General features: G+C 72.2%; 105 protein-coding genes, 2 tRNA genes and 6 pseudogenes (2 of these 113 cut by a window edge). 77 read left to right on the top strand and 36 right to left on the bottom strand.

All coding sequences use genetic code 11. The features are described 5' to 3' along the window. The 3 genes from asnB to IPK37_01355 all read right to left on the bottom strand — a co-directional run. Window positions 1–1507: the 5' portion of an asparagine synthase (glutamine-hydrolyzing) gene (asnB, locus tag IPK37_01365; GenBank protein ID QQS02599.1), read on the bottom strand. The gene continues 326 nt to the left of window position 1, outside the view; the window shows 1507 of its 1833 coding nt (coding positions 1–1507); the start codon lies at window positions 1505–1507; its stop codon lies off the left edge, out of view. A gap of 104 nt (window positions 1508–1611) precedes the next feature. Continuing rightward, window positions 1612–1875: a type II toxin-antitoxin system RelE/ParE family toxin gene (locus IPK37_01360; protein QQS01162.1), complete on the bottom strand. Its 264-nt coding sequence runs from the start codon at window positions 1873–1875 to the stop codon at window positions 1612–1614. After that, window positions 1872–2135, bottom strand: a complete 264-nt coding sequence (locus IPK37_01355) for a type II toxin-antitoxin system Phd/YefM family antitoxin (GenBank protein ID QQS01161.1) — start codon at window positions 2133–2135, stop codon at window positions 1872–1874. The genes IPK37_01360 and IPK37_01355 overlap by 4 nt, the downstream gene beginning before the upstream one ends. A gap of 133 nt (window positions 2136–2268) precedes the next feature. On the opposite strand from IPK37_01355, the gene ligA reads away from it, so the two are divergent. Beyond that, window positions 2269–4521, top strand: a complete 2253-nt coding sequence (gene ligA, locus IPK37_01350; protein QQS01160.1) for an NAD-dependent DNA ligase LigA — start codon at window positions 2269–2271, stop codon at window positions 4519–4521. Between the two features lie 5 nt (window positions 4522–4526). Next, window positions 4527–5774, top strand: coding sequence for a DUF2029 domain-containing protein (locus IPK37_01345; protein QQS01159.1), 1248 nt, complete (start codon window positions 4527–4529; stop codon window positions 5772–5774). On the opposite strand, the gene IPK37_01340 is transcribed toward IPK37_01345, so the two are convergent. Next, entirely contained in the window at window positions 5753–6319 is a 567-nt protein-coding gene (locus IPK37_01340; GenBank protein QQS01158.1) for a GNAT family N-acetyltransferase, read from the bottom strand. The genes IPK37_01345 and IPK37_01340 overlap by 22 nt on opposite strands. Before the next feature lie 131 nt (window positions 6320–6450). Here IPK37_01340 and IPK37_01335 point away from each other — a divergent pair, with 131 nt between their 5' ends. The 20 genes from IPK37_01335 to IPK37_01240 all read left to right on the top strand — a co-directional run bounded on the left by IPK37_01335 (window position 6451) and on the right by IPK37_01240 (window position 27531). Continuing rightward, the gene (locus IPK37_01335; GenBank protein ID QQS01157.1) at window positions 6451–7125 is read left to right on the top strand and encodes an SgcJ/EcaC family oxidoreductase; all 675 of its coding nucleotides are present in this window, start codon (window positions 6451–6453) and stop codon (window positions 7123–7125) included. 8 nt (window positions 7126–7133) lie between these two features. Next, window positions 7134–8072, top strand: a complete 939-nt coding sequence (locus tag IPK37_01330; protein QQS01156.1) for an ornithine cyclodeaminase family protein — start codon at window positions 7134–7136, stop codon at window positions 8070–8072. A gap of 88 nt (window positions 8073–8160) precedes the next feature. Next, window positions 8161–8457 (top strand): Asp-tRNA(Asn)/Glu-tRNA(Gln) amidotransferase subunit GatC, encoded by a 297-nt coding sequence (gene gatC / locus IPK37_01325; GenBank protein ID QQS01155.1) that lies wholly within the window; start codon window positions 8161–8163, stop codon window positions 8455–8457. A gap of 8 nt (window positions 8458–8465) precedes the next feature. Continuing rightward, window positions 8466–10013, top strand: coding sequence for an Asp-tRNA(Asn)/Glu-tRNA(Gln) amidotransferase subunit GatA (gene gatA / locus IPK37_01320; protein ID QQS01154.1), 1548 nt, complete (start codon window positions 8466–8468; stop codon window positions 10011–10013). Next, a complete protein-coding gene (locus IPK37_01315; GenBank protein ID QQS01153.1) occupies window positions 10014–11393 on the top strand; it encodes an AAA family ATPase in 1380 nt (459 codons plus the stop codon). Next, a complete protein-coding gene (locus IPK37_01310) occupies window positions 11390–12049 on the top strand; it encodes a DUF4276 family protein (protein ID QQS01152.1) in 660 nt (219 codons plus the stop codon). Before IPK37_01315 ends, IPK37_01310 begins: the two co-directional genes overlap by 4 nt. Window positions 12050–12078: 29 nt before the next feature. Further along, entirely contained in the window at window positions 12079–13653 is a 1575-nt protein-coding gene (gene gatB / locus IPK37_01305; GenBank protein QQS02598.1) for an Asp-tRNA(Asn)/Glu-tRNA(Gln) amidotransferase subunit GatB, read from the top strand. 7 nt (window positions 13654–13660) lie between these two features. After that, entirely contained in the window at window positions 13661–14188 is a 528-nt protein-coding gene (locus IPK37_01300; GenBank protein ID QQS01151.1) for a histidine phosphatase family protein, read from the top strand. Window positions 14189–14458: 270 nt separating this feature from the next. Beyond that, complete coding sequence (locus tag IPK37_01295; GenBank protein ID QQS01150.1) at window positions 14459–16249, top strand: hypothetical protein; 1791 nt, start codon at window positions 14459–14461, stop codon at window positions 16247–16249. Window positions 16250–16295: 46 nt separating this feature from the next. Beyond that, window positions 16296–17069 (top strand): ABC transporter ATP-binding protein, encoded by a 774-nt coding sequence (locus tag IPK37_01290; GenBank protein QQS01149.1) that lies wholly within the window; start codon window positions 16296–16298, stop codon window positions 17067–17069. Next, window positions 17039–18649, top strand: a complete 1611-nt coding sequence (locus tag IPK37_01285) for a hypothetical protein (GenBank protein QQS01148.1) — start codon at window positions 17039–17041, stop codon at window positions 18647–18649. Before IPK37_01290 ends, IPK37_01285 begins: the two co-directional genes overlap by 31 nt. A gap of 328 nt (window positions 18650–18977) precedes the next feature. Further along, the gene (locus IPK37_01280) at window positions 18978–20921 is read left to right on the top strand and encodes an acetolactate synthase large subunit (protein QQS01147.1); all 1944 of its coding nucleotides are present in this window, start codon (window positions 18978–18980) and stop codon (window positions 20919–20921) included. A gap of 3 nt (window positions 20922–20924) precedes the next feature. Further along, window positions 20925–21434: an acetolactate synthase small subunit gene (ilvN, locus tag IPK37_01275; protein ID QQS01146.1), complete on the top strand. Its 510-nt coding sequence runs from the start codon at window positions 20925–20927 to the stop codon at window positions 21432–21434. A 53-nt stretch (window positions 21435–21487) separates the two neighbouring features. Further along, window positions 21488–22516: a ketol-acid reductoisomerase gene (ilvC, locus tag IPK37_01270; protein QQS01145.1), complete on the top strand. Its 1029-nt coding sequence runs from the start codon at window positions 21488–21490 to the stop codon at window positions 22514–22516. 363 nt (window positions 22517–22879) lie between these two features. Then, window positions 22880–23371 (top strand): phosphoribosyltransferase, encoded by a 492-nt coding sequence (locus IPK37_01265; protein QQS01144.1) that lies wholly within the window; start codon window positions 22880–22882, stop codon window positions 23369–23371. Window positions 23372–23651: 280 nt separating this feature from the next. Then, on the top strand, window positions 23652–24098 hold the full coding sequence (locus tag IPK37_01260; GenBank protein ID QQS01143.1) for a thermonuclease family protein: 447 nt from the start codon (window positions 23652–23654) through the stop codon (window positions 24096–24098). Window positions 24099–24167: 69 nt separating this feature from the next. After that, window positions 24168–24356, top strand: a complete 189-nt coding sequence (locus tag IPK37_01255) for a hypothetical protein (protein QQS01142.1) — start codon at window positions 24168–24170, stop codon at window positions 24354–24356. Further along, window positions 24353–25129, top strand: coding sequence for an SDR family oxidoreductase (locus tag IPK37_01250; GenBank protein QQS02597.1), 777 nt, complete (start codon window positions 24353–24355; stop codon window positions 25127–25129). The genes IPK37_01255 and IPK37_01250 overlap by 4 nt, the downstream gene beginning before the upstream one ends. Window positions 25130–25203: 74 nt before the next feature. Further along, window positions 25204–26277 (top strand): 3-isopropylmalate dehydrogenase, encoded by a 1074-nt coding sequence (locus tag IPK37_01245; GenBank protein QQS01141.1) that lies wholly within the window; start codon window positions 25204–25206, stop codon window positions 26275–26277. A 147-nt stretch (window positions 26278–26424) separates the two neighbouring features. Then, window positions 26425–27531 carry a branched-chain amino acid aminotransferase gene (locus tag IPK37_01240; protein QQS01140.1) on the top strand — a complete coding sequence of 369 codons (1107 nt, stop codon included), beginning with the start codon at window positions 26425–26427 and terminating at the stop codon, window positions 27529–27531. A gap of 46 nt (window positions 27532–27577) precedes the next feature. On the opposite strand, the gene IPK37_01235 is transcribed toward IPK37_01240, so the two are convergent. Beyond that, a complete protein-coding gene (locus IPK37_01235) occupies window positions 27578–28213 on the bottom strand; it encodes a hypothetical protein (GenBank protein ID QQS01139.1) in 636 nt (211 codons plus the stop codon). Window positions 28214–28288: 75 nt separating this feature from the next. Continuing rightward, window positions 28289–29161 carry a 3-methyladenine DNA glycosylase gene (locus IPK37_01230; protein QQS01138.1) on the bottom strand — a complete coding sequence of 291 codons (873 nt, stop codon included), beginning with the start codon at window positions 29159–29161 and terminating at the stop codon, window positions 28289–28291. A 241-nt stretch (window positions 29162–29402) separates the two neighbouring features. Between IPK37_01230 and IPK37_01225 the strand changes: the two genes are divergently transcribed. The 6 genes from IPK37_01225 to IPK37_01200 all read left to right on the top strand — a co-directional run bounded on the left by IPK37_01225 (window position 29403) and on the right by IPK37_01200 (window position 37246). After that, window positions 29403–30845 carry an FAD binding domain-containing protein gene (locus tag IPK37_01225; protein ID QQS01137.1) on the top strand — a complete coding sequence of 481 codons (1443 nt, stop codon included), beginning with the start codon at window positions 29403–29405 and terminating at the stop codon, window positions 30843–30845. Continuing rightward, on the top strand, window positions 30842–33334 hold the full coding sequence (xdhB, locus tag IPK37_01220; protein ID QQS01136.1) for a xanthine dehydrogenase molybdopterin binding subunit: 2493 nt from the start codon (window positions 30842–30844) through the stop codon (window positions 33332–33334). Before IPK37_01225 ends, xdhB begins: the two co-directional genes overlap by 4 nt. 57 nt (window positions 33335–33391) lie before the next feature. Then, the gene (locus IPK37_01215) at window positions 33392–34171 is read left to right on the top strand and encodes a fumarylacetoacetate hydrolase family protein (protein ID QQS01135.1); all 780 of its coding nucleotides are present in this window, start codon (window positions 33392–33394) and stop codon (window positions 34169–34171) included. Window positions 34172–34283: 112 nt separating this feature from the next. Further along, window positions 34284–35936, top strand: coding sequence for a glutamate--tRNA ligase (locus tag IPK37_01210; protein QQS01134.1), 1653 nt, complete (start codon window positions 34284–34286; stop codon window positions 35934–35936). A gap of 80 nt (window positions 35937–36016) precedes the next feature. Further along, window positions 36017–36724, top strand: a complete 708-nt coding sequence (locus IPK37_01205) for an HAD family hydrolase (protein ID QQS02596.1) — start codon at window positions 36017–36019, stop codon at window positions 36722–36724. Window positions 36725–36835: 111 nt separating this feature from the next. Beyond that, complete coding sequence (locus IPK37_01200) at window positions 36836–37246, top strand: VOC family protein (GenBank protein QQS01133.1); 411 nt, start codon at window positions 36836–36838, stop codon at window positions 37244–37246. A gap of 3 nt (window positions 37247–37249) precedes the next feature. Here the strand turns inward: IPK37_01200 and IPK37_01195 are convergent, their stop codons facing one another. After that, a complete protein-coding gene (locus IPK37_01195; protein ID QQS01132.1) occupies window positions 37250–38953 on the bottom strand; it encodes a glutamine--tRNA ligase/YqeY domain fusion protein in 1704 nt (567 codons plus the stop codon). A 232-nt stretch (window positions 38954–39185) separates the two neighbouring features. Here IPK37_01195 and IPK37_01190 point away from each other — a divergent pair. Together IPK37_01190 and IPK37_01185 are read left to right on the top strand one after the other, a co-directional pair. Next, a tRNA-Gln gene (locus IPK37_01190) sits at window positions 39186–39260 on the top strand. A 127-nt stretch (window positions 39261–39387) separates the two neighbouring features. Next, window positions 39388–39460 (top strand) — tRNA-Glu (locus IPK37_01185). Between the two features lie 84 nt (window positions 39461–39544). Here IPK37_01185 and IPK37_01180 read toward each other — a convergent pair. Further along, a complete protein-coding gene (locus IPK37_01180) occupies window positions 39545–40303 on the bottom strand; it encodes an IclR family transcriptional regulator (GenBank protein QQS01131.1) in 759 nt (252 codons plus the stop codon). A gap of 137 nt (window positions 40304–40440) precedes the next feature. Between IPK37_01180 and leuC the strand changes: the two genes are divergently transcribed. The 3 genes from leuC to IPK37_01165 all read left to right on the top strand — a co-directional run bounded on the left by leuC (window position 40441) and on the right by IPK37_01165 (window position 43368). After that, a complete protein-coding gene (gene leuC / locus IPK37_01175) occupies window positions 40441–41841 on the top strand; it encodes a 3-isopropylmalate dehydratase large subunit (GenBank protein QQS01130.1) in 1401 nt (466 codons plus the stop codon). A 64-nt stretch (window positions 41842–41905) separates the two neighbouring features. Beyond that, on the top strand, window positions 41906–42499 hold the full coding sequence (leuD, locus tag IPK37_01170) for a 3-isopropylmalate dehydratase small subunit (GenBank protein ID QQS01129.1): 594 nt from the start codon (window positions 41906–41908) through the stop codon (window positions 42497–42499). Between the two features lie 473 nt (window positions 42500–42972). Beyond that, window positions 42973–43368: an HU family DNA-binding protein gene (locus IPK37_01165; GenBank protein ID QQS01128.1), complete on the top strand. Its 396-nt coding sequence runs from the start codon at window positions 42973–42975 to the stop codon at window positions 43366–43368. A 102-nt stretch (window positions 43369–43470) separates the two neighbouring features. On the opposite strand, the gene cofC is transcribed toward IPK37_01165, so the two are convergent. Further along, window positions 43471–44076 carry a 2-phospho-L-lactate guanylyltransferase gene (gene cofC / locus IPK37_01160; GenBank protein QQS02595.1) on the bottom strand — a complete coding sequence of 202 codons (606 nt, stop codon included), beginning with the start codon at window positions 44074–44076 and terminating at the stop codon, window positions 43471–43473. 209 nt (window positions 44077–44285) lie between these two features. Between cofC and IPK37_01155 the strand changes: the two genes are divergently transcribed. The 3 genes from IPK37_01155 to IPK37_01145 are packed head-to-tail and all read left to right on the top strand — an operon-like array spanning window position 44286 to window position 47291. Beyond that, complete coding sequence (locus IPK37_01155) at window positions 44286–45125, top strand: 1-acyl-sn-glycerol-3-phosphate acyltransferase (GenBank protein QQS02594.1); 840 nt, start codon at window positions 44286–44288, stop codon at window positions 45123–45125. 14 nt (window positions 45126–45139) lie between these two features. Next, window positions 45140–46123, top strand: a complete 984-nt coding sequence (locus tag IPK37_01150; GenBank protein ID QQS02593.1) for an NAD(P)-dependent glycerol-3-phosphate dehydrogenase — start codon at window positions 45140–45142, stop codon at window positions 46121–46123. A 46-nt stretch (window positions 46124–46169) separates the two neighbouring features. Beyond that, window positions 46170–47291 carry a D-alanine--D-alanine ligase gene (locus tag IPK37_01145; GenBank protein QQS01127.1) on the top strand — a complete coding sequence of 374 codons (1122 nt, stop codon included), beginning with the start codon at window positions 46170–46172 and terminating at the stop codon, window positions 47289–47291. A gap of 19 nt (window positions 47292–47310) precedes the next feature. On the opposite strand, the gene IPK37_01140 is transcribed toward IPK37_01145, so the two are convergent. Beyond that, a complete protein-coding gene (locus tag IPK37_01140; GenBank protein ID QQS02592.1) occupies window positions 47311–47970 on the bottom strand; it encodes a 3-oxoacid CoA-transferase subunit B in 660 nt (219 codons plus the stop codon). A 9-nt stretch (window positions 47971–47979) separates the two neighbouring features. Further along, window positions 47980–48633 carry a CoA transferase subunit A gene (locus IPK37_01135; protein ID QQS01126.1) on the bottom strand — a complete coding sequence of 218 codons (654 nt, stop codon included), beginning with the start codon at window positions 48631–48633 and terminating at the stop codon, window positions 47980–47982. Between the two features lie 219 nt (window positions 48634–48852). Between IPK37_01135 and IPK37_01130 the strand changes: the two genes are divergently transcribed. Then, window positions 48853–49257, top strand: coding sequence for a hypothetical protein (locus IPK37_01130; protein ID QQS01125.1), 405 nt, complete (start codon window positions 48853–48855; stop codon window positions 49255–49257). 4 nt (window positions 49258–49261) lie between these two features. Here IPK37_01130 and IPK37_01125 read toward each other — a convergent pair whose 3' ends face one another. Together IPK37_01125 and IPK37_01120 are read right to left on the bottom strand one after the other, a co-directional pair. Next, window positions 49262–49720 carry a DUF3515 domain-containing protein gene (locus tag IPK37_01125; protein QQS02591.1) on the bottom strand — a complete coding sequence of 153 codons (459 nt, stop codon included), beginning with the start codon at window positions 49718–49720 and terminating at the stop codon, window positions 49262–49264. A gap of 25 nt (window positions 49721–49745) precedes the next feature. Beyond that, window positions 49746–49979 carry an Lrp/AsnC ligand binding domain-containing protein gene (locus IPK37_01120; GenBank protein QQS01124.1) on the bottom strand — a complete coding sequence of 78 codons (234 nt, stop codon included), beginning with the start codon at window positions 49977–49979 and terminating at the stop codon, window positions 49746–49748. Window positions 49980–50070: 91 nt separating this feature from the next. On the opposite strand from IPK37_01120, the gene thiL reads away from it, so the two are divergent. Then, window positions 50071–51096 (top strand): thiamine-phosphate kinase, encoded by a 1026-nt coding sequence (gene thiL, locus IPK37_01115; GenBank protein ID QQS01123.1) that lies wholly within the window; start codon window positions 50071–50073, stop codon window positions 51094–51096. Window positions 51097–51206: 110 nt separating this feature from the next. On the opposite strand, the gene IPK37_01110 is transcribed toward thiL, so the two are convergent. Beyond that, window positions 51207–51401, bottom strand: coding sequence for a 50S ribosomal protein L28 (locus IPK37_01110; GenBank protein ID QQS01122.1), 195 nt, complete (start codon window positions 51399–51401; stop codon window positions 51207–51209). Between the two features lie 307 nt (window positions 51402–51708). Here IPK37_01110 and IPK37_01105 point away from each other — a divergent pair, with 307 nt between their 5' ends. The 9 genes from IPK37_01105 to mutM all read left to right on the top strand — a co-directional run bounded on the left by IPK37_01105 (window position 51709) and on the right by mutM (window position 60243). Continuing rightward, window positions 51709–53457: a DAK2 domain-containing protein gene (locus IPK37_01105; GenBank protein QQS01121.1), complete on the top strand. Its 1749-nt coding sequence runs from the start codon at window positions 51709–51711 to the stop codon at window positions 53455–53457. A gap of 7 nt (window positions 53458–53464) precedes the next feature. Then, window positions 53465–55804, top strand: a complete 2340-nt coding sequence (locus tag IPK37_01100) for an ATP-dependent DNA helicase RecG (GenBank protein QQS01120.1) — start codon at window positions 53465–53467, stop codon at window positions 55802–55804. Then, window positions 55804–56409, top strand: a complete 606-nt coding sequence (gene rsmD / locus IPK37_01095; protein ID QQS01119.1) for a 16S rRNA (guanine(966)-N(2))-methyltransferase RsmD — start codon at window positions 55804–55806, stop codon at window positions 56407–56409. The genes IPK37_01100 and rsmD overlap by 1 nt, the downstream gene beginning before the upstream one ends. A gap of 112 nt (window positions 56410–56521) precedes the next feature. Continuing rightward, on the top strand, window positions 56522–56983 hold the full coding sequence (locus tag IPK37_01090) for a hypothetical protein (GenBank protein QQS01118.1): 462 nt from the start codon (window positions 56522–56524) through the stop codon (window positions 56981–56983). A gap of 73 nt (window positions 56984–57056) precedes the next feature. Next, a complete protein-coding gene (gene coaD / locus IPK37_01085; GenBank protein ID QQS02590.1) occupies window positions 57057–57545 on the top strand; it encodes a pantetheine-phosphate adenylyltransferase in 489 nt (162 codons plus the stop codon). A gap of 160 nt (window positions 57546–57705) precedes the next feature. Continuing rightward, window positions 57706–58320 (top strand): DUF177 domain-containing protein, encoded by a 615-nt coding sequence (locus IPK37_01080; GenBank protein QQS01117.1) that lies wholly within the window; start codon window positions 57706–57708, stop codon window positions 58318–58320. Between the two features lies 1 nt (window position 58321). Further along, window positions 58322–58516 (top strand): 50S ribosomal protein L32, encoded by a 195-nt coding sequence (gene rpmF / locus IPK37_01075; protein QQS01116.1) that lies wholly within the window; start codon window positions 58322–58324, stop codon window positions 58514–58516. Window positions 58517–58526: 10 nt separating this feature from the next. Beyond that, window positions 58527–59348 carry a ribonuclease III gene (locus IPK37_01070; protein ID QQS01115.1) on the top strand — a complete coding sequence of 274 codons (822 nt, stop codon included), beginning with the start codon at window positions 58527–58529 and terminating at the stop codon, window positions 59346–59348. A gap of 4 nt (window positions 59349–59352) precedes the next feature. Next, window positions 59353–60243: a bifunctional DNA-formamidopyrimidine glycosylase/DNA-(apurinic or apyrimidinic site) lyase gene (gene mutM, locus IPK37_01065; protein ID QQS01114.1), complete on the top strand. Its 891-nt coding sequence runs from the start codon at window positions 59353–59355 to the stop codon at window positions 60241–60243. A gap of 72 nt (window positions 60244–60315) precedes the next feature. Here mutM and IPK37_01060 read toward each other — a convergent pair whose 3' ends face one another. From IPK37_01060 to IPK37_01050, 3 genes are all read right to left on the bottom strand, one after another. Continuing rightward, window positions 60316–60717, bottom strand: coding sequence for a PIN domain-containing protein (locus IPK37_01060; protein ID QQS01113.1), 402 nt, complete (start codon window positions 60715–60717; stop codon window positions 60316–60318). Further along, window positions 60714–60962 carry a type II toxin-antitoxin system prevent-host-death family antitoxin gene (locus IPK37_01055; GenBank protein QQS01112.1) on the bottom strand — a complete coding sequence of 83 codons (249 nt, stop codon included), beginning with the start codon at window positions 60960–60962 and terminating at the stop codon, window positions 60714–60716. Before IPK37_01055 ends, IPK37_01060 begins: the two co-directional genes overlap by 4 nt. 82 nt (window positions 60963–61044) lie before the next feature. After that, complete coding sequence (locus IPK37_01050; protein QQS01111.1) at window positions 61045–62085, bottom strand: Gfo/Idh/MocA family oxidoreductase; 1041 nt, start codon at window positions 62083–62085, stop codon at window positions 61045–61047. Window positions 62086–62136: 51 nt separating this feature from the next. Here IPK37_01050 and IPK37_01045 point away from each other — a divergent pair, with 51 nt between their 5' ends. Then, window positions 62137–62418, top strand: a complete 282-nt coding sequence (locus tag IPK37_01045) for an acylphosphatase (GenBank protein QQS01110.1) — start codon at window positions 62137–62139, stop codon at window positions 62416–62418. Window positions 62419–62433: 15 nt separating this feature from the next. Here IPK37_01045 and IPK37_01040 read toward each other — a convergent pair whose 3' ends face one another. Beyond that, window positions 62434–63312: a hypothetical protein gene (locus tag IPK37_01040; GenBank protein QQS01109.1), complete on the bottom strand. Its 879-nt coding sequence runs from the start codon at window positions 63310–63312 to the stop codon at window positions 62434–62436. 182 nt (window positions 63313–63494) lie between these two features. Next, window positions 63495–64520 (bottom strand): LppX_LprAFG lipoprotein, encoded by a 1026-nt coding sequence (locus tag IPK37_01035; GenBank protein ID QQS01108.1) that lies wholly within the window; start codon window positions 64518–64520, stop codon window positions 63495–63497. A gap of 213 nt (window positions 64521–64733) precedes the next feature. Here IPK37_01035 and smc point away from each other — a divergent pair, with 213 nt between their 5' ends. The 7 genes from smc to IPK37_01000 all read left to right on the top strand — a co-directional run bounded on the left by smc (window position 64734) and on the right by IPK37_01000 (window position 75818). Further along, on the top strand, window positions 64734–68384 hold the full coding sequence (smc, locus tag IPK37_01030; GenBank protein QQS01107.1) for a chromosome segregation protein SMC: 3651 nt from the start codon (window positions 64734–64736) through the stop codon (window positions 68382–68384). Between the two features lie 101 nt (window positions 68385–68485). After that, window positions 68486–68713 carry a hypothetical protein gene (locus tag IPK37_01025; GenBank protein ID QQS01106.1) on the top strand — a complete coding sequence of 76 codons (228 nt, stop codon included), beginning with the start codon at window positions 68486–68488 and terminating at the stop codon, window positions 68711–68713. A gap of 57 nt (window positions 68714–68770) precedes the next feature. After that, complete coding sequence (gene ftsY, locus IPK37_01020) at window positions 68771–69940, top strand: signal recognition particle-docking protein FtsY (GenBank protein ID QQS01105.1); 1170 nt, start codon at window positions 68771–68773, stop codon at window positions 69938–69940. A 111-nt stretch (window positions 69941–70051) separates the two neighbouring features. Then, on the top strand, window positions 70052–71479 hold the full coding sequence (locus IPK37_01015) for a hypothetical protein (GenBank protein ID QQS01104.1): 1428 nt from the start codon (window positions 70052–70054) through the stop codon (window positions 71477–71479). Window positions 71480–71561: 82 nt separating this feature from the next. After that, entirely contained in the window at window positions 71562–73010 is a 1449-nt protein-coding gene (locus IPK37_01010) for an ammonium transporter (protein ID QQS01103.1), read from the top strand. Then, window positions 73007–73345, top strand: coding sequence for a P-II family nitrogen regulator (locus IPK37_01005; GenBank protein QQS01102.1), 339 nt, complete (start codon window positions 73007–73009; stop codon window positions 73343–73345). Before IPK37_01010 ends, IPK37_01005 begins: the two co-directional genes overlap by 4 nt. Window positions 73346–73409: 64 nt before the next feature. Then, window positions 73410–75818 carry a [protein-PII] uridylyltransferase gene (locus IPK37_01000; GenBank protein QQS01101.1) on the top strand — a complete coding sequence of 803 codons (2409 nt, stop codon included), beginning with the start codon at window positions 73410–73412 and terminating at the stop codon, window positions 75816–75818. A gap of 93 nt (window positions 75819–75911) precedes the next feature. Here IPK37_01000 and IPK37_00995 read toward each other — a convergent pair whose 3' ends face one another. Continuing rightward, on the bottom strand, window positions 75912–76688 hold the full coding sequence (locus IPK37_00995; GenBank protein ID QQS01100.1) for an HNH endonuclease: 777 nt from the start codon (window positions 76686–76688) through the stop codon (window positions 75912–75914). Between the two features lie 671 nt (window positions 76689–77359). Here IPK37_00995 and IPK37_00990 point away from each other — a divergent pair. Next, window positions 77360–78705 (top strand): annotated as a pseudogene (locus IPK37_00990) (IS256 family transposase). Window positions 78706–78718: 13 nt separating this feature from the next. Here the strand turns inward: IPK37_00990 and IPK37_00985 are convergent. Beyond that, a complete protein-coding gene (locus IPK37_00985) occupies window positions 78719–79207 on the bottom strand; it encodes a hypothetical protein (GenBank protein ID QQS01099.1) in 489 nt (162 codons plus the stop codon). 1017 nt (window positions 79208–80224) lie between these two features. Here IPK37_00985 and IPK37_00980 point away from each other — a divergent pair. From IPK37_00980 to IPK37_00965, 4 genes and pseudogenes are all read left to right on the top strand, one after another. Further along, a pseudogene (locus IPK37_00980) lies at window positions 80225–81400 on the top strand (ROK family transcriptional regulator). A 209-nt stretch (window positions 81401–81609) separates the two neighbouring features. Further along, window positions 81610–83187 (top strand): sugar ABC transporter ATP-binding protein, encoded by a 1578-nt coding sequence (locus tag IPK37_00975; GenBank protein QQS01098.1) that lies wholly within the window; start codon window positions 81610–81612, stop codon window positions 83185–83187. Then, on the top strand, window positions 83184–84455 hold the full coding sequence (locus tag IPK37_00970; GenBank protein ID QQS01097.1) for a sugar ABC transporter permease: 1272 nt from the start codon (window positions 83184–83186) through the stop codon (window positions 84453–84455). Before IPK37_00975 ends, IPK37_00970 begins: the two co-directional genes overlap by 4 nt. A gap of 118 nt (window positions 84456–84573) precedes the next feature. Further along, window positions 84574–85704 (top strand): sugar-binding protein, encoded by a 1131-nt coding sequence (locus IPK37_00965; protein QQS01096.1) that lies wholly within the window; start codon window positions 84574–84576, stop codon window positions 85702–85704. A 213-nt stretch (window positions 85705–85917) separates the two neighbouring features. Here IPK37_00965 and IPK37_00960 read toward each other — a convergent pair. The 5 genes and pseudogenes from IPK37_00960 to IPK37_00940 all read right to left on the bottom strand — a co-directional run bounded on the left by IPK37_00960 (window position 85918) and on the right by IPK37_00940 (window position 89787). Further along, a pseudogene (locus IPK37_00960) lies at window positions 85918–86733 on the bottom strand (IS1634 family transposase). A gap of 46 nt (window positions 86734–86779) precedes the next feature. After that, a pseudogene (locus tag IPK37_00955) lies at window positions 86780–88075 on the bottom strand (IS256 family transposase). After that, the gene (locus IPK37_00950) at window positions 88062–88862 is read right to left on the bottom strand and encodes a hypothetical protein (GenBank protein ID QQS01095.1); all 801 of its coding nucleotides are present in this window, start codon (window positions 88860–88862) and stop codon (window positions 88062–88064) included. The pseudogene IPK37_00955 and the gene IPK37_00950 overlap by 14 nt, the downstream one beginning before the upstream one ends. Window positions 88863–89135: 273 nt before the next feature. Continuing rightward, entirely contained in the window at window positions 89136–89561 is a 426-nt protein-coding gene (locus IPK37_00945; GenBank protein ID QQS02589.1) for a PIN domain nuclease, read from the bottom strand. A gap of 4 nt (window positions 89562–89565) precedes the next feature. Beyond that, entirely contained in the window at window positions 89566–89787 is a 222-nt protein-coding gene (locus tag IPK37_00940; protein ID QQS01094.1) for a DUF2191 domain-containing protein, read from the bottom strand. 145 nt (window positions 89788–89932) lie between these two features. Here IPK37_00940 and ffh point away from each other — a divergent pair, with 145 nt between their 5' ends. Next, window positions 89933–91573 carry a signal recognition particle protein gene (gene ffh / locus IPK37_00935; GenBank protein ID QQS01093.1) on the top strand — a complete coding sequence of 547 codons (1641 nt, stop codon included), beginning with the start codon at window positions 89933–89935 and terminating at the stop codon, window positions 91571–91573. Here ffh and IPK37_00930 read toward each other — a convergent pair. Next, complete coding sequence (locus IPK37_00930) at window positions 91570–92379, bottom strand: chemotaxis protein (protein QQS02588.1); 810 nt, start codon at window positions 92377–92379, stop codon at window positions 91570–91572. The two genes, ffh and IPK37_00930, sit on opposite strands and share 4 nt — an antisense overlap. Window positions 92380–92608: 229 nt before the next feature. Then, window positions 92609–93376, bottom strand: coding sequence for a PAS domain-containing protein (locus IPK37_00925; protein QQS01092.1), 768 nt, complete (start codon window positions 93374–93376; stop codon window positions 92609–92611). On the opposite strand from IPK37_00925, the gene IPK37_00920 reads away from it, so the two are divergent. Then, on the top strand, window positions 93375–95045 hold the full coding sequence (locus IPK37_00920) for an alpha/beta fold hydrolase (protein QQS01091.1): 1671 nt from the start codon (window positions 93375–93377) through the stop codon (window positions 95043–95045). The two genes, IPK37_00925 and IPK37_00920, sit on opposite strands and share 2 nt — an antisense overlap. A gap of 73 nt (window positions 95046–95118) precedes the next feature. Here the strand turns inward: IPK37_00920 and IPK37_00915 are convergent, their stop codons facing one another. Continuing rightward, complete coding sequence (locus IPK37_00915; GenBank protein ID QQS01090.1) at window positions 95119–96567, bottom strand: tryptophanase; 1449 nt, start codon at window positions 96565–96567, stop codon at window positions 95119–95121. A 254-nt stretch (window positions 96568–96821) separates the two neighbouring features. Beyond that, window positions 96822–97943: a CU044_5270 family protein gene (locus IPK37_00910; protein ID QQS01089.1), complete on the bottom strand. Its 1122-nt coding sequence runs from the start codon at window positions 97941–97943 to the stop codon at window positions 96822–96824. A 630-nt stretch (window positions 97944–98573) separates the two neighbouring features. On the opposite strand from IPK37_00910, the gene IPK37_00905 reads away from it, so the two are divergent. After that, complete coding sequence (locus IPK37_00905) at window positions 98574–99668, top strand: amidohydrolase family protein (GenBank protein QQS01088.1); 1095 nt, start codon at window positions 98574–98576, stop codon at window positions 99666–99668. 14 nt (window positions 99669–99682) lie between these two features. Continuing rightward, a pseudogene (locus IPK37_00900) lies at window positions 99683–100330 on the top strand (GNAT family N-acetyltransferase). Window positions 100331–100673: 343 nt separating this feature from the next. Here the strand turns inward: IPK37_00900 and IPK37_00895 are convergent. The 5 genes and pseudogenes from IPK37_00895 to IPK37_00875 form a co-directional block, all read right to left on the bottom strand. Further along, complete coding sequence (locus tag IPK37_00895; protein ID QQS01087.1) at window positions 100674–101063, bottom strand: hypothetical protein; 390 nt, start codon at window positions 101061–101063, stop codon at window positions 100674–100676. After that, window positions 101060–101593, bottom strand: a complete 534-nt coding sequence (locus IPK37_00890; GenBank protein ID QQS01086.1) for a hypothetical protein — start codon at window positions 101591–101593, stop codon at window positions 101060–101062. Before IPK37_00890 ends, IPK37_00895 begins: the two co-directional genes overlap by 4 nt. Then, window positions 101590–102152 (bottom strand): annotated as a pseudogene (locus tag IPK37_00885) (PAS domain-containing protein). The gene IPK37_00890 and the pseudogene IPK37_00885 overlap by 4 nt, the downstream one beginning before the upstream one ends. A 111-nt stretch (window positions 102153–102263) precedes the next feature. Further along, window positions 102264–102899: a response regulator transcription factor gene (locus tag IPK37_00880; GenBank protein QQS02587.1), complete on the bottom strand. Its 636-nt coding sequence runs from the start codon at window positions 102897–102899 to the stop codon at window positions 102264–102266. 49 nt (window positions 102900–102948) lie between these two features. Then, complete coding sequence (locus IPK37_00875; protein ID QQS01085.1) at window positions 102949–104289, bottom strand: sensor domain-containing protein; 1341 nt, start codon at window positions 104287–104289, stop codon at window positions 102949–102951. 280 nt (window positions 104290–104569) lie between these two features. Here IPK37_00875 and rpsP point away from each other — a divergent pair, with 280 nt between their 5' ends. The 9 genes from rpsP to IPK37_00830 all read left to right on the top strand — a co-directional run bounded on the left by rpsP (window position 104570) and on the right by IPK37_00830 (window position 110764). Next, window positions 104570–105205, top strand: coding sequence for a 30S ribosomal protein S16 (gene rpsP / locus IPK37_00870; GenBank protein ID QQS01084.1), 636 nt, complete (start codon window positions 104570–104572; stop codon window positions 105203–105205). Between the two features lie 2 nt (window positions 105206–105207). Then, on the top strand, window positions 105208–105450 hold the full coding sequence (locus IPK37_00865) for an RNA-binding protein (GenBank protein QQS01083.1): 243 nt from the start codon (window positions 105208–105210) through the stop codon (window positions 105448–105450). Window positions 105451–105522: 72 nt separating this feature from the next. Continuing rightward, window positions 105523–106098, top strand: coding sequence for a ribosome maturation factor RimM (gene rimM / locus IPK37_00860; GenBank protein ID QQS01082.1), 576 nt, complete (start codon window positions 105523–105525; stop codon window positions 106096–106098). A 10-nt stretch (window positions 106099–106108) separates the two neighbouring features. Then, window positions 106109–107356 (top strand): tRNA (guanosine(37)-N1)-methyltransferase TrmD, encoded by a 1248-nt coding sequence (gene trmD, locus IPK37_00855; GenBank protein QQS01081.1) that lies wholly within the window; start codon window positions 106109–106111, stop codon window positions 107354–107356. A gap of 210 nt (window positions 107357–107566) precedes the next feature. Further along, entirely contained in the window at window positions 107567–107923 is a 357-nt protein-coding gene (gene rplS / locus IPK37_00850) for a 50S ribosomal protein L19 (protein QQS01080.1), read from the top strand. Beyond that, entirely contained in the window at window positions 107920–108612 is a 693-nt protein-coding gene (lepB, locus tag IPK37_00845; protein QQS02586.1) for a signal peptidase I, read from the top strand. The genes rplS and lepB (IPK37_00845) overlap by 4 nt, the downstream gene beginning before the upstream one ends. Window positions 108613–108697: 85 nt before the next feature. Then, window positions 108698–109621 (top strand): signal peptidase I, encoded by a 924-nt coding sequence (gene lepB / locus IPK37_00840; protein QQS01079.1) that lies wholly within the window; start codon window positions 108698–108700, stop codon window positions 109619–109621. Further along, on the top strand, window positions 109618–110451 hold the full coding sequence (locus IPK37_00835) for a ribonuclease HII (protein ID QQS01078.1): 834 nt from the start codon (window positions 109618–109620) through the stop codon (window positions 110449–110451). Before lepB (IPK37_00840) ends, IPK37_00835 begins: the two co-directional genes overlap by 4 nt. Next, a complete protein-coding gene (locus IPK37_00830; GenBank protein ID QQS01077.1) occupies window positions 110441–110764 on the top strand; it encodes a DUF2469 domain-containing protein in 324 nt (107 codons plus the stop codon). The genes IPK37_00835 and IPK37_00830 overlap by 11 nt, the downstream gene beginning before the upstream one ends. A 55-nt stretch (window positions 110765–110819) precedes the next feature. Here IPK37_00830 and IPK37_00825 read toward each other — a convergent pair whose 3' ends face one another. Next, on the bottom strand, window positions 110820–111662 hold the full coding sequence (locus IPK37_00825) for a D-alanyl-D-alanine dipeptidase (GenBank protein QQS01076.1): 843 nt from the start codon (window positions 111660–111662) through the stop codon (window positions 110820–110822). A gap of 89 nt (window positions 111663–111751) precedes the next feature. On the opposite strand from IPK37_00825, the gene IPK37_00820 reads away from it, so the two are divergent. The 4 genes from IPK37_00820 to IPK37_00805 all read left to right on the top strand — a co-directional run. Next, window positions 111752–112168, top strand: a complete 417-nt coding sequence (locus IPK37_00820) for a YraN family protein (protein QQS01075.1) — start codon at window positions 111752–111754, stop codon at window positions 112166–112168. After that, on the top strand, window positions 112165–113721 hold the full coding sequence (locus IPK37_00815) for a YifB family Mg chelatase-like AAA ATPase (protein ID QQS01074.1): 1557 nt from the start codon (window positions 112165–112167) through the stop codon (window positions 113719–113721). Before IPK37_00820 ends, IPK37_00815 begins: the two co-directional genes overlap by 4 nt. Then, entirely contained in the window at window positions 113718–114869 is a 1152-nt protein-coding gene (dprA, locus tag IPK37_00810) for a DNA-protecting protein DprA (GenBank protein QQS01073.1), read from the top strand. The genes IPK37_00815 and dprA overlap by 4 nt, the downstream gene beginning before the upstream one ends. A 96-nt stretch (window positions 114870–114965) precedes the next feature. Then, window positions 114966–115033: the 5' end (the start) of a tyrosine recombinase XerC gene (locus IPK37_00805; protein QQS01072.1), read on the top strand. It continues 952 nt past the right edge of the window; only the first 68 of its 1020 coding nucleotides appear in the window; its start codon is at window positions 114966–114968; its stop codon lies off the right edge, out of view.

Genomic DNA, 115033 nt, shown 5'->3' with positions numbered 1-115033 from the left:
CGACGGCCATGACCTCCTTGTCGAGGAACGGCACACGCACCTCGATCGAATTGGCCATGCTCATCTTGTCGGCCTTGAGCAGGATGTCGCCGACCATCCACAGGTGGATGTCGAGGTGCTGCATCCGCGTCGCGTCGTCGAGCCCGATCGTGCGGGCATAGAACGGCCCGGTCACGTCGCCGGGCAGGATCGGGTGCGCCAGCTCGTCGTTCATCAGGGCGCGTACGTCGCCCGCGCGGAACTGGTAGGCATTGCCGATGAAGCGTTCCTGCAGGTCCAGCGCCCCCCGGTGCAGGTAGCCCTGACCGTAGAACTTGGGCAGCTTGTCCCCGAGGGTGCCGAGCCCACGACGTACGGTCCGGGGGACCCGCGAGATGTGCCGCAGCCCGTGCGGCTCGTTGTAGATCTGATAGCCGCCGAACAGCTCGTCCGCGCCCTCCCCGGAGAGCACGACCTTGACGTGCTCGCGGGCGACCTTGGAGACGAAATACAGCGGCACGCACGCGGGGTCGGCCAGTGGCTCGTCCATGTGCCACTGGATGTCGGACAGGGCGTCCCAGTACTCGGTCGGCGTGATGACCTTGCTGTGCGACTCCACGCCGATGTCCGCGGCCAGGGCTAGCGCGGCGTCGATCTCGTTGTACCCGGCGTTGTCGAAGCCGACCGTGAAGGTGCGCTGCCCGCCGAAGCTCGCCGCCACGAAGGAGCTGTCGACGCCGGAGGACAGGAACGAGCCCACCTCGACGTCGGCGATCATGTGTGCCTTGACCGAGTCCTCCAGGACCGCCGACAGCTCCTCGACGTGGTCCTCGAACGTCCGCCCCTCCTCGGGGTGGAACTCGGCGGCCCAGTAGCGCTTGATCTCCCAGCGGCCGTCCTTCCAGCGCAGGTAGTGCGCCGGGGGCAGCTTGTAGATGCCGGCGAACATCGTCTCGTCGAGCGGGTTGTACTGGAAGCTCAAGTAACTCGCGAGCGCCTGCGGGTTCAGCTCACGACGTACGGCCGGGTTCTCCAGCAAGCACTTGATCTCGCTCGCCCATGCGAAGCCATCCTTCAGCGGCGCGTAGTAGAGCGGCTTGATCCCGAAGAAGTCCCGTGCGAGACAAAGTTCGCGCTCGCGGGAGTCCCAGATCGCGAACGCGAACATGCCGCGCAGGTGGTCGAACATGCCGGCGCCGTACTCGTCGTACGAGTGGAGCAGCACCTCGGTGTCGCTGGCCGTGCGGAATCGGTGCCCGCGCCCGGTCAGCCGCTCGCGCACGGACTGGTAGTTGTAGATCTCGCCGTTGAAGGTGATGACCTTCGTGCCGTCCTCGTTGAAGAGCGGCTGGTGGCCTTCGGCCAGGTCGATGATCGACAGCCGGCGGAAGCCCAGGTGAACGTCGCCGTCGATGTGGAAGCCGTCATCGTCGGGCCCTCGGTGCGTGATCCGCGCGGCTTGGGTGCGGATCACCTGCTCCCGGTCGTACGTCGTGGCCGGGTCGATGAAGCCGCAGATGCCGCACATGTGGTGGTAACCCCTGGTCGTGGCGATGTCGGGCCCCACCCTATCGCCCCGCCCTGCGCGCGCCCTGGACGCCCGAGGCGAGTCCGGGCGGGCACGATGCTCGGTCAGCGCCGCTGGTAGATGTCGCGTCGGTGGCCTATGGCGATGACCAGGATGACGAGCACGTTGTCGTGGATCTCGTAGACGATGCGGTATGTCCCGGTCCGGACCCGCCACTCCCCGGACCCACCGACCAGCTTCGTCGCCCCCGCGGGACGGGGCTCGGCGGCCAGGATCTCAATCGCCGCCTGAATTCGACGTCGCGCCGGTGGGTCCAGCTTGCGCAGCTGGCGAGCCGCAGCGGGGGCGATGTCGACCCGATAGGTCATGCCAACCCGAGGTCGGACTTGACCTGGTCCCACGGGATGGCAAGTTCTCCGGTCGCCATCTCCGCACGCGCGTCACGGGCCGCGAGGAGGTCGGCGAGGTCTTCCGCGGCCGCGATCAGGCGGTCGAGGTCGTCCGCGTCGATGACGGCCGCGATGCGGTGGCCGCGTCGGGTGAGGTACACGGGGGCGTGGCCGACCCGAGCGGCGTCCACCACGTCGGCTAAGCGGGCCCGGGCGTGGCTCACGGTCATCTCTGTCATGGTTGCAGCATAGGAGGTGCTGCGCTGATTTGTACATTACAGCGCATGTCGAGACGGTGAGGTCGTGCCGTAAGGCTTTACCCGGACGCGCATTCCGGGCAGGCACGGGCGGTTGCCGGGGGCTGTCGGTGGGGTGCGGCAGGATGGGCCCGTGACCGCGACCCGCCCTCCCGCCAGCGCCCCCGACGGCGACGAGCTCCCGGTGGCACCGCCCCCCGAGTCCCGCGCCGCGGCCACCGGCGAGGCCGCGCCGCAGGAGGCGCCCGACGCTTCGCGGCACGAGTGGGCCGAGCTGGCCGAGGAGATTCGCGCCCACCAGTTCGCCTACTACGTGCGGCAATCGCCCACGATCGCCGACGGGGAGTACGACGCCCTGCTGCGCCGACTGGAGGCCCTGGAGGAGCGCTACCCCGACCTGCGCACCCCGGACAGCCCGACCCAGACGGTCGGGGGCACGTTCTCCACCGACTTCGCCGCCGTCGACCACGTCGAGCGGATGATGAGTCTGGATAACGTGTTCAGCCCGGCCGAGTTGACGGAGTGGGCCGAGCGCGTCGAGCGCGGCGCCGGCGGGGCGGAGCTGCACTGGCTGACCGAGCTGAAGATCGACGGCCTGGCCATCAACCTGCTCTACGAGGACGGCCGCCTCGTCCGCGCCCTCACCCGCGGCGACGGCCGCACCGGCGAGGACGTCACGATGAACGTCCGCACCATCGACGGCATCCCGCACCAGCTCGCCGCCTCCGAAGAGCACCCGGTGCCCGAGCTGATCGAGATCCGCGGCGAGATCTTCTTCCCGGTCGCCGCGTTCGCGCAGCTCAACGAGTCCCTGGTGGCGGCGGGGCGACCGCCGTTCGCGAACCCGCGCAACGCCGCCTCCGGGTCGCTGCGCCAGAAGGACCCCCGGGTCACCGCGACGCGGCCGCTGCGGATGCTCGTGCACGGCATCGGGGCCCGGCGCGGGTTCGAGGTGGCGCGGCAGAGCGAGGCCTACGCCGCGTTCGCCGCCTGGGGCCTGCCCACCAGCGACGCCGTCCAGGTGCTCGACGACATGGCCGCGGTGCAGGCGCGCATCGACTACTTCGGCGAGCATCGGCACTCCGTCGAGCACGAGCTGGACGGCCTGGTGGTCAAGGTGGACGAGGTCGCCGTCCAGCGGCGGCTCGGGTCGACCTCGCGAGCCCCGCGGTGGGCGATCGCGTACAAGTACCCGCCCGAGGAGGTCACCACCAAGCTCCTCGACATCCGCGTCAACGTCGGGCGAACGGGACGCGTCACGCCGTACGGCGTGATGGAGCCCGTCAAGGTGTCCGGTTCGACCGTGTCCATGGCGACCCTGCACAACGCCTTCGAGGTGGAGCGCAAAGGCGTCCTCGTCGGGGACTCCGTCGTGCTGCGCAAGGCCGGCGACGTCATCCCCGAGATCGTCGGGCCCGTCGTGGACCTGCGCGACGGGACGCAGCGGCCGTTCGTCATGCCGACGCACTGCCCGTCCTGCGGGGCGGAGCTGGCGTATGAGAAGGAGGGCGACAAGGACATCCGCTGCCCCAACGCCCGCTCGTGCCCCAGCCAGCTGCGCGAACGGGTCTTCGGGTTGGCCGGGCGCGGGGGGTTCGACATCGAGGCCCTCGGCTGGGAGGGCGCCATCGCGCTCCTGGAAGCCGGGGTGCTGACCGACGAGGCGGGCCTGTTCGAGCTGACCCCGGCGGACATCGCGCGGGTGCCGCTCTACACGCGCGCCGCGAAGAAGACCGAACTCGCCGACCCGGACGCGGTGCCCGAGCCGGGCGTCCTCGACGGGCGGGTGCTCTCGGCCAATGGCGCACGCCTCGTGGCCAACCTGGCCAGCGCGAAAACCCAGCCACTCTGGCGCGTCCTCGTCGCGCTGTCGATCCGCCACGTCGGGCCGACCGCCGCCCGCGCCCTCGCCGCGCACTTCGGCTCGATGACCGCCGTCCGGGCGGCGACGCGTGAGGAGCTGGCCGCTGTCGAGGGCGTCGGCCCGGTCATCGCCGACGCGGTCCTGGAGTGGTTCGACGTCGACTGGCACCGCGAGATCGTGGACCGCTGGGCGGCCGCGGGGGTGCGGATGGCCGACGAGCGCGACGCCTCCCTCGAACAGACCCTGGCCGGGCTCACCGTGGTCGTCACCGGCTCGCTGCAGGGCTTCTCGCGCGACGAGTCCAAGGAGGCCATCCTCGCCCGCGGCGGGAAGGCCGCCGGGTCGGTGAGCAAGAAGACCGACTACGTGGTGGTGGGGGAGAATGCCGGGACCAAGGCCGACAAGGCCGAGCAGCTCGGGGTGCCGATCCTGACCGAGGAGCAGTTCGTGGCACTCCTCGCAGGTGGGCCGGGCGCCCTGCCGGGTTCGCCGGTGCCAGAATGACGCTCATGCGTCGTCAGGACCAACGGTTCCGTCTGGGCAGCCTGGTCGTTCTGCTCGGTGCGCTCGGCGTGGTCGCGTACTTCACCGCGACCGGACTCCCCACCGATCTCGAGGTCTATCGGCGCAGCGCCCAGCAGGCGTTCGACGGGCGCGATCACATCTACGACACCCCGTACGGGCTGCTCCCGTTCACCTACCCGCCGCTCGCGATCTTCCTGTTCGCGCCGCTTGCGGCGATGCCGGACCTGGTGGCGAGCGCGGTCATGTGCGTCGCGTCGCTGGCCGCGCTCTACCGGCTCACGGTGCTGCTGCTGCGGGCCGCGGCCCCGGCGTACGCATCCTGGGCGCTGCTCGTCCTGCCACTCGCGGCCGCCCTGGAACCCGTCTGGGCCACGCTGTCGTTCGGTCAGGTCAACCTCGTGCTGGCCTGGATCATCGCCGAGGACGTGCTCGGTCTCGCGGGCCCCCGCGCCCGGCGCTGGCGCGGGGCCCTCATCGGGCTGGCCACCATCATCAAGCTGACGCCCGGGATCTTCGTGCTGGTCCTGCTGTTTCGCCGAGACTGGGCCTCCTTGGGGAGGACCGCCGCGGCCTTCGTCGTGGGCGTCGGCCTCGGCTTCCTCGTGTGGCCGCACTCGTCCTGGGAGTTCTGGACGACCGCGATGCGCGACCCCAGGCGGGTCGGCGGGGTGGCCTTCTCCGGCAACCAGTCCCTCAACGGCGCCGTGTGGCGCGCGGTGGGCGAGGGGGGTTCGACGGCGCTGTGGGGCGTGCTCGTGCTCGCCGTGCTGGCCTCGACGGCGTACGTGCTCGGGCGGCTCGGTCCCCACGGTGACCCCGTCGCCGCGCTGCTGGCCTGCGCGTTCGCGGGCCTGCTCGTCTCGCCGGTCTCGTGGAGCCACCACTGGGTGTGGATCTGGGCCTTCCTCGTCTGGGCCGGGGCGGTCGTGGTCCGCCGCCGCGTGTGGAACGGAGAGCGCGCTGGGTCGCTGCGCGCCGGGCCGGGGCCTGCGGGGCCGGTGCGCGCCGTGGCCGGCGTGGCGCTCCTGTGGGCGGCGGCCGCGTACAGCCGCGTGATCTGGTGGTTCCCGCATCGGGACGACCAGGAGTACGCCGTGGGGCCGCTCGGCAAGCTCCTCACCGACGCCTACGCCGTGGCCGGGCTGGCCACCCTCGTGGTCCTGGCGATGTGGGCCGGCTCGGCGGCCCGCCGCGGCGCCCGAGCCGCCGGTCAGGGCCGGATCGCCGCGTAGAGCAGCATGTCCCGGCGACTCCCGCCGATCTCCTGGTGGCTGCGCAGCAGTCCCTCGCGGGCCAACCCGGCGCGCTCGCAGCTGCGCCACGACGCGGCATTCCACGGCTCAACGTAGGCCTCCACCCGGTGGATCACGGGGATCGTCCACGCGAAACCGAGCAGGGCGGCGATGGCGTCGGCGGCCAGGCCCTGGCCCCGGTGGCGCGGTGCGACGGCGTACCCGATGTTCGCGCGCCCCTCACCCAGCGCCTTGGCCCACAGGGCCGCGAAGCCCAGCGCCCGTGCCGGGTCGTTCTGATCGGCAACGACGAACATGAGCCCGCGCCCCTCGCGGTCGCGGCCGCGCTGCCGCTCGACGTACGCGCGGGCCTGCTCCTCGTCGGCGCCCGGCGGGAGCGTCCCCTTCTGCGGGACGTACGGGTCGGTGGCCAGGTCGCGCAGCATCGCGAGGTCACCGGCCTCGTACGCCGGGTCGTAGGGGCAAAGGAGCACGCGACCGTACGCCGGGGGCTGCGCCGGCCACGGGATTTCGAGGGGAGGCACCACCCCAGTCTGCTCGACCCCCCGGTAGCCGGCCGGGAACTGGATAGGCTCCGCTGCACCCTCCGCCCGTGCCCTCCCGCCGAACCGTCCGATTCGCCTCCGTCGAATCGCCCTGCCCAGGAGCGACCTCCATGAAGAAGCCCGTCATCGCCCTCGTGCTGCTGCCGCTGGGCGCCGCGCTCACCGCCTGCTCCACCAGCGCCCCAACGATCTCCCCGGCGGGGACCAGCACCTCCTCTCCCGCGACGACCTCGGCGACCACCTCCGCGACGAGCGGGACCACCTCGTCCTCGGCGCCGAGCACGACCGGCACCAGCGCCACCGGCGGCACGAGCGGCGCGGCCCCCACCACCACCGCCATCACCGCGGGCAGCACCGCCACCTGCCAACCGGTGACCGAGGGCGAGATCGCCGCGCTGTTCCAGCGCTGGAATGACGACGCGGCCAGCGGCGACCCCGACCGCGTGGTGGAGAACTACGCCCCGGACTCCATCCTCGTGCCGACGGTCTCCAACCAGGTCCGCACCACCGCCGCGGCCAAGCGCGACTACTTCGTGCACTTCCTCGCGAACAAGCCGAGCGGGGTCATCAACGTCTCCGACATCACGCTGGGCTGCAACATGGCGGTGGACAGTGGCCTCTACACGTTCACCTATCGCGCCACCGGCAAGACCGTCCCCGCGCGCTACACCTTCACCTACCACTGGGAGAACGGGCAGTGGCTCATCGTGAGCCACCACAGCTCGGGGATGCCCGAGCCGGCGGCGACGTCCGGCCCGGCGGCCAGCACCACGTCGGCACACTGACGGCCGCGGTGCCCAGCGCACCCCGCTGGCTGGACGCCGAGGAGGTCCGCCGGCGCGTCTCGCCCGACCAGGCGCGCCGGCTGCTGCGTGCCGCGCTCGAGAGCGGCCTGGACCCCGCGGCGGATCCGCCCCGCAGCACTCCGGCGGCGGGGCGGGGCCAGCTGCTCATCATGCCGTCGGCCACCGCCGACTCCGTCGGGGTGAAGGTCCTCTCGGTGGCCCCCGCCAACCCCGGCCGGGGGCTGCCCCGGATTCAGGCCTGGTACGTCTTCATGGACGCCGAAACACTCACGCCGTCGGTGCTGCTCGACGGCACCGCCCTCACGGCGCTGCGCACGCCCGCCACGTCCGCCCTGGCAGCGGACGTCCTCGCCCCGGAACGGGTGACCGAGCTCGTGCTCGTCGGGTCCGGCCCGCAGGCCGTCGGGCACGCGGAGGCGATGGCGGAGATCCGCTCGATCGAGCACGTCACCGTGGTCGGCCGGAACCGGGACGCCGCCCACGCCTGCGCGCGGCAGGTCGCCGGGCTGGGGTTGGCCTGCGACGTCGCCACGGATCGGGGGGCGACCGAGGCCGCCGTACGCCGGGCGGGCCTCGTCGTCTGCGCCACCTCCTCCGCGACGCCCGTCATCGACGGGGACTGGGTCGCCGACGGGGCCTGCGTCGTCGCGATCGGCTCCCACGAGCCGGACCGGCGCGAGCTCGACGAGGCCCTGCTCGGCCGGTCCCTGGTGATCGTCGAGGACGTCGCAACGGCGCTGCGCGAGGCCGGCGACGTGATCATGGCGATCGACCACGGCGCTCTGGAGGCGTCGGATCTTCGCTCCCTGCGCGACCTCGTGCGGGGGCGGGTGGCCCGCGCCACGGACCGACCGAACGTGGTCAAGACGGTCGGCATGGCCTGGCAGGACCTGGTCATCGCCGAGGGGGCGGTTCGCGCCGGGTAACCGGGGGCTGGGCCGGGTGCTCGGCCGCCGGGCCGGGTGCTCGGCGGCTGCGCCGGGGGCATCCCGGGTGTCTCCTAGACTGGCGGCCATGTCCACGATCTCCCGCGAACAGGTCGCGCACCTGGCGATGCTGGCCCGGATCGATCTGTCGGAGCCCGAGTTGGACGCGATGGCCGGCGAGCTGGCGGTGATCCTCGAGGCCTTCGCCAAGGTCGGCGAGCTCGCCGACGTCGACGTCCCCGGCATGTCCCACCCGCTGCCCCTGACGGATGTCTACCGCGCGGACGTCCCGGCCCCGGGGCTCACCCAGGACGAGGCCCTGGCCGCCGCGCCCGAGGCCGATGAGGGCCGATTCGCGGTGCCGCGCATCCTGACCGAGGAGTGAAGCCCCCCGTGACCAGCCCCGAACTGACCCGGCTGACCGCTGCCCAGCTCGCCGACCTGCTCGTGTCCGGCGAGGTGACATCGGTGGAGGTGACCCGGGCCCACCTCGACCGGATGGCCGAGGTGGACGACGCCGTCCATGCCTACCTGCACCGCAACGTTGACGAGGCGCTGGCCGCGGCGGCACAGGCGGACGCGGCGCGGGCGGCCGGCGAGCCGCTGGCGACCCTGGCGGGGGTTCCCGTCGCGGTCAAGGACGTCGCGTGCACCAAAGGCCAACCGACGACGGCGGGATCGCGGATCCTGGAGGGCTGGCTGCCGCCGTACGACGCGACCGTGGTCAGCCGACTGCGCGCCGCCCGCATGCCGATCCTCGGCAAGACGAACATGGACGAGTTCGCGATGGGGTCCTCGACCGAGCACTCCGGCTACGGGCCCACCGCCAACCCGTGGGACCTGGCCCGGGTGCCCGGCGGCTCGGGGGGTGGGAGCGCGGCGGCGCTGGCGGCCTTCGCCGCGCCCGTCGCCGTCGGCTCCGACACCGGCGGCTCGATCCGCCAGCCGGCCGCGTTCACCGGCACCGTCGGGGCGAAGCCCACATACGGCGGCGTCTCCCGGTACGGCGTGATCGCGCTGGCCAGTTCGCTGGACCAGATCGGCCCCTGCGGACGGACGGTGCTCGACACGGCGCTGCTGCACGAGGTGCTCGCGGGGCACGACCCGAGGGACTCGACGAGCATCGACGCCCCCGTCCCGCCGGTGGTGGCGGCCGCCCGCGGCGCGGACGTGTCCGGTCTGCGCATCGGGGTGATCCGCCAGCTGGGCGGCGAGGGCTACCAGCCCGGAGTGCGCGCGCGCTTCGAGGAGGCGGTGGCGCTGCTGACCGGGCTCGGCGCGGACGTGGTCGAGGTCGACTGCCCGCACCTGGACTACGCCCTGGGCGCCTATTACCTGATCATGCCCAGCGAGGCGAGTAGCAACCTGGCCCGGTACGACGCCATGCGCTACGGCGTACAGGTCGGTCCGGACGGCGTCGCCGCCCCGAGCGCGGAACAGGTGACGGCGGCCTCCCGCGGGCGCGGGTTCGGCGAGGAGGTCAAGCGCCGCGTCATCCTCGGCACCTACGCCCTGTCCAGCGGCTACTACGACGCCTACTACGGGCAGGCCCAGAAGGTCCGCACCCTCATCGCGCAGGACTTCGCCGCCGCCTTCGAGCGCGTGGACGTGTTGATCAGCCCCACCACCCCCACCACGGCGTGGGAGCGGGGCGCCAAGACCGACGATCCGCTCGCCATGTACCTCGGCGACGTCGCCACGATCCCGTCCAATCTCGCCGGGCTGCCCGGCATCTCCGTGCCGATCGGGCTCGCCGACGAGGACGCGATGCCCGTCGGCCTGCAGGTGCTCGCCCCGGCCATGGCCGACGACCGGCTCTATGCGGTGGCCGCCGCAGTGGAACGCGAGCTGGTCGCCGCCTGGGGCGGCCCGCTGCTCGACCGCATCCCGGCGATCGACGCCGCGGCGGCGCCTGTCATCACGGTTGAACGGGGGAACTAGGTGCTCACCCGAATCGAGATCTCGGGCTTCAAGACATTCGACGCCTTCGAACTCGACATGCCGCCTTTTCTCGCGGTGATCGGCCCGAACGCCAGCGGGAAGTCCAACTTCTTCGACGCGCTGCAATTCCTCCAGCGGGCGACGCAGTCGAGCCTGACCACGGCAGTGCAACAGGCCCGGGGGGATGTCGGCGACCTGTTCCGACGCCGTGGCGACGGGACCTCGGTCGATGTCATCTCGATGGCCGTCGAGGTGCTGCTCGCGCCACGCGTCCGTGATCCTTGGGGAACCGAGGTGGAGCTGACACAGACGCGTTTGCGGTATGAGCTCACGGTCGAGAAGCGGGCGGATGACGAGGGCAATGTGCGCCTGTTCGTGACACACGAGGAGGTGGTGCCCCTCCGGAGGTCCCATGATCGCTGGCGTGACTCGACGAAGCCGAGCGCGGAGTTCATCGAGACGTTCATCAAAGACGGGCGGCGCCGGCAAGCCTTCCTGGAGACGGTCGGTGAGGGTCGCGGGAGGGCGTTCCAGACGCGACAGGACGGCGTCCAGGGCCGGGCGAGGCCCGCGGAGGCCGCCGAGGCCACGGTGTTGTCCTCCATGAATTCCGCCGACTTTCGGCACCTCTACGCCCTCCGTGAGGAGATCGTCAACTGGCGCTTCCTTCAGCTGGACCCGATCGCGCTGCGGCTGCCGGGGGAGAAGTACGACGAGGAGCGGTTGACGCCGAGCGGTTCCAACCTCGCCCGTGTGCTCCACCGCATCCAGGCTGAGACCACTACACCTGAGCAACCCAAGGGGCGACTGGCCGACATCTCGACGGACCTGGCGTCACTCATCGACAGCGTTCGGGGCATCGAGGTCCGGGAAAACGAGCAGACGCGACGGTGGGAGATCGTCGTCCACGGCGTAGATGACGGACGGTATCTCGCTACGGTCGCGAGCGACGGGACGTTGCGAATACTCGCCCTTCTCGCTGCCCTCTACGACCCGAAATACCACGGACTCGTTTGCTTTGAGGAGCCTGAGAACGGCGTCCACCCGCTCCGGCTGCGGACACTGATCCGCTATCTGCGCGACCTGACGATCGACCCTGGATCCGCCGATCTCGATGACGCCGAAGGCCTGACCCAGGTCATCGTCAACAGTCATTCACCGGTCGTGCTATCCGCGCTGGACGATAGTCAGATCGCGGTCATGGACTCGTCGACGCGGATCGAGCCGAGCCCGTCGGGTCGGGTCCGCAGTCGCGTCACCCGGGTCCGCAAGGTCTCCCGGGACGCGGAAGCCACCAGGGGTCTCGACCTCCATGAGATCACTGCACCGCAGGAGATCCACCGATACGAAGCGGCGGCGCTCCTGGAGCAGGCGCCGTGAGATATGTCGCGCTCGCACTGGCCTGTGAAGGACCGACAGACGCGCGGTTTCTCGCTGAGGTGCTGCGGCGAACCGTCGAGGAATTGCTGCTCCAAGGTGTCGAAGAGGCGATCGACGTTGGTGCGGTGATCCCGGTCTACCTGGATCGGACGGGGCGACTGGGCAACCAGCCAGCGAGTGTGATCCAGAGGTTCGCCCGCGGTGAGGTTTTTGCAGACGTCCTGTTCGTGCACGCTGACGGAGCCGGTGATCCCGACCGTCCGCGCCGGACCATCGTGGACTCGATCGCCGTGGGTGTGGCCGGGCCGACTCCGGGCATGGCTGTCGTAGGCGCCATCCCCGTGCGAGAAACGGAAGCCTGGATGTTGGCGGATACCGCCGCCGTGGAGGCGGTGTTGGGGCTGAGTCCGGGGAGCGTGACCATCTCTCAGCCGCCAAGGCGCGTGCATACGATTCCGGATCCGAAGGCCGAGCTGGCAACCATCGTTCGAGGTGCGCCATCTGGTCGTCGTCGGCGTCGGTCCGCGAACCCGTTGGGTGTCATCTACGAACCGCTGGGGGCGACGGTCGATCTCGCTGCCCTCCGGGAGACGCCCAGTTTTCAGGACGTCGAGGCGCAGATCCGCGTTGCCCTGCAGAGGAAGGGGTTCCTGTGAGCACACCCATCGACAACAAGCTCCTCGCGATGTACGACGAGGCGCTTGCGGCGTACGACCCCGTGCTGGGCCTGGAGGTGCACGTCGAACTCTCGACACGCACCAAGATGTTCTGCGCCTGCCCGACCGACTTCGGCGCCGACCCCAACACCCAGACCTGCCCGGTCTGCCTCGGGCTGCCCGGGGCCTTGCCGGTCGTCAACGGCGCCGCGGTCGAGTCGGCCATCCGGATCGGCCTCGCGCTGAACTGCGAGATCGCGCAGTGGTGCCGCTTCGCGCGGAAGAACTACTTCTATCCAGACATGACGAAGAACTTCCAGACCAGCCAGTACGACGAGCCGATCGCCTACGGCGGCCACCTGGACGTCGAGGTGCCGGGCTCCGTCGGCCCGGACGGCTCCACCGAGAGCGATCCGTTCGTCTACCGGGTGGAGATCGAGCGCGCCCACATGGAGGAGGACGCCGGCAAGCTGACCCACGTTGCCAGCGGCGGCCGCATCAGTCGCATCAGTGGCGCCGACTCGTCACTGATCGACTACAACCGGGCGGGGATCCCGCTCATCGAGATCGTCACCAAGCCGCTGGTCGGCGCGGGCGAGCGCGCTCCGGACGTGGCCCGGGCCTACGTCGGCGCGCTCCGCGAGTTGATGCGCGCGCTCAAGGTGTCCGACGCGCGGATGGAGCAGGGCTCCATGCGCTGCGACGTCAACCTGTCGCTGCGGCCGCGCGCCGCGACGTCGGGCCCCGCCGCCGATCGGCGCAGCGCCGCCCAGCTCGCCGTACCGTTCGGCACCCGCACCGAAACCAAGAACGTCAACAGCCTGCGCAGCGTCGAGGCGGCGTGCCGTTACGAGATCCGTCGCCAGGCCGCCGTCCTGGCCGCGGGAGGGACCATCACCCAGGAGACCCGGCACTGGCACGAGGACACCGGCGTCACCACCGCCGGCCGGCCCAAGTCGGACGCGGACGACTACCGCTACTTCCCCGAGCCCGACCTCGTGCCCATCGCGCCGAGCCGCGAGCGCGTCGAAGAGCTGCGGGCGACGCTGCCCGAGCCGCCGGACCAGCGGGTGCGGCGGCTGCAGGCCGCGTGGGGGTTCACCGACCTGGAGATGCGCGACGTGCTCGGGTCCGCGGCCGTCGACCTCATCGACGCGACGGTCGCGGCCGGTGCGAGCCCTGCCGCGGCGAAGAAGTGGTGGGTGGGGGAGATCGCCCGCCGCGCCAACGCCGACTCGGTCGAGCTCGAGGAGATGCCGATCACGCCGGCGCAGGTCGGGGAGCTCGACGCCCTCCTGTCCTCAGGCCGGCTGAACGACACGATGGCCAAGCAGGTTCTCGAGGGCGTACTGGCGGGAGAGGGTACGCCGACGCAGGTGGCCGACGCCCGCGGCCTGCAGCTCGTCTCGGACTCCGGCGCCCTGCAGGCGGCGGTAGACGCGGTCATCGCCCGCAACCCGGACGTCGCGGAGAAGATCCGCGGCGGCAAGGTGCAGGCGGCGGGCGCGCTCATCGGCCAGGTGATGAAGGAGATGAAGGGCCAGGCCGACGCGGCGAAGGTGCGCGCCCTGCTGATGGAGTCCCTGGGCGTCGCCGGGGGATGATGGGGGCATGTCGGACAGCCCCCGCGTGCTCGTGCTGGTGCGCCATGCGCAGGCCAAGAACCGCTCGCAGGGCGGCGACCGGGAGCGGGAGCTGACGAAGTCCGGCCGGCGCGTGGCGCAGGCCGTGGGTGCCCGACTGGCCCGCGAGGGGGTCCGTCCGGATCTCGCCGTGTGTTCGCCGGCCGTTCGGACCGTCCAGACGTGCGAGGAACTCCGTCGCGGTGGCCTGCGGGTCCAGGACGTCTGGGGCGACCCGGGGCTCTACGACGCCGACGTCGAGGACGTCCTGGACTCCATTCACGAGGTGCCCGACGACGTGCGAACCCTGATGGTGATCGGACACGCGCCGGGGGTCCCGCTGACTGCCGGTGAGGTCGTGGACCACACCGGACTGGAGGCCGAGACCCTGCGCCGGCGACTGGCCGAGTGGCCCCCGGCCGGGGTCGGCGTGCTCGTGCACGACGGTCCCTGGGCCAGCTTCCCCGACGACACCTCGGCACTCGTTCTGCTGCAGGACCCGCCGGACGAGGTGTGATCCTCGTCACACATGTCGACGGTCATGTCCGATTTGCCACCCGTGGCAACGCCATTCGACGGCCGTCCAGGTCGTTAGCTCAGTTCCGGACATCCGGGCTGCCCGGAGACCTTGGGCGAAGCACCCGCGCGGTCGATTCCGTCTAGCGAGTCACCTCACCGCACGCCCGACGGCCAGGGAAGGCCGTCACACCCCACGGATGGGAAGAGGTTCACACGGATGTTTCGTGCCCCGCATTGCCCGCAGGCGCCCCGCGCGATCCTGCTCAGCATGTCGTTAGCCGTGCTGGCGGCGACGCCGGCCCAGGCCGTCTCCGGCGGCAGCAGCGACCTCACGGGAACCCTCGTGACGGTCGTCGACGGACCCGCCCCCGACAGCCGGGTGCAGGTTGCCGACGGCTCGTTCGTGCCCGTCCCCGCCGACAATGTGCGCAACGTCGCCCCTGGCTCCACCGTGCGCGTGACCGTCGATCGACGCGGCATCGCTCGCGCCGACGCCGCCGCCGAGCGCGGCTTCACGCCGGGCGGCTCGACCACGACCGGTACGTCGGGCGTGGCCAGCGCCACGACCGTCGTCGCCCCGCCTCAGGTGTCGGGCGTCGTCAGCGCCTCGACCCACGGCGTCACCGTCGCCCTCGTCGTCCCGTCCGGGGTGACCGGAACCGCCGCCACCGAGGCGCAGGCCCGTGCCCAGGTCGACGCCGCGGACAAGTACTGGTCGGAGCAGTCCGGCGGCACCGTCCGCTTCACGACCGCGTCGGTGTCCGCGCCGATGAACCTCGCCGCCGGTTGCTCGGACTATTGGGGCATGTGGCAGGAAGCCGCCCGCCGGACGAATTTCCGCACCGGCACCGACCAGCACCTGGTCATGATCCTGCCCCGGGCCGCGACCTCGTCGGGCTGCTCCTACGGCCTGGGCAGCATCGGTGCGTCGCCGAACAGCGGCGGCTACGTCTACGTCTCGGACACCAACTGGCCGGTGCTCGCGCACGAGCTGGGCCACAACCTGGGCCTCGCGCACGCCGAGCGGCTGCTCTGCTCCACTGTCGGGGATGCCTCGCTGGGGGCGCTCGGCGCCGCCGGGTGCCAGGTCAAGGACTACGGCGACCCCTGGGACGTCATGGCCGCGTCGGCGCCGAACAACGCCGGGTCGCTGTCGACGCCACAGGGCTACCGCACCGGACTCCTGCCCTCGGCCGCCGTGACTCAGGTGACCTCCGGGACCGCAACCGTGACGCTGAACGCCGTGTCGCAGGTCAAGGGCACCCGCGCCGTACGCGTCATCGACCCGAACACCGGCATCGCCTACTTCGTGGAGTACCGCGCGCGGTCCGGTCGGGACTACCTGCTCTATGCACCCATGATCGGCGGCGTCCGCATCCTGCGGGAGGACACCAACGCCTCCGGTGCGGCGAAGCCCTCCCTCGCGCTGGATGCCAGCCCGACGGGCTCGGCGACGGACTACACCTGGGGCCTCGGCGTCGGGGGAAGCTTCACCAGCTACGGCGGGGGGGTCACGGTGCGGGTGACCGCGCAGAACGACACCACCGCGACGGTCGGCGTCACGGCCGGCAAGCCGGTCGCGAACCCGACCACGAACACGTCCGCTCCCACGCCGACGTCCACGACCACGACGCGACCGCCCACCACGACCCCGCCGACCACGACCAGTCCGACGACGGTCGACATCAGCGGAGCCACCGGGCAGCTGTCGCGCACCGGTCCGTACGGCTGGTACGACGTCAAGGCCACCGGCTATCTGTTCGGCACGGCGCTGGTGACCTACACCAGTGGGGCGAGCTGGACCACGACGGTGCAGGGCGGCCGGACCATGGAGATCCTGGGGACGGCCTTCCCGGGCGGGGCCCCGGGGCGGATCTACCTCGACGGCAAGCCCGCGGGGGACTTCACCAGCAACCGAGCGGGCTGGACCAACAACTACGGCCAGGTGCTCGCGCGCCTCGTCGTACCGGCGGGCAGCCACAAGGTCGCGATCGTCGCCCTGCCCAACCCGGCGCTGGGCCAGTCGACCCTCGCGCTGGACGCCTACCGGCTGCGCTGAGCGGGTCGGGCGCCTCGCCCGCCCGCCCCGGTGTTGACTGGGGGACATGACCGAAGCCCTCGTCCTTTCGGGGTTGTCGAAGCGGTTCGGCACCAAGATCGCCGTCGACAACCTGTCCCTCACGGTGCCGCGGGGCGTGCTGTTCGGCCTCGTCGGCCCGAACGGGGCAGGCAAGACCACGACGCTGTCCATGGCCACGGGGCTGCTCCGGCCGGACTTCGGGACGGCGGCTGTCCTCGGCCACGACGTGTGGTCCGATCCGGCGGCGGCCAAGGCGCGGATGGGCGTGATGCCGGACGGGATGCGCCTGTTCGACCGGCTGAGCGGTCGGGAACTCCTGCGCTACGTCGGACTCCTGCGGGGCATGGACCCCGGCGAGGTGGACCGGCGCAGTCGGGAGCTCCTGGAGGCGCTCGGCCTGACCGGCGACGGCGACACGGTCGTCGCCGACTACTCCGCGGGCATGACGAAGAAGATCTCGCTGGCGTGCGCCCTGCTGCACGCCCCCGGCCTCCTCGTGCTGGACGAGCCGTTCGAGGCCGTCGACCCCGTCTCCGGGGAGAGCATCCGGGACATCCTGCGCGGCTACGTCCACGCCGGCGGCACCGTCGTCATGTCGAGCCACGTCATGGAGCTCGTCGAGCAACTCTGCGACGGCGTCGGGGTCATCGCCGGGGGCCACGTGCTCGCCGTCGGCCCCACCGAGCAGGTGCGCGGCGGGATGCCGCTGCAGCAGCGCTTCCTGCAGCTCGTCGGCGCGAAGGCCGGGCACGAAGGAGGGGGCCTGGAGTGGTTGCGCTCTTCGTCCGTCTCAAACTGACGCTGCTGGCCCGCAGCTTCCGGCGCAGCGGGGCCGCCGCGTTCGGGATGGTGCTGGCCTACCTCTTTGCCCTCGGGATGACGCTGCCCGCCGTCGTGGGCCTGGTCTTCCTGCGCCAGGGCGACCCGGCCACGGTCGCCGCGATCACCGTGCCATTGCTCGCCTTTCTCACCGTGTGCTGGCTGCTGTTGCCCCTGGTGTTCTTCGGTGTCGACGAGACCCTCGACCCGGCGCGCTTCGCCCTGCTGCCCGTCCGCGCCCGACAGATGGTGCCGGGGCTCGTGGCCGGCTCCTTCATCGGGGCGCCGGGACTGGCGCTCGTCCTGATCGGCCTCGGGCTCGTCGTGGCGTGGAGCGGCACGGCCGCCGGGCTCGTCGGCGCCCTGATCGCCGTCCCGCTGGGGGCGGTCACGTGCATCTTGGTCAGCCGGGCCCTCACCACGGCCCTCGCGGGGGCCCTCGGCCGACGCCGCGCCAAGGAGAACGTGGCGGCCCTGGTGGCGTTCGCGGGCATGTTCATCGGGTTGGGGATGCAGGCCGTCGGCCGCCTGATCTCCGGCTGGGTGGCCGCCGCCGAGGACCCGGCGGCGGGGGTGCGGGGCGTCGCCGACATCGTGGGTTGGACCCCGTTCGGGTGGGCCTGGGCCGTGCCGGGCGACCTCGCGCAGGGCCGGTACGGTGTCGCAGCGGCTCGACTCCTCCTGGCTGCGCTGCTGGCCTACGGCCTTTCGGCCTGGTGGCGGTGGAGCCTCGACCGGGCGCTGGTCATGCCGCCGGGCGGACAGGGCGACGCCGAGAAGGTGCACTCCTCGGCGCTCGTCGAACGCGTCTTCGGGACCTCGCCGCGGGGGGCCATCGCCGGCCGCATCGTGCGGTCCTGGCGGCGCGACAGCCGCGCGATGGTGCAGGTGGCCGCCCTGGCGGTGATCCCCGTCCTCATGGTCGCTCCCGTGTTCATCGGCGCCGGGCAGGAGGGCAGCGCCGAGGCGCTGCCGATGCTGCTCAGCACCGGGCCGTTCATCGCCGTGATGGCGGGCATGGTGGTGGCCAACAGCCTGGTCCTCGACGGCACGGCGGTCGCCCTGCACGCGCTCACGGGGGTGGCGGGCAGCGCCGATCGCTGGGGGCGGGCCCTCGCGTACCTGCTGCTCGTCGCGCCCGTCACGGGCGTGGTGTGGGTCACCTCGGTCGCGATCAACCACCGGTGGGACCTCGCGCCGGCCCTCTTCGGCCTCACCGCGGGCCTGCTGCTGGCCAGCGTGGGCGGGGCCTCGTGGGGGAGCGCGCGCTACCAGTGGCCGCAGCCGCCCGCGGGGGGCAATCCGTTCCAGAAGAACAGCGGGGGAGGGGCGGCCAGCCTGCTCCTCATACTCGTCAACGTCGCGTTCGCGGCGATCGGGTCCATCCCCACGATCGTCCTCTTCGTCCTCGCGATGACGGGGACGGCCTGGGCCGGCCCGGCGGTCGCCGCGGTGGGCCCGCTGCTCGGGGGCGTGCTGCTGGGGGTGGGCTGCCGGTACGGCGGGGCCACCCTTGGCCGGCGCTGGCCGGAGGCGCTGGAGGCCATGCGCCGGGCCTGATGCGCCGGGGCCGGCCGCGCCGACCAACCCCCTCGCGACGCGCCGGGGGCGGACCCGCCGTCCGGAAAATGGACTCTACGTCTCGTTGATTGGGACGGGCGTGGGCGCGCGTTGACGCCGCGCGCCGATCCGCGCGAAGGTGGGCACCGTGAGCACCCTCCTCGTAATCCACTGAGCGCGACCGGCCTCACCGGCCCGTTGCGCTACCCCTTCAGTCCGGACCGGACCGAGGGGTTTTTTGTTGGCCGGACGCCGTGCGTCCGGCCGCCCCGCAGCCGCCCGCCCGGCGGCGTGGGACCAGAGCTCGCACGCGAAAGTGGTGACAGCAGTGAAGGACCGCAAGGCCCCGGCACCGGCGGGGCGCGAGCCCAGGCCGCAGGCCGCCCCCTCGGGCGCGGCCGCCCCCAAGCCCCCGACCCCCGGCGATCTGGCCGCCCGCAGGGCGAACCCGATCGTCGAGCACGTCACGGGGGCCCAGAGCCTCGTTCGCTCCCTCGAAGAGGTCGGCTGTGAGGTGGTCTTCGGTCTTCCGGGTGGCGCCATCCTCCCGGCGTACGACCCGCTGATGGACTCGACCAAGGTGCGCCACGTCCTCGTTCGCCACGAGCAGGGCGCCGGGCACGCGGCCCAGGGCTACGCGACGGCCACCGGCAAGGTGGGCGTCTGCATGGCCACCTCCGGGCCCGGGGCGACCAACCTGGTCACGCCGATCGCGGACGCCTACATGGACTCCGTGCCGATCGTGGCGATCACGGGCCAGGTCGGCAGCGCCGCCATCGGCACCGATGCCTTCCAGGAGGCGGACATCCGCGGCATCACGATGCCGATCACCAAGCACAACTACCTCATCACCGACCCGGCGATGATCCCGCAGGCGATCGCCGAGGCGTTCTTCATCGCCAGCACCGGCCGACCGGGCCCCGTGCTGGTCGACGTCACCAAGGACGCGCTGCAGGCGCAGACGACGTTCACCTGGCCGCCGAAGATGGAGCTGCCCGGCTACCGGCCGACGACCCGGCCGCACGGCAAGCAGATCCGGGAGGCGGCCCGGCTCATTCGGGAGGCTCGCCGCCCCGTGCTCTATGTGGGCGGCGGCGTGATGAAGGCCCGCGCCACGGACGAGCTGCGCGCGCTCCTCGACCTCACGCAGATCCCGCTGGTGACCACGCTGATGGCGCGGGGGGCCGTCCCGGACGACCACCCGCTGCACTACGGCATGCCGGGCATGCACGGCTCGGTCTCGGCGGTGACGGCGCTGCAGCGCTCCGACCTGCTCATCGCGCTGGGGTCGCGGTTCGACGACCGGGTGACCGGCAAGCTGGCAACGTTCGCGCCGCTGGCCAAGGTGATCCACGCCGACATCGACCCCGCGGAGATTGGCAAGAACCGCGAGGCGGACGTGCCGATCGTCGGCGACTGCCGCGAGGTCATCGCCGCGCTCATCGAGGAGCTGGCCGGACCGGCCGACGCGGACGCCGACACGGGCGAGGACGGCGCGTCTGGTGGGGCGGCCGCGACGGGCGGGTCGGGCGCGCGGCCCGGCACCCCCGACTACTCCGACTGGGTCGCCGAGATGAACAAGGTGCGGGACACCTACCCCCTCGGCTACACCGAGCCTGAGTCCGGGGCCATGTCGCCGCAGTACGTCATCGAGCGCATCGGCGCCATCGCCGGGCCTGACGCGACGTACGTCGCCGGCGTGGGCCAGCACCAGATGTGGGCCGCGCAGTTCGTCAAGTACTCGCGCCCCAACAGCTGGCTGAACTCCGGCGGTCTGGGCACGATGGGCTACTGCGTGCCGGCGGCCATGGGCGCCCAGGTCGGCGAGCCCGACCGCGTCGTCTGGGGCATCGACGGCGACGGCTGCTTCCAGATGACGAACCAGGAGCTGGCCACCTGTGTCATCGAGGGGATCCCGATCAAGATCGCGGTGATCAACAACTCCAGCCTGGGCATGGTGCGCCAGTGGCAGACCCTCTTCTACGAGGAGCGCTACTCCAACACCGACCTGCACACGGCGCACCAGGGCCGGCGCATCCCGGACTTCGTCAAGATGGCGGACGCGTACGGCTGCGTCGGGCTGCGCTGCGAGCGGGCCGAGGACGTGGACGCCACGATCGAGGCCGCAATGAAGGTGACGGACCGGCCGGTCGTCGTCGACTTCGTGGTCTGCCGGGACGCCCAGGTGTGGCCGATGGTGCCGGCGGGCGTCAGCAACGACGAGATCATGTACGCGCGCGGGCTCTCGCCCGTGTGGGATCGCGAGGAGTGAGCGGTGAGCAGGCACACGCTGTCCGTGTTGGTGGAGAACAAGCCGGGCGTGCTGACGCGCATCGCGGCCCTGTTCAGCCGGCGCGGCTTCAACATCTCCTCTCTGGCCGTGGGCGAGACCGAGCATCCTGAGGTCTCCCGCATGACGGTCCTGGTCGACGCCGACCAGCTCCCGCTGGAGCAGGTGACCAAGCAGCTCAACAAGCTCGTCGAGGTGCTCAAGGTCGTCGAGCTCGACGCGACCCAGACCGTCGAACGTCGGATCCTTCTCGTCAAGGTGCGGGTGGATGCCGCCACGCGCAGCCACGTGATCGAGACGGCCCAGCTGTTCCGCGCCAACGTCGTGGACGTGGCCCAGGACTCGCTGACGATCGAGGCGACGGGGCGGGTCGAGAAGCTCGAGGCGCTGCTGGCGATGCTCGAGCCGTACGGCGTCAAGGAGCTCGTCCAGTCCGGCCTGGTCGCCATCGGCCGAGGTCCGCGCTCGATCACGGACCGGTCCGGCCGCCACTAACCACCCGACCCAGCTCGATACAGATCAACGAATACGTAAGGAGCTTTGCCCCCATGGCCGAGATGTTCTACGACGACGACGCCGACCTGTCCGTGATCCAGGGCCGCAAGGTCGCGGTCATCGGCTACGGCAGCCAGGGCCACGCCCACGCCCTCAACCTGCGCGACTCCGGCGTCGACGTCCGCGTCGGCCTGGCCGAGGGGAGCCGCTCGCGCGCCAAGGCGGAGGCGCAGGGCCTGCGGGTGCTGCCGGTCGGCGAGGCCGTGGCCGAGGCGGACGTGATCGTCATCCTCGTGCCCGACCAGCACCAGCGGAAGGTGTACGCCGAGGCGATCAAGCCCAACCTCAAGCCGGGCACCGCGCTGCTCTTCGCGCACGGCTTCAACATCCGGTTCGGCTACATCACCCCCGAGGCGGATGCCGATGTGATCATGGTCGCCCCCAAGGGTCCGGGCCACATCGTGCGCCGCGAGTACGTCGACGGCCGCGGCGTCCCTGTGCTCGTCTGCGTCGAGAAGGACGCGAGCGGGTCGGCGCTGGAGCTGGCGAAGTCCTACGCCAAGGCGATCGGCGGCCTGCGGGCCGGCGGCATTCGGTCCACCTTCACCGAGGAGACCGAGTCCGACCTGTTCGGCGAGCAGGCCGTGCTCTGCGGCGGCGCGTCGCAGCTGGTGCAGTATGGCTTCGAGGTGCTCACCGAGGCCGGGTACCAGCCCGAGATCGCCTACTTCGAGGTCCTGCACGAGCTGAAGCTCATCGTCGACCTCATGATCGAGGGCGGCATCGCCAAGCAGCGCTGGTCGGTGTCGGACACCGCGGAGTACGGCGACTACATCTCCGGTCCGCGCGTCATCGACCCGCGCGTCAAGGAGAACATGAAGGCCGTCCTCGCCGACGTCCAGAACGGCTCGTTCGCCCAGCGCTTCATCGACGACCAGGACAACGGCGCCGCGGAGTTCAAGCAGCTGCGCGCCAAGGGTGAGCAGCACCCGATCGAGGCCACCGGTCGCGAGCTGCGCAAGCTCATGGCCTGGATCAAGGACGCGGACAGCGACTACACGGAGGGCACCGCCGCGCGCTGACGAAGGATCCGGTGACGCTTCGCCGGGCACGACACGGCGGGCTTCCATGCATGGTGTCCGGCGTGGGCGCCCCCGGTGTCGTACGGTCGGGCTCTGCGCGCTGATCGGCGCGGGAGAGGGGCGGGTGGCTGCTTCGGGGCCACCCGCCCTTCGTCGTGCTCGCACCTGTGGATGAAGGTCCGGGCAGCGTCGCCGCACCGGCGAGGGGTGTCCTTGGTGTCCCGCAGCGCGGTCCTCGGGACAGACGAGCCCACCCGCCGACTAGCCCGTGGGGACGTGCTGTTCGTTGCGGAGATCGTTTGCCCTGGCCGGTTTTCGCGCACGACGCGCTGTGGGTCCCCGGGGGCCTGGCAGGATGGGCGCGTGAGCGAAGAGCGTGAGGTCCTGACCTGGGAACGATTCGGTGCGGCGGCCCGGGAGCTGGCCCAGCTGGTCGTCGACGACGGCTACGAGCCCGACATCATCCTGTCGATCACGCGGGGCGGGCTGCTCCCGACGGGCGCGATCAGCTACGCCCTCGACCTCAAGGCGCTGCACATCATCAACGTCGAGTTCTACACCGGCATCGAATCGCGGCTGCTGGAGCCGGTGTTCCTGCCCCCGCTGCCCGCGACGTCCGACCTGTCCGGGCAGAAGGTCCTCATCGTGGACGACGTCGCGGACACCGGCCACACGCTCAACCGGGTCAAGGAGTTCTGCGCGCCGCACGTCGCCGAGGTGCGCGTGGCGGTTCTGTACGAGAAGCCGCCGTCGGTCGTCAAGGCCGAATACGTCTGGAAGCACACGCCCCTCTGGATCACGTTCCCGTGGTCGGCCGATCCGCCGATCGTCCGCCGCAGCGACAACGACCGCTGAGCCGCCGACCGCGTCAGGTCGTGCCTCCTCGGGTGCCCCGCGTCGTTTCCCCCGCCACCGACGCACGCGGCGCGCCCTCCGGGGCGCGCTGGGGGTCTTCCTCGCCGCGATCCTGCTGGGCGCGCTGGTCCAGGCGCTCAGCCTGTGGCGCGCGGGCAGCCCGCCCGGAGACGCCGTCCCCGCGGCCTCCGCCGAGCCGACCCCCACGCCCGCTGGCCCCGCATCCCCTGCGCCCGCGTCCTCGACCGCGCCCCCGGGCGACCCCGCCACCGTGCGCCACGTGAGCGACGGCGACACCTTCGTCGCCCTGCGCGACGCCGATGCGGCCGTGGTGACGATCCGGCTGCTCAACGTCGATGCGCCCGAGACGGTCGCGCCGGGCCGCCCGGTCGGCTGCGGCGGGCCGGAAGCGGCCGCCTGGCTCCGCGCCCGGCTGCCCGTCGGGTCGCGGGTGTTCCTCGCGTACGACGTGGGCCGGCGCGACCGCTACGGCCGCGACCTCGCCTGGGTCCGCACCCCGGACGGCCGGGCCGTCAACCTCGAGCTCGTCGAGGCGGGCCTGGCGTACGCCGTACGGATCGAGCCCAATCACGCGCACTTCCCCGACACACTGGCGGCCGAGCAGCGGGCGCGAACGAACGGTCGCGGCCTGTTCGCCCCGGACTCACCGTGCCGCGCGGCGGGGCCGGCCTCCCGGGCGCCCCTCTCGAGTGCTAGCACCAGTTAGCGGACCGGTGTGGCCAAGCTCATGGTCAACGCGCACCCCCACGACCAGCCGCGTTCCTACGCTGAAAAGATGACCACCCTCACCGAGCCCATCGCGGCGCAGCGACTCACCGGCAGCCCGACCGGCGCCGAGGTCCGCCTCCCGGACGCTTCGGCCAAGCGAATCCACCACCACGAGGTGGTGCCCAGCGACGACCTCCGCGACAGCCTGCGGGCCATGCAGGAGTCGATGGACCTGCGCGATCAGGGTCACAGCTGAGCCGGGGGGTGGTCGTCACGGGCGCGTCCCGTGGCGTCGGCGCGGCGGTCGCCGCCGCCTTCGCCGCCCGTGGCGACCGGGTGGTCGTGCACTACGCCCGTGCCCGGGACCGCGCCGAGCAGGTGCTGGCCGCCCTCCCGGGGACCGGCCACGCGTTGATTGCCGCCGACCTCTCGGTGCCGACCGACATCCGCGGGCTATCCGAGGAGTCCATCGCGGCGCTCGGCACGATCGACGTGCTCGTCAACAACGCCGCCCAGTTCCTCGTCGACCAGCCCGGCAGCCGGCGCGGCGACCACCGTGTGGCGGAGTGCGACGACGAGACCTGGCTGTCCGCGTGGGAGAGCACGCTGCGGACCAACCTGATCGGGCCCGCCTATCTGACCCACCTCGTCGCCCGGCACATGATCGAGCGCGGGGTCGCCGGCCGGATCGTCAACGTCGGATCACGCGGGGCCTACCGCGGCGAGCCAGAGGTCCCCGCGTACGGCGCCAGCAAGGCCGGCCTGCACAGCTTCGGCCAATCGATGGCCGTGGCGCTGGCACCCCACGGGATCGCGGTGACGAGCATCGCCCCCGGCTTCATCGCGACGGACATGGCCGCCCAGCACCTCGACGGCCCGGGCGGCGACGCCATCCGCGCCCAGAGCCCGTTCGGCCGGGTGGCCACCCCGCAGGAGGTGGCCGAGGCGATCGTCGCCCTCGCCGCGCCGGGCGCTCAGTGGGCCTCTGGGGCGGTGCTGGACTTCAACGGCGCCAGCCACCTGCGCTAGCGAGACCCGCGCCAGGATGTTCGACATGTGAGAAGATCATCCCAACCAGCAAGACGAGCCGCTATGATACGGCCATGAGTGACGCCGCCGCGACCACCATCAACATCGCCTGCATCCCGGGTGACGGGATTGGCCCCGAGGTCGTCGACCAAGCGCGCGCTGTACTCGACGCCCTCGCCGCGGGCGGCCACGGTCCGCGCATCGCCGCGACGGACTACGACCTCGGCGCCCGCCGCTGGCACGCCACCGGCGAGGCGCTGCCCGCCGGCGTGGTCGACGAGCTGCGCGGCCACGACGCCATCCTCCTCGGCGCGGTCGGCGACCCCAGCGTCCCCAGCGGCGTCCTGGAGCGGAACCTGCTGCTCGCGCTGCGCTTCCAGCTGGACCACTATGTGAACCTGCGACCGGCCAAGCTCTTCCCCGGCGTCAAGAGCCCGCTCGACGTCGCCCAGGTCGCCCCCGGCGGGATCGACTTCGTCGTGGTGCGCGAGGGCACCGAGGGCCCCTACACCGGCAACGGCGGCGTGCTGCGCGAGGGCACCCCGGCAGAGATCGCGACGGAGACGAGCATCAACACCCGGTACGGCGTGGAGCGCGTCGTCCGCTACGCCTTCGAAACGGCCCGTGCTCGCCAGCGCAAGCACCTCACGCTGGTGCACAAGCACAACGTCCTGTCGCATGCGGGCCACCTGTGGCGCCGCACCGTCGAGGCGGTCGCCGCCGATTACCCGGATGTGGAGCGCGCCTATCAGCACGTGGATGCCGCGACGATCTTCATGGTCGCCGACCCGGGCCGCTTCGACGTGATCGTCACCGACAACCTGTTCGGCGACATCATCACCGACCTCGCGGGCGCCGTGGTGGGCGGCGTCGGGCTCGCCGCCAGCGGCAACATCAATCCCGACCGCACGGCCCCGTCGATGTTCGAGCCGGTGCACGGCTCGGCCCCCGACATCGCCGGCCAGGGCAAGGCGGACCCCACCGCGGCCATCCTGTCTGCGGGGATGATGCTGGCGCACCTCGGGTACTCCGACGCCGCCGGCTGCATCGACGCCGCGGTCGCCGAGGATCTCGCCGCGCGCGCCGGTCGCCCGGAGCAGCGCTCCACCGCCGAGATCGGCGCCGCGATCGCGGCCCGAGTAGCCTGACCCGGCCCCGGCGCATCCGTTCCTGATCGGTCGCTCCCGACGCCGCCTCCGCCGAATCGGCAGAGGCGGCCCCTGGCCCGCGAGTAGTCTGCCCGCAGAGGCCACATCCCGAGACGCAGCTGCACTCGTCGTACCCGTGAGGACGCCATGACCGCCTTGACCTTCACCGCCCGCCCGCACCCGAACCCGATGCCCGCCGCCGACCGCGACGCCGTCCTGGCCAACCCCGGGTTCGGCAAGCACTACACCGACCACATGGCCCTGGCCACCTGGACCAAGGGCACCGGCTGGCACGACGACCACCTGGCGGCGTTCGGCCCGCTGCCGCTGAGCCCCGCGGCGGCCGTCTTCCACTACGCGCAGGAGGTCTTCGAGGGCCTGAAGGCCTACCGCCACGAGGACGGCTCGATCTGGTCCTTCCGTCCCGAGGCCAACGCCGAGCGGATGCAGGCAAGCTGCCGGCGCCTCGCGCTGCCCGAGCTGTCGACCGAGGACTTCGTCGCCTCGATCCGAGCCCTCGTGGGGACGGATCAGGCCTGGGTGCCGCCGTACGGCACTGCGGAGACCAGCCTCTACCTGCGCCCCTTCATGTTCGCCTCGGAGCCCTTCCTGGGCGTGCGGCCCGCCAACGAGGTCACCTACTGCGTCATCGGCTCGCCGGCCGGGGCCTACTTCTCCCGCGGGGTGAAGCCGGTGAACCTCTGGGTGTCCACCTCGTTCGCGCGCGCCGGGGCCGGTGGCACCGGGGCCGCCAAGTGCGGCGGCAACTACGCCAGCTCCCTGGCCGGCCAGCTCGAGGGCATCGAGCACGATTGCGACCAGGCCGTCTTCCTGGACTCGGGCACTCATGAGTACATCGAGGAGCTCGGCGGGATGAACCTCTTCTTCCTCTACACGGACGGCCGGCTGGTCACCCCGGAGCTGAACGGCAGCATCCTGCCCGGCGTGACCCGCCGCTCGATCCTGGAGCTCGCCCCGGAGCTGGGCCTGAAGCCCGAGGAGCGCCGCATCGCCATCCAAGAGTGGAAGGACGGGGCGGCCTCGGGGGAGATCACCGAGATCTTCGCCTGCGGGACCGCCGCGGTCATCAACCCGGTGGGGGAGCTGCGCTGGGACGGCGGCTCCTGCGATCACCGCCCGGCCGGCGCCGGCGACGACTACGGCGAGGTCACCCACAAGCTGCGCACGATGCTGCTGGACCTCCAGTACGGCCGCACGGAAGACACCCGCGGCTGGTTGACTCGCCTGGTCTGAGGGCGTCGGGTGGCGGACGCCACCCCGAAGCCTGCCCCCGACCCGCTCAGGCCGGCCGCCCGGACGGGTAGAGGCGCCCCGCCGGCAACGCTCGCGCCCGATCGACCAGTCGGCAGAACCCCCAGTCCGGGCCGCCCGCCACGGCGTCGAGCCCGGCGATCGCCAAGGTGCGTTGCCAGGCGGCCAGGTGCGTGCCGGTGGCGCTCCACCAGGCCAGGTGGCCGCCGGGGGTGAGCATCGTCGGCAGCGCCTCGCCGAGGCCCCGGCGACGCACCTGGCTGCCGTCCACGACCGCCGAGCCGAACAGCACGAGATCGGCGGGGACGCGGCCGGCGTAGGTGTCCGCCAGCCCCGGGTCGCCGTACACCACGGTGAGCCCGGGGAAGGCCAACGAGCGCAGCGCCCCGGACGCGGCCACCGCACGCTCGGCGTCGTCCTCGACGAAGACCGCCGTGAGCCGCCGTACGTCGCGGTGATGGGCCAGCGCCGCCGCCACCAGGCGGTCGCCGGTCGCACAGACCCCGAGGATGCTGAGGGGGCCCTGCTGGGCGTCGAGCCAGCCGAGCATCCCGCGCAGGCGGGGGTCGTCCGGAGTCTCCGCCGGGGCGGCCGGTGGGCCGAGCTCGGGCGCGGCGACGGTGCGGGCGGCGCGCCCCACGGAAACGTGTCGCCCGAACGGCATGCCCCCAAGGCTCGCACCCGGCCAGGTGACGCAAGCGGTGTCCACCCCGCCTCGAAAGCGCTGTTCGTGCAGTGTTCACGCCCCGGCCAGCAGCCGGTCGCAGGCGTTCACCAGCCGGGTCCGCAGCGCCTCGCCCCGAACGACGAGTTCGCGCTGGCGCACGACGTACTCGGCGCGACCCTGCGCCGTCTCCACCGGCACCGGCTCCAGACCGTAACCGCGTACGTCGTACGGGCTCGCGGCCATGTCGAGCCGCCGCGCGGCCAGGGCGAGATCCAGGCAGTCGAGGACCAGGTCGCTCGGAACGGCGGGCGTGAGCTTGAAGGCCCACTTGTAGAGGTCCATCGTCGCGTGCAGGCAGCCCGGCTGCTCGTGCTCGGCCTGGGTCGCGCGGGTCGGGCGCAGCTCGTTGAGCGGTACGGCGTCGGGAGTGAAGAACCGGTAGGCGTCGAAGTGGCTGCAGCGGATCTGGGCCCCGGCCACCACGGCGTCCGTCTGGGCCGGGGTGAGGCGCAGCGGGAGCCGCTCGTGGCGTCGCTCGCCCTCGCCCAGCCCGTAGACCATCGCCCATTCGTGCAGGCCGAAGCACGCGTACGTCGCGGGCCGGCGGGCCGTCTCGGCCATCAGGTGGGCGACCCAGCGCACGAAGTCGCCGCGGGCGGCCCGGTAGGCCTCGACGTCCACCGCGGCCCCGTCGCCCACGGCGCGGTAGTGCCGCCACGTGCGGCGCCCCCGCGGGTCGTCATCGTCGCGCAGGAGGATGCCCGCGCCGGGGTGCCAGCGCCGCAGCTGGCCGGGCCGATGGGCGTAGTACACCCAGAGGAAGTCCTCGACGGGATGGCGCGCCCCGGCCTCACGCCGCGCCAGGTGCCCGGCCACGAGCGCGTCGACGCGGGCGTGGTGCGCGCGTTCGCGCGCCGCCCAGACCGGCCGAGTCCATTCCTCCACGTCAGCCCACGCTACGCCGGGTGCCTGAACCCTCCCCACCACGTCCCCCGCGCCCGGCAGGTTTTCCTTGAACTACGCAGCGAGTTGGGAATACTCTCTTGCGAGAGTTTCAGGGGTCGTCGTTCGCATGGATAACCGGCGGCCCACCCCGGCGGGGCCCTTAACCATGCCCGCCCGCGGACGTATCCTGCGGGTCTGCACGGCATTGGACGGCGACGTACGGCGGGGCCTGGGAGGCACCATGGGACAGCTGCGGATCACGGTCAACGGCACGCGCTATGAGACGTCCGCCGGGCCCCACACGACGCTGCTGAGCTGGCTGCGCGAGCAGGGCCTCCTGGCCGCCAAGGAGGGCTGCGCCGAGGGCGAGTGCGGCGCGTGCGCCGTGCTCCTCGTTCGCCCGGACGGCTCGGGCGCCCGCTTCGAGAGCGTCAACTCCTGCCTGGTCACGCTCGCCGCGCTGCACGATTCCGAGCTGGTGACGGTCGAGGGCCTGGGCACGCCGGCGGCCATGCACCCGGTGCAGGAGGCCATGGCCGTCGGCGGCGGCAGCCAGTGCGGCTACTGCACCCCGGGCTTCGTCGCGAGCATGGCGGGGGAGTACTACCGGCGCGACCGGAGCCCCGGTCAGCACGGCGTCGACAACGGCATGGACCTGCACGCGCTGGCGGGGAACCTGTGCCGCTGCACCGGCTACCGGCCCATCCGGGATGCGGCGTACGCGGTGGGCTTCCCCGCCCCCGACGACGCCTGGTTCGCCCGAATGGAGCGCCTCGCCTCGGCGCCCCAGCCGGTGCGGGTGGCCGACGACAACGGCGAACTCATCCGTCCCGCGAGCCTGGCCGAGGCCCTGGAGCTGCTGTCGGACGACGGGGCCGTGGCGCTGGCCGGCGGCACGGACCTGGGAGTGGAGCGCAACCTCCGGGGCGCCCGACCGCGGCGCGTCGTCGCCATCGATGCCCTGCCCGAGCTGCGTGAGCTGGTCGTAGGGGAGCAGGCCGTCGAGATCGGCGCCGCCCTCACGCTGGCCGAGGTCGAGCGGGGCCTCGCCGGGCGGGTGCCGCTCCTGGACCAGCTCTTCCCCCAGTTCGCGAGCCCCCTGATCCGGCACGCCGCGACGTTCGGCGGCAACCTGGGCACGGCCTCGCCGATCGGGGACGGCGCCCCGGCGCTCCTCGCGCTGCGGGCCAAGGTCGTCCTGGTGGGCCGGGGTGGGGACCGTGAGGTGGACCTCGCGGACTACTTCACCGGCTATCGCACCACCCAACTGGCCGCTGGGGAGCTGATCAAGGCCGTGCGCATCCCCCTGCCGCTGGCGCCCCACGTCGCCTTCCAGAAGATCGCCAAGCGTCGCTTCGATGACATCTCCAGCGTCGCGGTGGCGCTCGCCCTGGACATCTCCGACGGGATGGTGGCCGCCGCCACGATCGGTCTCGGCGGCGTCGCCGCCACCCCGCTGCGGGCCCGGGCCACCGAGGACGCCCTGGTCGGGCAGCCGTGGACGGAGGAGACCGTACGCCGTGCGGGTGACGTCCTGCGCAGCGAAGGCACCCCGATCACCGACACACGGGCCAGCGCTGACTATCGCCGGGCGATGCTGGGGGAGGCCCTGCCGAGGATGTACGCCGAGTGGGGTGGCCACCAACCGGGCGCCCCCGCCGACCGCCTGGAGGTGGCGTCGTGACGAGCTTCGTGGACCGCCCTACGGACGGCGCGGTGGGCCGTGCGCTGGCGCACGTCGACGCCCCCGGACACGTCACAGGGGAGGCATACTTCACCGACGACCTCGTCGGGCGCTACGCGGGGGCGCTGCACGCCTACCCGGTGCGCGCCCCGCACGCCCACGCCCGGGTGCTGCGCATGGACGTGGCGCCGGCGCTCGAACTGCCCGGCGTCGTGCGGGTGCTCACTGCGGACGATGTGCCCGGGATCAACGACTCCGGGGTGCACCAGGACGAGCCGCTGTTCCCCAGCGAGGTCATGTACCACTCCCAGGCCGTGGCCTGGGTGCTCGCCGAGACACGGGAGTTGGCCCGCCGGGGCGCCGCCTCGGTCGAGGTGGACTACGAGCCGCTGCCGGCCCTCGTGACGATCGCCGAGGCGATCGCCGCGGAGAGCTTCCAGGGCGGCCAGCCGGTGCTGCGCTCCGGGGACGCGGCGGGGGCCCTTGCTGCCGCGGCGCACCGCTTCGCGGGAGAGTTGGAGATCGGCGGGCAGGAGCACTTCTACCTGGAGACGCACGCCTCGATCGCGATGGTCGACGAGGCCGGTCAGGTCTTCATCCAGTCCTCGACGCAGCACCCCACGGAGACCCAGGAGATCACCGCGCACGTGCTGGGGCGGCACTCCAATGCGATCACCGTGCAGTGCCTGCGGATGGGGGGCGGCTTCGGCGGCAAGGAGTTCCAGCCGCACGGGCTGGCCGCCGTCGCGGCGCTGGGGGCCACCCTCACGGGCCGGCCGGTGTCACTGCGGCTGGACCGGCAGCTCGACATGACGATGACCGGCAAGCGGCACCCGTTCCACGCGGATTGGGAGGCCGGGTTCGACGACGCGGGACACCTGCTCGCCCTGCGGGCCACGCTCACCGCGGACGGTGGCTGGAGCCTCGATCTCTCCGAGGCCATCCTGGCCCGGGCCCTGTGCCACATCGATAACGCCTACCACGTGCCGAATGTGGAGGTGCACGGGCGGATCGCCAAGACCCACAAAACCTCTCAGACGGCGTTCCGGGGGTTCGGCGGCCCCCAGGGCATGCTGGTGGTCGAGGACATCATGGGCCGCTGCGCGCCCCGGCTGGGGCTGGCGCCCGACGAGCTGCGGCGGCGCAATCTCTACGTCGCCGGCCAGCGCACGCCGTACGGTCAGGACGTCAAGGACGCGGAACGCATCGGCGAGATCTGGGACCGCCTGCTCCACACCGCTGACTTCGCGAGCCGCACCGCGGAGATCGCCCGGTTCAACGCCGAAAACCCGCACCGCAAGCGGGCGCTCGCGATGACGCCGGAGAAGTTCGGGATCTCGTTCAACTTCACCCCGCTGAACCAGGCCGGGGCGCTGGTGCACGTCTACAAGGACGGCTCGGTCCTCATCAACCACGGCGGCACCGAGATGGGCCAGGGGCTGCACACCAAGATGATCCAGGTGGCGGCCACGGCGCTCGGCGTACCGGTCGAGATCGTCCGGCTCGCCCCCACCCGGACCGACAAGGTGCCCAACACGTCGGCGACCGCGGCGAGTTCAGGCGCGGACCTGAATGGCGCGGCGGTTAAGGACGCCTGCGACCAGATCCGGGAGCGCCTGGCCGACGTGGCGGCCACCGTGCTGAACCGCCGCATCGAGGGGTTGGCGGTGCCGCCGCGCGACATCCGATTCGGCGGGGGCCTGGTCTACCCCCTCGGCCGACCCGAGGTCTCGCTGACGTTCAAGGATCTCGTCACCACCGCCTATCTCACCCGTACCAAGTTGTGGGCCGCCGGCTTCTACCGGACCGAGGGGCTGCATTGGAACGGGGCGGCGGTGCAGGGGGCGCCGTTCAAGTACTTCAGCTACGGCGTCGCCTGCGCCGAGGTTGAGGTGGAAGCCTTCACCGGCACGCCCACCGTGCGCCGGGCCGACATTTTGCAGGACGTCGGCGACTCCCTGTCCCCGCTCATCGACGTGGGCCAGATCGAGGGTGGCTTCGTGCAGGGCGTCGGCTGGATGACGCAGGAGCAGTTGCTGTGGGACACCTCGGACGGTCCCGGCCGGGGGCGCTTGCTGACGCAAGCGGCCTCGACGTACAAGCTGCCGAGCATCGGGGAGCTGCCGCCCGTCTTCAACATCGAGCTGGCGCAGCGGGCCACCGAGACCGGGGTGGTCTACGGATCCAAGGCGATCGGCGAGCCGCCGCTGACCCTGTCGATCTGCGTGCGGGAGGCCATCCGGCAGGCCTGCGCGGCGTTCGGCCCCGACGGGCGCGAGCAGGCGCTCGGGATGCCGGCGACGGCGGAGGCCACCTACTGGGCCGTGCAGGACGCGCGGGGGGCCCACGCCGGCCCGGGCTCGCAAGATCACGACGAGGACGCCTCGGAGCCACTGGAGGAGGCCGGCCAGGTCGCCGTCCAGCAGGGCGACCCGACGACGCACGGACCAGGGGAGGCGCACGACGAGGCCGCGCTGCCGGTCCGCTAGCGTGGCGAACCGGGGCGGCGGGTCGGGCCGGCCCGCTTCGCCACAGGGGAGGACCACGTGAAGATCGCCCGCTATGTCGTCGACGACGCGCCGAGCTACGGCGTGGTGATGAGCGAGGATGGCGAGCCCGCCTGGCTGGCCCAGGTCGGCGGCGACCCGCTGTACCCGCCGGTGAGCGCCACCGGGGTCCGCCATGAGTTGGGCGACGTGCGACTGCTGGCGCCGGTCATCCCGCGCAGCAAGGTGATCGGGGTCGGGCGCAACTACGCGGAGCACGCGGCCGAGCTCGGCAACGAGGTGCGCGGCGAGCCGCTGCTCTTCCTGATGCCCAACACGGCCGTCTGCGGGCCGGACGACCCGGTCGTGCTGCCGGACTTCGCTCGGGACGTGCACTACGAGGGTGAGCTGGCGGTCGTCATCGGGAGAGTGTGCAAGGACGTCCCCCGGGAGCGGGCCCTGGACGTGGTCTTGGGCTACACCTGCGCCAATGACGTCTCGGCGCGGGACCTGCAGGCCGCCGACAAGCAGTGGGCCAGGGCCAAGGGTTGCGACACGTTCTGCCCGCTGGGCCCGTGGATCGAGACGGAGCTGGACCCGGCCGACGTGGAGATTCGCACCCGGCTCGACGGCCGCGTCGTCCAGGAGGATTCCACCGCCCTGATGCTGCACGACGTCCCCGCGCTCATCGCCCACATCTCCCGCGCGTTCACGCTGCTGCCGGGCGACGTGATCCTCACCGGCACCCCGAAGGGCGTCGGCCCCGTCGATGCGGGCCAGCGGGTCGAGGTGGAGATCGAGGGGATCGGCGCCCTGTCCAATCCCTTCGTCCGCCGCTGATCCCGGCAGTCCCGACGACCGTCGACCTTCGCCGGTCTCAGTTCCTACGGTCGCCCGTTCTCACCGCGGGGCTGGGTGGCGCCGGCGGCGGCTCGGTAGGCTGGGCGCCATCATGAGCGCAGATCAGAGCCCCACGACGGCGGCACCGAACAGCCCATCGGCCATCCCCGGCCCGGAGGCCTCCCAGGTGGAGGTCCCGACCGGCTCGCAGCAAGAGCCGCGCGCCACCGACGGCACGCCCCGGCCGGGCGCCCCGCGGCTGCGCGTCGCCCCGTCGCCGACCGGCGACCCGCACGTCGGGACCGCCTATATGGCGTTGTTCAACCTGGCGTTCGCGCGGCAGCAGCACGGTGCGTTCGTGCTGCGCATCGAGGACACCGACCGGGCCCGGTACCGTGCCGATTCGGAGGCCCAGCTCTACGACACGCTCGCCTGGCTCGGCCTGAGCTGGGACGAGGGCCCCGACAAGGGCGGGCCGTACGCGCCGTACCGGCAGTCCGAGCGCCTCGCGACCTACCGCCCGTACGTCGAGCGGCTCCTCGCGGACGGGCACGCCTACCAGTGCTGGTGCAGCCCCGACCGGCTGGCCGAGCTGCGCGCCCAGCAGCAGGCCTCGAAGGCATCGGTGACCGGCTACGACGGGCTGTGCGACGGGAAGTCGCGCGAGGAGCGCGCGGCGTTGCCGGGGTTCCAGGAGACGCCGGTCGTGCGGATGCGAATCCCGACCGATCCCGCCGATGTGCCCCTGACGTTCCCCGACCTGATCCGCGGCGAGGTCAGCGCCCCGCGCCCCGACGACCAGGTCATCCTCAAGGCGGACGGCTTCCCCACCTACCACCTCGCCGTCGTGGTCGACGACCACGAGATGGGCATCACGCACGTCGTCCGCGGCGAGGAGTGGATCAGCTCGACCCCCAAACATCTGCTGCTGTACCGCTGGCTCGGCCTCACCCCGCCGCAGTTCGCGCACATGCCGCTGCTGCGCAACCCGGACAAGTCGAAGATCTCCAAGCGCAAGAACCCGGCCGCCCGCCTGACCTGGTTCCGGGAGCAGGGTTACCTGCGCGAGGCGCTGCTGAACTTCCTGGCGCTGCTGGGCTATCCGCCGGCCCAGGACGCCGAGGGCAAGGACGTCGAGGTCGTCGATTTCGCCCGGTTCAGCCGCGACTTCGACTGGGCCAAGGTCAATCCCGTCGGCCCGATCTTCGACCTGGCCAAGCTCGACTGGCTCAACGGCTGCTACATCCGCGAGCTGGACCCGGCGGAGCTGGCCTCCCGGCTGCTGCCCCACCTGCAGGCCGACGGGCAGTTCGGCGACAACCCGGGGCTTGGGGAGCTGGCACGGCTGCGGTCGCTGGCCGCGCTGATCCAGCCGCGCCTGGTCAAGCTCGCCGACGCCCCTGAGCAGCTACGCCCCTTCTTCACCGCGGACCGCGACCTGCCGATCGACGACGACGCGCGCGCCTCGCTCAAGGACGACGCCGCCGCGGTGCTGGACGCGGCCATCGCGGCCCTGGAGGCGCTGCCGGATGACGCGGGTATGGACCTTGGGGACGTGGCCGGCAGCTGGACCCACGACCGCATCGAGGCTGCCCTGCGGGCGGCGCTCGTCGAGGGCCTCGGGCGCAAGCCCAAGTTCGCGTTCGGGCCGGTTCGGGTCGCCGTGACCGGCCGCCGGGTCTCCCCACCGCTGTTCGAGTCGATGGAGGTACTCGGGCGGCACAGCACGCTGGCTCGGTTGCGTACGCTCCGGGCAAGCCTGTGAGCGGTACGGCGGAGCCTGCCGGCACCGCGGACCCCTGGGCCTTACCGGTCTGCGGGCTGCTGCTCGACATCGACGACACGATGGTCGACACGCGCGGGGCGATGGGGACGGCGCTGCGGGCCGCCGCCGAGAACGCCTGGCCCCAGGCGGATTCGGCGACGTGGGCCGCCTTTGCCAACCGCTACTACGCGGACCCTGGCGGCTACTTCGACGCCTACACCCGCGGCGAGGCGACCTTCGCGCAGATGCGGCGGTCCCGCACCGACGAGGCGGCCACCGCGCTGGGTCTTCCGGAGCTGTCGGCCCCGGCGTTCGCCGAGTTCGAGGTCGTCTACCGGGCCGCGTTCGCGCGGGCCCAGGCGCTCTTCGGGGACGTGGCCCCGCTGCTGGACCGCGCCGCCGCCGCGGGGGTGCCCGTCGGGCTGCTCACCAACTCCGGGGCCGTCGTCACCGCGGACAAGTTGGCGGCGGTCGGGCTGGCGGACCGCTGCCCGATCGTCGTCACCACCGACACGCTGGGTGTGGGCAAGCCGGACCCCCGCGTGTTCGCGCACGCGTGCGGCCTGCTCGGCGTCGATGCGCCGTACGTCGTGGTGGTCGGCGACACCATCGGCACCGACGTGCTCGGCGCCCGAGGCGCCGGGCTACGGGCCGCCTGGCTTCAGCGACCAGGCCTGCCCGAGCCGCGCGACGCGGGCTGGGGCACCCCGGTCGACGACCCGGGGGTGCGGATCGTGGCCACGCTGGACGAGGTCGCCGCGCTGCTGGGGATCGACGACCGTTCGTGACCAGCGCAAAGGGTGCCATGGCACCAAAAGTGCAAGTCGTGAACGGTCGCGCTCGCCGTCGCGCTCAGGCTTGACCTCGCGCACCCCCGCCGTCGCGGCCAGGATGGGCGCATGCGCGACTATCCCGACCTCCTGCACACCGTCATCGACGGGGAGGACATCCGCACGCTCGCCGAGTTCTACCGGCACCTCCTGGGGCTGGTGTACCGGCCGGGAGATGAGGTCCCCGCGGGCGGCGAGGACGACGCCGACTGGCTGGTCCTCACCGACCCCGACGGGACGCGGTGCCTGGCATTCCAACAGACCGCGCAGGTCACGCCCACCACGTGGCCCGATCCGACGGTGCCGATGCAGCTCCACCTGGACTTCACGGTCGCGGACCGCGAGGCGCTGGAGCGGCACTACGCGCACGCCGTACGCCTCGGCGCCCGACTCCTGCTCGACCGCACCGACGACGCGGAGGAGCCGCTGTACGTGCTCGCCGACCCCGCCGGCCACCCCTTCTGCCTGTTCGTGGGGTAACGCTCAGCCGCGCTGCTCGCGCTTCTGGATCGCCGCCCATTCGTCCTTCAGGCCCACCGTGCGGTGGAACAGCATCGGGGTGCGCGGGTCGGCGGCGAAGTAGCCGAGCCGCTCGAACTGCACGACGTCGCCCGGCGCGGTGTCGGCGAGCGCCGGCTCGCCCCAACAGTTCGACAGCAGCTCACGAGAATTCGGGTTGAGGTCGTCGAGGGCTTCGCCGGTCGTCTCGCCCGGCACCGGCGCGGTGAACAGCCGGTCGTAGAGCGCGACCGTGGCCGTCACCGCGTGCGGCGCCGAGACCCAGTGCATCGTCGACTTCACCTTGCGGCCGTCGGGTGCGGTGCCCCCGCGGGTCGCGGGGTCGTACGTCGCGTGCACCTCCACCACAGCGCCCGACTCGTCCTTGACCACGTCCGTGCAGGTCACGAAATAGGCCCCCCGCAGCCGGACCTCCCGGCCGGGGGAGAGCCGGAAGAACTTCGGCGGCGGGTTCTCCGCGAAGTCCTCCTGCTCGATCCACAGCTCACCGGTGAAGGGGACCTCGCGGGTGCCGTCGGCCTCGTTCTCCGGGTTGTTGACGACGCTCATGTGCTCGACGACCGGCGCACCGGCCGAGTCCGTCGGCCAGTTCGTCAGCACGAGCTTGAGCGGTCGCAGGACCACCATGCGGCGCTGCGAGGTCGCATTCAGCTCCCGTCGCACGAAGGATTCCAGCAGCTCGATGTCGTGGCGCGAGTTGGTGCGGGTCAGGCCGATGTAGCCGCAGAAATCGCGAATCGCCTTGGGCGGGTAGCCGCGTCGCCGCAGACCGGAGATCGTCGGCATCCGCGGGTCGTCCCAGCCGTCGACGTGGCCCTCGTCGACCAGCCGCTTCAACCGGCGCTTGCTGGTGACGACGTGCGTCAGTTCGAGCCGGGCGAACTCCGTCTGCCGCGGTCGGTCGCCGGGCAGCGGCAGCTGCTCCAGATACCAGTCGTAGAGCGGGCGGTGGCTGTCGAACTCCAGCGTGCACAGGGAGTGCGTCACGCCCTCGATCGCGTCGGACTGGCCGTGCGCCCAGTCGTACGTCGGGTAGATGCACCACACCGCGCCCGTGCGGTAGTGGTGGCCCCGGCGGATGCGATACATGACGGGATCGCGCAGCTGCATGTTCTCGTGCTGCATGTCGATCTTGGCGCGCAGCACGCGTGATCCGTCGGGGTAGGCGCCGTCGCGCATCTTGCGGAACTCGGCGAGGTTGTCCTCGACGGGGTGGTCTCGGTAAGGGGATTCGATGCCCGGCTTGCCGAACCCGCCGCGTTGCGCCGAGATCGTCTCGCCGTCCTGTTCGTCGACGTAGGCCTTGCCGTCCCGGATCAGCAGCTCCGCCCAGTCGTACAGCTGGCCGAAGTAGTCGGAGGCGTGCAGGACCGGCCGCGGCGGGTCGTAGCCCAGCCAGCTGATGTCCTCGACGATCGACTCGACGTACTCCTTCTCCTCCGTGTCGGGGTTGGTGTCGTCGAGACGAAGCCGGCAGACGCCGTCGAACTCGGCCGCGATGCCGAAGTCCACGCAGATGGCCTTGGCGTGCCCGATGTGCAGATAGCCGTTGGGCTCGGGCGGAAACCGCGTCTGCACCCGGCCGGCGAAGGTCCCCGCGGCGTTGTCCGCCCGGATCATGTCCCGGACGAAGTCGCTGGCCGGCGTGGGGGACTCGGGCGCGCTCATGGCACCCCACGATACTGCCTCAGCGACGGCGGCCCTGGTGGGCCCCGGTGCGGCGGGGTGGCGCCGCGCTCAGGTCCGGCCTTCGATGGTCGACAGGGAGGCGGCGCCCTGGCGGGGTCGTCCGATCGCCGCACGGCGATTGGCGATTTGGGATCGATGCTGGCCCCCCGCTAGAGTTCTCTTTCGGATCGCTCCGGCGGCCGGTTCACCGGCAGCCAGGGGGGATACCCCTTGGGGTATGGTGTAATTGGCAGCACGACTGATTCTGGTTCAGTTAGTCTAGGTTCGAGTCCTGGTACCCCAGCCATCGTTCAGCTGCTCGGCGCACGCCGAACAGCCCGGGCGAGGCCCGGCGTCGCACGTCACTGCGACCCGTGCCGATTGGGCGAAACCGAACCCGCGCGGTATGGTTTCTCCCGCTGCCGCGGCAGCACGGCCCCGTTGTGTAGTGGCCTAGCACGCCGCCCTCTCAAGGCGGTAGCGCCGGTTCGAATCCGGTCGGGGCTACAACGAAGAAAGCGGCTCCCCCTCGGGGGAGCCGCCTTCTGTCGTTGCTGGGCCGGCCCGTTCGCGTGGGCCGCCAACCGGAGGTCAGGCCTTCTGGGTGGCGGCCTCCTGGGCGGCCTGCTGCTGGGCGTGCGCGCGGGCGAGCACCTCGGTCAGCTTGTTGGCGCCGGCCACGACCGTCGCGGCGTGCAGCCGGCCCGGCTGCCGGGAGATCCGCTCGATCGGCCCCGAGATCGACACCGCGGCGATGACCCGCCCGGCCGGGTTGCGGACCGGCGCGGACACCGAGGCCACGCCGGGCTCCCGCTCGCCGACGCTCTGGGACCAGCCGCGCCGCCGTACGCCCGACAGCGTCGTGGCCGTGAACTCGGCGCCCTGCAGGCCGCGGTGCAGCCGATCCGGTTCCTCCCAGGCGAGCAGCACCTGCGCGGCCGATCCGGCGAGCATGGACAGCGTCGCGCCCACCGGGATGGAGTCGCGCAGGCCCATGGGTCGTTCCGCGGCGGCCACACAAATGCGCAGGTCGCCCTGCCGGCGGAACAGCTGCGCGGACTCGTGGGTGTGGTCGCGCAGCGCGCCCAGGACGGCCCCGGCGGCCGCGAGGAGGCGGTCCTCGCCGGCGGCGGAGGCGAGTTCGGCCAGGCGCGGCCCGAGGATGAACCGGCCCTGCATGTCGCGCGAGACCAGGCGGTGGTGTTCCAGGGCGACCGCGAGCCGGTGGGCCGTGGGCCGGGCCAGGCCGGTGCTGGCGACGAGCTGCGCCAGCGTGGAGGGGCCGGCCTCCAGCGCGCCCAGAACGGTCGCAGCCTTGTCGAGGACGCCGACGCCACTGGAGCTTTCCATAACCTCAGTGTGCACGTCCCACGCACTGAGACGCAAGCCCGCCACATCTTGAACGCGAGAACCATGGACGGCACAGTCGAGGCAGTCGCCTGCGCCGCACGTAGCGCGAGACGGGCATCTCAAGATAGGGGATGGGCATGGGTGCGACTCTGGCCGAGAAGGTGTGGGCCCGGCACGTGGTCCGGTCTGCCGAAGGCGAGCCCGACCTCCTCTACATCGACCTGCACCTGCTGCACGAAGTGACCAGCCCGCAGGCCTTCGAGGGGTTGCGTCTCGCCGGCCGACCGCTGCGTCGGCCCGACCTCACCCTGGCCACCGAGGACCACAACGTGCCCACCCTGCCGGGCCCGATCGAGGACCCCACGAGCCGCACCCAGGTGGAGACCCTACGCGCCAACTGCGCCGAGTTCGGCGTCCCGATCTACCCGATGGGGGACGCCAAGCAGGGCATCGTCCACATCATCAGCCCGGAACAGGGCCTCACCCAGCCGGGGATGACAATCGTCTGCGGTGACAGCCACACCTCGACGCACGGCGCCTTCGGCGCGCTGGCCTTCGGCATCGGCACCAGCGAGGTCGAGCACGTCATGGCGACCCAGACCCTCCCGCTGGCGCCCTTCAAGACGATGGCGGTGCATATCGACGGCGCGCTGCCCGAGGGCGTCACCAGCAAGGACGTCATCCTCGCGGTCATCGCCCAGATCGGCACCGGCGGCGGGCAGGGCTATGTGATCGAGTTCCGGGGCAGCGCCGTGGCGGCGATGTCCATGGAGGCCCGGATGACCATGTGCAACATGAGCATCGAGGCCGGGGCCCGGGCCGGGATGGTGGCGCCGGACGAGACGACCTTCGACTACCTCAAGGGCCGGCCGCACGCGCCGCAGGGTGCCGACTGGGACGCTGCAGTCGAGGCCTGGCGGGACCTGCCGAGCGACCCCGACGCGACGTACGACAAGGACGTCCACATCGACGCCGCCACCTTGACGCCGTTCGTCACGTGGGGAACGAACCCCGGACAGGGCGCCCCCCTGGGCGAATCCGTGCCGGACCCCGAGCAGATCGCCGACGAGCAGGCCAAGCTCGCGGCCCACAAGGCGCTCGAGTACATGGGGCTGACCGCCGGCACCCCGCTGCGCGAGGTCGCCGTCGACACGGTCTTCGTCGGCTCGTGCACCAACGGCCGCATCGAGGACCTCCGGGCGGTCGCCGACATTCTTCGCGGGCGCCGCGTGGCCGAGGGGGTCCGGATGTTGGTGGTCCCTGGGTCCGCGCAGGTCAAGGTGCAGGCCGAGGGCGAGGGCCTGCACGAGGTGTTCACCGCGGCCGGGGCCGAGTGGCGGCTGCCGGGCTGCTCCATGTGCCTGGGCATGAACCCGGATCAGCTGGCCCCGGGGGAGCGGTCCGCCTCGACGTCCAACCGCAACTTCGAGGGGCGCCAGGGCAAGGGCGGGCGGACCCACCTCGTCAGCCCCCAGGTCGCCGCGGCCACCGCGATCACGGGGCGGCTCAGCGCCCCCGCGGATCTGCTGCCGCTCTGACGCGGCGCGCCGTCCCGGCGCCCGTTGCCCCTACCGACTGGCTGGACCGACCGAGGAGCCGCACGTGGACAAGTTCCAGACCCACACCGGAGTCGCCGTACCGCTGCGGCGCAGCAACGTCGACACCGACCAGATCATCCCGGCGAGCTACCTCAAGCGGGTGACCCGAACGGGATTCGAGGACGGACTCTTCGCCGCCTGGCGCGCCGACCCGGACTTCATCCTCAACGCCCCCGCCTACGCCGGGGCGTCCGTCCTCGTCGCCGGCGTCGACTTCGGCACCGGCAGCTCGCGCGAGCACGCGGTCTGGGCGCTCATGGACTACGGCTTCCGGGTCGTCATCAGCCCCCGGTTCGCGGACATCTTCCGCGGGAACTCCGGCAAGGCCGGGCTGCTGACCGCCCAGGTCAGCGAGGGCGACGGCGAGCTGCTCCTGAAGCTGCTCGAGGAGGACCCCGGCGCCGCCGCGACGGTGGACCTCACCGCGAAGACCATCGAGTGCCGCGGCACCGTGGTGCCCTTCGACGTCGATGACTACGTGCGCTGGCGGCTCCTCGAGGGCCTGGACGACATCGCGCTCACCCTGCGGCACGAGGCCGCCATCGCCGACTACGAGGCGGCCCGGCCCGGCTACCTGCCGCTGACCCGCTCGGCATAGCCCCCTCAACCCGCTGACTTGAGGCGCCCCGGATCGAGATCCGGGGCGCCTCAACGTCGTTCAGGCCAGGCCGCCGTCGATCGTTCGACCTGCTGCCCTTTCCCGCCGTGAGCTGCGACGATGCCGCCGACCCCGGGCGGCGATGCATCTCAGGGCGGGTCGGATCCTGTCCGAGATCGCCGGATTCCCCTGTGGTTCACAACACCTGCGCCGATAGGGGGGTCGACCATCCCGCAGAACGGGAGGTTGCGATAACCACATCGGACAAGCAGTCCACCAGTGAGCATTGTGGCGCCGGAGATCCCGGGGCCGGAGCGCTCGCGCGGAGAACCGCACACAGGACCGTCACCGGGCAGGGTCCCTCATTGCCCGACCGGAGACGCACACACGGACGTGGGGGGGCGCGGTGCTCTCGCCACACGAGCGCGGCCGGTACGCCGGTCGAACATCATCTCTGGAGGGAGAGGCAGCACGTGAACAAGGCTGATTTGGTCGACGCTCTTGAGGGTCGACTCGGGGGGAAGAAGCAGGCTCAGGATGCGATCGAAGCCATCTTCGATGTGATCATCCGCGAGGTCGCCCACGGCGGCAAGGTCGGGATCACGGGCTTCGGCACCTTTGAGCGCGCGGACCGCGCGGCCCGCACCGGTCGCAACCCGCGCACGGGCCAGTCGGTCCGCATCGAGTCCACGGCCGTGCCGAAGTTCCGCCCCGGAACCGCATTCAAGATGTACGTCGCAGAGCCGAAGACCCTGCCCAAGGCCGGCCCGGCCGCCGCGCGTGCCGCCGCTGGCACCGCCGCCCAGGTCAAGGCCGCGGCGCGGGCCACCATCGCGGCCGGCAAGAAGAAGAGCAAGAAGACCGCCTGACTTCGATCACGTCGCCCGGGCCCTACGCCGCGGCGAACGATCGACTCCACCGGCGCGTGTCGTCCCTTTCGGGCGGCGCGCGCCGGTGCTTTGTTGGCCACGTCAGTCCGGGCCGAGCTGGCCGAGCCGGCCGTACAGCGCCGCCCAGGTGTGCGTCCCGACGCCCAGCGCCACGGCGTCCGCAAGGTCCCCTGCGTCATCGACGTCGCGCCGCAGCCGGGGCAGGTGGAGATCGAGCCGTACGGCGTACCGGGCGTGCCGCGCCGCCGACTTGACGCCGAACGCCGGTCGCAGCGTGCTCGTCTCGCCGATCAACAGGACGGTTCCGCGGCCGTCGGCGTCGGGGACGTACGCCGGGAGCGGCCCCGCCGCGGCGGCGGTCAACGCTACCGAGAGATCCTCCGCCGTCAGCGCCGGCAGGTCGCCGAGGAGCACGGCGGCGAGGGCGTCCGGCTCCAGCGTCTCGAGCCCAGCGGCGATGGCCGCCAGCAGGCCGCGGCCGGGATCGGGAAGCACCTGGCAGGTCGGCGCCGCCCAGCCGGCCAGGGGTTCGTCGCCCGTCACCACCACGACGTGGGGCACCGAGGGGCAGCCCAGGGCCGCCGAGATCGTGTCCTGCGCCAAGGCCCTAGCGAGCCCGTCGTGCCCGACGCCCGGCGGCGCGGTCAGCCGCGACTTGCCCAGCGCCCCGCGCGTCGGAATCAGCACGTGAACCGCGCTCGACGTACGACCGTCCGTCGAGCCGATGCCCCGGTCAGCGCCGACCGCCCCCCTGTGCCCCACGACGTGGGATTCTGGCACCTGTGCCCTACCGGCTCGTCGGCGGGGAGTCCGACCAGGCGCGGTGGAGCTGACCCGCCGCGGGGTGCTGAAGGAGTCGCGAGGTGGCCGGAAGTCAACACGGCGGCAGGCTGACCATGGGATACCACGTGGCCATGTTCGTCACCCGAAACACGATCCACCTCTTCACCAAGGACGAGTGGCAGGGCGCCGAGCACCTCCCGGACGACGGCGGGTTCATCGTGTGCGCGAACCACATCTCCCACGCCGACCCGATGGCCGTGGCCCGATTCCTCTACGACAACGGGCACCCGCCGTACTTCCTCGCCAAGGAATCGCTCTTCCGGATCCCGGTCATCGGGACGGCGTTGAAGTACGCGCAGCAGATCCCCGTGCACCGGGACACCACCGAGGCCGCCGAGGCCTACAGCACCGCGGTGGCGATGGTCCGCGCCGGCAACTGCGTGGTCGTCATGCCGGAGAGCACGATCACCCGAGACCCCGACAAGTGGCCCATGACCGGCAAGACCGGCGCGGCCCGGATCGCCCTGGAGACCGGGCGCCCGGTGATCCCGTTGGCCCAATGGGGAGCGCAGAACGTCCGGCACCGGGACCGGGCCGCCGGACTGCTGCGGGTGACCACGCACATGCGGGCCGGGGCGCCGGTCCCGCTGGACGACCTGCGCGGCCGCCCCATCGACATGGGCGTGCTCCGTGAGGCCACCAGTCGCATCCTCGACGCGATCACGGCCGAGCTGGAGACCGTGCGCGGCGAGACCGCTCCGGAGGGGCGCTGGGACCTGCACACGGCGCAGCGCCTGCCGCGGGGCCGGGTCGCCGCGCCCGAACCGGACCACCCCGACGCGTTGGAGCTGGGGGAGGCCTTGGGCGCCGTCCCCGCCGTCCCCGCCGTCCCCGCCGGCGCTGCGGGTGCGACGCCGGAGGGCACCGACGCGAGCGAGGACGAGCGCTCGTGAGTCACGTGGCGGTGATGGGGACCGGCAGCTGGGGTACCACGTTCGCGATGATCCTCGCGGACGCCGGCGCGCAGGTGCGGCTGTGGGGGCGCCGGCCGGAACTCGTGGCGACGATCGCGCAGACCCACGTCAACCCCGACTACGTCCCCGAGGTGCGCCTTCCGGACGCCGTACGAGCCACCGCGGACCCGGCCGAGGCGCTGATCGGCGCCGACCTGGTCGTCCTCGCCATCCCCAGCCAGGTGATGCGGGAGACGCTCATGCGCTGGGAGGACCACATCCCCGACGACGCGATCGTCGTGTCCCTGGCCAAGGGCATCGAGCTGGGCACCCTGTTGCGGATGAGCCAGGTCATCGAGCAGGTCGCCGGCGTGCCGCCGGAGCGGATCGCGGTCGTGACCGGCCCCAACCTCTCGCCGGAGATCGCGGCTCGGCGGCCCGCCGGCGCGGTCGTGGCCAGCGTGGACCGCGGCACCGCCGAGGCGGTCGCGGCCCGCATCCAGACCCCGTATTTCCGCGCGCACCCCGAAACCGACGTCATTGGAGCGGAACTCGGCGGCGCGACGAAGAACGTCGTCGCGGTGTGCGTGGGCATGGCCGAGGGGATGGGTCTGTCGGACAACACCCGCGCCTCACTCATCACCCGCGGCCTCGCCGAGACGGTGCGGCTGGGCCTGGCCATGGGGGCTCGGGCGGAGACCTTCCAGGGGCTCTCGGGGGTGGGCGACCTGATCGCCACGTGCTCCTCGTCGCTGTCGCGCAATCACGACTTCGGCAACAAGTTGGGCCGGGGCCAGTCGATCGAGGAGATCGTCGGCGCGACCCAGCAGACCGCGGAGGGAGTGCGCTCCAGTGAGTCGATCCTCACGCTGGCGCAGCGGCACGGGGTGGACATGCCGCTGGTGGAATCGGTCGTCGCCGTCGTGGCCGACGGGCACCACCCGGCACTCATCGCCGGGGCGCTCATGGCCCGCGAACTGAAGTCCGAGAAGACCTGAGCCGGCACCGGCGAGCGAGGCGGCCGGACGCGTAGAGTCGGCCGCGATGAGCACCGAGCAGCCCGCCAAGACCCGCGTCGCCCTCGTCTTCGGGGGACGCTCCTCCGAACACTCCGTCTCCTGCGTGACCGCCGCGAGCGTGCTGGCGGCCATCGACAAGGACCGGTACGACGTCGTCCCCATCGGCATCACCCGCGACGGCCGGTGGGTGCTGGAGCACGGCGACCTGCGCGAACTCACCTTCGCGGAGGGCCGCCTGCCCGAGGTGCCGCCGAGTGAGCAGCAGGTGACGATCCCCATGTCCCGGCACGACGCGGGGCTGACCGTGCTGGAACCCGGCCAGCCGCCGCGGACCCTGGCGGACGTCGACGTCGTCTTCCCGCTGCTGCACGGCCCGTTCGGGGAGGACGGCACGATCCAGGGGATGTTGGACCTCGCCGAGGTGAAGTACGTCGGGTCCGGCGTGCTCGCCAGCGCCGCCATGATGGACAAGCAGTTCATGAAGCTCGTCTTCGCCGGAGCCGGGTTGACCGTCGGGCCGTACGCCGTGATCACCGACAAGGACTGGCTCCGCGACGCCGAGACCGCGTTGGCGCGCTGCGAGGCCCTGCGGTATCCGCTGTTCGTCAAGCCCTGCCGCGCCGGATCCAGCATGGGCGTGACCAAGGTGACCCGGCCGGAGGACCTGCGGGCCGCGGTGGAGGCGGCCCGCGAGCACGACCCCAAGGTCATGATCGAGGAGGGCATCCACGGCCGGGAGGTCGAGTGCGGGGTCCTGGAGGGCCGCCGCGGGCAACCCGATCGGGCCAGCGAGATCGGGGAGATCGTCGTCGTCGGCGGGCACGACTTCTACGACTTCGAGGCCAAGTATCTGGCGGCGGACGACGTACGGCTGTCGTGTCCCGCGGACCTGCCGCCCGAGGTGGCGGACGAGGTACGGCGGCAGGCCCTCGTCGCCTTCGCCGCGGCCGGCTGCGAGGGCCTTGCTCGAGTGGACTTCTTCTACACCACGCAGGGCGAGGTCATCATCAACGAGGTCAACACGATGCCGGGGTTCACGCCCAGCTCGATGTATCCCCAAGTGTGGCTGGCGAGCGGGTTCACCTACCCCGACCTCATCGCCGAACTCATCGAGATCGCGGCCGACCGACGGGCCGGACTGCGCTGAGGGTCACAACCTCTGAGGGTCACGCCATCGGCGCGACGTTCTCCGGCACGATGAGGTCGGCCTCGGTGGCGGCCCGCACCTGGTCCACGGTGAACTCGGGGTTGATCTCGGTGAGCACCAGCCCCTCCGGGCGGACCTCCATGACCCCCATCTCCGTGATGATGAGGTCGACGCAGCGCAGCGCGGTCAGCGGCAGCGTGCACTTCTTGAGGATCTTCGGCTCGCCCTTCTGGGTGTGCTCCATCGCGATGATCACCCGCTTGGCGCCCACCACGAGGTCCATCGCCCCGCCCATGCCCGGCACCATCTTGCCGGGGATGATCCAGTTGGCCAGGCTGCCCTCCTGATCCACCTGCAGCGCACCCAGCACCGTCGCGTCGACGTGGCCGCCGCGGATGAGCCCGAAGCTCACCACCGAGGAGATGTAGGCGCCGCCGGGTGGGCACGAGGCGGGCTGGCCGCCGGCGTCCACGACGTACCGCGGGTCCGCGTGCTCGGCGTCCGGCCGCGGGCCGGCCCCGACGATGCCGTCCTCGGCCTCGAGCACCACGTGCACGTCCGGGGGGAGGAACTCGGGGATCATCGTCGGCAGCCCGATGCCGAGGTTGACGAAGTCGCCGTCGTGGAGCTCCCGGGCGGCCCGCCGGGCGATGAACTCCTTGATCTGGCCCTTGTCCATGGCCATGGCCTACGCCTGCCCTTCCACGATGTAGTCGACGAGCACGTTGGGGGTGACGACGTTTTCGGGCGCGATGTCGCCGACCCCGACGAGGTGGTCGGCCTCCGCGATGACCGTCTCCCCGGCGAAGGCCATGACCTGGTTGAAGTTGCGGGAGGTGCCCTTGTACCAGACGTTGCCCGAGCGGTCGACGGTGTGCCCGCAGATGAGGGCCACGTCCGCGCGCAGGGGCTTCTCCAGCAGGTACGGCGTGCCGTCGACCGTGATGATCTCCTTGCCCTCGGCGACCAGCGTGCCGATGCCCGTCGGCGTGAGGATCCCGCCCAGGCCGTAGCCCCCGGCGCGGATCCGCTCGACCAGCGTCCCCTGGGGAACCAGCTCCACCTCCAGCTCGCCGCTGGCCATCTGCTGGCCGACCTGCGGGTTCAGGCCCACGTGGCTGGCGACCAGCCGGCGCAGCTGGTGGTTCTCCACCAGCCGGCCGATCCCGACGCCCGGCATCGCCGCGTCGTTCGCGATGAGGGTGAGGTTCTTGGTGCCCTTGGCGACGATGGCGTCCACGATCGTGTTCGCCCCGCCGCAGGCCATGAAGCCGCCCACCATGATGGTCATGCCTTCGCGCACGAGTTCGACGGCCTCGTCGAGCCCGATGATCTTCGCCATGCCGCCAGCATAGATCGGCGCCTACTCGGCCATGGCCCGCTTGACCAGGGCATCGGTGGACCGGATGCGGGGGCGGCCATAATGACGCGATGGACGACAGGCCCCCCTTGCTCATGGACATCGACGGCCCCCTGAACCCGTTCGCCGCGCCCTGGGCCGGGCCGGCACGGACGGAGGCGGCGCGCGCGGAGGGCTTCGATTACCACGTCGTGGGGTCCCGTGCGCGAGCACGACCGCGTCCAGATCGTGGCCAGGCGAGAACACGGGGCGTGGCTGCTCCACCTGGCCGAGCGGTACCAGCTGGTCTGGGCCACCACCTGGGAGCACGACGCCAACCGACAGCTCTCGCCGATCCTCGGTCTCCCCGACGACCTGCCGGTGATCACGCTCTGGGCCGACCTGGCCCGCACCGGCGACGCCTCCTGGAAGACCGACGCCATCGCCGAGTGGGTGGGCTCGCGCCCGTTCGCCTGGTTCGACGACGAGATCAACGAGGCGACGCGGGCCCGCCTCGCGGGGTGGGAGGGGATCGGGCCGCACCTGGCCTGGTACGTCGACCCGAGTGTGGGCCTGCGCAAGGTCGACGTCGAGGCGCTGGAGGCGTTCGCGGACGGCCTGCGGTGACGCGTCAGCGGCAGCGGTGCTCGCCCTGGCCGATCTGACGGGCGGCCTCGGCGAAGGCCCCCAGGACCATGGGCTCAGGGGCGTAGGCGGCGGGGACCGTCACCTCGATCGCCGGGCTGCGGCCGTAGCTGACGAACACCATGCCGCTCGCTGGTTGCCCCCCGCCGCGCGCCACCCAGTCCACGCCGTCGGCCGCGACGCAGTCGTTGGTGCTCGGCGGCGGCGGGACGACGCCGCACCGGGCGACGATGACCGGATCTCCCCAGGCGGCGACGCCGCGCGGATCGCCGGCCACGGTCACGCGGGGGCGGCCGGCCACCTGATCGGGCCAGCGGGCGGCCACGGCGGCGCAGGCCGGGTCGTCGGCGAGCGGCGCCGGCTCGGTGGCGAGGGCGCGCGGCCGCAGCACGACGTACCCGCCGATGACCACCGACAGCAGCGCCGCCGTCGCGAGCAGGAGCACGAGCGCGACGCGATGCGACCCCGCCTCAGGCGTGGACAACCGTGCAGGTCGTCGTGCGGGTGATGCTGGGGACCTCCTGGATCCGGGCGATCACCAGCTTGCCGAGCGCCTCGATGGACTCCGCCTCGAGATGGGCGATCACGTCGTACGGGCCGGTGACCTCCGCGGTCTCCGCGACCCCATCGAGCTGGGCGATCGCGGCGGCGACCGTCGTGGACTTGCCGACCTCGGTCTGGATCAGGATGTAGGCCTGGACCACTGGGAACCCTCCCTGTGTCGCCGCGGGGCACCTCCCCGCTTGCGCAGGCTACCGTGCCCGAAGACTCCTGCACTCGACGAACGGATCACAGATGGATGCCTCGGTCGGCGCGCCGGACCCGGAATCGGCCGAGCGGCGTGGTGAACCCGCGCGGCTGCGCGCGCTGTCGGAGGAACAGCTGCTCGACATCATCGTGCCGATCATGCGGGCGGGGGAGCGCTCGAGCGGCCGGGTCCTGCTCGGCCCGGGCGACGACGCCGCGGTGGTGGCGGTTCTGGGCGGCTCGTTCGTGGCCACGACCGACGCCATGGTGCGCGGGCACGACTGGCGCGACGACTGGTCGAGCGGCCAGGACGTCGGCCGCAAGGCGGTGGCGCAGAATCTCGGCGATGTCGCCGCCATGGGTGCGGTCCCGGCCGGGCTGTTGGTGTCGTTGCTCGCCGATCCGGACACGCTCGTGGAGTGGGTCGTGGAGCTGTCGCGGGGGATCGCGGCGGCGGCCGGGGCGGCCGATTGCCCCGTCCTCGGCGGGGATCTCGGTGGGGCGCCCGCGGGGGTGGTCATGATTTCGGTGACGGCGTTCGGGGACCTGCAGGGCCGGAGTCCGGTACGGCGTTCGGGGGCCGGCATCGGGGACATCGTGGCCGTGGCCGGGACGCTCGGCCGCTCCGGCGCCGGGTTGGCGCTGCTTCTCGCCGGGCGCGGCGGCGAGGACGACCCGGTGGTGCGTGAGCTGGTCGGGATGCATCGGGCGTTGGTGGCGCCCTACGCTGCGGGGCCGGCGGCGGCCGACGCCGGCGCCACGGCCATGATCGACCTGTCCGACGGGCTCGTTCGCGACGCGGGCCGCGTCGCGGCGGCGAGCGGGGTCGGTGTGGCGCTCGATCCCGCGCTGCTGGCGTCCGACGTCGAGCGGATCGCCCCGGCGCTCGGCGTGGACGCGGCGCTGGAGGCGGTGTTGACCGGAGGGGAGGAGCACTCCCTGCTGGCCACCTTCCCCGCCGCGACCCCCCTCCCCGCGCCGTTCCGGCCGATCGGCCGCGTGGTCGCGGGCGCCGGGGTCACCGTCGGGGGCGTGCCCCGCACGGGCGGCGGCTGGGATCACTTCGCCGGCTGAGGTCGACGTACGCGCGGGACGTAAGCCCAGTGGGGACGTGACCCGCGGGCACACGACGAAGCCGCCCCCACGGCACGCGGGGACGGCTCGCTTCCGGCAAAGGGTCTAGCTCAGCGCTTGACCTTGCCGGCCTTCAGGCAGGACGTGCAAACATTGAGGCGCTTCGGGGTGCGGCCCGCAGCCCCGACCATCGCCTTGACGCGCTGGATGTTGGGGTTCCAGCGGCGCTTCGTGCGGCGGTGCGAGTGCGAGATGTTGTGGCCGAAGCTTGGCCCCTTGCCGCAGACGTCGCAGTTGGCAGCCACAGCAGATCTCCTCGGAAAGGTCAGACACGGGTGTTGGATCGACGTACGAGCCCGAGCACACGGGCGACGGCACAGGACCGCCGCGCTCATGTCCGGGGAACCGGTCAAGCGTAGCCGGTCGGGCGCGGTCCGCCCAAATGCGCCCCCGTCGCTCGGCCGGCCGACCGGGTCTTCGGCGTCTTTCGCCCGCCTCGCCGTCGCCGGGGCGCGGCGGCGCCGCCAACCCTGGCCCGTCGGTGCCGACCGGTAACCTGCCCCTAGATTTCCGGCGATGGGGTGCCGAGGGGCTGACGGAGGGACGGTAGCGGTGGGCGAGGTCCTGGAGCGCATGGGCGCGTACGCGGCGTGGCGGTGGCTGTTCGCCGCGCATGCCGCGCTCGGCGAGGCTCGCGACGACCTGGACGCGCTCAACGTCTTCCCGGTGCCCGACGGCGACACCGGCACGAACATGTTCCTCACCCTGGACGGCGCCATGGAGGCGCTGCTGGCGAAGGGCACGGTGCACATCGGCTCCCCGCTGTCCGGCGCGCTGACGGCGCTGGCGATGGAGTCCCTGCTCGCCGCGCGGGGCAACTCCGGGGTGATCCTCAGCCAGTTGTTGCGCGGCGTGGCCGAGGTGGCCGGCGAACACCCCGAGATCGACAGCCTCGGCCTGGACGGCGCGGGCCTCGCGCGGGCTATGGACCTGGCGCGGCAGCGCGCGCGGGCGGCCGTGACGGCCCCGGTCGAGGGCACGATCCTCACCGTGGCCGACGCCGCGGCCGACGGCGCGCTCGCCGCCGCGGCGCAGGGCCGCTCGCTCGCCGAGGTGTCGGGGGCGCTGCACGCCGCGGCCCGGGAGGCGCTGGCCGACACCCCGCGCCGGCTGCCGATGCTGGCGGCCGCCGGGGTGGTCGACGCCGGTGGCGCTGGCCTCTACCTCGCGTATTGCACCTTGCACGAGACGCTCTCCGGGGCGCCGGTGCCGCGCGACCTGCCCGGCCGCCCGCGGAGCCTCATCGGGGGAAACCGGGCGACGATCCCGGCCACGCCGCCGCGCCCCTCCGCCTCCGACCTCGTCGGGGCGCATCCCGAGCCGTGGGAGACCTACGAGGTCATGTACGTCGTGGGTGGCGTCCCCGACGCGGGCCGCGACCAGTTGCGCGCCGTCCTGGGCGCGCTCGGGGACAGCGTCATGGTCGCCGGGGACGACGCGCTCACGACGGTGCACGTGCACACGGCGGAGGCCGGCGCCGCGGTGGAGGCGGCGTTCCCGTTCGGGCTGCCCGAACGGTTGCGCATCACCTGGCTGGGTGGTTCGCCCGCGTCCGCCGGGGGTGGGCCCCCGCACGGCCTGCTGCGCCCGGTGCCGTCCGCCGCCACGTTGGCCGCCGGGGCGGGCGGGCGCTGCGCCGTTCTCGCCTGCGCGCCGGGGCCGCGGCTCGCCCAGGTCATGGCCGACGCGGGCGCCTGGGTCGTCTCCTCCTCGCCCGGCCGGCGGGCCACCACGGGCGACCTCCTGGCCGCGCGTCGGGAGATCGCCGGCGACGGCGTCATCCTGCTCGCCAACCACGACGACACGGTCATGGCCGCCCAGCTCGCCGGTCGGCTCGCCGGCGCCGAGGGGCTGCCCACCGTCGTCGTGCCCACGCGGGCCGCCGTGGCCGGCTTGGCCGCGCTCGCGGTCTTCGAGCCCTCCGCCGACCTCGGCGTCAACGCCGCGCAGATGACGGACGCGGCGCAGTCCTGCCGTGCCGGTTCGCTCGTGACCGCCGCGCGGTCGGCCGTCACCGAGGCCGGCGCGTGCCGCCCGGGGGACCTGGTCGCCTATGTCGATCGCCGGGCCGTCGCGGTCGGCGGCGATCCCGACGCCCTGGCCGACGGCCTGCTGGCCGAGCTCCTCGACGCCTCCAGCGAGCTGGTGACGATCGTCGCCGGGGAAGACCATCCAGACGGCTCGGGGGCCGGGCTTGCGCGCCGGCTCGGTCAGCGGTTGCGCGCGGCCCGGCCCGATCTGGAGGTCGCGCTGGTGGCCGGGGATCCGGGCCGCTATTCGCTGCTGGTGGGCGTCGAATGAGCTCGCCGTGCTAAGCCTGGAGACACGCCTGAAGTTCGCCGTCAACGCCCACGCGGCCAAGCAGCTCGCAACCCGGGACCTGGTGACGGTCCGGGATCTGCTGTGGTTCCTGCCGCGCCGCTACCTCGACCGGCAGACCGATCTGGGCTCCCTGCGGCCGGGGGAGTCGGCCTCGTTCGTGGGCGAGGTGACCTCCGTCAGCGTCCGCCCCATGAAGCAGCGCCGCGGGAAGATGCTCACCGCGCTGGTGCGCACGTCGGGCGGGCAGCAGATCGAGGTCACCTTCTTCTCGGCGTACGGCCACGAGGGGCGCCTCAAGCCGGGCGTGCACGGCGTTTTCGCGGGGAAGGTCGAGCGGTTCCGGGACCGGTGGCAGCTCGCCCACCCGGCGTACGAGACCTTCGGCGACCAAGGCCCGGACAAGCTCGCCCGGCTCGCCGCGCTCGAGGTGGGCGAGGCCGACCCCGCGGTCCCGGCGGGGGCCTCCGACGACGACCCACCCGCGGCGCCGGGGGACTTCGACGCCTGGTTCGACGCGCAGGTGTTCCCGGTGTACCTGGAGATCCCCCGGCTGCCCTCCTTCACGATCAGCCGCCTGGTCGAGCAGGTGCTGCTCCTGTTGGACGAGCCCCCGGATCCGGTGCCGGCGGAGGTGCGGCGCGCGCGGGGGCTGCCCACCTTCACGGAGGCGATGCGGCTGGTGCATCGGCCGGCGGACCACGCGGAGCATCGCCGGGGGATGGCGGCGCTGAAGTACGCAGAGGCCTTCGTGCTGCAGACCGTCCTTGCCAAGCGGCGGGCCGAGCAGGCCCGCGCGGTCGCGATCCCGCGCCAGCAGGCGCCCGACGGCCTGCTCGCCGTGTTCGACGAGCGCCTGCCGTTCGCGTTGACCCCCGGCCAGGAGCGGGTCGGCGCAGAGATCTTCGCCGACCTGGCGCAGCGGCACCCGATGAACCGGCTCCTGCAGGGCGAGGTCGGCTCGGGCAAGACCGTCGTGGCGCTGCGGGCGATGCTCGCCGTCATCGACGCCGGCGGACAGGCCGCGCTGCTTGCCCCCACGGAGGTGCTCGCCGCGCAGCACCACCGCTCGCTCACCGCGATGCTCGGCGACCTGGCCCTCGGTGGCATGCTGGGGGGCGCCCAGAACGCCACCCGCGTGGTCCTGCTCACCGGGAGCCAGAGCGCTGCCGAGCGCAAGGCCGCCCTGGTGGAGGCGGCGGCGGGCACGGCCGGGATCGTCGTCGGCACGCATGCGCTGATCCAGGACAGGGTGACGTTCGCCGACCTCGCGCTGGCCGTCATCGACGAGCAGCACCGGTTCGGGGTCGAGCAGCGCGACCAGCTGCGCACCAAGGCGGGGGCCGATCGTTCGCCGCACGTCCTGGTGATGACCGCCACCCCGATCCCGCGGACCGTGGCCATGACGGTGTTCGGGGACATGGACACGTCGGTCCTCGACGAGGTCCCGCCGGGGCGATCGCCGATCGCCTCGCACGTCGTGGACAACGCGCGCTGGTACGAGCGGGCCTGGGAGCGCGTCGCGGAGGAGGTGCGCAAGGGGCACCAGGCGTACGTCGTGTGCCCGCGCATCGGTGAGCCGGGCGAGGGCGACGAGGGCGCCGACGGGGCGAGCATCTACCGCGAGATCCCCACCGCCGACCTCGATCTCGACCCCGATGCCGAGCCCCCGCGGTTGACCCTGATCGAGGGTGGTGGGGGGCGGGAGGAGCGCCGGCCCATGCGTGGGGTGGTGGAGGTGCTCGCCGAGCTGCGCGCGACCCCGGCCCTGGCGGGGCTGCGCCTCGAGATGCTGCACGGCAAGCTCAGCCCCGAGCGCAAGGACGCCGTGATGACCGCGTTCGCGCGGGGCGAGATCGACGTGCTCGTCTCCACCACGGTCATCGAGGTGGGGGTGGACGTCGCCAACGCCACCGCCATGGTCATCCTCGACGCGGATCGCTTCGGGGTCAGCCAGCTGCACCAGCTGCGCGGTCGGGTGGGCCGGGGCGCGGCGCCGGGCCTGTGTCTGCTGGTCACCGAGAGCGAGGCGGAGCCGGCCCGCGACCGGCTCGCGGCGGTCGCGGCCACCCTGGACGGCTTCGAGCTGTCCCGGCTGGACCTGCAGCAGCGCCGGGAGGGGGACGTGCTGGGGGCCCGGCAGGCCGGAATGCGGTCGTCGCTACGCGTCCTAAAGGTCCGTTTCGACGAGGACCTCATCACCCAGGCACGCGAGGACGCGGTCGCCCTGATCGACGCCGACCCCGGGTTGCAGCGCCACCCGGTGCTCGCCGAGGCGGCCGAGGAGATGCTCGACGGCGAGCGCGCCGCCTTCCTGGAGCGCGGCTGATGACCCGCATCGTCGCCGGGGCGGCCGGGGGCCTGCGGCTGGCCACGCCGCCCGGGGCAGGGACGCGGCCCACCAGCGAGCGCGTCCGAGAGGCCCTGTTCGCCCGGCTTGACCACCTGGGGGTGCTGCCGGGGGCGCGGGTGCTGGACCTGTACGCCGGGTCCGGCGCGCTCGGCCTGGAGGCGGGTAGCCGAGGCGCCGCGCAGGTGCTGCTGGTGGAGCGGTCCCGCCCGGTGGTGGCCGTCGCTCGGCGCAACGCGGCCCAGGTCAGCGCGGCGGTCGAGGCGGCCGGGGGCCGGCTGGCGGTCGGGGTCCGCGCCGACCCGGTGGCGCGGCTGCTGGCGGGACCGCCCCCGGACGGCCCCTTCGACGTGGCCTTGCTCGACCCGCCGTACGACCTGGGCGAGCCCCTCCTGGCGCAGGACCTGGCGCGGCTGTGTTCCGGCGGCTGGCTGACCGGCGGGGCCGTCGTCGTCGTCGAGCGGTCCTCGAGGTCGGCCGAGCCGGCCTGGCCCGCCGGCCTGGTGCCGAGCGATGACCGGCGTTACGGGGAGACGGTGCTCTGGTTCGCGGAGGCCTCGATGAACGGTTCGGGATCGAGCTGAACGGTCGTCCGGAATCATTTTCGGCACGGCATGATTGCGGTTTCGTGACGAAGCGGCACCGGGGGCGGCGGTCCCGCATGTTCGTACATAAAGGTTGGTTAGAGTCCGGGCCGTGAGCAGATCGCAGCGAGCCCGATGGCAACACGCCGTCGTGTGGGCCGTCAGCGGCGTTGCTCTGCTCGTCTTGGCCGCCGGAACGGGGCGCCTCGGGTGGGGCCTCGTCGCGCTGCTGGTGTGCCTGGCCACCGCGATCTTCGCCTCGCCCCTGCGCACCGACCGGTCGCTGACGCATTGGGATGCTCAGCAGCGGCACGTCCGCGACAACGCGGTGGTCGTCTACTGGCGCCCCGGCTCGATCGGCTGCCTGCGCCTGCGGTCGGCGCTGCGGTCCGTCTCCGACCAGATCCTCTGGGTCAACGTGTGGGCCGACGACGAGGCCGCGGCCTTCGTGCGCGACCTCAACGGCGGCTCGGAGGTCGTGCCCACCGCCATCCTGCGCAACGGCGACGCCGTGACCCAGCCCAGCCCCGAGGCCGTTCGGGCCGACCTGCTGGTCCACCCCGAGGCCGCCTGAGCCGGACCCCCATCGCGGCTGCGCCCAGCACCCGCCGTACGGTCCCTGCGCTGCTAGGTTCGCGAAGGTGACGATCCGACGCTGCGTCTGTCCAGGCTCGTACGACCCGGTGACCCTGGGCCACCTCGACGTGATCCGCCGCGCCGCCGCCCTCTACGACGAGGTCGTGGTGGCCGTGCTGCACAACGTCTCGAAGAAGGGCCTGTTCACCCCCGAGGAACGGCTGGCGATGATCGAGGCCGAGGTCGTCGACGCGGGTCTGCCCAACGTGCGCGCGGTCGAGTTCACCGGGCGGCTGCTGGTCGACCTGTGCGTGGAGCTGGACATCGCCGCCATCGTCAAGGGGCTGCGGGGGGAGACCGACTACAGCTACGAACTGCCGATGGCGGTAATGAACCGCCACCTGACCGGGGTCGAGACGCTGTTCCTCCCGGGCGACCCGGCGTACTCGCAGGTGTCCTCGTCGCTGATGAAGGAGGTCGCCCGCTTCGGCGGCGACGTCTCCGGGCTGGTGAGCGACCGGGTGCACGCCGCGCTCGTGGAGCGGCTGCGGCCCGAGTGAGCGAGCCCCGCCGCTGCGGGATCCCGGCGCTCGCCGGGCACGGGGTGGGGGCGGGCGCATTTGGGGGCCGAGCGGCTCGACGGTAAGCTGGTGCGTCGGTCTGTGTCGAAGGGACTCAGGCCGTTTCCGAGTCGTTGCCCGCCGAGCACCCGCGAGAGACATGACCAGCGCACATCCTCGAAGCCCCCTGGTTCACGACACCCGGGCACTCGGGCGACGCGCCGGAGCTATGGACGAAGTCGCGCGGGAGGTTCAGCTGGCCGACGAGGTGGGCACGGACATCATCGCCATCCCGGCCGGGTCGACGCTGCAGGTGCAGGTCCGGTTCGAGTCGGTGCTGGAGGGCGTGCTCGCCACCGGGACGGTCGATTCCGTCGCTCGGGGCGCCTGCGTGCGGTGCCTGGAGAGTGTGAGCCTGCCGGTGCGGGCCTCCTTCCAGGAGCTGTTCGCGTACGCCGACCGCGCGGCCCACCACGTCGACGTGGGGGACGACGACGAAGATCGCTACGTGCTCGAGGGCGACCTGCTCGACCTGGAGCCGATGCTGCGGGACGCGGTGGTGTTGCAGCTGCCGTTCCAGCCGGTCTGCCGGCCGGACTGTCCCGGGCTGTGCGTGGAGTGCGGAGCGTCGCTCGCCGATGACCCGGACCACTCGCACGAGACCATCGACCCCCGATGGGCGTCGCTGCAGGCCCTCGCCACCCGCGGGGCCAGCGACGACGACCCTGGCGCAGCCACCCCCGGCTGGGCCGAGACTTACGAGAAGAGGAACTGACGTGGCCGTCCCGAAGCGGAAGATGTCGCGCTCCAACACCCGTTCGCGCCGCGCCAACTGGAAGACGACCGCGACGACGCTGGCCGCGTGCCCGCGCTGCAATGCCCCCAAGATGCCCCACGTGGCGTGCCCGGCCTGCGGCACGTACAACGGGCGTCACTACGCCGCCGCGGAGCGCTCCGAGCATCAGGACTGACGCGTCTCGCATGGGGAGCAGCAAGGGTTCCCGCAGCGAGGAGCGCCCCGTCAGCGGGCTGGTCGAGGAGATCGATGAGATCCTCGGCGTCCGCCTGGACGAGGGCGCTCTTCGCCATGCCCTGACCCATCGCAGCTACGCCTACGAGAACGGCGGCATCCCCAACAACGAGCGCCTGGAGTTCCTCGGTGACTCGGTGTTGGGATTGGTCGTCACCGAGTCGCTCTACGCCGACCACCCCGAGCTCGCCGAGGGCCAGCTAGCCAAGCTGCGGGCCGCCTGCGTCAACATGCGGGCGCTGGCCGCCGTCGGCCGCACGCTGGGGCTGGGGGACTACCTGCTGCTCGGGCGCGGCGAGGAGACCACGGGCGGGCGCGACAAGGCCTCGATCCTCGCCGACACCGTCGAGGCGCTGATCGGGACGGTCTACCTCGCGGAGGGGATGGAGACGTCCCGCCGCTTCGTGCACCACCTCATCGACCCGCTGATGAAGGCCTCGACCCGGCTCGGCGCCGGGCTGGACTGGAAGACCAGCCTGCAGGAGCTGGCCGCGGCGGGGGCGTATGGCTCCCCGGAGTACCGCGTGAGCGAGGACGGCCCCGACCACGAGAAGGTCTTCACGGCCCGCGCGGTCCTCGGTAAGGAGGTCCTGGGCGAGGGCGTGGGTCACTCCAAGAAGGAGGCCGAGCAGCGGGCCGCCGAGATCGCCTGGACCGAGCTGGACCGCCGGGCCCAGGTGGCCACGCGGGAGGCGGCCGACGAGGCCGAGCGTGCCGAGGGGCCGGCCGAGCTGGGCCCCCAGCCGGACCACGCGCCCGGCGTCGCCGGCTGAGCCGATGCCGGAGCTGCCCGAGGTCGAGGTGGTGCGGCGGGGTCTGGAGCAGCACGCCGTGGGGCGGACGGTCGCCACGGCCGCCATGCACTCCCTGCGGGTGGCGCGTCGGCACGTCGCCGGGGGAGAGGACCTGGCGGCTCGGCTCGTCGGCCAGCGCCTCGCGTCGGCGCAGCGGCGCGGGAAGTACCTGTGGCTCGTGCTCGAGCCGTCGCTGGAGGCCCTCGTCATCCACCTGGGGATGAGTGGGCAGGTGCTGGTCACCGACCGGGGCGCCCCGGCGCGGCGCCACCAGCACGCCACACTCACGTTCACCGACGGCGGGCCCGACCTCGCCTTCGTGGACCAGCGCACCTTCGGCGGGCTGGCCTTGACCGAGTTGGTGCCGGACGTGCGCGGGGCCCGGGCGCCGCGGGCGTACGGCGTACCGGGTCCGGTCGCCCACATCGCCTGCGACCCGCTCGAGCCCGCGTTCGACCAGGCCGCGGTCGTCCTCGCGATGCGGCGGCGCCAGTCCGCCGTCAAGCGGGCGCTGCTCGACCAGTCGCTGGTGAGCGGCATCGGCAACATCTACGCGGACGAAGCCCTGTGGCGGGCCGGGGTACACGGCCAGCGGCTCTGCGCCGACCTCACCAAGCCCCGGCTGGCGCGCATCCTGGAGCGCGCGCGCGAGGTGATGCTGGCGGCGCTGGAGCAGGGCGGGACGAGCTTCGACGCGACGTACGTCAACGTCAACGGCACCAGCGGCTACTTCGATCGGTCGCTGTCGGCGTACGGGCAGACCGGGCGGCCGTGCCCCCGCTGCGGGACGCCGATCCGGCGCGAAGCCTTCATGAACCGCTCCTCGCATTCCTGCCCCCGCTGCCAGCCGCGGCCGCGCTACGCGCCCCGCTGAGACGGGCGTCCCCCGCGCCCCGCTGAGGCGGGCCTGCCCCGCGCCCCGCTGAGGCGGGCGGGCGGCGAGTTCTCAGGGCTCGGTGACGGGGTCGAACGTGCGATAGCCCAACGAGGTGGCGGCGGAGATCATGGCCGCGTCGTGGCTGACGATGGTGGCGTCGAGGCCCGCGGCGATCACGGACCCCAAGTGGATCGCATCCAGCGTCTTCACGTGTGGCTCGATCGCCTCAGCAGCGGCGAGCACTCCCTCGGTCACGGGGACCAAGGCCAGCACGTCGAGAATGTCGTCGCGCCGATTCACCGGAAGACCTTCGCGACGGAGCACGCGGGTCAGCTCAGTCCGCAGGATCCTCGACGAGACGAGGTTGTGCTCGGGTGTTGCCGTGGCGTGGTCGATCCAGGAGGCGGCTGACGGCGAATGGCCCAAAAGTCCCCGCAACGCCACCGAGGTGTCGAGATAGAAGATCGTCACCGGTCGCGCTCGTCAGCGAGAAGCGCGTCGATCGACGCCGCGGTTCGTAGTTCGTGTCGGGGCAGGTCTGCTAACCGCGAACCACCCTCGCGCTTGGGCGGGAGCAGCGCGAGTTCGGGCCAGCGCGGCACAATGCGCGCGATTTCGCGATGGTGCCGAGTGATCCGGTAGGTTTCGCCGGCCTCTACCTCGGCGAGCATGGTCGTCGGGTTCTGCCGCAACTGGCCGACCGTGATGGTCTTCATGCCACCATGGTAATCAAATGTCTACGAGAGTCTACCTCGGCGAGGCGGTCTGGCGTCGAAGCGCCGTGCCGGTCGACGCGCCCTACTCCTGCGGGTAGCGCACACCCAGCTCGGATCGCGCGGCGTCGATGATCTCCAGCACTCCGATCGTGCCGGCGTGCGGCACCAGCGGCGACTCCAGCAGCCCGGCGCGTAGGCAGCGCTCGACCTCTTCGGCCTGGTGGGCGTAGCCCCGGCTGGGAGCCTCGATCCGGCGGTCCGGGGCGCCGTCGACGTGCAGGACCGCCCAGCCCGGCGAGCGCCAGAAGGGCTCCTCGATCTCGACCCACCCGGTGCGGCCGATGACGCTCGCCCGGTTCGGCCCCACCGCCTGGCTCGCCGTGAAGACGGAGGCGACCGCGCCGGAGTCGTAGCCCCACTGCATCGCCACCACCCGGTCCGCCCCCGACGGCGCCAGCGAGCCCATGATCTGCACCGACTCGGGCTCGCCGAGGAAGAGCCAGCAGAACGCCGCCGCGTAGACGCCGAGGTCGAGCAGCGCCCCGCCGCCGTTGGCCAGGTCGAAGATCCGGTGCTGCGGGTCGTAGTCGACGCCCACCGCGAACTCGGCCGACACGTGCACCAGGTCGCCGATCGCCCCGTCGGCCACCACGCGCTCCACCTCCAGGAGCAGGGGCTGGGTGCGCAGCCACATGGCCTCCATCGAGAAGACGCCCGCCGCGCGGGCGGCGCCGAGCAGCTCGGTCGCCTGGGCGGCGTTGAGCGCCAACGGCTTCTCCACCAGCACCGGGCGGCCGGCCCGGATGCAGGCCAGCGCCGGGGCATGGTGATGGGGGTGGGTGGTGCTGACGTAGATCACGTCGACCTCGTCGTCGGCGATCAGCTCGTCGTAGGAGCCGTAGCTGCGGCGTACGGCGTGCTCGGCGGCGAACGCCGCCGCCCGCGCACCATCCCGCGCGCCGACGGCGACCACCTCGTGCCCGGGCAGCTCAGCCAGCGCCCGAGCGAACGTGCCGGCGATCTGGCCGGCCCCGAGGAAGCCCCACCGCAGGGCGCGATCGCCGATGCGGTCGGCGCCAGGGGCCGTCGCGGACAGATCCGGTGCGCTGGGCGGAGTGCTCATGGCGAAAACGCTATCGCGGCCGGCCGGGTCTTTCCGCCGTACGATCTGGGCGTGGAGCGGGCGACGATCTTCGTGAAGGGCAAGGTCCAGGGCGTGGGATTCCGGTGGTGGACCCGCAGCCGGGCGCTCGAGCTCGGCCTGGTGGGGTTCGCGCGGAACACGGCCGACGGCCGCGTCGAGGTGTGCGCCCAGGGCGAGCGGGACGCGATCGTGCGGCTGCAGGCCCTGCTCACGGAGTTCCCCAGCACCGCGGGCCGCCCCGGTCGTGTCGAGTCGACGACGACGCAGTGGGGCGACCCGCGCGCGGAGCTCAGCGGCTTCCGCGAACTCTGACCAGCGGAGCCCTGATCAGCTGGCGCTGGCCGACGGCGCCGGCGAGGCGGGCGTCCCCGACGGCGCGGCGGTCGAGGTGACCTGGTCCGGGCTGGGCACCGTGATGGTGACGGGCTCGCCCCACTTGTCGTAGGTGGTGACGGTGGGCACCCCGGCCACGGAGTGCTTCATCTTGCGGGTGCGGTTCTTGTCGTCGAGCCAATACTCGACCGTCGTCGTCCCCGCCGCGCCCGACGTCGTCGCTGCGCCGGAAGCCGTCGCCGCGGCGGACGTGGTGGCCGCGCCGGAAGCCGTCGCCGAACCCGCGGACGGTGCCGCGGTGGCCTTGGTGGGGTCGACGGTCAGCGTGAAGTGCCGGGCCTTGGTGCCGGAGACGTCCTCCTCACCGACGTACGTGATGGCCTGCACCAACCCCTGATCCGCCTGGATGCGGTCGCTCGCGCCGCCGAGGACCTCGGCCAGCGCGGGGTTGACCGGGGACTGCAGCCACTTGCCGCCGAGCAGGTTCGCGTTCTTCATGTAGACCTGGCCGCCGGCGATGACCAGCTGCGACTCGCCCTTGTCGTCCTTGAGCGTGATCTGCCGCTTGCGGTTGTTCGGGTCGGTGTTGTCGACCACGCCCGTCGAGGACATGTCGCTGCCGCCCTCGCCGACCTGGGTGGTGAACGCGTACGTCGTGTTGGCCGCGGCCGCGGCCTTCGTGACCTCGAAGAACTTGGCCTTGTCGACGGCGCCGCCCGGCTTGAGGTCGCCGAGGGAAGCGCTGCTTGAGGTGGCCGCCGTCGTCGTGCCGCTCGGCGCCGTGGAGTTCGACCCGGAGCAGGCGGCGAGCGCAAGAGGCGTGCTCAGGGCCAGGGTGAGGGCGGCGATGCGGCGTGCGGTGGTGGACTTCATGGATCTCCTTCTGGGGGCGCGCCCACCGCACGCCGGCCGTGCAAGAGACGTACGTCGAGCGGGGGCAGCACCCTTGATGATGTCCCTTCAGGGTACCGTGGCCCGGCGGAGCCCCACGTCAAGGGCCCGCCGGCCCCGGTTCCCGACCGCTGACGGCCGTCCAGCGGCGCGTCGGTCAGCGCTTACGACGAGGGCGACGCGCTGGACGTATAGCTGCCGCTGTCGGGGCCCCCGGGCATGCCCGGCATCGTCGTGACCGACGCGGCGGGCGGGGCCGTGATGGTGACGGGCTCGCCCCACTTGCTGTAGGTCATCGTCATCTTGGCCTGGTCGGTGCCGGAGGCGACCTTCACGGGCCGGTTATCGGCGCCGACCCACATCTCGGTGTCCATCGTGGCCGGCACGCCACTGGGCAGGGTCGCCGGCGACGACGACGCCGCGCCGCTGCCGCTTGTGCCCGTCCCGGAGGTGGCGGTGCCCTTGGCGGCGTCCATCACCTTGGCCGAATCCATCGTGACCTTGAGGTGCGCGGTCTTGGTCCCCGCGACATCCTCACGGCCGACGCAGCTCACCTTGACGATCGCGTCCTTGGCCCGGGCGAGCTGGGCGGTCGGGTCGGTCAGCTGGTTGACGTCGACGCCCGACTGCTTGGCGATGTCGTCCATCGTCAGCTTCACGTACTTGCCGCCGGTCAGCTGGCCCATGCTCATGTACATCACCTTGTCGACCATGATCATGTCGATCTGGCCGCCGGCGCCCGAGCCACCCATCGTGAGCTTGACCTTCGGGTTGGCCGGGTCGCGGCCGTCGACGTCGCCGACGATCGGCATGCCGGTGCTGCTGCCGGCGGTTCCGCTGCCCGTCGTCGCGGTGCCCGTCGCGCCGGTCGCGCCCGCGCTGCCCGCGGCGGTGGATCCCGTGGCCGACGGCGCCGAGGTCGCGCTCTTCTCGGAGCCGCTCATCCCGGCGATGTCCATGGTCCCGTCGATGTGGGCCGTGCCCTTGGAGGGTTCCTTGTTGGTCGCCAGGAACGCCTCCTTGTCCAGGTCGCCCGGCTTGTCGCACAACTCGTACGCCGTCTTCGCCGCCGAGCTGGAGCTGGTGGCGGCGCTTGCCCCCGTCGCTGACCCGGATCCGGTGCCGGAGCTGCAGCCGGCCAGAGCGAGCGGCACGAGGGTCAACGCGGCGAGGCCACGGCGTACGGTCATGGGAAACTTCCCCCCAGCAGTCGGTGATCTCCTCACGGAGCCGTCGCGTCCATCCTCGCTATTTCTGCCGGCGCCGGCCAACCCGACCGTCCCGGGTTGTGGACAACCCTTCGGCGTCGCCGCGCACCGCGCCGCCGGCGCCGGGGTGCCGGGCCGCGCACAACGGCGCTTGTAGAGTGGCCGGACCGCCGCCGTGCCAGGAGACCGACCCGCGTGTACGTCAAGAGCCTCACCCTCAAGGGCTTCAAGTCGTTCGCGTCGGCGACCCACCTGCGCCTCGAGCCGGGCATCACCTGCATCGTCGGGCCGAACGGCTCCGGCAAGTCGAACGTGGTCGACGCCCTCGCCTGGGTGATGGGGGAGCAGGGCGCCAAGTCGCTGCGCGGCGGGAAGATGGAGGACGTCATCTTCGCCGGGACGGCGGGGCGGCCCCCGCTCGGGCGGGCCGAGGTGACGATGACCATCGACAACACCGACGGGGCCCTCCCGATCGACTACACCGAGGTCACGATCAGCCGGACCATGTTCCGCGGGGGCGGCAGCGAATACGCGATCAACGGGACCGGGTGTCGGCTGGTCGACATCCAGGAGCTGTTGTCGGACTCCGGCATCGGCCGGGAGATGCACGTCATCGTCGGGCAGGGTCAGCTCGACGCGGTCCTGCGGGCCACCCCCGAGGAGCGACGCGGCTTCATCGAGGAGGCCGCCGGGGTCCTCAAGCACCGCAAGCGCAAGGAGAAGGCGCTGCGCAAGCTCGACGCGATGGAGGGCAACCTCGTCCGCGTCAAGGACCTCGTCGCCGAGATCCGCCGCCAGCTCGGCCCGCTCGGGCGGCAGGCCGAGACGGCGCGCCGGGCGGCGGTCATCCAGGCGGACGCCCGGGACGCCCGGCTGCGGCTCCTGGCCGACGACCTGGTGCAGCTCACCGGCACCCTCGAGCAGGAGGTGGCCGACGAGACCGCGCTACTGGCCCGGCGGGACGAGGTCGAGCGGGCGCTCGCGGCCGCGCGGGCCGACCTGACCCGCTGCGAGGGCGAACTCGCCCAGGCCGCGCCGGAGTTGGCCCGGGCCCAGGAGCGCTGGTTCGCCCTCACCGGCCTGGCCGACCGGCTCACCGCGGTGGGCCAGCTCGCGGCCGAACGGGTGCGGCTGCTCAGCCGCGAACCGGCCCCGGACGGCCGCCCGCCGCGCGACCCCGAGGCGCTGCGCGCGCAGGCGGAGGCGGCCCGCGACCAGGACCGGCGGCTCGCCGAGGAGATCGCGGACCTGCAGCGGGAACTGGACCAGGGCGTCGCCGAGCGGGGCGCCGCGGAGAGCGCGTACGCGCAGGAGCGCGACCGCCTGGCCCGCCTCGAGCGGGCCTCCGCCGACCGGCGCGAGGGGCTGGCCCGATTGGCGGGTCAGGTGGCGGCCAAGCGCAGCCGGATCGAGGCCGGTGAGGCCGAGATCGAACGGCTGCGGCAGGCCGTGGACCGCGCGCGGGCCCGGGCGGAGCAGGCGGAGGCCGAGTTCGCCGCCCTGGAGTCGACGGTCGCTCAGGACGAGGAGGGCGAGGAGGGGCTCGATGCCGCCCACGCCGAGGCCGAGGAGGCGCTGATCGCGGCCCGCGCCCGCGCCGAGGAGCTGCGCGAAGCCGAGCGCGTGGCCGAGCGGGACGGGGGCGGCGCCCAGAGCCGCGCCGAGGCCCTGGCCCTGTCGTTGCGGCGCCAGGACGGCAGCCGGGTGCTGCTCGGCGAGACGGCCGAGGACGGGAGCGCGGAAGGGAGCGCGGAAGGGAGCGCGGAAGGGAGCGGCCCGCGCGGGGTCATCGGGACGGTGGCGGCCGCGATGACCGTGCGCGGCGGCCACGAGACGGCCGTGGCCGCGGCGCTGGGGTGGGCGGCGGACGCGGTCGCGGTCGAGTCGCTGCCCGACGCCGTGGCCGCCCTAGAGCTGCTGCGCCGCCAGGACGCGGGCCGGGCCGCGCTGCTCGTCCCCGACACGGCCGTAGCGCCCGTGGCGGACCCGGTCGAGCCGCCCGCGCCGGCCTCGGTGTGGGCCCGCAGCGTCGTCGACTGCCCGCAGCGCCTCCGGGCCGGCCTCGACGCGTTGCTCGCGGGCGTCGCGCTCGTCCCCGACGAGGCGACCGCGCAGGACGTCGTACGGCGGCTGCCGGGCACGACCGCGGTCACGCCCGGCGGGGACGTCTTCGCCCCCGGCTGGGTCCGCGGGGGAAGCGCCGCCGCGCCCAGCCTGATCGAGGTGCAGGCCGCGTACGACGAGGCCACCGCGGCCGCCGACCAGGCGGCGGCGCGCCGGGAACAGACCCGGTTCGCACTCGCCGCAGTGGAGGACGAGATCGCCCGCAGGACCGACGAGGTGGAGGCCGCCCTGGCGGACCTGCACGCCTCCGACGCCCGCATGAACGCCGTCGCCGAGCAACTGGGCTCGCTCGGCTCGCAGCTGCGCGCGGCACGGGCCGAATCGGAGCGCGCCGGCGCGTCCATCGCGCAGGCGCAGGCCGCGCTGGCGGGCGACCACCAACAGCTCGCGGAGCTCGCGGACCGCTTGACGGCGGCGGAGTCCGAACCGGAGGAGCCGGGCGCGCTGGAGCCGGCCGAGCGGGACCGGCTCGAGGCGGCGGCCGTCGCGGCCCGGGCGCGGGAGACCGAGCTGCGGCTGACCCTGCGGGGGCGCGAGGAGCGGGCCCGCGGCGTCAAGGGGCGGGCCCAGGCCTTGGAGGCCCAGGCCCACGCGGAGGAGGCCGCTCGGGACCGCGCCGAGCAGGAGCGTCGCGCTCGGCTGCGACAGGCCGAGCGGGCCCGGTCCCTGCACCGGGCCGCCGATCGCGCCGTCGTGCACCTGCGCGGCGTGATCGGTTCCGCCGACGCCGCCCGGGTGGCGGCCGGCGAGCGCCGGCAGGCCCTGGAGGCCGCCCTGGCCGCGGCGCGCCGGGACGTGGACGCGCACGGCGAGGAACTGCGGCAGCTGGTCGATTCCGTGCACCGCGACGAGGTGGCTCGCGCGCAGCAGGTGCTGCGGATCGAGCAGCTCCAGGCGCGGGCCGTGGAGGAGCTGGGCATCGAGCCGGACGCCCTCGTGGAGGAGTTCGGGCCGCACCGCAGCGTCCCGGTCGTGCCGGAGCCGGGCGCCGAACCGCCCCTCGATGCGGAGGGCCGGCCGCTGGCGACGCCGTACGTCCGGGAGAAGCAGGAGAAGCGGCTCCGGGCCGCCGAGCGCGGCCTGGCCCAACTGGGCAAGATCAACCCGCTGGCGCTGGAGGAGTACGCCGCGTTGGAGGAGCGGCACGCCTTCCTCGTCGAGCAGCTGGAGGACCTCAAGCGCAGCAATCGCGACCTGCTCGACATCGTCAAGGAGGTCGACGAGCGGGTCGAGCGCGTCTTCGCCGAGGCCTTCGCGGACACCGCGCGCGAATTCGAGGGGGTCTTCGCCCGGCTCTTCCCCGGCGGCGCGGGCCAGTTGGTGCTCACCGACCCCGACGACCTGTTGACCACCGGGATCGAGGTGGAGGCCCGCCCGCCGGGCAAGAAGATCAAGCGCCTGTCCCTGCTGTCGGGCGGCGAACGCTCGCTGACGGCGGTGGCACTCCTGGTGGCCATCTTCAAGGCGCGGCCGAGCCCGTTCTACATCATGGATGAGGTCGAGGCGGCGCTCGACGATACGAACCTCGGCCGGCTCATCGGTCTGTTCGAAGAACTCCGTGATTCTTCGCAACTGATCGTGATCACCCACCAAAAGCGCACCATGGAAGTGGCGGACGCCCTCTACGGCGTGACGATGCGCGGCGACGGCGTGACCACCGTGATTTCCCAACGACTTCGGGACGTGGCCCCCGCCGGGGTGGCGGCGCCGGTCGGCGGCTAACCGGCCATCAGCGATTTCCCCGGGAATCGTTATCGAGCGGTAATGCCCACGGCCACTTGGGGGCTCGGTTTTTTGCGGTACGCGTGGCGACAATAAGAATCATGGTTCCGCTGACCCTGTTCATCGTCGTGACACTGCTGACGTTCATCGTCGGCTGTTTCGTCGTGGGCTCCGTCATTGTCGAGGCCCGCCGCGACGGCCGGCCCCTGTTGCCCGAGGATCCGCGTCCCGAACCCACTCCCGCCCCGGCGAAGGTCGATTCGGCCCCCCGCCCGCGGTCCGCCGGCATCATGGTCGCCGCGGTCCGCGACCGGCACGCGGAGGCCTGAGCGCAGCCCGCCCGATCCAGCCCGCCGGGCCCGCGGGCGCGATGACAGGATGGGCCCGTGGATCTCCTGGGCAATCTGTGGCTCGTCATCGTCGTCGGCGTCGTCGTCGCCGGCGCGCTCATCTCCGGTCTCGTCGCCCTCCTGCGGGGTCGTGGCGGCGACCGACGCGAACTCAAGGCACCCCCGCCACCGCCCGGCCGGGCACCCTCCGGTGGGGTCCTCGCGCCGCCCTCTCCGGGTGAGAAACCCACCCTCGTCGAGAAACCCCGGCCGCCGACCCCGGATCTGCTCCTGGAGCGGCCCGCCGAGGCCCGCGGGCGCCTCTACCGCCTGCGGGAGCGGCTGGCCCGCAGCAACAGCACCCTCGGCAAGGGCCTGCTGGGGCTGCTGTCCCGCGGCCACATCGACGAGGACACCTGGGAGGACGTCGAGGACACGCTGCTGGCCTCGGACCTGGGGGTGGAGGCCGCCGAGGAACTCGTCGCGGCGCTTCGCCGCCAGGTCGCCATCGAGGGGGTCCGCGACGAGGCCACCGTGCGCGGCTGGCTCCGCGAGGACCTCATCCGGCTCGTGGACCCGACGATGGACCGCACCCTGGTGTCGACCCGCCAGGGCGACCGCGCCGCGGTCATCCTCGTGGTGGGCGTGAACGGCACCGGCAAGACCACGACCATCGGCAAGATCGCGCGGGTCCTCGTCGCCGAGGACCGCGCGGTGATCCTCGGCGCGGCCGACACGTTCCGGGCCGCGGCCGCCGACCAGCTGCAGACCTGGGGGCAGCGCGTCGGAGTGCGGACGGTGCGCTCCGAGCGGGACGGCGCCGACCCGGCCGCGGTCGCCTTCGAGGCGGTCAAGGAGGCCAACGCCGAGGGCGCGGACGTGGTGCTCATCGATACCGCCGGGCGGTTGCACAACAAGGCCAACCTCATGGCCGAGCTGACCAAGGTCAAGCGCGTCGTCGAGAAGCAGTCGCCGATCGATGAGGTCCTGCTGGTCCTCGACGCCACCACCGGCCAGAACGGCCTGGTGCAGGCGGAGGTCTTCGGCGAGGCCGTCAACGTGACGGGCATCGTGCTGACCAAGCTCGACGGGACCGCCAAGGGCGGCATCGTCGTCGGGGTGCAGCGCAAGCTCGGCGTACCGGTCAAGCTCATCGGCCTCGGCGAGGGCCCCGACGACCTGGCCCCCTTCGACCCTGAGGCGTTCGTCGACGCGATCCTGGGTTGACGACGAAGCGCGGCAGCGCGAGGAGTCGGCCCCAAGGGCTGCGCTAAGACCTCGAGTGGTCCCCCGGAGAGGCGTCCACCCTGCCGCGGACGACTGACCTACGGTGGTGGGGTGGACGACCCGCAGCCCCGGCCGGCCCCCGCCGGGGCGCGCGGCGGGGTGCGTGGCGGGGTGCGGGCGGGCCCACGGCGTACGGCGCTCGCGGCCCGGCGCGCGGGATCGGTCCTGCTCACGCTGGTGCTGCTCGCGGTGGTGATGGCGAGTGTGGCGGCCTCCGGCCGCATCGCGTACGTCGGGTTCGGCCGGCACGACGCCGCCCAGCTGCGCGCCGAGCAGCTGCGCTGGCTGGAGCCCCAGGTGAGCCGGCGCGATCGGACCGATCAGGACCGCGGCGCCCGCGACGGCGACGTGCTCTTCACCGCGATGACGGCCCTCGCGACGGCCGCCGACGAGACCAGACCCGCGCAGACCCGGCTGCCGCTGTTGCGGGCGGCACTCACGCGGCTCGACGACCCGGTCCTCGCCCGCCGCTATGCCACCCCCGCGCAGCCGTTCCCCGGCGCCTTCCTGCAGGGCTGGACGCTCCTCGTGGCCGCCGAGATCGCGCGGCTGTCCGGGCAGGAGAGCGATCGGGCCGCCGTGCGGGCTCGCAGCGCGCCGCTGGTGTCCGCGGTCGGCACGGTGACGTCGGGCATCCTTCCGTCCTACGGCGAGACCTACCGGCCCGTGGACACCATCGTGCTGGCCGCGGCGTTGCGCCGGGCCGACGCGGTGGCGGGCGTCCCCGGGGCCGCGGTGGCCATCGAGGCGTGGCGGCCGCGGCTGGAGCCGCTGCGCGATGCCGCCACCAAGCTGCTACCGCATCGCACCGATGCGTCGGGTCGCTCGCGCGAGGGGGCCAGGGCCACGACCCAGGCGATGATCCAGGTGTTCTGGCCGAGCATCGACACGGGGTCGGCGACCGCCAGCCGGGACTGGGTCGCCTTCGAGAACACCTTCCTGTGCCCGCGGCTGGGGCTGGCCGCGGTGTGCGAGTTCCCGGACGGCGGCGGCAGCGGCGACGACCTGTCGGGGACGCTCGTCGCCGGCGTCTCCCCGGCGGCCACGGTGGTGACGATGGCCGCGGCGCGGGCGCACGGCAACGCGGATCTCGCCGAGCAGATCTCCCGCGAGGCCGAACTGTTCGGCGCGCCGGTCGCCGACGACGGCGGCCGGCGGTACCTGAGCGGGTCCGCCCCCGTCGGCGACGCCCTGCTCGCGTGGGGTCGGTCCGTGCCCGTGGGGCGCGACCAGCCGGGGGTCGACGACCGGGACGGGGTCGCCTGGCCGGCGTGGACGCTGTGCGCGCTGATTCCCGCGGTGCTGGCGCTCGGGGGCCTGGCCTGGCGGTTCCTGGCCCGGCGCACGTTCTCGGGCCCGCTGGAGTCCGACGCCTCGCCGCCCGATGCGCCGTACGATCCCGCCCGCCCCCGACGTACCGTCCCAACGACCTCCGACCCGCCGCCCGCGCCGGCGAGGCGGGGCGACGACGTTACGTGATCGTCATTCGGCGGCCCCATCGTTCTCATGCCGGAAACATTCGGCGTCTTCGACCGAAACGTGCGTGACCGACGGTGAAGACATGAACACGAACTCCGGAGACACCGCGTGGCTGCTGATCAGCGCCGCCCTGGTGTTGCTCATGACTCCGGGCTTGGCCCTCTTCTACGGGGGGATGGTCCGCAGCAAGGGCGTCTTGAACATGATGATGATGAGCTTCGGCTCGATGGCGACGATCGGCGTCGCGTGGGTGCTGTGGGGGTACGGCGAGACCTTCGGGCCCTCGATCGGGGGGCTCATCGGCGACCCGCGTGAGCTGTTCGGGCTGGCCGGGCTGATGAGTCCCGACGCGACGAGCGGCACCGTGCCGGCCATGGCGTTCGTCCTCTTCCAGGCGATGTTCGCGATCATCGCGGTGGCGCTGATCTCGGGCGCGATCGCGGACCGGGCGAAGTTCTCCACCTGGATGGTGTTCACGGTTGGGTGGGCCACCCTGGTCTACTTCCCCATCGCGCACTGGGTGTTCGCCTTCGACGCCAAGGACGCGGCAGGCAACATCGTCCAGCACGGCGGCTGGATCGCGAACACGTTGAAGGCCCTCGACTTCGCGGGCGGGACGGCGATCCACATCAACGCCGGTGCGGCCGCCCTGGCCCTCGTCCTGGTCATCGGCAACCGGCACGGCTTCGGCTCGGAGCCCATGCGGCCGCACAACCTCACGCTGGTCATGCTGGGCGCGGGCCTGCTCTGGTTCGGCTGGTTCGGCTTCAACGCCGGCTCGGCGCTGACCGCCGGCACCACCGCCGCGATCGCCGGCGTGAACACGCTGGCCGCCACCTCGGCCGCGTGCTGTGGCTGGTTGGCGGCGGAGCGGGTCCGGGACGGGCACGCGACCTCCCTCGGCGCGGCGTCCGGTATCGTCGCGGGCCTGGTCGCCATCACCCCCGGCTGCGCCGCGGTCACTCCCGTGGGGGCGATCGCGATCGGCGCCATCACCGGTGCCAGCTGCGCCTTCGCCGTGGGCCTGAAGTCGCGCTTCGGCTACGACGACAGCCTCGACGTCGTCGGCGTGCACCTCGTGGGTGGCTTCGTCGGCACGGTCCTGATCGGTCTCTTCGCTTCGGCAAGCGCGCCGGCGGCGGTGGACGGGCTGCTGTACGGCGGGGGCGCTGACCAGCTGTGGCGTCAGCTGGTGGGCGCCGTGGTGGTGCTGCTGGTCTCCTTCGTGGCGACCTACGTCATCGGCTTCGTCCTGCACAAGCTCATGGGGTTCCGGATCGAGCGGGACCACGAGCTGGAGGGCATCGACATCGTGCTGCACGCGGAGTCGGCGTACGAGCTGCACGGCCCCGGCGGCCTGCGCACCGGCGCGGCGCCCGGCGGCTTCGGCGGCGGCGAGCTGGCCTCGGCCCTGCGCCCGTACCCTGCGGATGCGCACCCGCGCACCGACTCCCGTCCCTCGGATCCGCCGTCGGAAAGTGAGTGCTCCCGGTCCGGTGGGGCCAAGATCACCGAGGAGGCCGACGCATGAGACTCGTCACCGCAGTCATCAAACCGTTCAAGCTGGACGACGTCCGAGGCGCCCTAGAGGCGTTCGGGGTGTCCGGGATGACCGTCAGCGAGGTCGCCGGATTCGGGCGGCAGCGCGGCCACAGCGAGGTCTACCGCGGGGCTGAGTACCAGGTCGACACCGTGCCCAAGGTGCGCATCGAGGTGCTGGTCGACGACGCCGACGCCACCGACGTGGTGGACGCCATCGTCGCCGCCGCCCGCACCGGCCGCATCGGCGACGGGAAGGTCTGGACCATCCCCGTCGAGGAGGTCGTCCGGGTCCGTACCAACGAGCGCGGCCCCGGCGCTCTCTGACCCGAGCCTTCGCCACCGACGTACGACGTACGACGTACGACCCCTGACAACACGAGGAACTGTCATGGCAACCGTGACCCTGGCCAATCGGCGCCTGGCCACCACCCGCGACGCGACGCTGGTGCCCGGGGCCGGTCCGGCCCGCCGGCGCGCGCTGGCCGCGCAGACGCGCGAGTATCTGCGTCGGCTGTGGGCCGGGGCGGCGGTCGGGTTGCCGGCCGAGGGCGTGGCGCTCGGGTGCGTGGGCAGCCTCGCCCGCGAGGAGTCCGGGCCGCTGTCGGACCTGGACCTGGTGCTGGTGCACGACGGCCGGTTGAGCGACGAGCGCGTCGCGGCGCTGGCGGACGAGCTCTGGTACCCCCTCTGGGAGTCCGGCCTGCGGCTGGACCACAGCGTGCGCACGCTGGCGGACTGTCGGGCGGTGGCGGACACGGACGTGGCCGCGCTCGTCGGCCTGCTCGACCTCGTGCCCATCGCCGGCGACGAGACGCTCATCGCCGGCGTTCGCGGCGGGGTGGCTCGGGATTGGCGGTCGGCGGCCCGCAAGCGGCTGCCGACCGTCATCGAGCAGGTGCAGGCCCGGCACGCGAAGTACGGCGACCTGGCCGACCTGTTGGAACCCGATCTGAAGGAGGCCCACGGGGGTCTGCGGGACGTGACGCTGATGCGGTCGCTCACCGCCGCGTGGCTGGCGGACCGGCCGCACGAGCCGGCCCTGGACTCCGCCGCCGAGCGGCTGCTCGACGTCCGCGACGCGGTGCACCTCGTGAGCAGCCGTCCCCGGGAGAAGCTCGTGCGCCAGGACCGGGACGCGGTCGCGGCGCTGTTGGGATTCGCGGACGGCGACGACCTGCTGACCGCGACCAGCGACGCCGCCCGCGCCATCGCCCTCGCCGCCGACGGCACCATGCGTCGGGCCGTGCAGGCGCTGCACGCGCGCACGCTGCGGGTCGGGCCGCGACGGCCCGCGCTGCGGCCGCTGGGGCACGGCGTCTACGAGCACGAGGGAGAGGCGGTGCTGGGCGCGGAGGCGGTGCGCGTCATGAACCGACCCGGCGGGGACGCGTCCGTGGCGCTGCGCGCCTGCGCGCTCGCCGCCCGGGCCGGACTCCCGCTGGCCGCGGCCACGCTGGACACCCTCTCCCGGGTGGACTGGGCGGAGCACGTCTGGACGCCGGCCCGGCGCGAGCTGTTCACGGCGCTGCTGGGCAGCGGCCGGGGGCTCGGGCACGTCTGGGAGCAGGCGACGGTCGCAGGTCTGGTGGAGACCTGGCTGCCCGCCTGGGGCGTTGTCCGCAGTCGGCCCCAGCACGACCCGGTCCACCGGCACACCGTCGACCGGCATTCGGTGCAGGTGGTCGTGGAGTGCGCGTCGGCGCTCGACGAGGTCAGCCGGCCCGACCTGCTCTTGGTGGCCGCCCTGCTGCACGATGTCGGCAAGGCCGACGGCGGCCCGGACCACCCTCGGACGGGCGCGCCGGTGGCGCGTTCCATGGCGCTGCGGCTCGGCTTCGCCGAGGCCGATGCGGACACGATCGCGGTGTTGGTCGCCGAGCACCTGACGCTCGTCGACCTGGCCACCAACCGGGACCCGGAGGACCCTCGCACCGTCGAGGCGCTCGGTGAGGCCGTCGGTTGGGACGGCGACGTGCTGGATCTGCTCGCCGCCCTCAGCCGGGCCGACGCCGCGTCCGTCGGCGAGCGGGCCTGGACACCGTGGCGAGCCCGACTGGTGGGCGACCTGGTGGCTCGCGGACGGGCCGCCTGCAAGGCCCGCGCGGCCGGCCCGGCCGCGATTCAGGCTGTCTTTAGTGACGGCATCGTGCCGACGGACGCGGGGCGCACCCCGACGCCGGAGCAACGCGCCAGCGCGCTCGCCGGCAGGCCGGTGGTGCTCGTGAGCCCGGGCGCGGACGCTGGGTCGCTTGTCGTCGAGGTGGTGGCCGCGGACCGGTTGGGGTTCTTCGGCGACGTGGCGGGGGCGCTGGCCGCGCAGGGCGTGGCGGTGCGCCGGGCCGTCCTGCGCACGGTCGACGGCGTGGCCCTGGACACCTGGGACTGCGACGCCGATGCCACGACCAGGCTCGATGCCGATCGGCTCGCGGCCGATCTCGCCCGGTCGCAGGGCGGTCCGTCGCGCGGGCTGCACGGCGTACGGTCCACTCCCGGCCGCGCCTCCCGTGCCAGCCGGAACGCGCCGACCGAGGCCATCCCGCCGCAGGTCCTGCTCGTGCCCGACGCCGCGACCGACGCGACCGTCGTGGAGCTGCGCGGGGCCGACCGGCCGGGCCTGTTGCGGGACGTGGGCCGGGCGCTCGCGCACAGCGGGATCGCGGTGGGCCGGGCGCACATTGAGACGTACGCCGGGCGCTGCCGCGACGTCTTCTACCTCACGGACGCGCACACCGGCCGTCCGCTGGATCCGCCGGGGGTGGCCCGCGCCGTGGGCACCATGATCGACGCAATGGCCTGACGGCCGCGTACGCCGCGGCCGGGGCGCGCCAAAGGCGGCGGTGGGGCTGGGCGCGGCCAGAACGGCGGTGGGTCGGGGTCGGGGCGTGCCTGGTCAGCGATCGTGGGTGGCGTGCTCGGTGGGAGGCGGAGTGGCGGCCTCTGGTTCCGAGGCGCGTTGCGAGACCGGCCGCGTCGAGGCGCGGGTCGAGTCGTGGGCGTCGTGCCTTTGGCGCGGTAGTCGATGGGCAGCCCCCCCGCACGCGTCCGGGTCGGCGTCGACGCACAATACGACGTTGGCCTCCTGGCCCCCGATGGCGTCGCGGTCGGGTGCCATGGGGCAGCCGGAGGCGGTCGGCCGCCCGGGTGCGGTGGTGTCGTACTGGTACGGGTAGGTCGTGTATTGCCGTCCGGTGCCGGTGGTCCACACGATGGTCCCGTCCGGGGTCTGCGTCGTTGACCATTGGCCTCGGGTCTTGTGGCCGTGGGGGCGTCGGGACTTGGCCGAGAGGTTGGCTGCGGATGTGGCTCCGCCCTGGTCCCAGGGCAGGTCATGGTCCAAGTCGCACCGCTCCGCCGGCTGGGTGCTCCCTGGGGCGCGGCAGGTTCCGTCCCGGACGTGGATGGCTTCGCGGAGCCGCGGTGGTGGTGCATAGCTGGTGGAGGTCAGTTCGATGGCTTCCCTGGTGACGGGGTCGGTGACGAGTCGTCGCCAGGTGGAGCCTGCGGCGTAGGCCAGGTCCCGCACGATGTGCGCCGCCAGCGGCTCCCCGTTCGCCAGCGTCCCGGTTTCTTCGCTCAGGCCGAGCAGCGCGGCTGCGGAGATCACGATCCGCAGCTCTGCGGGCGGTAGTCCTCCGGGCAGGTACGCCAGCCACGACGCAGCCACCACCGCAAGACCCTGCCTAGTGTCGCTGGTGTCGTCCTCGGCTTGGGCGCTCGGCGCGGTCCTGCTCGTGCGATCCGACGCGTCGGGGCCAGTAGCGCCGGTGGCGCCGGTAGTGCCGGGGGCGCGCGTCGCGCCGCGCGTCGCGTCGCCCGACGCGCCAGAGCTGGTGGCGGCCGCCCGCGCCGCGGTCCCACGCGCCCCGCCGTCGGGTGGGGGTGCGTCGGCGTGGGTGGTCGGGGCGGCTGCGGGCGCGGCAGGTGCCGGGGGCGTGTGCTCGGTGCGGCCGAAGACAGTATTTGCCGGGACCGGGGTGACCAGGCCGGGGATGTCGCCGTACAGGATCAGGTCCAGCGAGACATCACTGCGGAGCTGGCCCAGAGTGCGGCCATCGCCGCGGCGACGGGCCGCGCGGGCGATGGCGTCGATGCGTAGCGCCGCGGCGGTGACCCGCTCCGCCGATCCTGAGATCAGGTATTCGCCGGTGCCGTGCGGGGTCAGCGTGGCGTAGGCGTCCCGACGGGACAGGTCGAAGTCGCGCTGTTCCTTGGCCGGGACGTGCTCGGCGACCAGGCGGTCCAGCCGGCACCGGAACGTCCGGGGGTGTCAACTCTTCTGTGTAAGGGTCTTCGGGCCTGACACGAGAGGACGCAGTACGCGTGAGCATGATGGACGAGATGACGGCATCGACGAACGGCGCGGAGGCGACGGCGGCGATGGCCGAGGAGCTGGTGGCTTCTGGCGCCTTGGACGGGTTGTTCTCCCGGATCGATTCCGGTGAGGTGCAGCTGACCGGTGAGGGCGGGATGCTGCCGGCGATGATCAAGGCTGCGCTCGAGCGTGGCCTGCGGGCCGAGCTGACCGATCACCTGGGATACGACAAGGGCGACCCGGAGGCGAAACACTTCCCGAACTCGCGTAACGGCACGACGCCCAAGACGGTCTCGACCGAGGTCGGCGACGTCGCCCTGGAGGTGCCTCGGGACCGGGCGGGGACGTTCACCCCGATGCTGGTACCCAAGGGTGCGCGGCGCCTCGGCGGCCTCGACGACATGATCATCAGCTTGTATGCGGGTGGGATGACGGTCCGGGAGATCGCCCATCACCTCGCGGCCACGATCGGCACCGAGCTGTCCCACGAGACGATCAGCAACATCGTGGACGAGATCGCCGATGAGGTGATGGCCTGGCAGAACCGGCCGTTGGAGGCGTTCTACCCGGTCATCTACCTCGACGCGATCATCGTCAAGATCCGCGACGGCGCGCACGTGCGCAACAAGGCCGCGCACATCGCCGTGGGCGTGGACATGGACGGGATCAAGCACGTCCTGGGCATCTGGATCGAGAACACCGAGGGCGCGAAGTTCTGGGCCGGGGTCTGCGCCGAGCTCGCCAACCGCGGGGTCCGTGACGTGCTGATCGTGTGCTGCGACGGCCTCAAGGGCTTCCCCGAGGCGATCGAGGCGACCTGGCCGAACTCACTGGTCCAGACCTGCGTGGTCCACCTGATCCGCGCCGCGATGCGGTTCGTCTCCTACGGCGACCGCAAGGCCGTCGCCGCGCCCTGAAGCCGGTCTACACCGCCGCGAACGCCGAGGCCGCCCTGGACGCCCTGGGAGCGTTCGAGGCCAGCGAACTCGGCCGCAGATACCCCCCACGCGGTCGCGACCTGGACCGGGGCCTGGGAGCGGTTCACCCCGTTCCTGGCGTTCCCGCCCGAGCTGCGGCGAGTGATCTACACGACGAACTCGATCGAGTCGCTGAACTACCAGCTGCGGAAGGTGACCAAGAACCGTGGTCACTTCCCTCCGACGACGCCGCCCGCAAGCTGCTGTGGCTGGCGATCTGCAACATCGAGGACCGCCGCGCCCGCGAACGAGCCAAGGAACGCGGCAAGCCCGCGAACGAGCGCAAGGCCTCAGGCCGGCTCGTCGAGGGCCAGGTCACCACGAACTGGAAGCAAGCCCTCGCCCAGCTCGCCGTGGCCTACCCCGAACGCATCAACCCCTACCTGACCTACTGAAAGCCCGACCCGCTTACACAGAGAAGTTGACAGGCCCGAACGTCCGGTAGGACAGCGCGGCCCCGTCCCGGGTCGGCGCCAACGCCGCGGCCCCGATCTCGGCAGCCAACTCCGGGGCCAGGGTGGCGGTGCGGTCGGACCAGGCCCGAGCCATCGCCCAGGTACACGCCCCTGCTGTGAGGGCGTCGCGCATCCCCGCGGCCCGAGTCGGTGAGCCGGCGCCGAGACGGACCCGCCCGAGGGCGTCGTACAGTCCCAGCCCGGTGGCCAACCGGATCTCATCGACCACCGCCGCCTCAGCCTCACCCAGAGCCCGGTCCCGCACCGTCTTCGAGGCATCGGGGCCGACCTCGTCGACCGCCAGCGCGCGACGTCGCCCCGCCAGCAAGCCCGCGGCCTGGGCCGACATCGCCGCCGCCCCCGCGGTCGCCTTCTCATAGGCCGCCATGGCATCGAGGAGGTCGTCGTCATCGAGCAGCGCCAGCCGGGCCGGGTCGGGCACAAACACAGCCCGGCACCCCTCCGGCACGCGCACGGCCCCACCCGACATACCGATCCCCTGTACGCTTCATTGAAGCCAGTTTCGTTGTTGTGTTCGATTCTAGCGGGCAGACAGGCGCAGCGGAACCCTTCCGAATAGGTCCAGCGAATCCGTTTCTATATCTCGGTCCGCGCTGTCTGGGCGGCTCATGTCCCGGCGCACGCCGTCAGTATCAAGGACACGGGCGGGCAGTCGATCCCATCGGCGTAGGCCGTTGCGACCGATAGCGACCGTTCACGACCTGCGGTTTTGGTGCCATGGCACCCAAATCGCAGCTGACGAACGGTCGCCTCAATACGCACACCAGGCAAAGCACCGTGAGTCGGTGCGAGAGTGATTCGGCGGTGTGCCTCTGCGGCAGAGGCGCTCACCCGTGGCTCGATGGGCGCTCGTGGGGCCACCCGGGGTCACCCCAGTTGCGCGCGCTTTCCTTCCGGTTTGCTCCCCTGGAAACCGGTTAAATCCATCAACTGCGTCCAGGGGTCATGCGTCACGATGCCGTATCGAGCCAGAGACGGGATGGGGGCGGGCACAACCTCACCGAGTGATCATTCGCGAGAACGGCAGTTCGACAAGCGAAGGGCGGCCGACAAGTGCGTGGCAGTCGACAAGTGCGTGGCAGTCGACAAGCGCGCGGCCGTCAGCGAGCGCGTGGCAGTCGAAAAGCGATTGGTCGCGCACCTCGCAGCGGAATCGGACCTGCTCCAGTGGTCACCCGGGCTGAGCTCATGACCCCGCGACGCGTGCACTGGTAAGCGCCCCCGACGTACCGGCGCTGTTTCGCGCGTCACGGGTGCCGTACCCGCTGGCGACGATCATCGGGGCCGCGACCGCGTCCGAAGTCGGGAAGTCAACGAATCAGTCGACAGAGCCGCCATCTTGAGTTAACTTCTTGACTGCAAGGTCTTGGGCACCGGGGCAGTCGATGGCGGGAAGCGGCGGGGAAGCATCGTGAACGAGCGTGGGCGCGCCGGAGCGGGGTCCCAGCGTGCGCTGCGGACCGCCAATACGCACCGGGTGCTGGCCGCGCTGGCCGACACGGGACCTATGACGCAGGCGGCGATCAGCCGTTCCACCGGGCTGTCCACGGCCACCGTCTCCAACATCGTCGGCGACCTGCGCGCGGGCGGGGTCGTCGCCACCCAGCCCATGACCGCCTCCGGGCGGCGGGCGCTCCTGGTCGAACTCACCGCGGCCCCCCGGGCGCGGGTGGCCGCGGGCATCGACATCGGCCGACGCCACCTGCGGATCGTCCTGGCGACGCTGCAGCGGGAGGTGCTCGCCGAGGAGGACGTGGCGCTGCCGCTGGGGCACACGGCCGAGGACGGGATGCGGCAGGCCGTGCGCCTCCTGGAGCGGCTGATGCGCCACGGCGACCTCACCCGGGCGGACATCGCCGGCTGCGGGGTGGCGATCCCGGGGCCGATCGACACCCGCACCGGGCGGATCGCGCACGGGGCGATCCTGCCGGCCTGGGTCGGCTTCCGGCCGATCGACCGGCTCCGCGACGCGCTGAAGCTGCCCGTCCACCTGGACAACGACGCCAATCTGGGCGCGTTGGCGGAGATCACCTGGGGCCCGTACGGCGACGCGGTCGACCTCGTCTACGTGAAGGTGGCCAGCGGGATCGGGGCCGGGCTGGTGCTCTCGGGCGAGCTGTACCGCGGGGCCATGGGCATCACCGGCGAGATCGGGCACATGCCGATCTCGGAGTACGGGCCGGTCTGCCGGTGCGGCAACCGGGGCTGTCTGGAGGCGGTGGCGTCCACCTCGAGCATGCTCGATGCCCTGGCCCAATCGGGCCTGGTCGCACCGGGGGCGGCCGTGGACCGCCTCATCGAGCTCGTCCGGCAGGGCGATCCCGTCGTGGGCCGCATCGTCGAAGATGCCGGGCTGGCCATCGGGCAGGCGCTCGGCGCGGTGGTCAACCTCGTCAACCCGGCCGTCACGGTGATCGGCGGCCCCTTGGCCCCGCTCGGGGACACCCTCCTGGGGCCGGTACGCCGCGGGATGCGCCGCTTCGCCTCCCCGACCGTGGGCGAACAGACCCAGGTCGCGGTCTCGTCGCTGGGGGAGCGCGCCGAGGCCTTGGGCGCCTGCTCGCTCGTGTTTCACGCCGAGCGCACCGGCCAGTGGCTGGCCGCTCACCCCTAGGCGGGCTCTGCGTGGTCGTGCAACGATTCCGTCACGAAAGCGCGACATCGGGCAGGTGCGACGGCTCCTCCCAGGCGCACTGTGAATCATCGTGCCAATCGCCGTCTTTGCGTTAACCGCTTGACGGCAAGGAATCACCTAGTGTTCACTTCTTCGACGGGCGAGGTGGCCTGGCCGCGCCCCCAGTCCCACCGGAGGGAGTGCAGCGTATGACGGACGGATCGCCGCGCGAGACGCAGGATGGCGACGTCATCCTGGAGATGCGGCACATCACCAAGACCTTCCCGGGGGTCAAGGCGCTCGATGACGTGACGATGACCGTACGGCGGGGCGAGGTGCACGCCATCTGCGGCGAGAACGGCGCCGGCAAGTCCACCCTGATGAAGGTGCTCTCCGGGGTGTGGCCGCACGGCAGCTACGCGGGCGAGATCCTCTTCGAGGGCCAGCCCGTCACGTTCCGGGACATCCGCGCCTCCGAGCAGGCGGGCATCGTCATCATCCACCAGGAGCTCGCGCTGATCCCCGAGCTCTCCATCGCGGAGAACATCTTCCTCGGCAACGAGACGACGCGCCGCGGCGCCATCGACTGGGTGGCCACCAACAACCGTGCCAAGGAGTTGATGGCCCGCGTCGGCCTGGCCGAGGACCCCGAGACCCCGATCAAGCAGATCGGCGTCGGCAAGCAGCAGCTGGTCGAGATCGCCAAGGCCTTCAGCAAGAACGTCAAGCTGCTGATCCTCGACGAGCCCACCTCGGCGCTCAACGAAGAGGACTCCAAGCACCTGCTGGGCCTGATCAGCGGCCTGCGCGACCGCGGGATCACCTCGATCATGATCAGCCACAAGCTCAATGAGATCGCGGCCATCGCCGACTCGGTGACGATCATCCGCGACGGCAAGTCGATCGAGACCCTCGACGTCCGGGGCGGGGACGTCGACGAGGACCGCATCATCAAGGGCATGGTCGGCCGGCCGCTGGAGTCGCGCTTCCCGGACCACACGCCGCACATCGGCGAGACCTTCTTCGAGGTCCGCGACTGGACCGTCGAGCACCCCGCCGTACCGGGCCGCTTCGTCTGCAAGCACTCCAACTTCTACGTACGCCGCGGCGAGATCGTCGGCTTCGCCGGCGTCATGGGCGCCGGCCGCACCGAGCTGATGCGCTCCATCTTCGGGCGCAGCTACGGCATCTACCGCTCCGGTGAGATCGTCAAGGACGGCAAGCACCTCGTGCTGCGCAACGTCCCGGCGGCCATCGACGCGGGCATCGGCTATGTGACCGAGGACCGCAAGGTGCTCGGCCTCAACCTGCTCGACGACATCAAGCGCACGACGGTCGCGGCCAAGCTGAAGAAGATCACCCACGGGCTCGTCGTGAGCGACCGGGAGGAGTACGCCGCGGCGGAGGAATACCGGACGTCGCTGCGCACCAAGACCCCCACCGTGGACGAGGGCGTCGCCAAGCTCTCGGGCGGCAACCAGCAGAAAGTCGTGCTGGCCAAGTGGCTTTTCACCGACCCGGAGCTGCTGATCCTCGACGAGCCCACGCGCGGCATCGACGTCGGCGCCAAGTTCGAGATCTACGGGATCATCCAGCGCCTCGCCGACGCCGGCAAGGGCGTCATCGTCGTGAGCTCCGAGCTGCCCGAGCTGCTCGGCCTCTCCGACCGCATCTACACGATCTGCGAGGGCGCCATCACCGGCTGCCTCGACAAGGCCGAGGCCGACCAGGAGAGCCTCATGCGCCTCATGACCACCACGACGAAGCGAGCGGGAAGCAACGCATGAACTTCTTCAAGCAGATCTTCGGAGGGGACGTCCGCCAGTTCGGCATGGTCCTCGCCCTGGTCGTCATCACGCTGTTCTTCCACTTCTGGACCGGCGGCCTCGTGCTGCAGCCGCAGAACGTCATCAACATCATCCAGGGCAACGCCTACATCCTGGTCCTCGCGATCGGCATGGTGTTCGTGATCATCGCCGGGCACATCGACCTGTCCGTGGGTTCGGTCGCGGCGGTCGTCGGCATCGTCGTCGCCAAGGCGATGAGCGAGTGGAACCTGCCCTGGTTCCTCGCGATCCTGCTGGGCCTGGTCATGGGCGCGCTGATCGGGGCGTGGAACGGCTGGTGGGTCGCGTACGTCGGGATCCCCGGCTTCATCGTCACCCTGTCGGGCTACATGCTGTTCCGCGGCATGAACCAGGCCATCGGCAAGTCCCTGACCATCGCCACCCCGCCGGAGTTCAACACGATCGGCGACGGCTACCTGCCCGAAGTCGGCCCCAGCACGGGTTACAACAACCTCACCGTGCTCCTCGGCCTGGTCATCTGCGCGGCGATCATCATGGGCACGCTGCGGACCCGCGCCGCCCAGCGCAAGATCGGCGCCGACTCCGAACCCGCCGCCGTCATGTGGACCCGGCTGGCCCTGATCTGCGCGGCGATCCTCGTGGTGGCCCTGCTCATGGCCAGCGGCCGCCCCGGCACCTCGTTTCCGATCTCCGGCATCATCCTCGGCGCCCTGGTCCTGCTCTACGGCTTCATCAGCAACAAGACGATCATCGGACGGCACGTGTACGCCGTCGGTGGCAACCGCAACGCCGCCGAGCTGTCCGGCGTGAAGTCCAAGCGGACCTACTTCCTCACCATGATGAACATGTCGATCCTCGCCGCCCTCGCGGGCATGATGTTCGTCGCCCGCTCGAACGCCTCCGGCCCCTTCGACGGCGTCGGCTGGGAGCTCGACGCGATCGCGGCCGTCTTCATCGGCGGCGCGGCCGTCAGCGGCGGCGTCGGCACCGTGGTCGGCTCCATCATCGGTGGTCTGGTCATGGCGGTCCTCAACAACGGCCTGCAGCTCAAGGGCATCGGCGCCGACGCCACCCAGATGATCAAGGGCCTCGTGCTCCTCATCGCGGTCGCCTTCGACGTGCTCAACAAGATGCAGGGCCGGCCCTCCCTCATCGGTCGCCTCACCCGGGGCAAGTCCGTTCCGACCGTCGCCACGGAGGATCCCGCCGCGGTCGGCAAGGTCGCGCCCATCCAGGACACCGTGTAGCGCCGCGCCCCGCCGTACGCCGATCACCCGACGTACGGCGTCCTTCCGGCGAGGCTCCGCCTCGCCACCCGAACCCCCTGGCTACGCCAGGGTCAACCCGCACAGAAAGATGAGAGATATGCGTCGGATCACCACGATCGCCATCGCGCTCACCGCCGTGAGCTCGCTGGCCCTGACCGGCTGCGGCCGGTCCGACTCCGGCTCCGGGTCGGCCACCTCCGGCGGTAGCGGAAGCGCCTCCGGTTCGGCCAAGTCCGGTGGCTTCGCGCAGGACTCCTTCATCGGGGTGGCCCTGCCGCAGAAGACCTCCGAGAACTGGGTCCTCGCCGAGCAGCTGTTCAAGGACGGCCTGTCCCAGGCCGGCTTCAAGGGCGACGTGCAGTTCGCCAACGGCGGCGTCTCGGAGCAGCAGAACCAGATCCAGGCCATGGTGCAGAAGGGCGCCAAGGTCGTCGTCATCGGTGCGCTCGACGGCAGCCAGCTGTCCAGCCAGGTGAAGGCCGCCAAGGACGCGGGGGCCACGGTCATCGCGTACGACCGGCTCATCAAGAACACCCCGAACGTCGACTACTACGTCGCCTACGACAACCGCAAGGTCGGTCAGCTCCAGGGCCAGGCCCTGCTGGACGGCATGAAGGCGAAGAAGCCGAACGGCCCGTACAACATCGAGCTGTTCGCCGGTTCGCCCGACGACGCCAACGCCCAGGTCTTCTTCGACGGCGCGATGGACGTGCTCAAGCCGAAGATCGACGACGGCACCCTGAAGGTCACCTCGGGCCAGAAGGACTTCAACCAGGCCGTCACCCAGGGCTGGAAGGCCGAGAACGCGCAGAAGCGCATGGACACGCTGCTCACCGGCAGCTACTCCAGCGCCACGCTCGACGGCGTCCTGTCCCCGAACGACACGCTGGCCCGCGCCATCCTGACCTCGGTGAAGGCCTCCGGCAAGCCGGCCCCTGTCGTCACCGGCCAGGACTCCGAGGTCGAGTCGGTCAAGTCGATCGTGTCGAGTGACCCGTACGCGCAGTACTCGACCATCAACAAGGACACCCGCAAGCTGGTCGCCGCGACGCTGGACATGGTCAAGGCGCTGCAGAAGGGCGACAAGCCGACCGTCACCGACGAGAAGCAGTACAACAACGGCACCAAGGTGGTGCCCGCGAACCTGCTCGCGCCGGTGATCGTCACCAAGGCCAACGCCAAGGAGGCCTACAAGGACGACCCGACGCTGAGCAAGATCACCGGCTGACGCCGCTGATCGCGCCTCATCTCGGCCGCGGGCCCCGCTCGGCACATGCGCCGGACGGGGCCCTTCGGCGTCAGCCAGACGCCACCGGGCCGCCGTCGTCCGTCGATGACCTCAGCGCCAGGTGAGCACCCGAGTTGCACAGGTTTAGTGGGTCGCCTTGTGGATGACGGCTTGGATGTCGTCGGGGATCGCGGGATGGGCGGTGATGGTCTGGCCAGCGATGGCGATGGTCACATCGCGCAGGGGTCGCAGGGTCTGGATGATCTTCTTGATACTCATCCCTGTGCTGTTCTGGAGGTGGCGGGCCACTGCCAGGGCGGTGAAGACGATGGTCAGGTGGGCCTCGATGGCGTCGCGGTTGTGGTGGAAGATGGGGCGGGCTCGCAGGTCGGCCTTGCTCATCCGGAACGAGGCTTCGACCTGCCACAGGTCGTGGTAGCTGGCGATGACTTCGGCCGCGGGCATGACGTTGGTGGGGATGTTCGTCACGTACCCTTTCAAGCCCACGAGGCGTCGGGCTCGAGCCAGGGACGCCTCGTCCAAGGACTGGGTGCCGTTCTTCGTGGTGACGAATCGTGGTGTGCGCGCGGCCTTCTCGCCGGCGACGACGGCCCGGGCGCGGTTTTCCTGCAGCCTCATGGTGTGCCCGTCGCGGGTGGCTCGTTTGCGGGAGTACGCCCACACCGCACGCCATGAGCGGGTGTGGACTGCCGGGTCCCACACCGGCTCGGGCCGCTGGGAGCTGTCATTGACGCAACGCGCGGCGGCGGTGGCCACGCGCGCGGTGATCGTGTCGATGAGCTGCCCGTCGGTGAACGCGTCTCCGTGCCACCGGAAATGCGAGGCCAGATCAGCTGGGGCCTTGGTGACCCGGGACCCGACGATGAACCGCAGTCCGGCCTCGTCGAGGCCCTTCAAGTTGCCCGCTGACAGCATCCCGGCGTCAGCGACGACCACCATGTCGCTCAGGTTGTGCCGGGCCTGGAACCCCTTGACGATCGGGACGATCGTGGTCGTCTCTGCCTTGTTGGAGCCTGTCAACTTGTTTGTGTAAGAGGTGCCGGTCGTAGTGGTGTTACAGGTGGCGGTTGATGCGTTCGGGGTAGAGCAGGGACAGTTCGCCCAGGGCTGCCCGCCAGCCCTGCAGGACGGAGCCTTCGACGAGTTTGCCGGGGGCCTTGCGGGGGGCGCCTTTCGGCGCGCCGGCTTCCTTGGCGCGTTCTCGGGCGCGTTTGTCCTCGATGTTGCGGATCGCCAGCCACAGCAGCTTGACCGCGGCGGCGTCGTTGGGGAAGTGTCCTCGGTTCTTGATGATCTTGCGCAGCTGGAAGTTCAGCGACTCGATCGAGTTCGTGGTGTAGATGACCTTGCGCAGCGCGGGCCCGAAGGCCAGGAAGGGGATGAACCGCTCCCACGCGTTCTCCCAGGTCGCGACCGTGGCGGGGTACTTCCGGCCCAGGGTGGAGTCGGCCAACGCCGTCAACGCCAGCAGCGCCGCGTCCTGGGTGGGCGCTGTGTAGATCGGGCGCAGCAGCGCGGCCATGGCTTTGCGGTCGGCGTAGGACACGAACCGCATCGAGGCCCGGATCAGGTGCACGACGCACGTTTGGACCATCGCTTCGCGCCAGGTCGCCTCGATGGCCTCGGGGAAGCCGGTCAGCCCGTCGCAGCACACGATCAGGACGTCCTTGATGCCGCGGTTGGCCAGCTCGGCGCAGACCCCGGCCCAGAACTTGGCGCCCTCGACGGCTTGGACCCAGATCCCCAGGACGTGTTTGATGCCGTCCATGTCGACCCCGACGGCGATGTGCGCGGCGCGGTTGGCCACGTGCGCCCCGTCGCGGACCTTGACCACCAGGGCGTCGAGGTAGATCACCGGGTAGAACGCCTCCAGCGGGCGGCTCTGCCAGGTGGCGACCTCCTCGGCGACGGCATCGGTGACCTTGCTGATCGTCTCGTGGGACAGCTCGGTGCCCAGCGTTGCGGCCAGGTGATGCTGGATATCGCGGATGGTCATCCCCCCGGCGTACAAGGAGATGATCATGTCCTCCAGCCCGCCCAGGCGGCGGGCACCCTTGGGCACCAACGCCGAGGCGAAGCTGCCGTTGCGGTCCCGCGGCTGATCCAGGAGCACGTCGCCGACCTCGCTGGCCACCGTCTTGGGGGTGGTGCCGTTGCGAGAGTTGCCGCTGCCGCGGCCAGCCGGCTCACCCTTCTCATAGCCCAGGTGATCGGACAGCTCGGCCTGCATCCCCCGCTCCAGGACGGCCTTGACCATCTCTGGCAGGAAGCCGCCCTCACCGGTCAACGCCACGCCACGCTCGTCCGTGGCCGCCATCAACCGATCGAGCATCTCCTCATCGAACAGCTCCCGCCTCAACCGCCGAGCCTCGGGCTCGTCCTCTAGGCGCTTCTCGGGCTTGGTCACGCTCACAGTCAATCTCCTTCGAATGGGAGACCGCTCTTACACAGACCATCTGACACGCCCCCTTGTTGCCTTCGTAGCACCCAATCTCTAGGGGAAACCCGGCCCGGTCGACCAACAACCCGACGACGATCTGAGGATCGACCCGGCGTTCTTTGGAGAAACCGACCTTGCGCAGGTCATCCTCGTGCTCCGCCTCGAAGTAGAGGGTCGTCACGTCGTACAGCACCAAGGACACGTCCCCACTGGTGGCGGCCTGGGTGAAGCAGGCGGTCGCGATCTGGTCGCGGTATCCGCGCTGCCCACACCGCTTCAACGTCGCGGTGAACGTGTTGCGGTGCGCCGCAGCCAATCCCAGTTCGGTCAGCACCCGCACCGAATCGGCCTTACTGGTCGGCTCCACCAGGCGCGCGAGCACCAGCTGGAAGAACGCCTCGTCCCCGACAACGTCGAACCCGAGCTGTCGCCAAGCTCCCTCAACCACCTCGATCAGGACCCGCGAGCGTTGCCCGACCACGACCGCCTCACGCGAACCGCGCTCTCCCAGGCCCAGATCCAGCTCGCCCTGGCCCTCATGCATCTTCTGGCGGCCGGCCTGCATCAACACCGCCAGCTCAGCCTCCGAATGCGCCGACCCAAGATGCTCGATCACCTTGTCCCGCCCGCCAACACGCTCAGCGATCTGCACCGCCGTCGCTCCCGACGCCGTCCGCACCTTCCGCAGGAACACCACGAGAAGGCACGCTACCCACCCGGTTAGTGTGTCAACGCCCAACCCCGCACATCCCTGACCAGGACAAACGCGAGCCCGACCGCAGAATCACACCCGACATGTGCAAGTCAGGCCAAGGAGGCCTACAAGGACGACCCGACGCTGAGCAAGATCACCGGCTGACGCCGCTGATCGCGCCTCATCTCGGCCGCGGGCCCCGCTCGGCACATGCGCCGGACGGGGCCCTTCGGCGTCAGCCAGACGCCACCGGGCCGCCGTCGTCCGTCGATGACCTCAGCGCCAGGTGAGCACGTGCGCGCGGTCCTGCGGCGCCAGGATCTGCTCGATGCCCGCGTCAAAGGTCGCCAGCCGATGGCCGTGAGCGGCGCACAAGTTCACCAGGTGCAGATCGGTCACCTGGCGCCGACCCCCGAGCACCCGAATGACGACCAGCGGATTGGCAAAGGACGCATTGTCGGGCAGAAAGTGCCATCCCGGCTGGGTCCGCAAGGCATTCAGCGTCCCCAACGCTTCGGCGGGCGAGACAGCTCGGCCCGTCACGGAGGGCGTGAGCAGCAGGCGCACCAAACCGATCTCGGTGACCGGGCTCGTCGCGAAGTCACTGGCCACGGCCCTGAAATGTCGATGAGCGCTGCCGTGGTGAATGTGGTGGTCCCACACGAGTGCCAGCAGCACGTTCACGTCGAGGAGCGTGGGCAGTTCCTCAGTCGTCGTCACGCGCCGCGGCCACCATCTCGTCGGTCACGAGGTGTCCGGGGACGCCATGCAACACGGGGAAGCCGGCCGGAGGGACTGCCCCGGTGCCTGCATTGAGGCCGAGCATCGCGATATCCGACAGGGCACGACCTAGCGAGACGCCGTCTGCTCGCGCCTTGGATCGCGCCGCCGCGAGGACGACGTCGTCAATGTCCAGAGTAGTGCGCACCAACGCATCATAGCATCATGCTTCTGGCAGACGATCGTGCTCCTGGTTGGGTCGTGCCGCGCGCACGGCGTAGGGCCACCTGCGTACGACGTACGGCCCATGGGCGGCGACGCGCGAGGTGAGCCGCATTCGTTAGCCTTGGCGAGTGTTCAACAGCCTGTCGGATCGCCTCGCCGCGACGTTCAAGAACCTGCGCAGCAAGGGCCGCGTCACCGAGCGCGACCTAAATGCCACCATCCGGGACATCCGGGTGGCGCTGCTGGATGCGGACGTTGCGCTGCCCGTCGTACGGCAGTTCACCTCCCAGGTGCGCGAGCGGGCCCTCGGCGCCGAGGTGCATCAGGCCCTCAACCCGGGCCAGCAGGTCGTCAAGATCGTCCACGAGGAGCTCATCGCGATCCTCGGCGGGGCGACCCGTACGATCCAGTTCGCCAAGCACCCGCCGACGGTCATCATGCTGGTCGGTCTGCAGGGCTCCGGTAAGACGACGCTCGCGGGCAAGCTCGGCTACTGGCTCAAGGAGCAGGGCCACACCCCGTTGCTCGTGGCGGCGGACCTCCAGCGCCCCAACGCGGTGACGCAGCTGCAGGTCGTGGGGGAGCGGGCCGGGGTGCCGGTGTACGCACCGGAGCGCGGCAACGTGGCCGGGTACGACGCGGCGATCGAGTACGGCGTGGGCAACCGCGGCTACGGCGACCCCATCAAGGTGGCCCGCGACGGCGTCGAACAGGCGCGCCGCGAGCAGCGCGACGTGGTCATCGTCGACACCGCCGGCCGCCTCGCGATCGACGAGGAGCTGATGGCCCAGGCCGCGGACATCCGCGCGGCGGTCGACCCCGACGAGGTCCTGTTCGTCATCGACGCGATGATCGGCCAGGCCGCGGTGGAGACAGCGACGGCCTTCATGGATCGGCTCGACTTCACCGGCGTCGTCCTGTCCAAGCTCGACGGCGACGCACGCGGCGGCGCCGCGCTGTCGGTGGCGGGGGTGACGGGGCGGCCGATCATGTTCGCCTCGGTCGGCGAGCAGACCAAGGACTTCGAGGTCTTCCACCCCGACCGGATGGCCTCGCGCATCCTCGACATGGGCGATGTCCTGACCCTGATCGAACAGGCCCAGCGGGCCTTCGACCAGCGCCAACAGGACGAGATGGCGCGCAAGTTCCTCGCCGACGAGGACTTCACGTTCGACGACTTCCTGGAGCAGATGGCGGCCATCAAGAAGATGGGTTCGCTCAAGCAGCTGCTCGGGATGATGCCCGGCATGAACCAGATCCGCGACCAGCTGGACTCCCTGGACGAGCGCGAGTTCGACCGGGTCGAGGCGATGGTGCGGTCGATGACGCCGTTCGAGCGCAACCACCCCAAGCAGATCAACGGCTCGCGGCGGGCGCGCATCGCGAAGGGCTCCGGCGTCGCGGTGACCGAGGTCAACCAGCTGCTGGAGCGGTTCGGGGAGGCGCAGAAGATGATGCGCCAGCTCCGCCGCGGCGGCGGCATCCCGGGGATGCCGGGCATGGCCGGCCCGGCCTCGCGCAAGAAGCAGCAGAAGAAGAAGGGCAAGTCCGGCAACCCGGCCAAGCGCGCCGAGCAGGAGAAGGAGCTCGCGGCGCGGCAGCTGGAGGCCCGCGAGAACGCGGCCAAGAACGCGTTCGGTGCGCCCGGCACGGCCCTGGGCGCCGGTCCGGGGGCGGACGGCAACGGTACGCCGGGGGCAGGCTTCGACCCGAGCAGCTTCGACCCCAGCCAGCTCCCGAAGGGCTTCGACAAGTTCCTCAAGGGCTAAGCGCCGAATCCCTGCTGGGTTTTGGCGCCCCGAAAGGCAGGTGGGGGTCCGCCCGCGAAGCGCGCCACCTCGCGGTCGAGCCCGGCCGCCAGACCCGACAGCCCCGTCTCGCCGCTGACCGCCTCGGTCACCTCGGAGACGCGGGCGTTGATGCCCTCGATGGTGGTCGAGATGGCGGAGATGGCGGCCACTGCGTCGCGGACCGCGGCCTGCGTCGCCTCCACCTGCACGGCGATGTCCTCGGAGGAGGTCGTGGTCTCGCTCGCGAGGTCCTTGACCTCGCCGGCCACGACCGCGAAGCCCTTGCCGGCGTCGCCGGCCCGGGCCGCCTCGATGGTGGCGTTGAGCGCCAGCAGACGCGTCTGATCGGCCACGGAGGTGATGATGCCGAGGGCCTTCTGGATCTCCGAGCTGGCGTGCTCCAGGGAGCGCACCGTCGCCATCGCGCCGCTGGCCTGGTCCACAGCGTCCCGGGCCGCGTGGCCGAGCTGCTCCGCCGACCCGGCGAGCTCGCCGGAGGCCGTCGCCACCCGACCCGCGATGTCGACGGTGGAGGCGATGATGGCGCCGCGGGCCGCCTCCTGGTCGGCGAGCCGCTGCCCGACCGCGAGCATCGTGTCCCGGGCCTGGTTGATCTCTGCGGCCCCCTTGCCGAAGCTGCCCCGCAGGCCGGCGAGCATGATGCGCCGGTACGGGCGCCCGTCCGCCGCCGCGTGCAGACACGCCTGGGCCTCGCGCATGTAGGCGTCGATGACATCGAGGAGGCGGTTCAGGCCGTCCCCGATCTCCCCGGCCGAGCCGATCATCGTGCGCGTGTCGACGCGCACCTCCAGGTCGCCGGCCCCGGCGCGGTTCACCACGTCGCTGACGTGCGCGATGCAGGCGTCGAGCGAGGCGCCCTGCGGCTCTCGGGCCTCGCCGCGCGGGAGCGGGCTGCCGCCCGAAGACCGGTCAAGCGCGTGCGTAGCCCCACGGTCAGGCCGCCTTTCGTCCGAGGTCGATGAGCGACCAGATGTACTCGTCGTACGTCGTGCCCTACGCCGCCAACGTGGACTCCAGCAGGCGCAACGACGCCTCCGCGGCCTCGGCCGCCTTGGGGTGGCGACGCTCCTCCGCCAAGAGGGGGCGGTAGGCCTCCGTCGCCTTGGCCACCCCCGCTGCCGACGGCACGCGGCGGTTGGAGTGGTAGCCGATGATCTTCCCGGCGCCGTCGAAGGTGGGGGTCACGTGGGCCAGCACCCAGTAGTGGTCGCCGTTCTTGGCCAGGTTGTTGATGAAGGCGAAGATCTCCTTGCCCGCCTGCAGCTGCTGCCACAACAGCCGGAACACGCCGCGCGGCATCTCCGGGTGGCGAATCACGTTGTGCGGCTGGCCGATCAACTCATCGAGCTCGAACCCCGAAACCCGCAGAAAGACGTCGTTGGCGTACGTGATCCGGCCCTTGAGGTCGGTCTTCGACACGATCAATTCGTCCGGCGCGAAGGTGCGGGCTCGACCGGTGGGGGTGGCAAGTGTCAACGGGGCTCCTCGAGGCCGCGCAGGGCGAACGGTCTGCTCCCCGTCGGCCGAAAACGTCCCACCCTGAGGGAACTTCCCCCGCGTGGAACTTTCGATGAGGGGTGCGGCGGGCCCCGGACCAGCAGATCCGTCGGGACGGGCCAAGCTACCGGCTCGTCGTCGTGGCCGACACCCCGCCGGATATGAGAATCTTGCCTTCGTCGCGCGGCGGGGATGCCCACGGCTGCCTCGGCATCGGGGTCGGTCACGGGCCGAGCCGCACCTGTCATCAAGGGAGGCCCCCATGCCGGATCTGAACCCACTGAAGAAGGTGAGCGACGCCGTGACCGGCGTTGCGACGGGCTTGCGCTCGGGCATGGACGGTGCCGCCACCGCCGTCGCCGCCGAGGCCCCCGCGGCGGGACGCGACGTGGTCGACCTCTGGGTGGAGCTGCTCAAGATCGGCACCGGCGCCTCCGAGGTCGCGCCCGACCGCGGCGACAAGCGGTTCTCCGACCCGACGTGGCAGACCAACCCGGCGTACCGCGCGATCGCGCAGGGCTACCTCGCGGGCACCCGCGCCGTGGACAAGCTGACCGACCGTCTGGAGGAGAAGGACTACCGGCACGCCCAGGCCGTGAAGTTCGTCTCCGGCATCGTCACCAGCGCGCTCGCGCCGACCAACTACCTCCTCGGCAACCCGGCCGCCCTCAAGCGGGCCTTCGAGACCGGCGGCAAGTCGCTGGTCGAGGGCGGCAAGAACTGGATCGACGACCTCGTGCACAACGGCGGTATGCCGTCGATGGTGCGCAAGGACGCCTTCACGGTCGGGGTCGACCTCGCCGTCACCCCCGGCGCCGTCGTCACCCGGGACCCGGTCGCGGAGCTGCTCCAGTACACGCCGACCACCGCCCAGGTCCACGAGGTGCCGACCATCGTCGTGCCGCCGCCGATCGGGCGCTACTACTTCCTCGACATGGCGCCCGGGCGCAGCTTCGTGGAGTACGCCGTGAGCCAGGGCCTGCAGATGTTCCTCGTCAGCTGGCGCAACCCCGACAAGGAGCACGCCGACTGGGGCATCGACAACTACGTGGAGCGGCTGATCTCGGCGATCGACGAGGTCCGCGAGATCACCGGTTCGCAGAAGGTCAACCTCGTCGGCTTCTGCGCGGGCGGGATCCTGGAGGCGATCACGCTGAACCGCCTCGCCGACCTCGACAAGGACGTGGTGGCCAACGGCTCGTTCGCCGTCACCCTGCTCGACTGGGCCGGGCAGATCCCGATGGCGGCCTTCGGCCAGGGCCCGACGATGGCGCTGGCGGGCGCGGCCTCGCACCGGCAGGGCGTCTTCCAGGCCCGGAGCATGGCGAGCGCGTTCACCTGGCTGCGGCCGAACGACCTGGTGTGGAACTACTGGGTGAACAACTACCTGATGGGCCAGGACCCGCCCGCGTTCGACATCCTGGCCTGGAACGCCGACGGCACCCGCCTTCCCGCCCAGCTGCACAAGCAGTTCCTCGACATCTTCCACACCAACCCGCTGGCGTCCTCGTGCGCCCGCGAGTTCGCGGGCAGCCCGTTCGACGCGGCGACCATCAACGTGCCGGTCTTCGTGCAGGGCGCCATCACGGACCACCTGACCCCGTGGAAGGGCACCTACCGCACCACCCAGCTCGTGGGCAGCGACGACGTGACCTACGTGCTGAGCAACGCCGGCCACATCGCCAGCCTGGTCAACCCGCCGACCAACCCCAAGGCCAGCTACTTCGTCGGCACGGACGCCGGCGCGCTGGACGCCGAGGAGTGGCAGGCCGGCTCCACGAAGAAGATGGGCTCGTGGTGGACCGAGTGGGTCGAGTGGAGCAAGCCGCGCAGCGGTGACCTCAAGGACGCCCCTGCCGAGTTGGGCGACGGGGCTCACCCCGAGCTCGCCGAGGCCCCCGGGTTCTACGTGCGGGACCTGGTGCCCGCCTGATCCGGCCCGACGGCACCGCGGGCGGGGGTTCTCCGGAACCCCCGCCCGCGTGCGTCGTACGACTTAGCTTGAATCAGAGTGAGTCGCCGAAGTCCGCCCGGAACCGGGCCACCAGCTCCTGCTGCCAGTCGCCGATCGGCTCGAGGCGACCGTAGAAGAACCGCAGCACCTCGGGCTCCTCGACCCAGCGCAGGCCGCCAATGAGGTGCCGCTGGGAGTACAGCCACGCGATCCGGTCCACGGCGTAGCTGACCTGGCTCAGCGTGAACACGCGCCGCGGCATGGCCAGGCGCACCAGCTCCATCTCCGCGAGCGGTTCGGTGCCGTCCTCCTCCCGCTGTTCGGACATCGTGCCGCGCTCCATCCCGCGCACGCCGCTGCACAGATAGATGGCGGCGGCCAGGGCGCCCGCCAGGTACTCCTGCTGCGGCACATGGTCCAGGAACCGCGAGGCGTCCACGTGGCAGCCGAGGCCGCCGGCGGGGGTGATGACCGGTACGCCGCGGTCGGCGAGCTCGTCGACCATGTGCGCGATGAACTGCGGGCCCTGGCAGATGTTGTCCTCGTCCATCAGCTCGTCGAGGCCGATGGTCATGGCCTCCATCTCGCGCACGCTCATCCCGCCGTACGTCAGGAAGCCCTCGTACAGCGGCACCAGCCCCCGCATCCGCTTGTACATCTCCTCGGCGCGGATCATGATCCCGCCGCCGCGGGCGCAAGTGATCTTGCGCGCGGAGAAGTAGACGATGTCGCACAGGTCGGCGATCTCGCGGGTGATGGCGGCGATGCTCGCGTCGGCGTACTCGGCCTCGCGCGACTTGATGAACCAGAGGTTGTCGGAGAGCAGCGAGGCGTCGAGCACCAGCGGGATCCCGTGCTCGCGGCACACGGCGGCGACCTCCCGCAGGTTGGCCAGCGAGTGCGGCTGCCCGCCGATGAGGTTGGTGCCAGCCTCCATCCGCACGAACGGGATGTTCTCGACCCCGTGCTGTTCGATCAGCGCACGCAGCTTGCCGAGATCCATGTTGCCCTTGAACGGGTGGTCCGAGGTGACCTGCAGGGCCTCGTCGGTGTAGATCTCCTCGACCCGCCCGCCGGCCATCGTGATGTGCGCCTTGGTGGTCGTGAAGTGGTAGTTCATGGGCACGACCGAACCGGCCGTGACCAGGGTCTTGGCCAGCAGGTGCTCGCAGGCGCGGCCCTGGTGGGCGGGCAGGAAGTACGGCATCCCGAAGACCTCGCGCAGCTTGTCGGCCAGCCGGGTGTAGGTCGCCGAGCCCGCGTAGCTGTCGTCGGCCACGAGCATCGCCGCCTGCTGACGGTCACTCATCGCGTTGACGCCGGAGTCGGTGAGCATGTCGAGGAAGACGTCGGCGTTGGCCAGCAGGAAGGTGTTGTTGCCCGCGTCGGCGATGGCCCGCAGCCGGTCCTCGATGGGCCGCAGGGTGAGCTTCTGCACGATCCGCACCTTGTGCATCTCCAGGGGAATGCGTTCTCCCGAGCTGAACCTCACCTGGGCCATGACTTCGTCCGCCTCCTCGCGCGCGCCTCGGCGCGCGACTCCGCGGCCGGCGCCGTGCGTCAGGCTAGGGCGGTGCGGCGGCGGCGACGCGGGACCGAAGTCCTTCGACTGGTCAGCGATGCGCATCGTCGCAGGTCGCCGTCCGCAGGTTGTCCAGTGCGTCGCGGCGGTACGCCGAGTCGACCGGGCACTGTGTCCCGGCACCCGCCACCCGGCACCCGGCGCACCCGGCACCCGCCGGCGTGGTGCCCGGCTCACTGCGGCATGCGGCAGCTGACGCCCCCGTGCTCATCGACCGCGCAGTCGTCGCGCCGCGCGGTGGCCATGACGTCGGCCGGGATCGCATCGACCACCGCGCGCGTCAGCGCGTCCTCGTGGAACACGGTCCCGACCGGGAGCGGCAGGTCGGCGGTCTGCCGGGTGACCAGGGTGCGCTCGCCGATGACCTGCCCGGTGGCCGGGTCGATGACGATCTCCTGACGCAGGCCGTTCCGATCCTCGGAGCGGCCGATGCCCACCCCCGTGCGGCCGTCGAGCGTGGCCGACTCGGAGGTGATCGTCACCCCGGGCACGGTGCGCAGCACCCGGTACAGGACGGCCCGCAGCTCGCTGGGCGCGAGCCCGGACCGCAGCACGTCCGCGGCCAAGACCAGCACCTCGGTGTCGGTCGAGGGGCCGTGCCCCGCGGCGTCGGCGTACATCCGGGCGCGCAGCGCCGCGGGATCGCGGGGCAATGCGGCGAGCCAGGACGGCGTCGGCGCCTGCCAGCTCGCGGGGATGTCGATCGGGGCGAGGTTGGACGTCCACACGTCGGGGGTACGGGTTCGCCACTCGGCGGGAGCGGTGGCTGCCGGGCCGAAGACCTGCACGGGGTCGGCGGTGGCGGCTTCGACGACGTACGTGGGGCGAGCTCCGTCGACGGCTACGTAGTCGGTTCGCTGCCTGCTCGTGCGCCACCCGATTCGGACCTGCTGGCCGTCGCGGTCGCCGGCCTCCGTGGTGACGCCCACGTTGCGGGCCGTGATCCGGTACCACTGCTCGGGACGGGCCGGGTCGTCGCTGACCGAGATGTCGGCCGCCCGGGTCAACAGCTGGGCGGCGGCGGGTGCGGCGCCGCTGCTGGAGCCGGTGACGACGTCGACGAGGGCGGGGCCGAGCGTGAGGGCAACGGCGGTGCCCGCCGCCGCGAGGCCGAGCGTGACGCCGCGCCGCAGGCCACGCCGGTTGGCGGGCGCGGGCCACGCACGCGGGGCGCGGGGGTCGGTGGCGGCGGCGATCAGCGCGGCCGAGGAGGCCTCGTCGTAGCCGGGCAGATGGCGGGCCGGGTCGGCGGTTCGGAGCCGGGCAGATGGCGGGCCGGGTCGGCGGTTCAGCATGAGAACTCCTCAGTCGGCACGGGAGTGGGGCGGACGTGGGCGGTCGCGGACAGCGTGCGCTCGCCGGGAGTGGCCGCGTCGTGGTCGGCCAGCAGGGCGGCGGCGCGGCGGCGGGCTCGGTGTAGCCGGACGCGCGCCGCCCCCGCCGTACACCCTGCACGTAGGCGATCTCGGTGGGGGACAGCTCCTCCCACGCGGCGAGCCGCAGGATCTCCGCGTCCGCCGCGGGCAGGGCCGCCAGGACGGCGGCGACGGCCGGGTCCACCTCGGCGACGTCGACGGCAGGGGTGGTCTCGGGCTCGCCGGCCGACGCCAGCCGCGCGGCCAGACGGGTGCGCCGCCGGTCCGAGCGCCGGGTGTGGGCGAGATGGTGCGCGGCCGTGCGGTACAGCCAGGGCAGCTCCGGCTCGGGAGTGATCTCGCGGCGTTGCCAGGCGGTGGCGTAGACCTCGGCGACCAGGTCGTCGACGTCGTCGAGCGGCAGGCGGCGTACGGCGTAGCGGCTGCTGCGTCTCGCGGAAGAGCCGCTCGAACCAGCCCAGATCGCGGCCGTGCTCCGTCGTCATGCCCCCTCATTCCCGGCTCGATCCGGGACGTTACCGGCGGGGCGCAGCCGGTAGGTTCGCCGCTATGAGCGCGCCCATCCTGCATGTCGTCGGTCAAGTGCACGTCGGGCCGGAGGAGACCCGGGACGAGCTGTGGGTCATCGACGGCCGGATCAGTTTCACCGGGCCCGGGCCCGGCTCGGCGGCCGAGGTGGAGACCGTCCACGGCCACGTCATCCCGGGCATGGTCGACGCCCACGCCCACATCGGGCTCGGCCCCGGCGGGCCGGTCGAGCCGGAGCGGGCCGTGGCGCAGGGCTACGCGAACCGCGACGCCGGCGCCCTGCTGATCCGCGACGCGGGATCGCCGGTCGACAACCGCTGGGTGCAGGACCGCGAGGACCTGTCGCGGCTCATCCGCGCCGGGCGGCACATCGCGCGCACGAAGCGCTACATCCCGGGGGTCGCCCACGAGGTCGAGCCGGACCAGCTCGTCGAGTTCGTACGCCGGGAGGCGCGGGCCGGCGACGGCTGGGTGAAGCTCGTCGGCGACTGGATCGACCGGGGCCGCGGCGACCTGGCGCCGTGTTGGCCGGTGGACGTCCTCACCCAGGCCATCGCGGCCGCCCACGAGGAGGATGCCCGGGTGACCGCGCACTGCTTCGGCGAGCAGTCGCTGGTGGACTTCGCCGCGGCCGGGACCGACTGCATCGAGCACGCCAGCGGCCTGGTGGAGGACACGATCGACGCCTTCGCGACCCAGCAGATCGCGATCGTGCCCACCCTGATCAACATCGACAACTTCCCGAAGTTCGCCGCGGCGGGCCGCAAGAAGTTCCCCGGGTACGCGGGGCACATGCTCGACCTGCACCGGCGCCGGTACGACACGATCAGCGCGGCTGCCGAGGCCGGCGTGCCGATCTTTGCCGGCACCGACTCCGGCGGCCAGCTGCCGCACGGCCTCATCGCGCTGGAGGTCATCGAGCTGGGCAAGACGGCACTCGGGGCCGCCGGCGCGCTGGCGGCGGCGACCTGGGGGGCCCGGGAGTGGCTTGGCCGCCCCGGGCTGGCGGAGGGCGCGGAGGCGGACTTCGTGGTGTACCTCGACGACCCGCGCGAGGACCTGCGCATGCTGGTGCGCCCGCACCGGATCGTGTTGCGCGGCAAGGCGGTGCGGTGACGACCCCACCCGCGATGGCGCCCCCGCCGGAGGGGGCGCACCTGAGGCCCGACCCCGAGGCGGAGCCCCTGACCGCGCGGGGTCGGCGGGTCCGGGTCGCCCCCGTGACCAAGGCCGACCTGGTGCCCTACCGGCACGCCGTCCTCGCCTCGCGCGACCGGCTCGCGCAGTGGAACCCCGTCGACCCCGGCGATCTCGAACGGCACCTGCGATTCCAGTCGAGCGGCCACCGCACGTTCATCGTGCACGCCCTGGAGCCCCTCGCCAACCACGACATCGTCGGGCGGGTCAATGTCACCAACGTCGTCCGGGGCCGGGCGCTCGCCGGGACGCTGGGGTACGACGCCTACGACCCGTACGCCGGGCGGGGGCTCTTCGCCGAGGGCCTGCGCCTGGTGGTCGACCTGATCCTCGCCCCGGAGCCGCGGGGCATGGGCCTGCACCGCGTCGAGGCGTCGGTGCAGCCCGGGAACACCCGCTCGGCGGGTCTGGTGCGCTCGCTGGGCTTCACGCGGCGCGGCGCCTGGCCGGCCTACCTGTGGCTTCCCGACGGCACCGGCAGCCACGCGTGGCGCGACCACGTGACGTACGGGGTGACGGCCCCGGAGTGGCCCGCGCGGCCGTTCGCGGTCCCGCTGCGGGCCCGTCCGGTCGTGGTGCTGCCGGCAGCAAGCACCGTCGCGGGGGAGCGGTTGGCCACCGAGCTCGGCGTACCGTTCCTGTCCGCCGCCGCGCTGCACGCCCTCGGCACCGAGCAGGCGGCCCGGCTCCTCGCCACCTGCCCCGGTGTCGTGCTGGAGGAGGATCCGGTGACCGATGCCGTGCTGACCGGCCCCGATGTGGGCGGGGCGGCGCTGCGCCTGGATGCCGCGGCCGCGGCGGCCGTGGCCGCCTCGGAGCAGGAGGTGGTGGCCGTGGCGCTCGCGGCGGAGGCCGCGGCGCGCGACGTGGGGACGCACCGAGGACTGCGCGGCTGAGCCCGGCCGGGACGATTCGGGCGAGCGATCAGCCGTCGGTGAGGCGGGCCACCTGGTGCTCCAGCCGGTCCCCGAGCGGTTCCAGCCCGTCGGCCCCGTCGACGCGGGCGCGCACCTGCCCGATCTGCGTGTCGATCTCCTGGATCGCGGCGGTGATCGCCGAAATGGCCGCCCCCGCGGCCCGCGCCGCCTCCTGGGCGGCCCGCACCTGCTCGGCGATGTCCTGGGAGGACTGCGTCGTCTCGCTGGCCAGATCCTTGACCTCGCTGGCCACGACGGCGAAGCCGCGCCCGGCATCGCCGGCACGAGCCGCCTCGATCATCGCGTTGAGCGCCAGCAGCCGGGTCTGCCCGGCGACCTGCGCGATGACCCGCACCGCGGTCTCGATCTCCGCGCTCGCCTCGGTCAGCGCCGTCATCGTCCGCAGCCCGTGCCGGCCTCGGCGACGGCGCGGCTCGTGGTGGCGGACAGGGCGGTGGTGTCCTCGCCGAGCTGGTGGGCCGCGGCCCCCAGGCGATGGGAGACCTCGGCGACGCTGGTCGCGAGGTCGCTGCGTTCGGCGTCGCGGCGGGTCAGCTGCACGTCGTGCTCGAGCATGGCCGCGCGTGCCGTGTTGCTGGCGCGGGCACCCTCGGCGAACTGGCCGGGCATCCCGCGCAACAGGACGACGCGGTGGAAGCGGCCCTCGGCGGAGGCGCGCAGGCAGGCCTGCGTCTCGCGGGTGAACGCCTCCAGCAGGTCCAGGGTGCCGTTCACGTGGTTCGCCAGGCTCTGGGCCAGCGGGGGTCCGTCGAGCTGGACGACCCGGGCGTTGAGGTCGCCGCCGGCGACGCGGGCGAGCACGGCGTCGATGTCAGCCAGGGCCTCGGGCAGGTCACGTCCCGACGGCTCCGTGACCGGGTCCTGGGGAGGGCCGGCCGGAGTGCCTTCCCGGCGCCGCCCGGTCACGCGGCCCGCCGATCGGTGGGGGTGGTGCGGTGGATGAGATCCCAGACGAACTCGTCGTACGTCACGCCCTTGCCCGCCAGCACTTGCCCCACCAGCGCGAGGCTCGCCTCGGCGCCCACGCGGCGGTCGGGTGCCGCCGCTCCTCGATGCGCATCAGGTCGTAGACGGCGTCGACCTCGGCCACCGCGGCCTTCTCGGGGCAGCGCCGGCTGCTGTGGTAGCCGACGATGGTGCCGCGCGCGTCGTACGTCGGGGTCACGTGGGCCAGCACCCAGTAGTAGGAGCCGTCCTTGGCCAGGTTCTGCACGTACGCGAAGACCTCCTGGCCCTGCGTGATCGTGTCCCACAGCAGCTTGAAGACGCCGCCGGGGAAGTCGGGGTGACGGATGACGTTGTGCGGCTGGCCGATCAGCTCGGCCTCGGAGTAGGCGGCGACGCGCAGGAAGACGTCGTTCGCGTAGGTGATGACGCCCTTGGTGTCGGTCTTGCTGACGATGATCTCGTCGCAGCCGAACGTCACCTCCCGATCGCGGGGGGTGATGTCCGAGGGGCCTGGCACGGGTCGGTCTCCTGGGTGGCGGCGAGCGGCGGGCCCTGGGGGCGGCGCCGGAGTTGCCGTCCATTCGACTGCGCGAGGCTGGATGTGAGAGAACCCTGCCCGGGCGCATCGTCAGCGCCGGTCGAGGTAGGCCAGCACCGCGACCACGCGGCGGTGCTGGTCGGACCCCGGATCGAGCTGGAGCTTGGCGAAGATGCGCTGGGTGTGCTTCTCGATGGCCCCCTCGGTGAGTGCGAGCCGCCGGGCGATCGCGGCGTTGCCCATGCCCTCGGCCATCAGGGCGAGCACCTCCCGTTCGCGCGGGGTCAAGGCGTCGACCGGGGCCGTGACGGGGGAGGCCAGGAACTGCGCGACCACCTGGGGGTCGATCACGGTGCCGCCGGCGGCCACCGTCTCCACCGCCGTCAGGAAGGCGGGGATGTCGCTGACCCGATCCTTGAGCAGGTAGCCGAAGCCCGGGCCGACGAGGTCGCGGGCGTAGCTGCGCTCGACGTACTGGCTCAGGATCAGCAGCGACGCCTCGGGCCACGCGGCGCGGATGGCGGCGGCCGCCCGCATGCCCTCGTCGCGGTGGCTGGGCGGCATCCGTACGTCGAGCACGGCGAGGTCTGGCCGCTCGGCGAGGGTCAGCTCGATGGCGCTCGGTCCGTCCCCGGCCCGGCCGACGACCCGGTGCCCCGCGTCGGCGAGGATCAGCTCCAGGCCCTCGCGCAGCAGCACGGAGTCGTCGGCGAGAACGATGCGCAGGCTCACGGGATCACTCAACCACGGCGCCGTCCGGCGGCCCCGGCGCTGATCACCCGCAGGGCAGGATCGCGGTCAACACCGTCGGGCCGCCAGCGGGGGAGTAGAGGTCGAGCATCCCGTCGAGCCCGGCGAGGCGGTCGCGCAGACCGAGGAGTCCCGTCCCACCGGTGCGGTCGAGGGGGCCGCCGCTCCCGTCGTACGTCGCGCCGCCGCGCCCCTCGTCACGAACGGTGACCCGCAGCATCTGCTCGCCGAGATGCACCTCGACCTCGGCGCGCTCGGCGCCGGAGTGCTTGGCGGCGTTCGTCAGGGCCTCGGAGACGACGTAGAAGGCGGCGTCCTGCACGCGGGCGGGGATCTCGTCGGGGCGCCGGTCGCGGGGCAGGTTGGTGACGAAGCGGACGGGGATGGCGCTGCGGGCGGTGAGCTCGTCGAGCGCGGCGACCAGCCCGCGGTCGACCAGGATGGGCGGGGCGATGCCGCGGGACAGGTTGCGCAGCTCATCCAGGGTCTGCTGCGCCTGGGTCAGCGAGGACTCCATGGCGACGCGGGCCCTGGCGGGGTCGGCGTCGACCTGGTGCAGGGCGCGACCGAGGTCCATCTGTAGGCGGACGAGGCGCTGCTGCGGGCCGTCGTGCAGATCCCGCTCGAGCTTGCGCAGCGAGGCGGCCTCCGCGTCGCGGGCCGCGGTGCGGCTCGCCTCCAGGTGGGTGACCTGCGCGCGCAGACCGCGGGCCGCGAGCACGGCCCCGAACAGCGCGGACTGCACGGACGCCAGGCCACGCGTGACCCAGGGCAGCGTGCCGAGGGCGAGCAGCCCCGTCGCCAGGTCGACGGCCGTGCGCACGCCGGGGCTCTGCGCGGTCAGCAGGCTGCCGATGCCGGCGACATTGTCCGGGAGGAACGCATGGAGCACCGGACTGGCCAGCCCGATCAGTGCCGTCGACCACCAGGTCACCGTCAGGCTCCAGGTGACCAGCGCGACGACCCAGGCGAACAGGCTGAACAGCACGTCGATCCACGACTGGGGGTCGACCACGAGCCGGAGCGCGGACTTCCACAGTGCCTCGCCCGGTCGGCGCGGCAGGTAGGCGCCGGGCGCGGGGGTCGCGTCCAGCAGGGTGCGCTGCAGCCAGCACTCGGCGAGCACGAACGCCCGGGCCGCGCCGAACGTGACCAGGAGCAGCGGGATGCCCACCCACACGATGGCGAGGCCGACGCTGGTGGCCAGCAGGCTGATGACGACGGAGAAGGCCACGATGAGGACCGGCCACGAGACAAGCAGGTAGGCCGAGTCCCGCAGCGTGCGCCGCACCATCTCCCGGCGGGGAGCGGGGCTCGAGCCTTCGGACATGGCGACCTCTGTCAGTTCCGGTGCGGTGCTGGTCATGGCTCAACGGTAGGAAGGCGCTGGTGCGCTCCACTATCCCGCGACCTGGCCAGGACCGTGTCGGGTTACCCCGACAGCGCGGGCCTCGGAGGTCGTACGGCGTGGTCGGGGGCGCCGCGTGGGTCTGGCACAATGGATGGCTGTACCCGCCCGGCCTGCGCGACGTTGCTCGTCCTGCGCCGGGATCTCGGGCGCCTACACCCCGAGGGACGGCACCCCGGCACCCGACGTACCGCCGGTCTGGCCGCGCCTCACAACCGAACAAGGAGTGACCACACCCGTGGCCGTCAAGATTCGCCTCAAGCGGATGGGCAAGATCCGCGCCCCCTTCTACCGCGTCTGCGTCATGGACTCCCGCACCAAGCGGGACGGCCGGGCCATCGAGGAGATCGGCAAGTACCACCCCACCGCCGAGCCCAGCGTCATCGACATCGACAGCGAGCGCGCGCAGTACTGGCTGGGCGTCGGCGCCCAGCCCACCGAGCAGGTCCTCGCGCTGCTGAAGGTGACCGGCGACTGGCAGAAGTTCAAGGGCGAGGCCGGCGCGGAGGGCACCCTGAAGCCGCAGCCGACCAAGGCCACGAAGAAGGAGCGGTACGAGGCCGCGATGGCCGCCGCCGGCAAGGCCGACGAGGACTACGAGAAGTCCGGCCCGACCACTCGCAAGAAGGCCGCGAAGGCCGAAGAGCCCAAGGCCGAGGCGCCGAAGGCGGATGAGCCCAAGGCCGAGGCGCCCGCCGCCGACGAGCAGCCGGCGCAGGCCGAGGCTGTTGCCGAGCAGGCCGCCGCCGACAACGCCGAGGCCGACGCGACCGTGGAGGTCGCCGCCGCCGGTGACGAGTCGGCGCCGACCGCGGAGGCCGCGCCCGAGGCTGCCGCCGACGCGGCCGCCGAGAAGAGCGAGAGCGAGGCCTGATCGTGCTCGAGGAAGCCCTCGAGCACCTGGTCAGGGGCATCGTCGAGCACGACGAGGATGTCGTCGTGCGGCATGGCGAGCTGCGTCGCGGGGACGTGCTGGAGGTCCGGGTCCACCCGGACGACCTCGGGCGCGTCATCGGCCGCTCGGGACGCACCGCGGGCGCGCTGCGCACGGTCATGACCGCCCTCGCCGGCGGCAAGGCCGTCCGCGTGGACATCGTCGACACCGACCGGATGCGCTGAGCGACCGGTCCGCTACGGCAGCGAGGGGTACGCCGGGCGCCGTCGTACCCCTCGCCGCGTGAGGAGGCAGCCGTGGACACCGTCGTGGCGCGCATCGGCAAACCCCATGGGCTGCGCGGCGAGGTCACCGTGCAGCTGCACACCGACAACCCGCAGGGGCGGTTGGTGCCGGGGGCCCGGTTCGGGTGCGAGGGCCTGTCGGGGCCGCCCGGCGCGATCGCGCCGACCGAGCTGACCATCGAGACCGTACGCGTACACAACGGCGTCTGGCTGCTGGCCTTCGAGGGGTACGCCGACCGCACCGCCGCCGAGGCCCTGCGTGGCGGGCGCCTGGTGCTGGCGGCCCAGGACCGTGGTGCCGACGGCGGCCCGGACGACGGCGGCGCCGGCGCGGACGGCGGTGAGGATGAGGACGGCTGGTATGAGTCCGAACTGCTCGGGTTGGCCGTGTACGACGTGGCGGGGGAGCGGGTCGGCGAGGTGACCGGGCTGGACGTGGGCATCGGCCAGGACCGGCTCGCGGTGCGGCTGACCGACGGGCGCTCCGGCCTGGTCCCGCTCGTCGAGGCGCTCGTGCCCGTGCTGGATCCGGCCGCCGGTCGCGTGGTGATCGACGCGCCCGACGGGCTGTTCGACCTCGAGACGTGAGGGGATTCGCGTGCGCGTCGACGTCGTGACGATCTTCCCCGACTACCTGGCCCCGCTGGAGCTCTCGCTCATCGGGAAGGCCCGATCGGGTGGCCCACTCGACGTACGGGTGCACGACCTGCGCGCGCACACCCACGACCGGCACCGCACGGTGGACGACACGCCGTACGGCGGGGGCGCCGGGATGGTGATGAAGCCCGAGCCGTGGGGGGAGGCGCTGGACGCGATCCTCGCGTCGGGGGACCCATCTCCGGTGTTGGTCATTCCCGGGCCCGGCGGGGAGCCGTTCAGCCAGGCGGTGGCGGCGCAGCTCGCGCAGGAGCCCTGGCTGGTGTTCGCGTGCGGGCGGTACGAGGGGATCGACGAGCGGGTGTACGACGAGTACCGCGGGCGGCTCGGCGCCGACAGGGTGCGGGTGCTGTCGCTGGGTGACTACGTGCTCAACGGCGGCGAGGTCGCGGTGTTGGCGATGGTCGAGGCGATCGCGCGCCTGATCCCGGGTGTCATCGGCAACGAGGAGTCGCTGGCCGAGGAGTCGCACACCGGCGGCCTGCTGGAGTACCCGGTCTTCACGAAGCCGCCGAGCTGGCGCGGTCACGACGTACCGGCGGTGCTGCGCTCCGGCGACCACGCCCGGATCGCGGCGTGGCGGGCGGAGGAACGACGAGCCCGTACGGCGGCGCGGCGCCCCGACCTGCTGCGCCCCAGCGCGGTGCTGTCTGGAGCAAGCGCGCTGCCGTTGCGGCCGGCCACCCCCGGCGATGCGGGCGAACTCCTCACGCTCACGCGGGCGTGTTGGGTGGTGGAGGCCCAGGCCAACGACACCCTCGACATTCCCCCGCTCACCGAGTCGCTGCCCGACATCAGCGCCGCGCTCGCACCGGGCGCGGACTGGCGCACCTGGGTGCTGCGCGATCCCGCCGCGGGCCGCCTGGTCGGCTCGGTGCGTGGCCGGTTGACGGCGTGGGGCGACGATCCCGCCGACGCACCCGCGACCTGGGAGGTCGGCCGCCTGATGGTGGCGCCGGACCTGCAGGGGCGCGGCATCGGGCGGGCGCTGCTGGCGCACGTCCTGGCGACGGCCGACCCGCGGGCCCGGCGCGCCTGGCTGCTCACAGGCGCGGCGAGCGCCCGCAACCAGCGGATGCACAAGAAGGCGGGATTCCGCGTGCTGCGCGAACCGGCGCCGTACCACGGCACCGTGCAGCTGCTGGCGCGCCTGCCGGGACGCCCCACCCGCGACGGCCCCATGGCGTGATGGCCGACGGGATTTCCGGCAGCCATCGCCCCTCTGGCACAATGGGACCTCGCGTCCGAGCCCGTTGACAGGCCCCTTCCACGGGGGGAGTGCAGCCGAGCGTCTGGATCCCGGTCGGATCCCAGGCGGCGGCGCATGCGGTCGGCCGGCGCGACCCGAGATCGATCATCCCGGGCTGACCCGTGGCAGCGCCGAGAAAGCGAAACCGTCATGCACAAGCTCGACGCCGTCGACGCCGCCAGCCTCCGCACCGACATCCCGGCCTTCCGCGCCGGTGACACCGTCAAGGTGCACGTCAAGGTCATTGAAGGCACGCGCAGCCGCATCCAGATCTTCCAGGGCGTCGTCATCCGCCGCCACGGCCACGGCGTGGGCGAGACCTACACGGTGCGCAAGGTCAGCTTCGGGGTCGGCGTGGAGCGCACCTTCCCGGTGCACAGCCCGGTGGTCGACAAGATCGAGGTCGTCACGCGCGGTGACGTCCGGCGCGCCAAGCTCTACTACCTGCGCGACCTGCGCGGCAAGGCCGCCAAGATCCGCGAGAAGCGCGAGACCGTCGCGCGCTGAGCGGCCCCGCGCCGGTGGTTGACGTCGACGACCCGGGCGCGACCGACGCCCAGGCGGGCAGCTCGCGCAGCGACCGGCGCCGCCGAGGCCGCTCCGGTCGGCCCCTGCCGACCTGGCTCGTCCTGCTCATCGCGCTGCTCATCAGCGTGCTGGTCCGGGTCTTCCTGGTCGGCATCTACGCGATCCCCACGGGGTCGATGGAGAACACCCTGGCCCTCGGCGACCGCGTCGCCGTCGCGAAATGGCGCGGCGGCGACGTCCGCCGGGGCGATGTCGTCGTGTTCGACGGGGCGACCACGTGGGGCCCCGTTGCCGGCGTCGCGCCCGGGCCGCTGGAGCGGGCCATCGGCGACGTCGAGGGCCACGATCCCGCGAATGTCTACATCAAGCGCGTCGTCGGGGTCGGTGGCGACCGCGTCACCTGCTGCGACGCGCAGCACCGGCTCACCGTGAACGGGTCGGCGCTGGCCGAGCCGTACGTCTACCCCGGCGACGAGCCGAGCCAGACCCCCTTCGACGTCCAGGTGCCCGCGGGACGGGTGTGGCTGATGGGGGACCACCGGGCGCACTCCGCGGACTCCAGGTTCCACACCGCCTCGCCCGGCGGCGGAACGGTGTCCGTGGACGACATCATCGGTCCCGTACTCTTCCGGTACTGGCCCCTTTCGGGGATCGGGTCCCTGGACTGACCGGACCGGATTCCGCAGTGGCCGAAGGAGTGTCAGCCGTCGTACGCCGGCGGAGGACCGAGCCGAGCGACACCAGGACGGGGACATGAGCCAGGACGCGGGGCGGGCTGCGGACGAGCCAGGCAACGAGGCCGACGGCGACGCCGCCGGCCAGGTGCTCGCCGAGGAACCGGCCGGGGCGCATGCCGAGGACGAGGCGCCACGCAGCGTCGGCGCGCGGGTCTTCGACCTGGTCCGCGAGACCACCCTGGTGCTGGTCCTCGCGCTCGTGCTGTCCTCCCTCGTCAAGACCTTCCTCATCCAGCCGTTCTGGATCCCGTCCGACTCCATGAACGACACGCTGATCCGGGACGACCGGGTCGTGGTGAGCAAGCTGACCCCCGGCCCCTTCGACCTGGCTCGCGGCGACGTGGTCGTCTTCGAGGACCCCGGGCAGTGGCTGGGCGACCTCGTCCCGGTGCCCAAGGACGAGGGCGCCGTGGGCAAGCTCAAGGACGGGCTGTCCTGGGTGGGCATCCTGCCCAGCCAGGAGGACAACCACCTCATCAAGCGGGTCGTCGGCCTGCCCGGCGACCACGTGCGCTGCTGCGCCGTCGACGGCCGGCTCGAGGTCAACGGCACCGCCGTCACCGAGCCCTATCTCTTCCCGGGCGACAAGCCCAGCACGATCCCGTTCGACATCCGCGTGCCCGACGGGAAGCTGTGGGTCATGGGCGATCATCGCTCGAACTCCCGCGACAGCCGCTACAACGACACCGGCCCCGACACCCCCGAGGGCGCACCCGGGCTGCCGGCGACGGACGAGCCCGGCGACGTGAAAGACCACACCGGCTTCTACGGCAGCGTCCCGGTCGACCGGGTCGTCGGCAAGGCGCTCGCCGTGGTCTGGCCGCTGGGCCGGGTGACCGGATTAGGGGGTGGCGAGGCGTTCTCCGCGGTTCCCGCGCCGACCCCGCAGGTCAAGGGCGAATCGCCGAGCTCCGGGTCCGTGCCGGCGGGCACCCCATGACCCAGGCCTACGCCCCGGGCCGTCCCGCCGGAGCGACGCGGGCGGGCGCCTCGCCACGCCGTACCGCTCCCGTCCGCAACACCGCGCCCTCGCTGCGCGTCGAACGGGCGCTGCAGCGCGCCGGCTACCCGGTGCTCGCGGGCATGGACGAGGTCGGCCGCGGCGCGCTCGCCGGGCCGGTCACGGTGGGCGTCGTGTGCATCGACGAGACCTGCCGGTCCGCACCCACGGGAGTGCGCGACTCCAAGCTGCTCACCCCTGCCCGGCGGGAGGCCCTCGTGCGCCCCGTGCGGCGCTGGGCCCTCGCGTGGGGGGTGGGCCACGCGAGCCCGGCCGAGATCGACGAGGTCGGCATCATGGCGGCCCTGCGGCTCGCCGGCCGCCGGGCGCTCGCGGCCGCGGGGATCGTGCCCGACCTGGTCATCCTCGACGGCAATCACGACTGGCTGAGCGACCCCGCCGAGATGGGCCTGCTCGGCCTGCTGGCCGAGACCGGCGATGAGCCCACCGCGCCCCGTGAGCCGCCGGTGCCCCCGGTCCAGACCAAGATCAAGGCCGACATGAGCTGCTCGTCCGTGGCCGCCGCCAGCGTGCTCGCCAAGGTCGAGCGGGACGCCCTCATGGTCGGGCACGCGCCGGCCTATCCGGCGTACCAGTGGGAGATCAACAAGGGCTACGCCGCGCCCGGGCACCGCGCCGCGCTGCTGGCCCACGGCCCGTGTGAGCTGCACCGACGGTCCTGGAACCTGACCTGCCGGGAGTCGGTGTCCGAGGCGCCCGCCACCATGGGCCATGATGTCAGCCAGGAGGTGTGGGTCGATGGGTGCTGAGGACCTGGAGAAGTACGAGACCGAGATGGAGCTGCAGCTCTATCGCGAGTACCGCGACGTGGTGGGCCTGTTCAGCCATGTCGTGGAGACCGAGCGGCGCTTCTACCTGTGCAACTCCGTCGACGTGAAGGTCCGCAGCGACGGCGGCGAGGTCTACTTCGACGTGTCGATGTCGGATGCCTGGGTGTGGGACGTCTACCGGCCCGCGCGGTTCGTCAAGAACGTGCGGGTCGTGACGTTCAAGGACGTCAACATCGAGGAGCTGGCCAAGTCCGATCTCGAGGTGCCGGAGAACGACGAATTCGGTCGGTGAGTCCGCGTCGGAGCCCGCGTGGGAGCCGGAGGCTGAGGCGGCCCACCGGGCGCGCTCAGGCGACCGGTACGCCGAGGTGGGGGCGCGGCGTCTTTGATTCCGGGCCGTCGAAGTGCCACCACTCGCCGGCGTAGATCGGCAGGCCGCCCGCGGCCATGGCCTCGCGGAGCAGGGTGCGGTGGGCGAGCTGGGTGGGGGATAGGCCGGCGGTCGCGTACGCCGTCGCCCGCGGGGTGAAGTCGTCGAACTCGGTGCCCATGTCGTAGAGGCGACCGGTCGCGGCGTCGGCCAGCGTGACGTCCACCGAGCGGGCGGCCTCGTGGCTGGTGGCGTTCGATCCGGGGCGGGCCACCCAGGCCGGGTCGGGGTAGACCTCCCAGAGGCGGACCTGCGCGTCGTGCGGGCGGTAGCAGTCGAGGAACACCAGCACCGCCCCGGCCGACCGCAGGCGTCGGGCGGCCTCGACCAGTCCCGGGCGCATGGCTTCGTGGACCAGGCAGCGCGCGCCCGTGGGGTAGATCTGGACCCTGGTGAAGTTGTTGGCCGTGGCGTAGCGCAGGTCGATGACCGCGTCCGGGACGATCGAGCGCACGTCCAGCAGGCCGGCGGCCGTGGCCGCGGGCGACAGCGGCGGGACCGTCGGGGTCGAGGCGCTGGGCGACGTGGTGGTCGGGGCGGTCGGAGTGGACGACGTGCTCGGGGTCGTGGACGCGCCGGGCGTCGTCGCCGTGGTCGAGGTCGCAGGCGTGGCGGGGGTCGCTGAGGGCGCCGGACCTGCGGAGCCCGCCAGGCTGGCCCCCAGACCCACGGCCACGGCTGCGGCCGCGCGGGCGATGGTGACCCGCGCCGGTCCTCGGGATCCTCGCGCCCAGCACGCCCCGTTTCTCACGGCACCCATTGTCCACACCCCCGGTGGTGATCTGCGCCGTCCACAGGGCAGCGGCCGCCCCAGCGGAGCGGCGGCCGCGGCGGAGGATCCTCGGCGGCATGACGAACAGCCGCCGGCGCGCCCCCGAACAGACCGGACTGCCGGTGGACCGGCGGCGCCAGGCACTGGGGGCGTACGGCGAGCGGGCCGCGGCCGACTACCTGACCGGTCAGGGGCTGCAGATCCTGGACCGGAATTGGCGCCGGCGGGAGGGCGAGCTGGACATCGTGGCCCGCGATGGTGACTGCCTGGTGGTGTGCGAGGTCAAGACCCGGCGCACCCTGGCGTACGGGTCGCCGCTGGAGGCGGTGACCTGGCGCAAGCTGGCGCGGCTGCGGAGGCTCGCGGGCTGGTGGATCCAGGATCATCCGGAGCTGACCGGGGCCACCCGCTCGATGCGGGTGGACGTCGTGGGGGTCGTGCTGCCCTACGACGGGCCGACGCAGATCGATCACCTCGTGGGGGTGCTGTCGTGAGTCTGGGCCGCACCAAATCCGTCGTGCTCGTCGGGATGGAGGGCGCGCCCGTCGAGGTGGAGGCGGACGCGGCGCTGGGGCTGCCGACGTTCCTCATCGTCGGGCTGCCGGACGCGGCGTGCCGCCAGGCCGCCGACCGGATCCGGTCCGCGGCGGCGAACTCCGCACTGCGACTGCCCGATCGCCGGTTCGTCGTCAACCTGTCCCCGGCGTCGCTGCCGAAGTCGGGGGCGGCCCTCGACCTGGCCATCGGGATGGCGGCGCTCGTGGCGGCCGGCGAGATCGGGTCGGCTGAGGTCGCCCCGGTCGTGCACATCGGGGAGCTGGGGCTGGACGGCTCGGTGCGACCGGTGCCGGGGGTCCTGCCGCTGGTCCTCGCCGCCGCCCGGCACGGCGCGCGGACCGTCGTGGTGCCCGCGGCCAATGTCCTGGAGGCGGAGCTGGTCCCGGGTGTCGAGGTGCTCCCGGCGCACAGTCTCGCCCAGGTGCGAGCGCTCCACGAGGCGCGCCGTACCGGCCGCCCCGCGCCGGTCTGGGAGCGCCCGGGCGTCAACTCGACCACCTCGCCCACCAGTGGACGACCCGAGAACCCGGTCCCGGACCTCGCCGACGTCGTGGGGCAGGAGGAGGCGCGGCTGGCCGTGGAGGTGGCGGCCGCGGGAGGTCATCACGTGTTCCTGCTCGGGCCCCCGGGGGCAGGCAAGACGATGCTCGCGGAGCGGCTCCCGTCGATCCTGCCGCGGCTCACCAGGGAGGAGGCCCTGGCCGTGACCTCGATCCAGTCGATCCTCGGGGCGCTCCCGCCAGGCGTGCTCGTCGAGCGCCCACCGTTCGTCGCCCCGCACCACGGCGCCTCGATGGCGGCGGTCATCGGTGGCGGGAGCGGCGCGGTGCGGCCGGGCCTCATCTCGCAGGCGCACTGCGGCGTGTTGTTCCTGGACGAGGCTCCCGAGTTTCGTCCGCAGGTGCTGCAGGCGCTGCGGCAACCCCTGGAGTCGGGGACCGTCGTGGTCGCCCGCGCCCGGGCGTCGGTGCGCTATCCCGCCCGATTCCAGCTGGTCATGGCCGCCAACCCGTGCCCGTGCGGGAAGGGGCACGGCAAGGGCCGGGACTGTTCGTGTGCCCCGCGGGCCCGCCGCGAATACCTGGCCCGGCTGGCCGGCCCGCTGCTCGACCGGGTGGACGTGCAGCTCCAGGTTCCGGCGATCTCGCTGGCGGCGCTGGCCGGCGGCGCCGGCGAGTCGAGCGCGACGACGGCGGCCCGGGTCGCCGCGGCGCGGCGACGGCAACGGGAGCGCTATCTCGGCACGCCGTGGACCCTGAATGCCCAGGTCCCGGGCGCGGCGCTGCGCCGGGGACGGTGGTCCGTGGCGGCCGCCGCGCGCGTGGACCTGGACCGGGCCATGGACCGCGGCGCGCTGACCCTGCGCGGGTACGACCGGGTGCTGCGGCTCGCCCGGACGCTGCGCGACCTGGCCGACGGCGAGGCGGTGACCCGCGACGACATCGGGACGGCGCTCACGCTGCGATCCCGAGAGGCGGTGGCGGCATGACGGGGTCGACCGCCGGGATGGACGGGACAGCGAGTACGGCCGGGTGCGCCGGATCGGCCGAGGCCGAGCGGCGGGCGCGCTGCGCCTGGAGCCGGTTGGCTGAGCCCGGGGATCCCGTCGCGGCCAAGCTCGTCGCGGCGTACGGCGTCGTGGGCGCCCTCGACCGCCTTCCGCACCTGTCCGAGGGATCGGCTTCGGGGCGGTTCGGGGCGCGACTGGCCGGCCTCGATGTCGACCGGGACCTGGCCCGCGGCCACGACATCGGCGCGCGGTTCGTTGTGCCGGGCGATCCCGACTGGCCCGCCGGCGTCGATGACCTGCCGATTCCCCCGCTCGGGTTGTGGGTGCGCGGGCCCGTGTCGGTGGGAGCCGCGAGCGCCCGCAGCGTGGCGATCGTGGGGGCGCGGGCGGCGACGGCGTACGGCGAGGGGATGGCGGCGCAGCTCGCGGCGGGGCTGGGCTCCCGCGGGTACGCCGTGGTGAGCGGGGCCGCCTTCGGCGTCGACGCCGCCGGGCATCGGGGAGCCCTGGGCGTCGAGGCGGCCACGATCGCAGTGCTGGCTGGTGGCGTCGACCGCCCGTACCCCGCCGCCCACGCCCGTCTGCTGGAGGAGATCGCCCGCGTCGGCGCGGTCATCAGCGAGGCACCCCCGGGTGCCGCACCGATGAAGCAGCGCTTTCTCCTGCGCAACCGACTCATCGCCGCGATGACCCAGGGCACGGTCGTGGTGGAGGCCGGGCTGCGATCCGGCTCCCGCAATACGGCCGGCACGGCGGCCGAGCTGTGTCGGGTGGTGATGGCCGTGCCGGGTCCGGTCACGTCGATGTCCTCGGCCGGGTGCCACGAGATGATCCGGGCGGGGCTGGCGACCCTCGTCACGGACGTCGACGAGGTGGCCGAGATGCTCGGCGTCATGGGCGACGATCTGGTCCCGGCGCGACGCGGGCCGGCCCGCCGGACCGACGGTCTGGACGACGTGGCCCGCCGAGTCCAGGACGCCCTGCCCTCCCGCTCGGGGAGCCCGGTCGCGCGGCTCGCGCAGATCGCCGGACTGGGCGAGCGGGACGTCCGGGCGGCGCTGGGGCGCCTGGAGCTGGACGGGCTCGCCGTCCGCGACGGCGTCGGCTGGCGCCGGATCGCCGGCTGACCGAATCGGACGAGCGACCCAGTCCGCGGGCCACGGAATCCCGCGGGTTGATCGTGAACTGTGTTGTCCACCAAGAAGATTCACGTTCCGAACCGGATGGTGAGATTCCCGCCGACGCGTCCGGCGCGGGCGCTTGTGCCGAAGGCCGTCCTGGGCGACGTTGG

The sequence above is a fragment of the Austwickia sp. genome (assembly GCA_016699675.1).
Taxonomy (GTDB): domain Bacteria; phylum Actinomycetota; class Actinomycetes; order Actinomycetales; family Dermatophilaceae; genus Austwickia.
This window is presented reverse-complemented; position numbering and strand designations above follow the sequence as displayed.

Excerpts from the sequence above, each read along its gene's own strand:
- IPK37_01360 (QQS01162.1), bottom strand. The coding sequence starts at position 1,875 with ATGACCTATCGGGTCGACATCGCCCCCGCTGCGGCTCGCCAGCTGCGC.
- IPK37_01355 (QQS01161.1), bottom strand. The coding sequence starts at position 2,135 with ATGACAGAGATGACCGTGAGCCACGCCCGGGCCCGCTTAGCCGACGTG.
- IPK37_01345 (QQS01159.1), top strand. The coding sequence starts at position 4,527 with ATGCGTCGTCAGGACCAACGGTTCCGTCTGGGCAGCCTGGTCGTTCTG.
- IPK37_01335 (QQS01157.1), top strand. The coding sequence starts at position 6,451 with ATGAAGAAGCCCGTCATCGCCCTCGTGCTGCTGCCGCTGGGCGCCGCG.
- gatC (QQS01155.1), top strand. The coding sequence starts at position 8,161 with ATGTCCACGATCTCCCGCGAACAGGTCGCGCACCTGGCGATGCTGGCC.
- gatB (QQS02598.1), top strand. The coding sequence starts at position 12,079 with ATGTACGACGAGGCGCTTGCGGCGTACGACCCCGTGCTGGGCCTGGAG.
- IPK37_01300 (QQS01151.1), top strand. The coding sequence starts at position 13,661 with ATGTCGGACAGCCCCCGCGTGCTCGTGCTGGTGCGCCATGCGCAGGCC.
- IPK37_01295 (QQS01150.1), top strand. The coding sequence starts at position 14,459 with ATGTCGTTAGCCGTGCTGGCGGCGACGCCGGCCCAGGCCGTCTCCGGC.
- IPK37_01290 (QQS01149.1), top strand. The coding sequence starts at position 16,296 with ATGACCGAAGCCCTCGTCCTTTCGGGGTTGTCGAAGCGGTTCGGCACC.
- ilvC (QQS01145.1), top strand. The coding sequence starts at position 21,488 with ATGGCCGAGATGTTCTACGACGACGACGCCGACCTGTCCGTGATCCAG.
- IPK37_01255 (QQS01142.1), top strand. The coding sequence starts at position 24,168 with ATGACCACCCTCACCGAGCCCATCGCGGCGCAGCGACTCACCGGCAGC.
- IPK37_01245 (QQS01141.1), top strand. The coding sequence starts at position 25,204 with ATGAGTGACGCCGCCGCGACCACCATCAACATCGCCTGCATCCCGGGT.
- IPK37_01240 (QQS01140.1), top strand. The coding sequence starts at position 26,425 with ATGACCGCCTTGACCTTCACCGCCCGCCCGCACCCGAACCCGATGCCC.
- IPK37_01235 (QQS01139.1), bottom strand. The coding sequence starts at position 28,213 with ATGCCGTTCGGGCGACACGTTTCCGTGGGGCGCGCCGCCCGCACCGTC.
- IPK37_01225 (QQS01137.1), top strand. The coding sequence starts at position 29,403 with ATGGGACAGCTGCGGATCACGGTCAACGGCACGCGCTATGAGACGTCC.
- IPK37_01210 (QQS01134.1), top strand. The coding sequence starts at position 34,284 with ATGAGCGCAGATCAGAGCCCCACGACGGCGGCACCGAACAGCCCATCG.
- IPK37_01205 (QQS02596.1), top strand. The coding sequence starts at position 36,017 with ATGGTCGACACGCGCGGGGCGATGGGGACGGCGCTGCGGGCCGCCGCC.
- IPK37_01200 (QQS01133.1), top strand. The coding sequence starts at position 36,836 with ATGCGCGACTATCCCGACCTCCTGCACACCGTCATCGACGGGGAGGAC.
- IPK37_01195 (QQS01132.1), bottom strand. The coding sequence starts at position 38,953 with ATGAGCGCGCCCGAGTCCCCCACGCCGGCCAGCGACTTCGTCCGGGAC.
- IPK37_01180 (QQS01131.1), bottom strand. The coding sequence starts at position 40,303 with ATGGAAAGCTCCAGTGGCGTCGGCGTCCTCGACAAGGCTGCGACCGTT.
- leuC (QQS01130.1), top strand. The coding sequence starts at position 40,441 with ATGGGTGCGACTCTGGCCGAGAAGGTGTGGGCCCGGCACGTGGTCCGG.
- IPK37_01155 (QQS02594.1), top strand. The coding sequence starts at position 44,286 with ATGGGATACCACGTGGCCATGTTCGTCACCCGAAACACGATCCACCTC.
- IPK37_01150 (QQS02593.1), top strand. The coding sequence starts at position 45,140 with ATGGGGACCGGCAGCTGGGGTACCACGTTCGCGATGATCCTCGCGGAC.
- IPK37_01145 (QQS01127.1), top strand. The coding sequence starts at position 46,170 with ATGAGCACCGAGCAGCCCGCCAAGACCCGCGTCGCCCTCGTCTTCGGG.
- IPK37_01140 (QQS02592.1), bottom strand. The coding sequence starts at position 47,970 with ATGGACAAGGGCCAGATCAAGGAGTTCATCGCCCGGCGGGCCGCCCGG.
- IPK37_01135 (QQS01126.1), bottom strand. The coding sequence starts at position 48,633 with ATGGCGAAGATCATCGGGCTCGACGAGGCCGTCGAACTCGTGCGCGAA.
- thiL (QQS01123.1), top strand. The coding sequence starts at position 50,071 with ATGGATGCCTCGGTCGGCGCGCCGGACCCGGAATCGGCCGAGCGGCGT.
- rsmD (QQS01119.1), top strand. The coding sequence starts at position 55,804 with ATGACCCGCATCGTCGCCGGGGCGGCCGGGGGCCTGCGGCTGGCCACG.
- IPK37_01080 (QQS01117.1), top strand. The coding sequence starts at position 57,706 with ATGACCAGCGCACATCCTCGAAGCCCCCTGGTTCACGACACCCGGGCA.
- IPK37_01070 (QQS01115.1), top strand. The coding sequence starts at position 58,527 with ATGGGGAGCAGCAAGGGTTCCCGCAGCGAGGAGCGCCCCGTCAGCGGG.
- mutM (QQS01114.1), top strand. The coding sequence starts at position 59,353 with ATGCCGGAGCTGCCCGAGGTCGAGGTGGTGCGGCGGGGTCTGGAGCAG.
- IPK37_01055 (QQS01112.1), bottom strand. The coding sequence starts at position 60,962 with ATGAAGACCATCACGGTCGGCCAGTTGCGGCAGAACCCGACGACCATG.
- IPK37_01050 (QQS01111.1), bottom strand. The coding sequence starts at position 62,085 with ATGAGCACTCCGCCCAGCGCACCGGATCTGTCCGCGACGGCCCCTGGC.
- IPK37_01040 (QQS01109.1), bottom strand. The coding sequence starts at position 63,312 with ATGAAGTCCACCACCGCACGCCGCATCGCCGCCCTCACCCTGGCCCTG.
- IPK37_01035 (QQS01108.1), bottom strand. The coding sequence starts at position 64,520 with ATGACCGTACGCCGTGGCCTCGCCGCGTTGACCCTCGTGCCGCTCGCT.
- IPK37_01025 (QQS01106.1), top strand. The coding sequence starts at position 68,486 with ATGGTTCCGCTGACCCTGTTCATCGTCGTGACACTGCTGACGTTCATC.
- IPK37_01010 (QQS01103.1), top strand. The coding sequence starts at position 71,562 with ATGAACACGAACTCCGGAGACACCGCGTGGCTGCTGATCAGCGCCGCC.
- IPK37_01005 (QQS01102.1), top strand. The coding sequence starts at position 73,007 with ATGAGACTCGTCACCGCAGTCATCAAACCGTTCAAGCTGGACGACGTC.
- IPK37_01000 (QQS01101.1), top strand. The coding sequence starts at position 73,410 with ATGGCAACCGTGACCCTGGCCAATCGGCGCCTGGCCACCACCCGCGAC.
- IPK37_00975 (QQS01098.1), top strand. The coding sequence starts at position 81,610 with ATGACGGACGGATCGCCGCGCGAGACGCAGGATGGCGACGTCATCCTG.
- IPK37_00970 (QQS01097.1), top strand. The coding sequence starts at position 83,184 with ATGAACTTCTTCAAGCAGATCTTCGGAGGGGACGTCCGCCAGTTCGGC.
- IPK37_00965 (QQS01096.1), top strand. The coding sequence starts at position 84,574 with ATGCGTCGGATCACCACGATCGCCATCGCGCTCACCGCCGTGAGCTCG.
- IPK37_00930 (QQS02588.1), bottom strand. The coding sequence starts at position 92,379 with ATGATCGGCTCGGCCGGGGAGATCGGGGACGGCCTGAACCGCCTCCTC.
- IPK37_00920 (QQS01091.1), top strand. The coding sequence starts at position 93,375 with ATGCCGGATCTGAACCCACTGAAGAAGGTGAGCGACGCCGTGACCGGC.
- IPK37_00925 (QQS01092.1), bottom strand. The coding sequence starts at position 93,376 with ATGGGGGCCTCCCTTGATGACAGGTGCGGCTCGGCCCGTGACCGACCC.
- IPK37_00915 (QQS01090.1), bottom strand. The coding sequence starts at position 96,567 with ATGGCCCAGGTGAGGTTCAGCTCGGGAGAACGCATTCCCCTGGAGATG.
- IPK37_00910 (QQS01089.1), bottom strand. The coding sequence starts at position 97,943 with ATGCTGAACCGCCGACCCGGCCCGCCATCTGCCCGGCTCCGAACCGCC.
- IPK37_00905 (QQS01088.1), top strand. The coding sequence starts at position 98,574 with ATGAGCGCGCCCATCCTGCATGTCGTCGGTCAAGTGCACGTCGGGCCG.
- IPK37_00895 (QQS01087.1), bottom strand. The coding sequence starts at position 101,063 with ATGACGGCGCTGACCGAGGCGAGCGCGGAGATCGAGACCGCGGTGCGG.
- IPK37_00875 (QQS01085.1), bottom strand. The coding sequence starts at position 104,289 with ATGACCAGCACCGCACCGGAACTGACAGAGGTCGCCATGTCCGAAGGC.
- rplS (QQS01080.1), top strand. The coding sequence starts at position 107,567 with ATGCACAAGCTCGACGCCGTCGACGCCGCCAGCCTCCGCACCGACATC.
- lepB (QQS01079.1), top strand. The coding sequence starts at position 108,698 with ATGAGCCAGGACGCGGGGCGGGCTGCGGACGAGCCAGGCAACGAGGCC.
- IPK37_00835 (QQS01078.1), top strand. The coding sequence starts at position 109,618 with ATGACCCAGGCCTACGCCCCGGGCCGTCCCGCCGGAGCGACGCGGGCG.
- IPK37_00830 (QQS01077.1), top strand. The coding sequence starts at position 110,441 with ATGGGTGCTGAGGACCTGGAGAAGTACGAGACCGAGATGGAGCTGCAG.
- IPK37_00825 (QQS01076.1), bottom strand. The coding sequence starts at position 111,662 with ATGGGTGCCGTGAGAAACGGGGCGTGCTGGGCGCGAGGATCCCGAGGA.
- IPK37_00820 (QQS01075.1), top strand. The coding sequence starts at position 111,752 with ATGACGAACAGCCGCCGGCGCGCCCCCGAACAGACCGGACTGCCGGTG.
- dprA (QQS01073.1), top strand. The coding sequence starts at position 113,718 with ATGACGGGGTCGACCGCCGGGATGGACGGGACAGCGAGTACGGCCGGG.